A 114,575-nucleotide genomic window follows, 5' to 3' on the forward strand; every position below is an offset into this window, starting at 1 on the left:
GCGGCAGGCTGTGGATGGAGAAGTTCATCATCTCGGACTTTTCAAACTTCTGCGCCAGCGCCACGTTCACCGGCTGCTCCTGCTCGATCATCGAGAAGGTGACGCGGGAGTTGTGACCGCCGGTCACGTCCAGCAGGGCACCGGAGTTGTATTCCCACAGCAGCAGGTTGGCCGGATGGCCCTGTTCGCCGGTTTGCGGGTTGAACAGCTTGTAGTCGGTCGGGCTGTTGAACACCTGCAGGTAGTCCACCAGCTCCTGACGGCGACGGCCATCTTCCAGATTCAGCGCATGGACCACCCGGGCCGGGACATCGGCGTTGTTGAGCAGCTCGGCGATGAGATTGGCGCGGGTCTTGTGGGATTTCAGCAGCTCGGCGTTCTGCTCCTGCTTCTCGATCTCCTTGATGATCTCGCGGGTCAGGGTGTAACCGTCGGCAGAACGCTCCTGCGCCCGCTCCAGGATCTGCTTCATCGCGGTGGCATAAGGCTCACTCTCGATCTGCTTCTCGATGGCAGGGGGCTGGGGATTGGCGGCCGGCTTGGCATGGGCGTCCGCCATCATGTCGACGCGGTAGTAGAGCTCCTGACGGCCGGAGGCGGTGCGGATGGACCACTCGGCGCGGGCGTCTCCGTCCTTCTCGACGAACGACAGGCCGTAGCCCGGGCTCGCGGCGTTTTCGTTCATCAGGGTGAAGCCGGGCTGGGTGCCCGGGATGGCGAGGGAGGCGATGACCGGCTCGCCGGTGGCCTCGAACTCCAGCTTGGCTTCGATGGACCAGATCTGACGTTTTTCACCGGGCGTCAGCGGGACATCCAACGCGGCATGGTGATAGATCGTCATACCCAGGCCGACAATGTACAGCAGGGCAACCAGCAGATAGAACGGCTTGCGGGAGACCATGAATTATTTCACATCCTTGAGCTTGGGTTTGGGTTGGATATATTCGCGGGCCACATCGACCACGGCGATGTCTTTGAGGAATTCACGGCCCAGCAGCACGGGGAACGTCATGTCGCTGCGATCTTTCAGGGTAAATTCGGCCTTCTCGGTCATGTCGCCGATACGCACGGCGAGGCGCACCACGGGACGACGATCGAGGTCGTCGGCGGAGGCCTGACGCACCCGGACGTGACGCACCAGGGGCGCTTCAATCTGGATCTTGTCATCCATCTCCTGATGGCTCAGGAAGAAGCGCACCCAGTTCTTGCCGTTGCGCTCGAAGATGGTGATCTCCTGGGCGCTGATGGAGGAGGTGGTGGCGCCGGTATCGACCCGCGCCTGGAAGGCGTCGTTGGCCGCATCGACCCAGATCCACTCCGCTTCACCCACCAGCAGCTTGCCATCGACGGTGTGGCCCTGACTCGGGGCCGGGCACTTCTCGGTCGGGATGGGCATGGCCTTGGGCGGCTCTGGCGGCAATGTCGCCAGTTTGCTGTCGACTTTATTCACGGACTCTTTCATGTTGGTGACATCGGTGTTGAGCTGAACCAGCAGGTGCTGCTGCTGCACATACTGTTTCTGTTGCTGTTCCATGGCGGTCTGCAGGCGCTGTTCGCTGAGGCTTATCTCGGTGCGAAGATCGGCCAGCGTCAGGGTCGGAACCGGCGGTGCTTTCTCCATACTGACACACCCGCCAAGGCTGAGCAGGGAGAGCAGGGTCATTCCTTTTAATTTGCTTTTCATGTCATTCATTTAACTGTGCTTCCTGGAATTGGGTCAGTGTAACTTCCACAGGCGCCATCGGCTAGTCTTTGGCCTTTCTGGCAATCAGTACGGCACGTTTGGGTGCCGGATATCCTTCTACCGTGAGCGCAGGATCGGCGGGATCCAGGTAGTCGCTCAGGGATTCATTGATCATCCAGTCGGTACGACGCTGTTCGTCGGTGCTGGTCATATTCTCGTCCACGATCCGCACATCCTTGAATCCACAGCGCTCGACCCAGAGTTTGAGGGCCGCGCTCGAGGGGATGAACCAGACGTTGCGCATCTTGCCGTAGCGATCGGTCGGCACCAGGACGTCATTGACGCCGCCGTCGATCACCAGGGTCTCCAGCACCAGCTCACCATCATCCTTCAACTGGTTGCGCAGCTGCTCGATGTGCTCGATGGGGGACTTGCGGTGATAGAGCACCCCCATGGAGAAGACGGTATCGAACGCCCGCAGCTCCGGCAGCTCCTGGATGCCGAGCGGCAGCAGGTGGGCGCGCTGATCCCCCCCCGTGAAGTGGCGGATGGCCTCGAACTGGCACAGGAACAGGGGGCTGGGATCGATGCCGACCGCGAGTCTGGCGCCTTCGCCGACCATGCGCCACAGGTGATAACCACTGCCACAGCCCACGTCAAGCACATAACGTCCTGCCAACGGGCTGACATGTGGCAGTACCCGCTGCCATTTCCAGTCGGATCGCCACTCGGTATCGATGTGGATGCCGTGGACATGGAAGGGCCCCTTGCGCCAGGGCATGAATTGGCGCAGCAGGCTCTCGGTCTTCTTGCGCTCCCCCTCGCTCAGGCTGTGCTCATCCCCGATCGCGACCCTGTCACGCAGTTCGATGTGGCCGGGGGCGATGGCGGGCAACTTGTTGAGGGCACGATTCCAGCGCGGCAGATCCCCGTGCAGGTTGTCATGCTGCCAGGCGTGCAACTGGGCGGGCAGGGTGTGCAGCCAGTGGCTCAGCCGGTTCTTGGCAATGAGTTGATAAAAATTGGCAAAGTCGATCATGGCTTAGTTGGCTTAGTTGGCGTCGCTGGCTTTGATGGCAATCATGGAACCGAAGTTGAAGCACTGGAACCAGAGATCCTGATGGACGAAACCGGCCTCGTGCAGGCGGGCCTGATGAATGGCCAGGGTATCGGTGCGCATCACGTTTTCGAGGGCGGTGCGCTTCTGGCTTATCTCCAGCTCGCTGTAACCGTTGGCTCGCTTGAAGTCGAGATGCAGGTCGATGAGCAATTCATTGACCTGGGCATCCTCGAAGCGGAATTTCTCGCTCAGGATCAGGATGCCGCCGGGACGCAGACCGTCATGAATGCGCTGGATAAGCGCGGCCCGTTTCTCGGGGTCGACGAACTGCAGGGTAAAGTTGAGCACCACCACGGAGGCATTCTCGATGGCGATGTCGCAGATATCCGCCTCGATGAGCGTCACCGGCACCTCGGATTTGAAACCGGAGAGGTGGGCGCGGGCCCGTTCTATCATGGGGTGGGAGAGATCGACGGCGGTGATGGTGCAACCGGACTGGGTCAGGTTGCGGCGCATGGCCTGGGTGGCGGCACCGAGGGAGCAGCCGAGATCATAGAGACGGCTGTCTGGCTGGGCGTAGCGGGCGGCCATCATGCCGATGGCGGAGATGATGTTGCTGTAGCCCGGTACCGAGCGCTGGATCATGTCGGGGAAGACATCGACGACCTGCTCGTCAAAACAAAAATCCCCCAGGCGGGCGATGGGGGCGGCAAAAATCTGATCGTGCATGTTGGCGCAACCTGACAGTCGGGACAGAACCTGGCTGTGTTATTCAATGGGGTGTTGGCGCGACGCTCCGGCGTCATCACCGGTTGACGGACGGGGTAGCGGCCTTGGGATCCCTGGCGCCGCTTCCGTTCGCAACGGGCCATCATCCTGGCCCTTCGTGAGACCAGACCGATTGTTGCACACTGTTGCAAGAAACGGAGGGCTGGCCCTGTTGTATGGGGCGCTAGTGTAGTGGATTGACTGGCGTTTGTCTTGACGGCGCACCCCTTGGCGCCACAAAAAATCGGCTTTTTTTACCCCCTGTGGGTGGGGAATGAAGGGATGTATTAGAAGTGGAGTTCTCCCTGGCGGGCGCGATCGTTTTCCCCCGGCCAGGGCGCCATCTCCTGACCGAGCAACTGGCTGATCTGGCGAGCCAGTACCGGTGCCTCGGCATTGTCGGCGGTATGGATGAAGAGGTAGAGATCCTTGCCCTCTGCCAGCCACTGTTGCCAGCGGGGCAGCCAGGGTGGCAGGAAAGGGTGATTGGCCGCCGGATCCGGCAGGCCGATCAGGCGCACCACGGGCGCCTGGGCGGTGGCGAGCAGGTGCACAGGGAGTCTCGGCTTCTTGCCCTGGGCATCCACCATGGCTGCACTCTTTGCTGCGATAGTGGCGGACACCGAGAAGAGCGGCCGGGAATCGAGCATGATGCGGTTGATGCCCTGCTCCATCAATAGCCGGTTCAGGGCGCGCTCTGCCTCACCCTTGGCGAAAAAATCCGGGTGGCGCACCTCGAGGGCATAGGTGAAGTCTTGCGGCAGACGGCGGAAGAATTCCGCGAGGCGTGCCAGGCCGGCAGGGCCGAAGCGGGCGGGCAGTTGCAGCTTGAGCAGCCCGAGCTTGGGGTGCAGGGGTTCCAGCAGGCGAATAAAGCTCGTCACCTCCTTGTCCACACTCACCAGATCGCTCTGGTGGCTGATGGTCTGCGGAAACTTGAAACCGAAACGAAAGTGCGCGGGCACCGCATCGGCCCAGCGCCGCACCGTGTCAGGTGTCGGCAGGGCGTAGAAGGTGGTGTTGCCTTCCACGGTATTGAACACCCGGGCGTAGTCGGCAAGGTGCTCGGCGGGCCTGGCATGCAGGCCCAGCAGTTGGCCGGGCCAGGCCGGATGGGACCATTGGGGCAGGCCCAGATAGAGGCTCATAAGGGATCCTGTCTGCAGGTTTGTCTCATTTCGTCCCTGTTTTTGCGCCAGGACAAGAAAAAACAGGGCAAAGGTGGCTGCGGGCTATTTTACCCAAATGGGGGTTTTCCTCTATAATGCCAGCCCTTTTGTTTGCCAATTCGTTGTGACTCATGCGCACATGTCCCCAGGGGGAGCATGATGGCGCCCACGAATTGAGCAGGCACGACGCTGCCGATGCCATCGCAGACCCCTACGGGGGGTGTGCTCGCATATGCTCGGCAGTACTGATCCGGCTCGGGGGAGCCGGATGATATGAGACTGATTTCAAACCGGGTAAGAATCCGAATCTGGCCAGCTATGAGACAGACGGTGCTTGCCAGTCGTGCCCGGCGACCCAAACCGTCTCTCTACTATTTCGAAGGAAGAAGTCCATGCGCTCTATCTATTGCGGACAGGTCAATGAGGCCCATGCAGGGCAGACCATTACATTGTGCGGTTGGGTCCATCGTCGTCGTGATCTCGGTGGTCTGATCTTTATCGACATGCGTGACCGGGAAGGGATCGTGCAAGTGTTCTTCGATCCGGACAAGCCGGATGCCTTCGCCCTGGCCTCTGAACTGCGCGGTGAATTCTGCATCCAGGTGACCGGCGTGGTGCGCACTCGTCCCGAGTCCCAGCGCAACAAGGACATGGCCACCGGTGCCATCGAGGTGTTCGCCCACGAGTTGACCATCATCAACCGCTCCGAACCCCTGCCCATCGACTTCAACCAGGTCAACAGCGAAGAGGTGAGCCTCAAGTACCGCTACCTGGATCTGCGCCGTCCCGAGATGGCCAAATACCTGAAGACCCGTGCCAAGGCCAGCGCCTTCGTGCGTCGCTTCATGGACGAGCAGGGCTTCCTCGACATCGAGACCCCCATGCTGACCAAGGCGACCCCGGAAGGGGCGCGCGACTACCTGGTGCCGAGCCGCGTCCACAAGGGCAAGTTCTACGCGCTGCCCCAGTCTCCGCAGCTGTTCAAGCAGTTGCTGATGATGTCCGGCTTCGATCGCTACTACCAGATCGTCAAGTGCTTCCGCGACGAAGACCTGCGCGCCGACCGCCAGCCTGAATTCACCCAGATCGACGTGGAGACCTCCTTCATGACCGCGCCGCAAGTGCGCGAGTTGATGGAAGAGATGATCCGCCAGCTGTGGCAACACGTGCTGGCCGTGGATCTCGGCAACTTCCCGGTGATGACCTTCGACGAGGCCATGCGCCGCTTCGGCTCCGACAAGCCGGATCTTCGCCTGCCCATGGAGCTGGTGGACGTGGCCGATCTGCTGGCCGAGGTGGAGTTTGCCGTGTTCGCCGGTCCTGCCAAGGATCCGAAAGGCCGTGTGGCGGCCCTGAAGGTGCCGGGCGGCGCCGAGCTTTCTCGCAAGCAGATCGACGAGTACACCAAGTTCGTCGGCATCTATGGTGCCAAGGGCCTGGCCTGGATGAAGGTCAATGACGCCGCGAACGGCCTCGAAGGCGTGCAGTCCCCGGTGGCCAAGTTCCTCTCCGACGCCATCGTGCGCGAAATCCTGGCCCGTACCGGTGCCGCCAATGGCGACATCATCTTCTTCGGCGCCGACAGCAAGAAGGTGGTCTGTGACGCCATGGGTGCCCTGCGCCTGAAGGTGGGTCGCGATCTGGGCCTGGTGGAGAACGTCTGGAAACCGCTCTGGGTCATCGACTTCCCCATGTTCGAGGAAGATGGCGAAGGCGGTCTGGCAGCCATGCACCACCCCTTCACCGCACCGAGCAAGCTGAGCCCGGCCGAGCTGAAGGCCAATCCGGTCAGTGCCTATGCCAACGCCTACGACATGGTGATCAACGGCTACGAAGTGGGTGGCGGCTCCGTGCGTATCCACAACAGCGAGATGCAGTCCACCGTGTTCGACATCCTGGGGATCGCCCCGGACGAGCAGCGCCTGAAGTTCGGCTTCCTGCTGGATGCCCTGAAATACGGCACCCCGCCCCATGCCGGCCTGGCCTTCGGCCTGGACCGCCTGAGCATGCTGCTGACCGGCACCGACAACATCCGTGACGTCATCGCCTTCCCGAAAACCACGGCGGCAGCCTGCCTGATGACCGATGCCCCGAGCTTCGCCAACCAGGCTCAGCTGACCGAGCTGGCCATTGCCACCGTCGCCAAGGCAGATGCCAAGGCCGAAGGGGCAGAATAACTTGTTCGGGCCGCACTTGCGGCCCGATTGTTTCCATGTATCTGATTGATTTATAAGTATAACGGAGAGTTTTTATGGCAGGTCACAGCAAGTGGGCCAACATCAAACACCGCAAGGCGGCGCAAGACGCCAAGCGCGGCAAGATCTTCACCAAGCTGATCCGTGAAATCACCACGGCCGCCCGTCTGGGTGATGCGGATCCCGCCAACAACCCGCGTCTGCGCGCGGCCGTGGCCGCCGCCCTGACCGGCAACATGACCCGTGACACCATCAACCGCGCCATCGCCCGTGGGGCCGGTGGCGGTGACGGTGAGCAGCTCGAAACCATCGTTTACGAGGGCTACGGCCCGGCGGGCTCCGCCGTCATGGTGGAGTGCCTGACCGACAACCGCAACCGCACCGTGGCCGAAGTGCGTCACGCCTTCAGCAAGTGCGGCGGCAATCTGGGTACCGATGGCTCCGTTGCCTACCTGTTCAGCAAGAAGGGTCTGCTGACCTTCGTGGGCGTTGATGAAGATGCCCTGATGGATGCTGCCCTGGAAGCGGGGGCTGATGACGTGGTCACCGAAGAAGATGGTTCCATCGAGGTTTACACCAGCCCGAACGACTTCGGCACCGTACTGGACGGTCTGGAAGCCGCCGGCTTCAAGCCCGAGAGCGCGGAAGTGACCATGATCCCCTCCACCGAGGCGGAGCTGGATGCGGAGACCGCCCCCAAGCTGATGCGTCTCATCGACATGCTCGAAGATCTGGACGACGTGCAGGAGGTCTACCACAACGGTTCCATCTCCGACGAGGTCGCGGCGACCCTCTGATCCCGCTTCCTTATTAAAACGGCAGCCATCGGCTGCCGTTTTTTTGTCTTGAAAATGTAATCAGGACTCAATCTTCTACCGCCTTAATTTCCGCTTAAGTTTGCCTCCCTAGGCTTGTCCAGTATCCGGGCTGCTGTGCCCGTCACCCTTGTCTGCTCGGGATGAGAGACAGGTGACAGGCGTGCCCAACGCCCCTTGAAGGGCTTCAGATTTACTGGCTTGTCGGAGTATCGTTATGCGTTTCACCCTCGGCGTGATGAAGGTCAACCTGTTGCTGGTGCTGCTGTTTGCACTGGTGTTCAACTGGCCCATCTTCCTGCACTTTTATCGGATCCTCACCGCACTGGAGCATGTCAAGGCGGGCTTCGCGCTCTCCATCCCCTTCGTGCTGATGGCGGCCCTCAATGCGGTCTTTTTGCCGTTTACCTTCAAATATGTGCTCAAGCCCTTCTTCACCCTGATGATCCTGACCGGCTCCATCGCCAGCTACGCCATGCTGAAATACGGCGTCATCTTCGATGTGGGCATGGTGCAGAACATCATCGAGACCAACAGGGGGGAGGCGACCTCCTACCTCAATGCCTCGGTGGCACTCTGGTTCCTGCTGACCGGCGTGTTGCCGGTGATCTGCCTGCTGGCCATCAAGATTGACTACCCCAGCCCCTGGTACAAGGGGCTTGGCATGCGCCTTGGCAGCATCGCCCTCTCGCTGCTGTTCCTCGGCGGGGTCGCGGCGCTCTACTACCAGGATTACGCCTCGGTGGGCCGCAACAATCACACCATCGTCAAGGAGATAGTGCCCTCCAACTATGTGCGCGGGGTCTATCGCTACTTCCGTGACATCGTCTTCGCGACGCCCATCCCGTACGAGCAGATAGGGACGGATGCCAAGATAGCGGGCAAGCGCGACAAGCCGACCCTGATGTTCCTGGTGGTGGGGGAGACGGCGCGCAGCAAGAACTACTCCCTCAATGGCTACGAGAAAGAGACCAACGGCTTCACCGCGAAGGAGTCCGAGGTCGTCTCCTTCAAGGATGTGCGCTCCTGCGGCACCGCCACCGCGGTCTCCGTGCCCTGCATGTTCTCCAACCTGACCCGGCGCAGCTATGACGAGACGCTGGCCAAGTCCCGGGACGGCTTGCTGGACGTGCTGCAACACGCCGGTGTTTCCGTGTTGTGGAAGGAGAACGACGGCGGCTGCAAGGACGTGTGCAAGAACGTGCCCACCATAGAAATCGAACCCAAGCAGTACCCCGATTTCTGCAAGGGTGGCTCCTGCTACGACGCCGTGCTGCTGCAGGGGCTGGACAAGCAGATCGCCGACATGAAGGAAGGCAACAAGGTGGTGGCCTTCCACCTGATGGGCAGCCATGGCCCGACTTACTATCGCCGCTATCCGGCCGAGGATCGCTTCTTCCTGCCGGACTGTCCGCGCAGCGATATTGAGAACTGCAGCAACGAGGAGCTGGTGAATACCTATGACAACACCATCCGTTACACCGACAAGGTGCTGGCCCAGCTCATCAATAAACTCAAGACCCTGGAGAGCAGCTACAACGTAGGCCTGGTCTATCTGTCGGATCACGGGGAATCCCTCGGTGCCCTGGGCCTCTATCTGCACGGCACCCCCTACAAGTTTGCGCCGGATGATCAGACCCGGGTGCCCCTGCTGACCTGGTTCTCCCCCCAGTTGCAGCAGGATCGCCAGCTGAACCAGGATTGCCTGCGCCAGGAGGCCGCCACCAGACGCTTCTCCCACGACAACCTGTTCCACTCCATGCTCGGTATCATGAATGTGCAGACCAAGGTGTATGACGGGGCGCTGGACATGTTCAAACCTTGCCGGGCGTGATGCCTGAACAGGCGACATGCACCACAATGGCAGCCAAGGGGCTGCCATTTTTTATGGGCAAGAGTCACCGCCGGGCGCGGGCGGCCTTCGGGCTGGCGCGCCGGGTGTGCCTGTTGCGAGTTCGGGTCGCGGTGACAGTGACGGTGTCATTGCCGGGAAGGGCCACCTTCGGGCCGGGAAATCTCGGGGAAGAGGTGAAATGCGGCCTGTTCAGCAGATTCAGCAGATTCAGTAGCTTAGTTTGATATTGGTAGATGATTGACAAGGTGGAATGCAATAAAGGCAGCCGAGGCTGCCTTTATTGTCTTATGGGGTAGGGGAAGCTACTTCTGCTCCATGATGATCTGCAAGAGATCACCCTCCAGCAAGGAGCGCTTGACCAGGGCGAAGCCACCTATGGTGGGCTGGTTCTGGAAGCGTGCCTTCACGATGGGCAGACCACGGTGGAAGCTCGGCAGGGATTGATGCTCGACGCAGCGACGGATGGCCGGGATCAGGATCTCTTCCGCAGCGGTGATTTCACCGGCGATCAGCACCTTCTGCGGGTTGAACAGGTTGACCGTGATGGCGATGGCCCGGCCCAGATGTTCCCCCACGTTCTCGATCACGCTGCGAGCGAGTTCATCCCCCGCCACGGCAGCCTTGCACACCTCGGCAATGGTGATGTGCTTCTCCTGCAGCGAGCTCAGGTGGCCGCGGCTGATGAGCTCCTTGACCTTGTCGACGATGGCCTCGTTGGAGGCGATGGTCTCGAGGCAACCGAAGTTGCCGCAGTGGCAGCGCTTGCCCAGCGGTTCCACCTGGATGTGACCGATTTCGCCGACGTTGCGGTTCTGACCGAGGAACACCTTGCCCTTGGTGATGATGCCCGAGCCCGCCCCCTGGTGAACGCTCACCAGGATGGAGTCCATGCAGTCGCGGGATTCGCCGAAGAAGTGCTCGGCGAGCGCGAGGGAACGGGTGTCGTTGCCCACGTAGCAGGGCAGGTTGAAGTGGTGTTCCAGCAACTTGGCCAGACCCAGATTGCGGATCTGGTAGGTCGGGGTATAGATGACCATGCCGGATTCCGGGTTGACCAGCCCCGGCATGGTGAGGGCGACACTGATGAGGTTGCGGCTGCGATCCGTGTTGGCGTCGATGAAGGCGCCAATCTCCCGCAGCAGCATGTCGACCACGGGTTGTTGCTCGATCTCGGTCACCTGGGTGACGTGTTGATCGAGCTCCTTGCCGTCGAGGTCATAGAGGCTCAGCTGCAGATAGCCGCGGCCCAGCTTGGCGGAGACAAACTGAAAGCGATGCTTGATGGTGGTCAGGGAGATGGCGCGCCGCCCGCCGGTGGAGGCTTGCGGTGAGGTCTCCCTGATCAGCCCATGCTCGATCAATTGCCGGGTTATCTTGGTCACGCTGGCCGGGGCCAGCTGACTCAATTCGGCAATCTTGACCCGGGAGATGGGCCCTTGCAGGTCAATGAGCCGATAGACGACCGCACTGTTCACCTGCTTGATAAGATCTACGTTTGCTATTTGTCCGCCAGTCATAGTGTCACTGTTGTGTGTAGTGTCCGTTAACCACGGTCCCGCAGACCGCGAAGGCCTGATCAAAGACGGTGAGGTTGGCAATTTTTCCGACCTGGATACTACCGAGACGTGAGTCCCATCCAATGGCGCGAGCGGGGTAAAGGGTGGCCATTCTCAGTGCTTCATCGAGCGGTAAACCGACCTGTTTGACCAGATTTTCCACCCCTTCGATCATGGTGAGGGCAGAACCGCCGAGTGTACCATTCTCGTCGATGCACTGACCATCGCGGAAATAGACGGTTGCCCCACAAAAATCAAATTTCTCAAAGCCTTCCGGTGCACTGGCCGCGGCGGTCGCGTCGGTGACCAGCACCAGCTTCTCCCCCAGTATCTTGTGCGCCAGGCGCACGTTGGCCCAGTGCACATGGTGGCCATCGACGATGATGCCGGCATAGACATCCTTGCGATCATAGATGGCACCGACCACGCCGGGCTCGCGCCCGTTCACGGTGGGGGTCATGGCGTTGTAGAGGTGGGTGGCGAACTGGATACCGTTGTCGAACCCGGCCATGGCCTGCTCGTAGTTGGCGGCAGTGTGGCCGGCCGAGACCAGGATGCCGGCCTCAACCAGGCGACGGATGTGTTCCGGCTTGTTGCGCTCCGGTGCCAGGGTGATCTTGGCAATGGCATCGCTGTTGGCGCAGAAGAAGTCGATCATCTCGTCGGCAGGCTGGCGGATCTGCTCGGCCGGGTGGATCCCCTTGCGCTTGAGGTTGGTGTAAGGCCCTTCCAGATGGACGCCGAGCACCTCGTTCGGGTGGGCGGCCATGTAGTCGCGGGTCACCGCCACCGCCTGCTTCATGTCCGCGTCCGGACTGGTGATCAGGGTCGGCAGGAAGCTGGTGGTACCGGACTTGAGGTTGGCCGCTTGCATGATGGCCAGGGTCTCGGTGGTGATGTGACCGTTGAACATGACGCCGCCGCAGCCGTTGAGCTGGACGTCGATGAAGCCGGCGCTGAGGTTGGCACCCTGCAGATCATGCTGTTTGACACCGGCAGGCAACTCGTCCTGGCGCAGGATGGCGACGATGCTGTCGCCATCGATGAGGACGCCATGACCGGTCAGCACACAGCTGCCGGTGTAGAGGGTGCAATTAGTCAGTGCGTACATGGGGACTCCTTACAGGTGCTTGATGTTGTCGACTTCCAGTTGTTGGAAGTAGCGCACTGTCTTGACCTTCAGCTCCATGGTGGAGGGCTCGTCACACACGACGATGCCTTTCGGATGCAGCTGCAGGGTGGAGATGGTCCACATGTGGTTGACGCTGCCCTCGACCGTGGCCTGCAGGGCTTGGGCCTTGGCGTGACCGATCACCAGGATCAGGATCTCTTCGGCATCCATCAGGGTGCCCACGCCCACGGTCAGCGCCAGCTTGGGTACCTGATCCATGTCGCCGCCAAAGAAGCGGGAGTTGGCGATGCGGGTATCTTCGGTCAGGGTCTTGACCCGGGTACGGGAAGCCAGGGAGGAGGCCGGCTCGTTGAAGGCGATGTGACCGTCGTTGCCGACGCCGCCCATGAACAGGTTGATCTTGCCGTAGGATTTGATCTTGTCCTCGTAACGCTGGCACTCGGCCACCAGATCCGGCGCATTGCCGTTGAGGATGTTGATGTTTTCCGGACGGATGTTCACGTGGTTGAAGAAGTTGTTGTGCATGAAGCTGTGGTAGCTCTCGGGATGCTCCTTCGGCAGGCCCACGTATTCGTCCATGTTGAAGGTGACCACGTGCTCGAAGCTCACTTCACCGGCCTGGTACAGCTCGATCAGACGCTTGTAGGTTGCCAGCGGGGTACCGCCGGTGGGCAGACCCAGTACAAAGGGGCGGTCGCTGGTGGGCTTGAACGCATTGATGCGGTCAACGATATAACGGGCAGACCAGAGACCCACTTGGCTGGCTGACTTCAACGGGATCAGGCGCATTTCTATACCTCTGTACGGGTTGCGGCAGTCTATCGACGGCAAGGACTAAACATTTTTAAGTTGTTTTATAGCGTAAATAAAGATTGCGGACTAAGCCACATCAATCGACTACTTTTATCTCTGTTGAGTGATAATGATCACGAATGCTGGTTTATTAATTTGCGCAGCGAAATAAAACCCATAGACTGCCAATCAAGCCTTGATGGCTTATGCGTCGAACGTGATAAGCACTTAATTTCTAGAAAAACATCAACTAAGGAGAGGAACCGTGAACATTCTCGGTTATTTACAAAAGATCGGCCGTGCCCTGATGGTGCCGGTGGCGGTATTGCCTGCCGCAGCGATCCTGATGGGGATTGGCTATTGGATTGACCCGAACGGTTGGGGCGGTGGCAGTCCACTGGCAGCCTTCCTGATCAAAGCCGGCGCCGCCATCATCGATAGCATGCCCATCCTGTTTGCCGTCGGTGTTGCCTACGGCATGTCCAAAGATAAAGACGGTTCCGCCGCACTGGCCGGTCTGGTCGGTTTCCTGGTAGTAACCACTCTGCTGAGCCCGGGCGCCGTTGCCCAGATCAAGGGTATCCCGGCCGATCAGGTTCCGGCTGCCTTTGCCAAGATCAGCAACCAGTTCGTCGGTATCCTCTGTGGTGTCATCGCCGCCGAGCTGTATAACCGTTTCAGCAGCGTCGAGCTGCACAAGGCGCTGGCCTTCTTCTCTGGCCGTCGTCTGGTGCCGATTGTGACCTCCGTGGTCATGATCGTGGTCTCCTTCATCCTGATGGCCGTCTGGCCGGTCATCTACGGTGGCCTGGTCTCCTTCGGTGAATCCATCGTCAGCATGGGCTCCACCGGTGCCGGTATCTACGCCTTCTTCAACCGTCTGCTGATCCCCGTGGGTCTGCACCACGCCCTGAACTCCGTGTTCTGGTTCGACGTGGCCGGCATCAACGACATCCCGAACTTCCTGGGTGGTCAGAGCTCCATCGATGCGGGTAAAGCGGTGGTTGGTGTGACTGGTATGTACCAGGCTGGCTTCTTCCCCATCATGATGTTCGGTCTGCCGGGCGCCGCCCTGGCCATCTATCACTCCGCCAAGAAAGAGAACAAAGAGAAAGTTGCGTCCATCATGATCGCAGCCGCCTTTGCCGCCTTCTTCACCGGTGTGACCGAGCCGCTCGAGTTCTCCTTCATGTTCGTGGCGCCGGTGCTGTACGTCATCCACGCGCTGCTGACCGGTGTCTCCGTGTTCATCGCCTCCAGCATGCACTGGATCGCTGGCTTCGGCTTCAGCGCCGGTCTGGTGGATATGGTGCTCTCCAGCCGCAACCCGCTGGCGACCCAGTGGTACATGCTGCTGGTACAAGGCCTGGTGTTCTTCGGTCTGTACTACGTCATCTTCCGCGCCGTGATCGTCAAGTTCAACCTGAAGACCCCGGGTCGTGAAGACGACGAAGCCGTACCGGTACAGGCTCAGACCACTGACCGCACCGAGCTGGCCAAGCAGTATCTGGAAGTGCTGGGTGGTCAAGACAACCTGGTCACCATCGATGCCTGCATCACTCGTCTGCGTCTGACCCTGAAAGATCGCAGCATCGTCGATGAGCGCAAGCTCAAAGCCCTGGGCGCGGCCGGTGTGGTCAAGCTCGGTGAGCAGAACCTGCAGGTGATTCTGGGCCCCTTGGCCGAAATCATCGCCGGTGAGATGAAAGCCCTGCGTTAATCGAGCACGAGCTCACCTCAAGACTAAGTCCATTGTTGACATAAATAAGGGCCCCACCCAGGGGCCCCACATAAAAAAAGCCAAGAAAATCCAACCTTTACTTCAAAAGAGAGCAGCAGTTATGAACTTGAAACATTCTCTGTTAGCCATTGCCATGTCTACCGTTTTTACCGCCCAGGTACAGGCAGCCGATACCGCCAAGCAAGCCGTGATCGATTCCATCGCCAATAACCTCGTCGTCAAGTACGAAGTGGTGACCAACGATGGTGCCGGCGCCGGTCTGGATTGCCAGGCGCTCGGCTCCGAGTGGGCGAGCTGCGGGGTGGCCAAGCTGCACCTGACCAACACGGGTGCCGACGTCACCTCCAAGGACTGGAGCATCTATGTCTCCTCCATCCGCCGCATTCAGCGTGTCGACAACGATCAGTTCACCATCACCCACCTGACCGGTGACCTCTATCGCCTCTCGCCGACCGACAAGTTCCAGGGCTTTGCCAAGGATGCGACGGTCGAAGTGCCCATGGTGGTGGAGTACTGGGTACTGTTCGAAACCGACATCATGCCGAGCTGGTACGTGACTGCCGAGGGCGCCGAGCCCAAGGTGATCGCCAGCATGAGCAACATCAACGACGCCACCACCTACGAAAAACCGATGCCGGCGGATGGCTGGAAGCGCACCAAGGATGACAACAACATCCTGATGAACAGCGAGACCCGTTTCGCCGCGAACCAGACCAGCACCCTGCTGCCCGCCAGCAAGATCGATGATCGCATCCTGCCGACCCCGCACAAGCAGGTGGTCAAGGCCGGCCCTCAGGTCGATCTGTCCACCATCAAGCTCAATGCGCTGGACTTGCCGTCCGACCGCGCCGACGTCATCAAGGCTCAACTGACCAAGCTGGGTGTTACCCTCTCCGACACCGGCTATCCAGTGACCGTCAAGCTCGGCAGCAAGAACAAGCAGGCCGAAGGGTATGACATGACCATTGGCCAGAAGGGCGCAGTGATCCAGGGGCACGATGTCCAGGGGGCCTTCTGGGGGGCGCAGTCCCTCATCTCCCTGCTCGGGGTGGATGACAAGAAGGTCAGCCAGATGGTGGTCGAGGATGCACCGCGCTTCGAATACCGTGGCATGCAGACCGACGTGGCTCGCCACTTCCGCGACCCGGCAACCCTGAAGAAGCTGATCGACCAGATGTCCGCCACCAAGCTCAACACCCTGCACTTGGGCTTGACCAACGATGAAGGCTGGCGCATCGAGATCCCGGGGCTGCCGGAGCTGACCGACGTCGGTGGCGAGCGTTGCCACGATCTCACCGAGACCCAGTGCATCCTGCCGCAGCTGGGCTCAGGCCCCGGCAGCGACAACCAGGGCACCGGCTTCTACAGCAAGGCCGATTACATCAACTTGGTACGCTATGCCAAGGCGCGCGGCGTGACCGTGATCCCCGAGATCAACATGCCGGCCCACGCCCGTGCCGCCGTGGTCTCCATGGAAGCCCGCTACAAGCGTCTGATGGCGGAGGGCAAGGAAGTCGAGGCGAACCAGTATCGCCTGACCGATCCGGCCGATACCTCCAACATCACCTCGGTCCAGTTCTACGACAAGATGTCCTTCATCAACCCCTGCCAGCCGGGTGCCGCCACCTTCGTGGCCAAGGTGATGGATGAAGTGGCCAAGATGCACCAGGACGCCGGTCAGCCGCTGACTGCCTGGCACTACGGTGGTGACGAGGCGAAGAACATCATGCTGGGCGGTGGCTATCAGGATCCCAACACCACCAAGAAAGAAGAGCTGGTGGCCTGGAAGGGCAACACCGACTGGAGCAAGCAGGACAAGCCGTTCGGCAAGTCCCCCCTGTGCCAGAAGATGATCGATGACGGCAAGATCAAGGACGTGGCCGAGCTGCCTGTCTACTTCGCCAAGGAAGTGAGCGAGATGGTCAAGGGCCACGGCTTCTCCACCCTGCAGGCGTGGGAAGATGGCCTTAAGTACGCCAAGGATGCCAGCGTCTTCGCCACCGAGAAGACCCGGGTCAACTTCTGGGAAACCCTCTACTGGGGTGGCTTCAACGAGGCGATGAAGTGGGCGCACAACGGCTATGACGTGGTGCTCTCCAACCCGGATTACCTCTACTTCGACTTCCCGAACGAGGTACACCCGGCCGAGCGTGGCTACTACTGGGCCACCCGCTTCAACGATACCCGCAAGGTGTTCGCCTTCGCGCCGGAAAACCTGCCGCAGAACGCCGAGACCTCGGTGGACCGCGATGGCAACGCCTTCGTCGCCAAGGGTGATCAGGAGCCGATCAAGTTCAAGGGGATCTCCGGTCAGCTGTGGAGCGAGACGGTGCGTACCGATGCCCAGTACGAGTACATGGTCTACCCGCGCATCTTCTCCGTGGCCGAGCGTGCCTGGCACAAGGGCGGCTTCGAGCTGGACTACGTGAAGGGCCGTGAGTTCTCCGGTGCCACCAAGTTCGTCAACAAGGCGACCCTGAACAAAGAGTGGAACCAGTTCGCGAACCTGCTGGGCCAGCGTCAGCTGCCGAAACTGGATCAGGCCGGGGTGGAATACCGCCTCTCCGTACCGGGTGCCAAGGTTGTCAACGGCGTGCTGGAAGCGAACGTGGATCTGCCGGGTCTGCCCATCCAGTACAGCCTGGATGGCAAGAGCTGGAGCGCCTATGACGCCGCGGCCAAGCCGAGCGTGACAGGCAAGGTCTACCTGCGTACCACCAGCTTCGATGGCAAGCGCACCAGCCGCGTCACCGAGCTGAACTGATAGCCTTTAATCCATAACGCAAGGTGGGTCGCAAGACCCGCCTTTCCCAAGGGCGGTGGCCATCGGGCTTGGGAAAGGTTGACTGTGCGTGTGAGCCTTTGTTGTGTGTGTATTGTCTGTTTTTCATCACTTGTGACCCCGCCTCGTGCGGGGCTTTTTTTCACCTGTGCCTGCCATGACTCACCTCTCCTTCGGTTTTAACGCGCCAATACCCAGGAATGGCCAAATTCAGGTTGAGACAGGGCGCGTTATGAGGGATCATATCCGGCTTGACGGCGGGGGGATGAGGGTGCCAGCCGGCACAACTTCCGCCAGTGACGCATTTTTGAGGTGAGCCATGAGCGAGGCGAGCAGCCCAACCAACTTTATTCGTCAGATCATTGATGAAGATCTGGCCAGCGGTAAGCACAAGAGCGTGCATACCCGTTTTCCGCCCGAGCCGAACGGTTATCTTCACATCGGCCACGCCAAGTCCATCTGCCTGAACTTCGGCATCGCCCGCGACTATCAGGGCCAGTGCAATCTGCGCTTCGATGACACCAACCCGGCGAAGGAAGACATCGAGTTCGTGGAGTCCATCAAGCAGGACGTGCAATGGCTCGGCTTCCAGTGGAATGGCGAGATCTGCTACTCCTCCGACTATTTCGACAAGCTGCACGGCTATGCCGTCGAGCTCATCGAGAAGGGGCTGGCCTATGTGGACGAGCTCACGGCCGAGCAGATGCGCGAATACCGTGGCACCCTGACCAGCCCGGGCAAGAACAGCCCGTTCCGCGACCGCAGTGTCGAAGAGAACCTGGCCCTGTTTGCCAAGATGAAGAACGGCGAGATGGCCGAGGGCAGCGCCTGCCTGCGCGCCAAGATCGACATGGCATCCCCTTTCATCGTGATGCGCGATCCCGTCATCTACCGTATCAAGTTTGCTCACCACCACCAGACCGGTGACAAGTGGTGCATCTACCCGATGTATGACTTCACTCACTGCATCTCGGACGCCCTGGAGGGGATCACCCACTCCCTGTGCACCCTGGAGTTCCAGGACAACCGCCGTCTGTATGACTGGGTGCTGGACAACATCAGCATCGACTGCCACCCCCGTCAGTACGAGTTCTCTCGTCTGAACCTCGAATACACCGTCATGTCCAAGCGCAAGCTGAACCTGCTGGTGACCGAGGGGCACGTGAGCGGTTGGGACGATCCGCGCATGCTGACCGTCTCCGGCCTGCGTCGCCGTGGCTACACTCCGGCCTCTATCCGCGAGTTCTGCAAGCGCATCGGCGTGACCAAGCAGGACAACATCGTCGAGATGGGCATGCTGGAAGCCTGCATCCGTGAGGATCTCAACGAGAACGCCCCGCGCGCCATGGCCGTGCTGCACCCGTTGAAAGTGGTGATCGAGAATCTGCCCGCCGATGAGGTGCTCATTGCACCGGCTCACCCGAGCAATGCTGAGATGGGCACGCGTGAACTGACCTTCAGCCGCGAGATCTTCATCGATGAAGCGGACTTCAAGGAAGAGGCCAACAAGCAGTTCAAGCGTCTGGTGCTGGGCAAGGAAGTTCGCCTGCGCAACGCCTACGTGGTCAAGGCTGAGCGGGTCGAGAAGGACGCGGATGGCAAGGTGACCTGCGTCTACTGCTCCTATGACCCCGAGACGCTCGGCAAGGATCCGGCCGATGGCCGCAAGGTGAAGGGGGTGATCCACTGGGTCAGCGCCACGCACTCTCTGCCGGCAGAGATCCGCCTCTACGATCGTCTGTTCAAGGTCCCGAACCCGGGTGCCGAGGATGACTTCGAAGCGGCCCTGAACCCGGACTCTCTGGTCGTCATCGAGGGGGCCCGTGTCGAGGCTTCCCTGAAAGAGGCCAAGCCGGAGTTTGCCTACCAGTTCGAGCGTGAAGGTTACTTCTGCGCCGACAACAAGCTCTCCAGCCCGGAGCACCTGGTGTTCAACCGCACCGTGGCGCTGCGGGACGTCTGGGGCAAGGCCGAAGGCTGATCGTCAAAGGGCAGGGGAGACCTTGCCCTTTTTGACTGGATGATGGATGCAAAAAAGCCAGCGCTAAGCTGGCTTTTTTTATGGGTGGTGGCGAGAGGATCACTCCTCGTGCTTGCACTCACCGGAGGCGCAGTGGCCGTACAGATAGAGGCTGTGGTTGGTCAGCCGGATGTTGTGGGCCTTGGCGATGTCCCGTTGACGCTGCTCGATGACCTCGTCGGAGAACTCGATCACCTTGCCGCAATCGAGGCAGACCAGGTGGTCGTGGTGCTCCTGGGTTGCCAGCTCGAACACCGACTTGCCCCCTTCGAAGTGGTGGCGGGTGACGATGCCGGCATCATCAAACTGGTTGAGGACGCGATAGACGGTGGCGAGACCGATCTCTTCACCCTGATCGATCAGTCGCTTGTACAGATCTTCCGCACTGGTGTGCTGGCAGTCCGGCTGTTGCAGGATTTCCAGGATTTTGACGCGGGGCAAGGTGATCTTGAGCCCGGCCTTTTTCAATGCTTGGTTGTTGTCAGGCATGTTCTATTTATTCGCATTCTCGAAGGTGTGGTTATTCTGATTGACTGCCGCTGGAATGGCAACCACGAACTCGCTTGGCCTGTCATTATAGGTCGTAGCGAGGGGAAAAATAAACCCAGTGAATCAAGGGCTTTAGCCATCCTTTTCCCATCATGGATAAATCTTGCCCGGTGAGGGCCGGGCTTGCTCATGAAGGAAATGTTGATAAGATGTAACTTTCTTCATTATCTGGTCGGATGAGATCCATGGATTGGCTTTTTGGCAACGCAGCCTGGGTGCGTCGCGCCCTCAACGCCTGGCCCCCCTTCTGGGGCGCGGGGATCAAGATAGAGATCCTCAGCGATGACTTTCGTTTCTGTCGTGTCACCCTCAAATCCCGTTGGTGGAACAAGAACGCGAACCGGACCCAGTTTGGTGGCAGCATGTTTGCCATGACGGACCCCATCTACCCGCTGATGCTGATGGGGCATTTCAAGAACCGTTACTACGTCTGGGATAAGGCGGGCAGCATCAACTATATCAAGCCGGGCAAGGGGATGCTGGTGGCCGAGTTCAACCTGACCGATGCCAAACTGGCTTCCATCGTGGCGGCGACCGAGGGGGGCGACAAACACTTCCCCGAGTTCGAGGTACAGGTTCAGGACAGGAGGGGCGAGCTGGTGGCCCAGGTTCAACGCGTCCTCTATGTCAGATCCAAGCCGGAGTACAGGACGGTCAGCCAGGACTCGTGAGGAATGGCACACAAGCAACAAGGGCCCCGATGGGGCCCTTGTTGTGGGAGGAGATGGATCAGGCCAGTTCGCCCAGATTCAGCTCGTCGTGCAACTGCTTGCACCAGCCCTTGACGCGCTCGGCGGTCAGCTCGGGCTGGCGATCCTCGTCGATGCCGAGGCCGACGAAGTGCTTGTCGTCCACCAGGGCCTTGGAGGCTTCAAATTCGTAGCTCGCGGTCGGCCAGTTGCCGATGACGATGGCGCCCTTGGCTTCGACGATGTCACGCAGGGTGCCCATGGCGTCGAGGAAGTACTCGGCGTAGTCTTCCTGATCGCCGCAGCCGAAGATGGCTACGAGCTTGTTGGTGAAGTCGATCTCTTCCAGCTCGGGGAAGAAGTCATCCCAGTCGGCCTGGGCCTCGCCGTAGTACCAAGTCGGGATACCGAACATCAGCAGATCGAAGCTGTCGATGTCGGCCTTGCTGCTCTTGGCAATGTCACGGACTTCAATCAGTTGTTTGCCCAGTTCTTTCTGGATCATCTTGGCGACAGCTTCGGTATTACCGGTATCGCTGCCGAAAAACAGACCTACACTAGCCATAGTGTTTAGTTACCCGTATTTGGTGTTGATGCTTAACGGTTCAGATTGCGATGCCTGCTGCAAAAGCAGACTCAATCTGTTGCTTCAGGATAGATTGGATCAGCTCGGCTCGGCTGACGTTCTGTTGCAGCGCAAGTTGGTTCAGGCGCTCCAGCAATTCGGCCTCCACCTTTAACTCAACCCGTTTCAGACCGTTCTCCCGATCGCGCTTGAGCTGGTTGCGCTTGTTGATCTTGAGCTGGGTCTCACGGGGGAGTGGATTGGTCTTCGGCCTGCCGGGGCGCTTCTCATTGGCGAACAGATCCAGTGTTGTTCGATCAGTTTGCTGTTTGGCCATACATCACAGATGAAAAGTAGTTAGCCGATCCCTGAGCCTTCCCAGCCCATTTCGATCAGCCCCTTGGCGACAAAACCCGCGCAACCCAGAAATAGAACCAGCCAGACGATGAGACGCCCGAAACGGGGCACGTTGCCGCGTTTGAGCACGTCTTGAATGGCCAGACCAATCAGCAGGAAGATGGCCACGAAGAACAGCTTCAGGCCCAGACTCTCGATGAGATCGATATGTTCACTCAGCATGGATTGCGCACACTCCTTATGACGGGCGCACTATATCACAAAGGATTTGAAACTGTTAACCGCCTGTGGACAGGAAATCCACAACCAATTTATTGAACAAAACCGGTTTTTCGGCGTGCAGCCAATGACCGGTGCCGGCGATGACCCGGGCCTTGGCGGCCGGGAATTGGGCAGTCACCGTGTCCGTGTATTCGGGCAGCACATAGTCAGACTCCCCCCCCTTGATAAACAGGGTCGGCCCCTCGAAGCGGGTCTCACTGTCCGGCCAGCCCATGATGTTGGCGTAGTTGTGCTCGAGCGCTGGCACGTTGAAACGCCATCCCCAGCCAGCATCCTTCTTGGCAAAGGATTTGAGCAGGAACTGGCGCACCCCGGAGATCTCGATGTGTCGGGCCAGCACGGCCTCGGCCTCGCTGCGGCTCTGGGGTGGACTGGTCAGGGTGGCGTTCAGACCGGCAAACACGTTTTTGTGGCGAGCATGGGGATAGGCGACCGGGGCTATATCGGCCACCACCAGCCGATTGACGCGCGTCGGCGCCTGCTTGGCGACCTGCATGGCGACCTTGCCGCCCATGGAGTGGCCCACGATGGCCACCTGCGCCAGATCCAGATGGTCCAGCAGGGCGAGCACGTCGGCGGCCTGCTGGGGGTAGGTCATCTCGTCTGAATGGAAGGAGGCGCCGTGGTTGCGGAGATCGACACTGATGACGCGAAACTGTTCACTCAAGGGGCGCGCCAGCAGGCCCAGGTTGTCCAGACTGCCGAACAGGCCGTGGATCAGTACGACCGGAGCGCCCTGGCCCTGATCCTTGAAATTCAAACATGGATTCTGTTGCAAAATGACATCCTCTCGGTCGATGGCGCTATCGCCAGATTTTTAATGCGTTGAAAGAAAAGGATTTCATTCTTTCGTGGGAATTTTTTTGTGGTTTTTTTTCAAAAAAATTGCCCCGGGATCGGTTATCAGTGCGGGGGATCACACATCTGGTTGCGCATTATGCCGTATTCTCCATGAGATTCATGCACATCTGCCAGCCCCTTGCTTGGGCTGCCGGGTTTGCCTATGTATAATCGCCGCATCCGAACTTCGACGAGCCCAGCGCATCCCTATGAAAACCATCGAGCTTGATGACGATCTCTACTTCTTTATCGCGAGCCAGACCCGACACATCGGCGAGAGTGCGTCCGATATTCTGCGTCGCCTGCTGGAGCAACCCGGTGAACGAGCGCCGGCTCCCAAGGCCGTGGCACCGGCCCAGCCTCTGCCCCAACTGGTGGCAGATGCACAAGGATTGCAGGCCCTGCTCGATGCCGGAGCCCTGCAACAGGAAGAGAAGTCCATCAACCGCTTCATGCTGGTGCTGAGTACCCTCTATCGGGACAACCCGGAAGGCTTTACCCAGGCCACCGAGATCAAGGGGCGCAAGCGCGTCTATTTCTCCCGGGATCCGGAAGCGCTGCGGGCCAGTGGCAGCACCACCAAGCCCAAGCAGGTGCCGGATACCCCGTTCTGGGTCATCACCAATACCAACACCAGCCGCAAACAGAACATGGTGGCCCAGCTGATGAACAGCATGGGGTATGACGAGAGCCTGACGGCTCGGGTGTGCGCAGCGGTTTAACGGTTCACTGATTCCAGGCCTTGCCCGGCAAGGCCGCCATCTTGCAAGGAAAACGCCATGGCACAGCATCCTCACGCCGGCAAACCGGCTCGTCTCAGCGATCTGAGCAACATTCCCCGTCTGGTCAGCGCCTACTACCTGAACAAGCCGGACATGAGCCGCCCCGAGCAGCGGGTAGCCTTCGGCACCTCCGGCCATCGCGGCAGCGCCCTGCACGGCGCCTTCACCGAATCCCACATTCTGGCGGTGACCCAGGCACTGGTAGAGTATCGCCAGCAGGCCGGCATCACTGGCCCCTTGTTCGTTGGCATGGATACCCACGCCCTGTCCGAGTCCGCATTTGCCAGCGCGGTGGAAGTGCTGGCGGCCAATGGCGTTGAAACCCGCATCCAGGCCGGCCTTGGCTTCACGCCGACCCCGGTCATCTCCCACGCCATCCTGCGTCACAATGCCAGCAAGCCGGCGGCGCTGGCGGACGGCGTGGTGATCACCCCGTCTCACAACCCGCCGGAAGACGGTGGCTTCAAGTACAACCCGCCCCACGGCGGCCCCGCCGAGGGGGAGATCACCAAGTGGGTGGAAGACAGGGCCAACGCGATTTTGGAAGCGGGCCTGGCCGATGTGAAGCGGATGCCCTTTGCCGAGGCGCTCAAGAGCGCTCTGGTGGTTGAGCACGACTACGTCACTCCCTATGTGGACGACTTGGAAAACGTGCTGGATCTGGCCGCCATCAAACGGGCTGGCATCAAGATTGGGGTGGATCCTCTCGGTGGCTCCGGCGTCGCCTACTGGGACGTCATCGCCAAGCGTTACGACCTCGACATCGAGGTGGTCAACTACCGTGTCGATCCGACCTTCTCCTTCATGACCCTGGACAAGGACGGCAAGATCCGGATGGACTGCTCCAGTCCCTTCGCCATGGCGAGCCTCATTGCGCTGAAAGACAAATTCGACATCGCTCTTGGCAACGATCCTGACTACGACCGTCACGGCATCGTCACCAAGGCCGGTCTGATGAACCCGAACCACTACCTGGCGGTGGCCATCCAGTACCTGTTTACCCACAGAACCGGCTGGGCCAAGGAAGCCGCCGTCGGCAAGACCCTGGTCTCTTCTTCGATGATCGACCGGGTCGCCGGCGAGATTGGCCGCACCCTGAAAGAGGTGCCGGTCGGCTTCAAGTGGTTTGTTGACGGCCTCTATAGCGGTGAGTTCGGCTTCGGCGGCGAGGAGAGTGCGGGCGCCTCCTTCTTGCGCAAGGACGGCACCGTCTGGACCACCGACAAGGACGGTTTCATCCTGGCCCTGCTGGCCGCCGAGATCCTGGCCGTCACCGGCAAGGATCCCCAGGCCCACTACGATGCCCTGGAGGCCAAGTTCGGCCGCTCCAGCTATCGCCGCATCGACGCCCCGGCCAATGGCGCGCAAAAAGCCGTGCTCTCCAAGCTGGATCCGGCGCTGGTGGAAGCCTCCACCCTGGCAGGCGACCCCATCCTCGCCAAGCTGACCCGTGCCCCCGGCAACGACGCCGCCATCGGTGGCTTGAAGGTGGTGACCGAGCATGGCTGGTTCGCGGCGCGCCCCTCCGGCACCGAGTCCATCTACAAGATCTACATGGAGAGCTTCAAGGGCGAATCCCACCTGGACCTTATTCAACAGGAGGCCCAGCAGATCGTCTCCGCCGCCCTGGCCAAGGCCGGCGTCTAGATCGTCTGAGTCATCTCATGTGAAAGAGGAGCCCTGGTGGCTCCTCTTTTTTATGCGGCGTTGGCACGGATTAACCGTTATCCACCTTGCCGGTGACGGCCTTGCGGGTCTGCCAGCGCTTGAAGAAGGGGCGGGACGGCAGCTTCATCAGGAACAGGGAGAGCAGGATCACCCCGATGCCGAGCCACTGACGACCGTCCAGGCTCTCTCCCACCATCAGCACCCCGAGGGACACCGCCACCATGGGGTTGGTGAGGGCCAGCATGCCCATCACCTCGGGACCATGGCGTTTGAGACCCCACAGCCAGGCCCAGTAGGCGAGCGCCGTGTTGAGCAGGATGAGCCAGCCAAAGGCGGGGGCACTCGCCAGGTGCGGTATCGGCATGGGCCCCGCCAGCCACCAGGCGAGCGGGATTAGCATCAGGCCGCCGAGCAACAGCTGCCAGGCGGTGAGGGCCAGCAGATCGCTCACCGGCCAGCGCTGCATCCAGCGGCTGGATTGACCGATGAGCACGGTGGCGAGCAGGGCGCAGGCGACCCCGACGGGATCCAGATTGGCGGAGGGGTTGAGCAGCAGCAGGACACCGGCGAGCCCCATCAACCCCAGCAGCAGCCACTTGAGGGTCGGCCGCTTGCCATCCTGCAACCAGGCGAGCGCCATCAGGATGAGCGGTAGGGTGGCACCCAGGGTGCCCGCCACGGCGCCCGGCAGGCGGAAGGCCGCCACGAACAGCAGGGCGAAGAAGGCGGTGATGTTGCAAAACGCCAGCAGGAACTGGCGGCTCCAGGTGAGCGGCGGCCAGCGCGGATGCAGCAGCAACAGCAGCACGCCGGCGGGTAGCGCTCGCCACACCGCCACCCAGTAAGGGGAGTAGTCGGTCAGGTAGAGGCTGACGAGGGCATAGGTGCTGCCCCATAGCAGGGGGGCGAGCAGGGCGATCAGCAGCGGCATGGTTATCTCATAAGAAAGTATCTTTAAGTGAAGATACATTAGCCACGAGTTGGTTTACTATCAAGTATCTTTACGAAAAGATATTGGAGTCATGATGGAGACAGATCACGTGGATCTGCTGCTGGCGCAGTGGGCCAGGGAGAGACCGGATCTCGACTGCAGTCCCATGGGGGTGTTTGGACGGGTTGCGCGCATGGCGGCCATCGCCGGGCGCGAGATCAATGAGGAGCTGAAAGAGTGCGGTTTGCTGGGATCGGACTTCGACATCCTGGCGACCTTGCGCCGCGCCGGGGAGCCGCTCACTCCCACGGCCCTCTACCAGTCCGCCATGCTCACCTCGGGGGCCATGACCGCGCGTCTGGACAAGCTGGCGGAGCGGGGGCTCATCGAGCGTCAGGCCGCCCCGAGTGACAGGCGCAGCCTGCTGGTCTGCCTGACCGAGGCGGGACGGGCGCAGATCGATCTGGCGGTGGAGCGGCACGTGGCGAACGAGCGGCGCCTGCTGGCGCCACTGACCGGGGCCGAACAGGCCCAGCTGGCGGCCCTGCTCAAACGCTGGTTGCTGGAGAACGAATAGCAAAACGGGCCAGATGGCCCGTTGTTACATTCTGGCAGTATTAATAACTGCCTTTGGCATCTTTCACCGCGAGACCCAGCTGCCACACCGCCATGGCGTAGTGAGTGCTGTGGTTGTAGCGGGTGATGGCGTAGAAGTTCGGCAGGCCGTACCAGTATTGATAGCCGGTCCCCACGTCCAGACGCAGCAGGCTCGCCTCCTTGTGATTGCCGAGAGAGGCGATGGGAGCGAGTCCGGCACCGCGCAGGGTGGCGACCGGGTAGCGGGTCTGGAAGCCATGCTCGTAGCCGGGCAGCTGGCCTTGGCCGCGCACCGCCACCGGTTGTCCCTTCTCCCAGCCGTGAGCCTTGAAGTAGTTGGCCACGCTGCCGATGGCATCCACCGGATCCCAGAGGTTGGTGTGACCGTTGCCGTTGAAGTCCACCGCATAGCTGCGGAAGCTCGACGGCATGAATTGACCGTAACCCATGGCGCCGGCGTAGGAGCCCTGCGGCTGGGTGGGATCCATGCCCTCATCCCGGGTCATCACCAGGAAGGCTTCCAGCTCGCCGGTGAAGAACTCGGCCCGGCGTGGGTAGTCGAACGCCAGGGTCGCCAGCGCATCCAGGATGCGGGTCTTGCCCATCACCCGACCCCAGCGGGTCTCCACCCCGATGATGCCGACGATGATCTCAGGCGGCACCCCGTAGATCTGCTGCGCCCGATTGAGTTCGCTCTCGTATTCGCGCCAGAAGTTGACGCCGTTCTGGACGTTGTCCGGGGTGATGAACTTGGCGCGGTAGCGATTCCAGGCCCCGGTCGGCCCGGTGGGCGGCGTGCTGGTGGGCGCCTGGGCGTCCATCAGCCGGATGATCCAGTCATAGCGCTGGGCCTGGGCCAGCACCTGGTGCAGCTCGGCATCGTTGAAGCCGTGTTTTTGCACCATGCGCCGCACGAAGTTGTCCACGTTGGGGCGATTGGCGAAATCCCCCTTGCTGACCCCCTGACCGGTTCCCTGCCCGTAGAAGGGCTTGCTCGGCGGCGTCTGGTTGATGAAGGCGCTGTTGGGCTGTGGCTTGACCACGGGCTTGGGGGCCGGGGTGCTGCTGCAGCTCTGGAGCAGCGGCAGGGCAGAGAGGGTGAGAAGGCAGACAAGGCGACGCATAGGGATCTCGAAGGGCCTGAAACTGAGTGTCGTCATGGTAGAGCATTGGCGCCCGTGCGCAAGTGCAGCGTCGCTTTGTCCTCTCTCAAATGAATCTAATCCCGCAGGGTGTGATAGCCGCTCCAGAGCCGGGTCATCGTGGTCATGAAGCAGAGCAGGGCAAAGCCGTAGGCCAGTGCCGGGAAGGCGGCGGGCCAGAGGCACATCAGCACGAACAGGGCTATGGTCTCGCTCCCCTCGGTGAGCCCGCCGAGGTAGTAGAGGGACTTGTGTTGATAGACGGGATTCTCGATGCCCCGCTTGCCCGCCATGATGGCAAAGGCCAGGAAGCTCGATCCCGTGCCCATGAAGGCAAACAGCAGGGTGGCGGCGGGCAGGGCGTTGGCGGGAGCTACGAGGGCAAAACCCAGCACCACGGCGGCGTAGAAAATGAAGTCGAGCGTGATGTCGAGAAAGCCGCCGCAGTCGGTGATGCCGTTTTGGCGCGCCACGGCGCCGTCCAGCCCGTCCAGCAGCCGATTGGTGAGGATGGCGAGCAGGGCCCAGCCGTGCAGCCCCAGCGCCAGCAGCGGCAGGGCCAGCATGCCGATGGCAAAACCGGTGAGGCTTATCTGGTTGGCGCTGACCCCGACCCGGCACAGGGGAGTGGCCATGAGCGCCAGAGGGCGACGTATCAGGGGAATGATGCGGCTGTCGAACACGGTCAGATCTCCTCGCGTGTGTGGGAAGTGGAAGGCATAAGGTCAAGAATGGTGTCCGGCGCATCTTCCGCGTCGTGGGTGACCAGGATGGCCGGGATCCGGCGCGCGGCGATGCGTTCGAACACCAGGGTGCGAAAAGCCGATCGCAGGGGCTTGTCGAGGCGGGAGAAGGGCTCGTCCAGCAGCAGGGCCGCGGGCTCGGCGAGCAGGGTGCGCAGCAGGCTGACCCTGGCCTTCTGGCCGCCGGAGAGCTGACTCGGCAGCTTGTCGGCCTCGGCGGCCAGCCCCACTTCGTGCAAGGCGGCCAGCGCGGCCTCCCGCCTGGTGGCCATTCCTTTCATGTGGGCGGGCAGGCCGAACATCAGATTCTCGGTGGCATTGAGGTGCGCAAACAGCAGATCCTCCTGAAACAGCATGCCGATCTGGCGCTGTTGGGGGGGGAGTGCCGTGAGTCGCCGCTCATTGAGATAGATATCTCCCGCCAATCTGAATGGGCCGCGGCCCAGCGTGCCGGGCAGCACCCCCGCCAGCGCCGCCAGCAGGGAGCTCTTGCCGCAGCCGCTCGGCCCCATCAGGGTCAGCATCTCGCCGGGCGCCACCGTCAAGGGCGGCAGCTGGAGCAGGGGCGTGTGGTGCAGGCAGAGGGTGAGGGAGGTGGTGCGCAGCATGGTCAGGGCCTCAGGGCGGGGTTGATGCGGGGGGGCAGCCAGAGTACCAGTCCATAGAGGCAGAGCGGCAGCAATAGCTGCAACAGGCCATAGAGTCCCGCCAGCCGCCGGTTGAGGCCGCTGCCGATGGCCACCGCCTCGGTGGTGATGGTGACGATGCGCCCTGCGCCAAACAGCAGGGTGGGCAGATACTGGGCCAGGCTCACCGCCGCCCCGACCCCGAAGGCAAACAGCAAGGGGCGGGCCAGCAGCGGCGCCTTCACCTGCCACCAGGTACGCCAGGGGCTGGCGCCGAGCAGCAGGGCCGCCTGGGTGAGGCGGTCGTCAAACTGGCGATAGGGGCCGTGCAGACAGAGATAGACATAGGGCGCCACGAACAGCAGCTGGCACCAGAGCACCCAGCCCCAGCCGATCCCCCCGCCCAGCAGGCTTATCTGCAGCCGCAGGCCGAACAGCAGGCTGGCCTGTGGCAGCAGCAGGGGCAGGCAGATGAGCCACAGTGGCCAGGGGCGTCTGCCTTGCTGCGCCTCCAGGCTCAGGATCACCAGCAGCAGGGCGATGGCGGCGCAGGCGAGGGAGAGCAGCAGGCTCTGGCCGAGCAGGGGCCCGAGGGCTGGCAGCAGATCCTGCCAATATTGGGCACTCCACTGCGCAGGCCAGAGCGCCGGAAAGGGCCAGCGCCGGGTCAGGGACCAGAGCAGCAAGCTCGCCAGTACCAGCAGGTTGACAGCGAGCAGGCCCCACACCAGCACGCCGGTCCCGTGGCGGTGAAAGGGGGCACTTGCGCGCCGCACGCCATCGAGCTGCAACGCCTTGCCTCCCTGCCGATGACCCCACTCCAGCAGCCGCAAGGCGGCGAGCAGCAGCAGGTTGGCGGCGAGCAGCAGCAGGGCGCCGCTGGCGCTCACGCCGCGCCAGTGCAGATCCGGGTCCTGATACCAGAGCCAGAGCCGCACCGCCAGAGGGGGCGGGGCATCCGGTCCCAGCAGCTGGGCGAGATCCACCACCGCCAGGCCGTAGGCCGCCACCGCATAGAGGGGCAGGCGCAGGGCGGGCCAGAGGGCGGGCAGCAGCAACCGCCACCAGATCTGGGGAGGGCTGAACCCCATGGTCTGGCCGAGCCACTGCTGACGGGCCATCCTGGCGGGATCTTGCGCCGACAGCGCCATCAGCAGCAGAAACGGCGTCTCCTTGAGGATGAGGGCGGCGATGAGGCCGAGCCCGAGAGGGTCGCGCACGCTCTGCCAATCCGGCGGCAGCTCGAAGCCGGTGAGTGCGGGAGAGAGCAGGCGCAGCAGCCAGCCGGAGGGGGCGAGCAGGAAGGCAAAACCGATGGCAAAAGCCACGTGGGGCATGGCCAGCAGGGGGGAGAGCAGGCGCTGCAAGATCCCAAACCAGCGGCTCCCGTCCCCATGGGCGAGCACCAGGGCGGTGAGCAGCAGGCCCCCCAGGGTGGAGGCGCCCGCGATCCAGAGACTGAGCATGAGAGAGTGCCAGAGTCCGGGTTGGCTCAGCAGCAGGCCGAGGTTGTCGGCCGCCATGCCATCAACCAGCAGCAGGATCAGGCCGCCAAGGAGCGGGGCCCCGAACAGCAGGACACAGAGCAGGATGAACAGGGTGCGCCCCATGCTCAGCGGATTGCCATCTTAAGGGTGATCGCCATGACTCAGCTCACTGGCCATAACGCTCGGCCCAGGCCGCTTCCAGTCGCAGTTGCCAGCTGGGGTGGGGTTCGGCCTGCGCCTTGAAGCGCAAGGCCGGGGCCGTGCCCTGGGGCAGGGCATCCCTTCGCAAGACGCTGGGATCTCCCCAGAACGCGGGATCGGCCTTGCGGGCCTGGGCGGCGGGGCTCAGCAGGAAGTTGGCCACCACCTTGGCCCCGGCTCGGGCGTTGGCGTTGAACGGGATGGCGAGGAAGTGGCTGTTGGTGAGGGCTCCCTTCTCCATGGCCAGGGCCCTGACGCCGGCGGGCAGGGTGCCGTTTTGCACCGAACTCTGGGCCTCCTGGGGATTGAAGCTGATGGCCATGGCGAGCTCACCATCGTCCAGCAACTGCTTGGTCTCGGCGGCGCCGGTGGGGAACAGCTTGCCCTTGCGCCAGAGCGCGGGGTGCAGCGCGTCGAGCCAGGCCCAGAGTGGGGCCGTCTGGCGCTGGAATTCGGCATCGGTCGCCTCCCGATACAGTGGCGCGGGATCGGGTGTCAGCTCCAGCAACATCTGTTTGAGGAAACTCGAGCCATGAAACTGGGGTGGCTTGGGATAGGTGAAGCGGCCGGGGTGAGCCTTTGCCCAGGCGAGCAGGGCTGCCGCCGAGGTGGGCGGCGTCTTGACCTCGTCTTCATTGACCATGAGGTTGAGCTGACCTATGCCCCAGGGGGCTTCCAGCCCCTCCACCGGCACGGTGAAGTCCTCGCTCACCGGCAACTGCCCATCCACCAGCGCCATGTTCGGCAGCTCCTGGGTGAACGGCGCACCCAGCAGCCCCTGCTCCTTGAGGGCCTTGAAGTTCTCGCCGTTGACCCAGAGCAGGTCGATGGGGCCACCGCTCTGCTTGCCCGCCTGCCGGTCGGCGAGTAACTGGCTCACGCTCTGGGCGATGTCGTCCACCTTCACCTGCACCAGCTTGACGCCGTACTGGCGCTGCACCTCGCCGCTTGCCCACTGCAAATAGGCGTTGATCTCGGGGCTGCCACCCCAGGCGTTGAAATAGACGCTCTGCCCCTTCGCCTCCTCGAGGGTCTGTTGCCATTGGGGATCGCTCGCGGGGGCCGCCTGCAGGGGGCCCGCCATCAGCAGGGGCAGGGCGGCCAGTTGCAGGGGGCGCAGCAAGGTGCGAAGCAAGGCGGAAATCTTGGGCATGATGATGACCTCTGGGTAGATTCAGGCGCCGCGGCGCCAACCGTGATAGCGGTTGAGCCAGGGCAGCAGGTGGTGCGGCTGGTGGGCCCGTTGCCACTCCCCGGCCAGGTATTTGTTCCCCTCCACCAGAGTGGGATAGGGATGAATGGTGGCCAGTATCTTGCGAAGGCCGAGCCCCTGCTTCATGGCCAGCACGAACTCCGCAAGGCGCTCCCCCGCCCCCTCGCCGACGATGGTGGCGCCGAGGATCCTGTCCTTGCCGGGTGCCGTCAGCACCTCCACGAACCCTGAACGCTCCCCGTCGGCGATGGATCGGTCGAGCTCTGCCATCTCGAAGCGGGTCAGCTCGAAGGGGATGGCGCGGGCGCGGGCCTCCCCCTGATTGAGGCCCACCCTGGCGATTTCCGGGCTGGTGAAGGTGACGGTCGGGATCACGCGATAGTCAGCCTTGAAGCGCTTGAAGGGGCTGAACAGCGCGTTGACGGCGGCGTACCAGCCTTGGTGGGCCGCCACATGGGTGAACTGATAGGGGCCGGCCACGTCCCCCACCGCCAGCAGGCTGGGGTAATTGGTCGTCAGATACTCATCCACCGCGACGGTGCCGCCGGGCGAGAGGGTCACGCCCAGCGTCTCCAGCCCGAAGCCGCTGATGTTGGCGACCCGGCCGAGGGCCAGCAGCAGCTGATCCCCGTCCAGCATCAGGCTCTCGTCATCACGGCGCAGGTGCAATCGAATGGGTTGCGACTCGGTTTGCGAGCCCTCGGCAGATGGCAGGTAGTCGACCCGCTCGGCGCGCCAGCCGGTCAGCACCCGTACGCCGTCGGCTTCCATCCTGGTTTGCAACAGGGCCGCAACGTTGGGTTCTTCCCTTGGCAACAACTGGGGAGCCAGCTCCACCAGGGTGACGGGGACCCCGAGCTGGGCCAGGCTCTGGGCCAGCTCGCAGCCGATGGGGCCGCCCCCCAGCACCAGCAGGTGGCGCGGCGCTTCGCGCAGTTGCCAGAGGTTGTCCGAGGTGAGGTAGGGAACCTCTGCCAGCCCCGGCAGCTCCGGAATGCGGGGCCGGGCGCCGGTGGCGATGACGATGTGACGGGCAGAGAGGCGCTGACCGTCCACCTCCAGCTCCCAGGGGGAGACGAGGCGGGCGGTGCCTTCAATGCACTCCACCCCCAGTCCCTGATAGCGCGCCACCGAATCATGGGGCTCGACGTTCTTGATCACCTCGGCCACCCGGGCCATCACGGCGGCAAAGTCGGCCCGTGACTGAGCCGGCGTGAAGCCGAGTTCGGCCGCCCGGCGCTGCTCGGCGGCGAAGCGAGCGCTTCGGATCAGCGCCTTGGAGGGGACGCAGCCGGTATAGAGGCAATCTCCCCCCATCCGGTGGCGTTCGATGAGCCCGACCCTGGCCTTGACGGCGGCGGCGATGTAACTGGTGACCAGGCCACCGGCACCGGCGCCGATGACCAGCAGGTTGTAGTCAAAGCGCGCGGGCTTCTGATAAGGGGCGTGCAGTCGGCGCAATGCGAGGCGCGCCATCAGCAGCTTCATCAGCCAGGGCATGAGCCCCAGCAGGGTCAGCGCCAGGATGAGGCCGGGGGAGAGGATGTTGCCGGTGCTGGTGAGGGTCGCGAGCTCGGAGCCCGCCAGCACGTAGACGAAGGTGCCGGGCAGCATGCCAAGCTGGCTCACCCAGAAGTAGGTGCTGACTCTGATGGGGGTGAGCCCCATCAGCAGGTTGACCAGAAAGAAGGGGAAGAGGGGGATGAGACGCAGGGTCAGCAGATAGCTGGCGCCATCTTTTGCCATCCCCTGCTCGAACTGGGCCAGCCTGTCGCCAAAGCGCGCCTTGACCCAGTCGCGCAGCAGGAAGCGGGCGCTGAGAAAGGCGAGGGTTGCACCGAGGGTGCTGGCAAACGACACCAGCAGCAGCCCCCAACCGATGCCGAAGACGGCGCTGCCGGCGAGCGTCAGCAGGCTGGCCCCCGGCAGGGAGAGGGCAGTGCTGAGCACATAGACGGCGAGGAACAGCAGGGCCGCCTGGCCGAAATGGGCCTCTACCCAGGTGGCGGCCGCGGCCTGGCGGGCCTGCAACTCGGGCAGGCTCAGGTAGCGGCCGAGATCCAAGGCGAAGAAGGTACCGACCAATCCGAGGATAAGCAGCAGCAACAGCAGGCGAGAACGGCTCATGGCAGCGGTTTGTCCTGCTGGGGAGGGGAAGTGTCACTCTTTATCGGGGCGGCGGCGACGCGGGTTGTGGGCGCGGTGCCACGCTCGGGTTGCACCGGCAACTGGCAGAAGCCCTGGGGGGCGATGTCGAGGGCGGCATTGAACTTGGCGGACATGTTCTGGAAGGCGATGAGGCCGGTCAGCTCCACCATGGCATCGTCGTCGAACCAGGGCCTGAGCCGGGCGACCTGCTCGTCACTGACGCCATCCAGCCCCGTCATGGCCTCGGCGTAGTCGAGCACGGCCCGCTCCTGCTCATCGAACAGGGGGCTGGTGCGCCACTGGGCCAGGGCCTCGACTTTCTCGCTGGATCCTGCCCGCTTGATGAGGGTCATGGCGTTGATGTCGACGCAAAAACGGCACCAGTTGAGCTGGGAGACCCGCACCGTGACCAGGGAGCGCAGCACGGGCGTGATGGGAGAGCGCTTGCGGTTGATGACCCCATACAGGGTCGCCACGGCGGCGAACAGGCGCGGGGAGCGGCCCCAGCACTTGCCGGGGATCAGCACCTGGCCGTAGTTGCGTTTTTGCAACCAGAAGAAGGGGCGGATAAACCAGGCATAGTCATGGTCGGGTTTCACCTCGATGCGCATCTTGACCTCAATCTTTCATCTTGGGTTTATAGGCCTGGCCGAGACGCTCGTTCAGACGCTCCTTGAAGTCCAGGATCCGGGCGCGGTTGGCCCCGAGATCGCTGCGGCCCTGGCGGGAGGCGGAGCGCATGTCGACGCGGGTCTCCTGGGGGCCTTTGAAGATCCTCAGCGCCACGTCGTCCTCAAAGCCGAACCAGGGGCTGGTGACCACGGCGTCGAGCCCGCTCTGTGTCTCCCTGACGCGCCAGCCGAGCTCGGCCATCAACTCCTCGGCCTCGGCCAGCACCTCGGCCGGGGAGGCCTGGGTATAGAGAGGACCGGGGTTGCCGGTAAATGCTTGCAAGGGGGCGGCATTTATTGGCAGATCCTGCGCCGTTCTGAGCTCTTCGGCCCAGGTGAGGCGGGGAGGGTTGTAGGGATCCGTGCTGACGTCGTTGGTCAGCGGCGCTCGCAAAGCCTGCACCAGAAACAGCAGGGGCAGCAGCAGGGGCACTATGCCCCAGATATCCGGCCAGAGATTGGTGGTGCGGCGACGGCGCCAGGGCAGGCGCAGCAACAGGCAGAGGCTGAGGAGGGCCCCTCCCAGACAGAGGATGAAGCCAGCCCACCAGGGCCAGAGATGAATGCGACTGCCAAGGGCCCCCCCGAGGGGCAGCAACCAGGCCAGCAGGGGCCACCACAAAAAGCTGGGCATATCAGGGATCCGCGGATTTTGATGGGCAATGCTCAGAAGGATAAACTTAATTAACTGATAACGTTAGTAAATTCATCCACATTACATGGCCTTGGCCTCGATGGAGAGCCAGGTGCCAGCAAGGGTGGAGAGAGGGCGGGACTTCGGCAGAGGCAGCAGGGATATGATGGAAGAGACCGGGTCACTGCGGGAGGGACTAGATGCGGGGCGAGATAAGGAGGGGATGGCGGGAGCAAACAGGGGCGACGGGCGGTCGCCCCTGCTGACGCGCGCGGGGCTCAGCTGCGGTAGAGCACCTTGATGAGGTGGAAGCCGAACTTGGTGCGCACCGGCCCCAGCACGGTCAGCAGCTCTCCCTTGAACACGGCGTCGTCAAAGGCCTTGACCATGTCCCCCTTGGAAAACTCCCCCAGATCCCCGGAGCGCTTGCCGGACGGGCAGGTGGAGAAGCGCTTGGCCATCTGGCCGAAGTCGGCACCCTTCTCGATCTTCTCCTTGATCTCGAGGCACTGCTTCTCGGTCTTGACCAGGATGTGCTGGGCACAGGCTTTCTTCATGGGGGGCTCCTCGGCGGATCGCAAATGACTGAAACGGACGGCTGAACAGGGCTGGCTAAAAACCAGGGGCGCAAGATTACCCCAAATCTGGTCAGGCGTCAGCCGCCGGCTTGCGCTGTGAGGTGCCTCTTTCAGCCTCGGGCATTGGCGGTCAGCCGTGCCCGGGGGCGAGCCTGCCAGAGGATCTCCAGCCCCAGCAGGGCATAAAGGCTCCAGATGGCCAGCGGGTTGAGCCACTCTCCCCCGAGTTGCAGGGTAAGCAGGGCGCCACCGGCGAGCAGCAGGGTGACGCCGGGCAGGCGCCAATGGACGGGCAGGGGGGCCAGCATGGCCAACCCCAGCAGCAGGGCGAGGCCGAAGGGCAGGTTGAGGGCGGTGAAGGCCAGCGCCTGTTGGCCGTTCATGCCGGTCAGCAGGGCGAGCAGGGCGCTGCAACAGGCCAGGAAGGTGATGAACTCGAGTCGGTCGGCGATGTAGTCCGCCATCTGTTCGCTACGCATGGGCATGGAGTCTCTTCTTGCATCGGATGGGAGAAGTGTGGGGCAGGGGAGCGGCCAGTGGCAGCGGGATAAATCGATTGGATTGAACGAGGCTTTCACTTTTTCGGTTCAAGTTGTTGATTTAAACTTGTTTTCTCGCCCATTCGCGGCTGGTCAAGCCCCCGGGATGCAGGCATGATGTCAAGTAACGCTTGACGCCCATGGGGGCCGGGACATCGCTGCTCCGACAGAGATTGTCGCGCGGCGCCAGCGAAGGAGCTGTCAGACTTGCCGGGGGTGAGAAACGGCCCCGGCGCCGGTTTTTTACCCATGAGTGCCCAAGGAGTGTCCAGTTTTACCCGTCGAGGGCCAGGTTTTCGCGGGCAGACCCTGCGAGGCGACCCGGGACGGGGAAAGGCGGTGCCAGAATAGAGGGGACAGTGTGGGGGGCAGGCGCTGCGACCCCGGACGAGGTTATGCTAGGATGAGCGGCGCTTGTCAGGGGCCAGTCCCCATTATCATTCTAATTAATACAGCAATTTAATCACGTTATGCGGGGAAACCGACGTTTGACAGGATGCTATTCTCTCCTGCCTGCAGGGACCAGAACGCCTGGACGATATTTTCGCCCTGGGCTCGGCACACTGCTCGCCCTCTGCCTCTTGTTGCTGGCGATGCCCGCCATGGCCGCCAAGCTGACCTATCAGGTCAAGGGGGTGAAGGGGGAGCAGAAAGACAACGTCGAGGCTTATCTCAACGCTCTGCCCGTCTATCAGGAGCGCCAGTACCGCACGGCGCGCACCCGGATCACCGAGGAAGTGCAAAAGGCGCTGCAGGTCTATGGCTACTACCAGCCCAAGATCACCCTGACCCGTGACAAGAAGGCTCCCGCCAAGGTCGGCATAGAGATTGACAGAGGCAAGCCCGTGCTGGTCTCCCGCCTCGACATCCTGCTGGAAGGGGAGGCGGGCAACGACGAGATCTACAGCGCCCTGCTGGACAAGCTGCCCCTCAAGGAAGGGGATCCCCTCAATCACGGCATGTACGAGTCCATCAAGGCGGATCTCGGCAGTCTGGGGCTGGCCCGCGGCTACTTCGACGCCAGGATCAGCAAGAGTCAGGTCAAGGTCTTCCCGGATCAGGGCAAGGCGGAGATCTATATCGTGTTCCGCTCCGGCCCCCGCTATCGCTTCGGTGACATCCACTACGATGCGACCCCGGAAGCCCTGCGCCTCATCAAGCCCCTCATCAACATCCAGAGCGGTGAGCCCTATCTCGCCATCCGCCTTGCCGAGATGTCCCAGGATGTCTCCTCCACCAAGCTGTTCAAGCAGGTGGATATCAAACCCATGATCAGCCAGGCCAAGGATCACCGGGTGCCGGTACAGGTGACCCTCTCCAACCGGGTCGATCACGAGATCGAGGTCGGTGTCGGCTACGCCACCGACGTGGGGCCGCGCATGAGCGCCACCTGGGAGAAGCCCTGGGTCAACCGTTACGGTCACAGCCTCTCCAGCACTGCCAAGGTCTCGGCGCCGGAAGCCGAGCTCAGCTTCGACTACCAGATCCCGGTAGGCAACCCGCTGCGGGATTACTACTCCCTGCAGGCGGGCTACCAGTACACCAACAACAACGATACCCGTTCCGATCTCACCAGCATCGGGGTGCACCGCTGGAAGCGGCGGCCGGAGAGCTGGGACAGAGACGTCTTCCTGCGTCTGGAGAACGAGCGTTACGTGCAGGGCAACGACGAAGGCAACAGCCTCTTGCTGATCCCCGGGGTCTCCTGGTCACGACTGCGGGTACGCGGTGGCCTGGTGCCGGAGTGGGGGGATCGCCAGCAACTGACCTTCGAGTTTTCCAGCCCCTACTGGGGATCGGACATCAACTTCATGCGGGTGTGGGGACGCAGCAAGTGGTTGCGCACCCTGGGGGAGGATCACCGCTTCCTGATGCGGGTCGAGCAGGGGGCCATCGTCGGGGACGACTTCTCCCTGGTGCCGCCCTCCCTGCGTTTCTTCACCGGTGGCGATCAGACGGTGCGTGGCTATGGCTACGAGACCATCTCGCCACGGGATGAGGACGGCAAGCTCACCGGCGGTCGTTACACCAGCGTGGGCAGTCTGGAGTACAACTACCGCATCAGCGAGAAGTGGCTGGGGGCCCTGTTCGTGGATGCGGGCACCGCCACCGTCGATTACAGCGAGGCCTGGAAGATAGGGACGGGCTTCGGGGTGCGTTGGGTGACCCCCATCGGGCAGGTCAGACTGGATCTGGCGGTCGGCATCTCCGAGGAAGACAAGCCGCTGCGGTTGCACTTCGCGTTGGGGCCGGAGCTATGATGCCGAGACTTCCACTGCTTGTTGAATATCCTGCGACATTACACGCTGCAAAAGTCGCAATTGAAAGCGTGATTCATCTTCATTGGCCGCTGCGGCTGCATTTCTCGCTGGGGTCTGCATCGTGATCTGGGTAAAACGCATTTTCTTGTGGTTGATGGGCATCATCTTCCTGCTGCTCATCGGCGTCAGCCTGCTGGGGTTCACCCATCAGGGCAACAAATGGCTGTGGCAACAGGCCAAATCCGCTCTGCCCGCCCTGAAAGGGGAGCTGGTGGCGGGTCAGCTTGGCTACGGCTGGACCCTGGAAGGGGTCGGTTGGCAGGATGAGCTGGTGGATGTCACCGTCGAGCGAGCCGTGCTGGACTGGGATCTCGGCAAGTTGCTGCAGGGCAAGCTCTGGATAAAATCCCTGGACGTGACCCATCCCGTGGTGCGGGTCGCGGAATCCGAACCCGCGGTGGAAGAACCGTCAGAGCCCTTCGTCTGGCATCCCTTGCCCCTGCGCATCCAGTTCGACAGCCTCAAGGTGGCGGACCTGGATCTGGTGGTACCCGGGGTGGCGGTGACCTTGAAGGATCTCGACATCGGCGCCACCTTGAACCGGCAGGGGCTCATCGTGCGCGGCCCCGTGTTCGACGGGCTGACCATCACCCTGGCGGACGCCGCGGATGCCAAGGGGGCCAAGCCTGCCGACGGCAAGGGGCCGGCAAAGGCCAACACTCCCCCCTCCGGCGCTGTCGCCACCCAGTCCGCCAAGGATGAGGCTCGTGTCGTGGTCAGCCTGCCCGCCGAGCAGAAGAGCAAGCCGACAGGCAACACCAGGAAGAGCACGGCCGACAAGGTGGCGCCCGGCAAGCCGGAGCCCATCGTGCTGCCCGCCATTCGTCTGCCATTCCCCATCGAGCTGCAAGGGCTGAACGCCACCCGGGTGCGTTACCAGCAGGGTGAGCTCATCGAGGGGCTCGACAGTCTGCTGCTGACCGTCTCGGCCAAGGAGGAGCGCATCGATGTTCGCGAACTCTCCCTGCGCCACGACATGGCGGATCTCTCCCTGCACGGTCATGTGCGCCTGGTGGATGACTATCCCCTCGACCTGACTCTGGATGCCAAGGCCCGCAAGGGGCTCAAACAGTGGGAGCTCGACAGCGAGCAGGCCAGTCTCAAGCTGGACGGTTCAGTGGGCAAGCTGGCGCTGGCGCTGCAAGCCAAGGGACCGGTCGCCGCCAACCTCAAGGGTACCCTGGCGGCCCTGGATCCCGACTTGCCGTTCGATCTGGCGCTGGACTGGAAGCGCCTGGGCTGGCCGCTGCACAAGCCGGCAAAAGAGGAGCCGAGCTATCAGCTGGACAAGGGCCGCCTGAGTGCCAAGGGCAAGCTCTCCGGCTATCAGTTTGCCTTGAACACGGGGGGCAGGGGGACGGACGTGCCTCCCTTCAAATTGGCGATCGATGGCAAGGGGGATCTGACCCAGCTTGGCCGCATCGAGCTGCTGCTCAATGCCCTGAGTGGTGAACTCAAGCTCGATGGCAAGCTGGCCTGGAGCAAGGGCGTCCAGTGGCAGGGCACAACAGAATTCAAGGGGATCAACCCGGCCGAGCTGGTGCCCGAGATCAAGGGCAAGCTGGCGGGCAAGATTGCCAGCCGTTTCGAGATGACAGAGGCAGGGCACTGGCAGCTGGCGCTGCCTGAACTCAACATCGAAGGCAAGCTGAATCAGTATCCGTTGGCCCTGAAGGGGAACCTCAGCGGCAACGACAAGATGGAGTGGACCATCCCCTCTCTGGCGCTGCAAAGCGGCCCGAACCGGCTGCAGGCCAAGGGGGCGCTGACCCAGCAGGCCTGGAAGCTGGATGCGGATCTCGATGCCCCCCAGCTGGGCTGCCTCTATCCCGCCCTCAAGGGGGACATCAAGGGCCAGGTGCGCGTCACCGGCAACCAGCAGGCCCCCAGGGTGAATGCGGATCTGGCCGCTGGTCGCCTCGCCTATGACGGCATGGTGCTCAAGGGGATCGCCATCAAGGGCAATGTGCTGGCGTCCGACAAGCCGGCCGGCGAGCTGTCGCTGACGGTGGCAAGCCTGGCGCAGGGGGCGAACAAGCTCTCCGACCTCGCCCTCAACGCCAGCGGTGATCTCAATCGCCATGGGCTGACACTGACCGTGAAGGGGGAGCCGGTGGCGGCGGATCTCAGCATCAACGGCAGCCTGCGCGGGGATCACTGGCGTGGTGCCCTGTCCGAATTGAAGTTGAAGACGCCGTTCAAACGCTGGGCCCTGACGGCTCCCTGGGCGCTGGATGTGGACTTGCCCAAGCAGCAACTGACCATGGGGGATCTCTGTCTCGCCTCGCAGGGCGCCAGCCTCTGCGTCAAGGGCAGCCGCCTCTCGGCAGCCCAGGGCAGCCTGGAGTTTGCCCTGAGCCAGTTTGATCTCAAGCGCCTGCGCCCCTGGATGCCGGACAACTTCCGCTGGCAGGCGGTGCTGTCGGCCGATGGCCGGGCAAGCTGGCGTGGTTCTCAGCCGACCCTGCACGCCACCGTGCGCACCACCCCGGGCACCCTGGTGGCCGATGAGCTGAAGACCGACTACCAGCGTCTGGAGCTCGGGGTCGACTTCGAGCGTCAGCAGGCCGCCATTCGTCTCGATTTCGCCTCCCAGAAGATAGGGAACATCGATACGGATCTACTCATCCGGGAACCCGCCGGACGAGGCCAGCTGTCGGGTCAGCTCAAGTTCGACGATCTCAAGCTCACCGCCTTTGCCCCCCTCATTCCCGAGGTGCGTTCCCTGCAGGGAATAATCTCCGCCAATGCCCGCTTCGATGGCACCTTGGCAGCGCCTCTGCTGTATGGGGAGCTCGCCCTCAGGGATGGGGAGGTGCAGACCCACTCCGACATGGTGACCCTCTCCAAGCTGGTGACGCGCCTCAAGATAGATGGCAACCGGGCAGAGCTTGATGGCTCCATGCTGGTGGGCAAGGGGCCGCTGGCACTGGGGGGCTGGATGAGCTGGGCCAGGCAGCCTCTCACCGGCAGCCTCACCATTCAGGGCAAGGATCTGGAAGCCCAGTATCCCGGCATGGGACGGGTGCGGGTGACGCCGGACATCGCCATTTCCCTCGGGGAAGAGACCAAGGTCAGTGGCAAGGTAGATATCCCCTGGTCACGGATCCTGGTCAAGAGTCTGCCTGATAGCGCCGTGGCGGTGTCGGATGATGTGACCGTGATCTACGACGACATCCCCCCCGTACCCAAGGCCGAACCCCTGCCGATGGAGATCAACCTCGCCATCCGGATGGGGGATGACGTACGCCTTGAGGCCATGGGGCTCAAGACCAAGGTGGCCGGCGGGCTCAACATCCGCCAGGATCCCGCCAAGCCCCTGTCGGGCAACGGTCAGCTGGAGTTGAAGGATGGGCGCTTCAAGGCCTATGGTCAGAACCTCATCATCAAGGAGGGGCGGATCATCTTCTCCGGCCCCATCGATCAGCCTTACCTCAATATCGAGACCTATCGGGATCCCGATACCATGGAGGACAACGTGACCGTCGGGGTGCGGGTGACGGGGCCGGCCACCAAGCCGAAGATCTCCGTCTACTCCGAGCCGCAGATGGCACAGTCCGAGCAGCTCTCCTATCTGCTCCGGGGCAAGGGGTTGCAGACCGGGGGTGAGGATGGCGGTTTCAACGGCCTGCTGGTGGCGGGAGCCGTCAGCCAGGCCAACGGGGTGGTCTCCGGGCTTGGCGAGTCCCTTGGCATGAGCGATATGGCCCTGGATACCGCCGGCAGCGGAGACGATACCCAGGTCACCCTGTCGGCCTATCTGCTGCCCGGCCTGCAGTTCCAGTACGGGGTAGGGGTGTTCAGCCCCATCGCCGAGTTCAAGCTGCGCTACGAGGTGATGCCGAGGCTCTATCTGCAGGCCATGAGTGGGGTAGCCCAGGCGGTGGACATCTTCTATCGCTTCACCCTGTAAGGGGCGGGCATGACTTGGGAACGGGAGGCGCTGGCCTCCCGTTCTTATTTTGGGCAGCTGGTGGTGGTAGGATCTGGGAGGCAAAAAAGTGAAAACCCGGCGCAAGGCCGGGTTGTCTGAAGAGTGGTGGAGGGAGAAGGATTCGAACCTTCGAAGGCAGAGCCGTCAGATTTACAGTCTGATCCCTTTGGCCGCTCGGGAACCCCTCCACGGGGCCTTGCTGGTTTTGATGCATCCCTTGCGAGACGCGCACTTGAATGGTGGAGGGAGAAGGATTCGAACCTTCGAAGGCAGAGCCGTCAGATTTACAGTCTGATCCCTTTGGCCGCTCGGGAACCCCTCCCCAAGTGCGAGGCGCATACTAACAGATCCCTCACCGTTGTGAACCCCTTGCCCCGGATTTTTAATGCTTAAAGGATCGGGTTGACGGCCGATAAGCAATGAAACCCCTATTTATAAGATTTATCTCATGCTACCCAACGCCATTCGCGATCGCCTGCTCGTCGATGAAGCCCAGCTGGGTCAGCGCTTAAACCAGGATCTGCGCCAGGGGGACAGGGCCGACTTCCGGCTGCACCTGGCACTGCTGACCGATGCCGTCGACGAGCAGCCCTGGTTCGAGGGGCGCTCTCCTGCGACCACCGAGACCCGTGAATGGCGCCAGCACTTCGGCCTGCCGGCGCAGACGGCCTTGCAGGGGAGTGTGGAGGAGGGGGATGCCAGCGGCATCAACGAGCGCCTGCAGCAGGGGGGCTGCGCGCTGGATCTGCAGCTCTGGCTGGCACTGCGCTCCCCTCCCATAGTGGCGAAGACGCCGGCGCTGGCTCCCGCCGTCTACGACAACCTGTCGGCGCTCGGACGCGAACGCTGGCAAGCGAGGCAGGTGTCTGATGCCGTGGTGTCGGTCCCCAGGGGAGAGGATCCTCTGTTGATGCTTCCTCTGCTCGATAGATTGAAGGGCGGGGTGGAGGCAGGTCTGCACTGGCTGAGCTGATGGTGGAAAGAGAGGCAGCAAAAAGGCGGGTTACCCCGCCTCTCTCGTCAATGATGTGATCTGTACCGGACTAGGCTCAGACATCGGCCTCGTCGGGTTCCAGTTGTGGTGCTTCCTTGGTCGAAGCACGGCGCGCGATGGGCTTCTCGGTGTGACGATTGAGCTGGCGTTCCAGCTTCTGGCCCAGTTCGGTGACGGCGGCGTAGAGATCCTCGTGTTCTGCCTGTGCAAACAGCTTGCCGTTGGGAACGCCGGCCTTGGCCTCGACGATATACATCAAACGCTCTTTCGAGATGATCACATGCGGTGTGATAAGAGGCACCTGAAGACGCTCGAGCTTTTCAAACCGGGATTCAATGCGCTCGCGGATAGCCGGGGTAATCTCAATGATTTTACTGGTAATTTCAATTTTCATATTGGCCCCCTTTGGGTCGTCTTGCTTGTGTCTTCACCTCCAGATTACCCATGTAGCGGGATGAAAGTGTGATCTGGATCACGAAATATCTTCTCGATTATTTAGCGAATTATAAATTGTGACCTTTTCCGGTTTCGTGCCAAAAACCGCTTGAGCTCAGCGAAACCGGCAGGCAGTATGACGGAAGTAGAATCGTTTCTGTCCCCCCTTGGCAGCGCCTCGTGCCGACCTGATGTCTGGTCTCTGCCCCCTGGTTTCGGATTTAATTGCCCATATCTCTCCCACCCCATCGCAGACGGCATGCCGTGTGCCGGTGAAGATATGCGTTGATAGTTATCGGCTCGCAGATGTGCGGGTCGGTAACGTGGTTGTCGTGTTGGAGTCGTCAATGAAGCAGCAAGCCACTCAGCTGATGTGGTTTTATGATCGGCCACTCGGGAAATGGAGTTTGTCCGATCATCTCACCTGCCAGCCCTGGCAGGGAGAGGGGGCCCACCCTTGGGCCGCAAGGCTGGCACAGGAAGATGAAGCCGGTTTCGCCGAGTTTCTCTCCCGGCTCCATGATTCGGACCAGCCCGGCCAGTTCATCGGACATCTGCAGGGTGAAGACGGCGTCATGCATCACATGCTCTGGTGCGGCCAGTATGTGCCCACCCAGGGTCTCTGCTGTGGCTGGGTGGCGCCCCTGGACATGGCATCCCGCCTGCAGGGCACCAGCGATCCGCTGGGCACTGTCTCCCCGCGACTTCCCCTGCTGCAAGAACCCTTGCTGGCCCAGCTGGCGCAGGCGCTCTCCGCCAAGACGGGGCTCGACTTCTGCCATACCCTGGTCAACGAGCTCGCCCATATTCTGGGTGCCAGCGCGGTCTGGCTGACGGAGTGCCTCGCACGGGATCGGCTCAGGGTGCTGGCGAGCCACGGCATCGAGCTCAAGGAGTACTCCCCGGCGCAGATGCCCTGCCAGCGCCTCTATGAGCAGCATGCCGCCGACATGGCGCCGGTGAGCGGGCGACTGCTGGAGGAGGCGGGATCCCTGCCGGGCCAATACTACTATGCCCAGCCGCTGCGGGATCGCGGCGGCCAACTGCTGGGTCATCTGGCCCTGTTGTTCCCCGGCGAGATCCAGACCGCCGATCTGGACGCCGTGCTGACCCTCTTCTCGGCTCGCATGGCTGCCGAGTTGGAACGCCTGCACAGCGATGCCCAGCTGCGACTCTCTGCGGTTGCCTTCGAGACCCACGAAGGGATCATCATCACTGACCCTGCGTTCAAGATCCTGCGGGTCAATCATGCCTTCGGCCAGATCACCGGCTTTGACAACCAGGGCGTGATAGGTCTGCATCTGGGGGACGATCTCTGGTCCGGTCTGGGGGGGCTGGGTTACGAGCTCAGCGACCTCACGCGCTGGCAGGGGGAGACCCAGCGCCAGCACGCCGATGGCCGGGCCTATCCCCAGTGGGAAATCGTCACGCCGGTGCAGGACGACAAGGGGGAGATCAGCCACTACGTCATCTTCTTCGAGGACATTTCCGAGCGCAAGGCGGCGGAGCGCCGCATCCAGGATCTCGCCTATTACGACGAGCTGACCGGCCTGCCCAATCGCCGTCAGCTTCATGAAACCCTGGCCCAGGCCTTCATCGAGGCGAGCCGCGAGCATCTGGTCGGGGCCCTGCTGTTCATCGATCTCGATCACTTCAAGACCATCAACGACTCCCTTGGCCACGCCACCGGTGACTGGTTGCTCAAGGAGGTGGCGAGTCGCCTCAAGCGGCTGGTTCGGCAGGGGGATTGCCTTGCCCGGCTCGGGGGGGACGAGTTCGTCTTGCTGCTGCCGTCGCTCTCGGCCAGCCCGCCCCAGGCGGAGATGCAGGCCGACATGATTGCCGAGCGCCTGATCGGGGAGATTGCCGCTCCCTACAGCCATGGGGGCCAGGTGCTGCATATCGGGGCCAGCGTCGGCATCACCCTCTTCCCCGGCCGGGAGCAGGAGGCGGGGGACTTGCTCAAGCAGGCAGACACCGCCATGTATCAGGCGAAATCCGCGGGACGCAAGACCCGGCGCTTCTTCGACGCCTCCATGCAGTTGCAGGCCGATCGGCGCCTGCTCATTCACAACGAGCTGCGCAGCGCCCTCAACAACCAGGAATTGACGCTTCACTATCAGCCCCAGCACATGGTGGAGGGCGGGGAGTTCATCGGGGTGGAGGCGCTGATCCGCTGGCAGCCTCCCGGCCGCGCCCTGGTGTCCCCCGGTGAATTCATCCCCATCGCCGAGGAGACGGATCTCATCGTCGACATCGGCAACTGGGTGTTGCATGAAGCCTGCACCCAGTACGTCTCCTGGGAAGAGAGTGGCATTCACGTGCCCCAGCTGTCGGTCAATGTCAGTGCCAAGCAGTTCCATGCCCACGACTTCGTCGATCGCATTCACGACGTCCTGGCCGCGACCGGCATGGATCCTGGCTGTCTGAATCTGGAGATCACCGAATCCGTAGTGCTCGGCCACGCAGAAGACACCATCAGCAAGATGGCCGAGCTCAAGACACTCGGCATCAGCTTTGCCATCGATGACTTTGGTGCCGGTTACTCCTCCTTGAGCTACCTCAAGCGGTTGCCGGCGGATGAGCTCAAGATAGACAGATCCTTCATCCAGGATATTCCCAGGGATGGCGACAACATGGCCATCGTCGAGGCGGTGATCGCCATGGCGCGTCACATGGGCTTCAACGTGACGGCGGAGGGGGTGGAGTCGCGCCAGCAGCTGGAATTCCTGCAGGCGCAGGGCTGTCATTTCTTCCAGGGATACCTCGCCTCCAAGCCGTTGCCCGTGCCCTATCTGGAGCGTTATATCGAGCGTCTGCCGCGTCGAACGGCTTCCCTCTGCGGATAAAAATAGTGTGGCGTCGCCCCCCTGATTAGCGGGTAGAATGAGAGCCATATCACCACCGCCAGCGGGCGGTGGTTCTGCCTCTCAAGGGAGTACGCTATTCGTGAAAGCCGTCTGGGGAATCATCGTATCGGCGCTGTGCGCATCGGGGCCGGTGGCACCGGTCTTCGCGCAAACCATGGAACAGTCCCTCTACCGTCAGGCCTATGATGCGGTGCGCGCCGATGATCAGGCCCGTTTCCAGCAAATTCGTTCCCGCCTGACCCACTATCCTCTGCTGCCCTACCTGGATTACTACCAGCTGGCTTTCCGGCCGGGGGCGGCGGACTATGACGATGTGACCCGCTTCATCCGCCAGCACGGGGATACTCCCCAGTCCAACCGGCTGGAGCGCAGCTATCTCACCTATCTGGCCCAGAGCCAGCAGTGGTCCCAATTCCTGCGTTTCTATCCGAACAAGCCCAGCTCCACCGATCTGCTCTGCCAGCACTATCAGGCCCGCTATTACACCGGACAGCGGCAAGAGGCGCTGCGGGAGGCGGGCAAGCTCTGGCTGAGCGGGCAATCCAGGCCGGATGCGTGTGATCCCCTGTTCGATCTCTGGCAACAGGCGGGGCTGCGAACCCAGGACAAGATATGGCAGCGCATGCAGCTCGCGTTCGAGGCGCAAAACCCCAACCTCATCCGCCACCTCGGTGCCCAGCTGGGGGGGAACCTGAAACCCTATGGGGATCAGATGATCGCCCTCTATGAGCAGCCGGCCCGGGCGATGAATCCGGTCTATTTCACGACAGCGCCCCAATCCAGGCATCTGCTCGCCCTCGGCCTTGCGCGTTACGCCAACCAGGAACCCGAGGCGGTGCTGCGCCAGCTGGGGGAGATGAAGCGCCGCTTTGGTCTCAACCAGACCGAGGTCAGCAGCGTGGAGCGGGCGGCCGCCCGTCGCCTGTTGCTGGACAGATCCACCGCCCAGCGTGGCTGGCTGGATGCGACCCTGGTGCGGATGAAGGATGCAGAGTTGCTGGAGCTCAGAGCCCGTCTCGCCATCTGGGAGCTGGATTGGCGTGGCCTCTCGGGCTGGGTCAAGAAGATGCCCATGGGATCCCAGAAGGAGGATCGCTGGCGCTACTGGATGGCCCGTTCGCTGGAAGTGCAGGGTCAACAGAAGGCGGCGCGGGATCTCTATCTCGAGACCGCCAATCTGCGCGGCTTCTACGGCTTCATGGCGGCCCAGCGCACCGGCGTGCCCTATCGCATGAAAAACCAGAGTTCGGGGCTCAAGGTACCGGACTGGCGTACGGCGAGCAGTCGCTGGCCCTTCCTGCTGCGGGTGCGCGAGCTGCTGGCCATGAACGAGATCACGGCGGCACGCTCTGAGTGGATCCACAACATGGATCGCAACACGGTGGCCCAGCGCATCGAATTTGGTCACATCGCCCTCAATCAGGGGTGGCATGAACTGGCGATCCTCTCCAGCATCCGGGCCGAGGCCTGGGATGCGCTGGACTTGCGCTTCCCGTTGCCACTCAAGCGCACCTTCTCCCAGATGGCCCAGGAGCGCACCATGAACACCAGCCTGCTCTACGCCATCTCCCGTCAGGAGAGCGCGCTCTATCCGCTGGCGCAGTCACCCGTGGGTGCACGAGGCTTGATGCAACTGATGCCGGCCACCGCGAAGGAGACTGCCAGCAAGCTGGGGGTGCCTTATCGCAACGAGCAGCAGCTGTTCGATCCGACCATGAACATCCGCCTCGGTAGCGCCTATCTCAAGCGTCTGCTGGATGTCTATGACGGCAACCGGATCCTGGCCGCCGCCGCCTACAACGCGGGTCCTGGCCGGGTCAAACGCTGGCGGGAGCAGAGTGCGGACAGACCGATGGATGTCTGGGTGGAGAGCATTCCCTACCGGGAGACGCGCAACTACGTGCAGAACGTGCTCTCCTTCGATCTCATCTATCAGCACAAGCTGCAGCAGCCTCTGCGATTCATGTCCGAGCGGGAGCTGAATCACACCTACTGACACGAGGAGGCCGTCGCCGTGGCGGCTGCCTCCCATTGTTCCCCCAAAATGGTTATCATCCCTTAAGATTTTGTTACAAAAGGAAACCTGCCAGGTGATCGGGCGCCACGTCTTGGTCTGACAGGTTCGATATAATGCCCCGATCAACACCTACAGGCTTCACAACCAAGGAATTGAGAGTGGCAACGATCAAAGACGTTTCTCAGCTGGCTAATGTGTCCATTTCGACGGTGTCGCGCGTCATCAACAACACGGCGCAGGTCGCCCCCGAGAAGCGTGAGGCCGTGCTGGCGGCCATGAAGGAGCTGAGTTTCCGCCCCAACAGCTTCGCTCAGGCACTGGTGAGCAAACGTTCCAATTGCATCGGCGTGCTGGTGGGGGATCTCTGCGGGGGCCCTTTCTTCGCCCAGATGATGCGTGGTATCGAGAGCGTGGTCGATCAGGCCAACAAGTTCACCATCGTTGTCTCCGGCAACCACGATGCGGCCCGTGAACGCCACGCCATCCAGGCCCTGTTGCAGCGCCAGTGCGATGCCCTGATCCTGCACAGCAAGGCACTGCCGGACGAAGAGCTGAGCGAGCTGGCGGCGGGGTCCACCCCCATCGTCTTCATCAACCGCCAGGTGCCGGGCTGCGAGGATCGCTGTGTCTGGCTGGACAACCAGGCGGGGATCACCACGGCGTGCCAGCACCTGCTGGATGCGGGACACCGCAAGATTGCCTTTGTCACCTCGGACGATGAAGACTTCGTCGACGGTCAGCAGCGGATGGCGGGCTATCGCGTCGCTCTGCAGCGGGCGGGTATCGAGCTGGATCCTTCCCTCATCGGTCGCGCCTTTGCCGACGAGAAAGGCGGTTATGTGGCCATGGGCGAGCTGCTGGAGCGGGGTGTCGAATTCAGCGCCGTGCTCGGCTTCAACGATGCCATGGTGGCGGGGGCCATCTCCTGCCTGCTGGAGCGGGGCTACAAGATACCGCAGCAGGTGTCCGTGGTCGGTTTCGATGACATTCCCTATGCCCGCTACATCTACCCCAAGCTCACCACGGTGCGCTATCCCATCGAGGAGATGGGGGAGCGGGCCGCCGAGCTCGCGCTGCGGCTGCTCGATCACAAACCCGCAGACGGCTTGGTCCTGAAGTTTGCAGCCGAGCTGGTGAGCCGGGAGTCCGTCGCCTGAGAGAAGGTTGGTCCCAACTGGGCCGACTTTTTTGCATCGAATTGAAAGCGCTTTCAGAAATCCTTTTCAACTGTGATCGGCTTCAAAGCTTTTTGCCCGCGCTGCCACTAGCATAGGCCCCACGAATTAGGAGCGTGCGCTCCCGATTTTCCCGCTGTGGGAGGTAACTGGTTAATCCAGCTATTTCCTTCGTTACTTTCGACGGTCATCATACGATGGCCGTTTTTTTTTGCCGAGATGTTAGCGATGACGACAAAGCCTGAATATCAGACGGGGATAGTGGGAGCGGGTTGGCTGGGATGGCCGCTGGCGAAGACGCTGCTGGAGCGGGGTCAATCGGTCGCGGTGACGGTAAGCTCGGCCGAGAAGGCCGCGCGGCTATGCGCCGAGGGCATCGACGCCTGGTCCGTGCGACTGGCCCCCGACATGGCGGAACCCTTGCCCTTTCACTGTCATGAGCTGGTGGTCTGCGTGCCACCGAGCAAGACCGAGGATTACCCGGCAGCGCTGACCAGACTCTGCCAGCTGGCCCTGGAGGCGGGCACGCAAAGGGTGCTGTTCATCGGCGCCACCTCGGTATGGCGCCCAGGACAGGCGGAAGCAGAGTCGCCGCGTCCACTCCATGAGCGGGGGGAGCGGATGCTGGCCGCCGAGCGAGCCGTGCTGGCCGCCGGGTTTGAGTGTGCCATGGTGCTGCGCCCCGCCGGTCTCTATGGGCCGGACAGGCATCCCGGTTGCTTCCTCGCGGGCAAGACGTTGGCGGGGGGAGGGCAGGCAGTGAACCTGGTGCATCTGGACGACGTCATCGCCGCCTGTGTGCTGATGCTGGACAAGGGAGAGGATGGGGATGCCTACAACCTGAGCGCCCCCGTCCACCCGCGCCGGGAACAGCTCTATCCCTTCGCGTCCCGCCTGCTCGGGCTGACGCCGCCGCTCTTTACCGAGCCTCGCGGCGACTTTGCTCCCATCGAGGGGCAGCGGATCTGCGAGCGGCTCGGCTTCGTCTATCGCTGGCCCGATCCCGCCCACTGGTTTGCGGATCCGGCAGCACAATAAGGAGGGGAATCGGTGGGGCTCAATATTATCTGCTATGCCCCATCTGCCCGGCGCGCGTCCGCTTCGGGGCAATCGCGATTTGCCAAGGGCAGGCTCCCCCCCTATCATGCCGCATCCATAGTGAGTGTGTGGCCATGATGCGGGCCGGATGACGTCAATAACATCCTGCATCGTGGCACCTTTCCCCACATCATAGAGAGCCGTAATGATGGTCGATACCCTGCGTCACCCCGATGGTGAACTGTTGCTGAGAACCCTGGCGATGCCAGCCGATACCAACCCCAATGGCGATATCTTCGGGGGCTGGATCATGTCCCAGATGGATATAGGTGGAGGCATCATGGCCAAGGAGCTGGCAAAGGGGCGCATCTGTACCGTCTCGGTCGAGGGCATGACCTTCCACAGCCCGGTCAAGGTCGGAGACGTGGTGTGCTGCTACGGGCGTTGCCTGAAGGTGGGACGCAGCTCCATGCGGCTGAAGCTGGAGGTCTGGGTCAAACCGGTGCTGCGGGAGAATGAAGCCCAGCGTTACTGCGTGACCGAAGGGGTATTTACCTATGTCGCCATCGACGATCAGGGGAAATCCCGGCCCGTGCCGGTCTGATCCGGTTCAGGCAAGCCGGGCGCTGATAATGGATATTTCCTGCTCAAGCCCGGTTTTTTGCCGTATCATGCGCTCCAGCATCTCTTCCGAGCCGACGCACTGGAAGGTGTCGAACAGGCAGAGATCGCACTGGGGATCCCGCCTGATCTGATAGATGGTGGAAAGCTCCACTTGATGACAAGTTCCTTGTTGATCGTAAAATGTCACGCGGTACTGGTGCTGTCTCGCCATTGCGGGATCCCTCATGGATGAGTCGGGCCGGACACGAATAATGAGACTAGTCGGCGTTCATGACATTTGTGATGGTCGTGGCGCCTTGCAGAGGCAGGTGGTTGTTAGCCAATGAAAAATAGTTATCGCATTCTGGGGACCTCCCTGCTGACGCTGGGGCTGGTCGGCTGTTTCGAGGTGCCGGATCAGGATCATCTGGTGACGGCGGCGGGCATAGTGCCCGGCATGAGCTGTAACAAACCACCCTTGGTGGCACTGGCATCCACTGCTTTACCTCGAGAATTTGGCATTACCGTCTGGAATCTGTACAAAGGGCAGCGTAAAAACTGGCAGGAAGGGCTGGATGAGTATGCCAAGTCCCAGGATCTGGTGCTGCTGCAAGAGTCCGCTACCCGGCCCGAGATGCTGGACTGGCTGAAGCGCGGGGACTTCCAGTGGCAACAGCTGCAGGCCTTCACCCAGGGCGGTGTCTCCTTCGGGGTGATGACGGTGGCCAAGACGCCCCAGGCCTTCGTCTGCGGCGTGCGCTCCCCCGAGCCCCTGCTGCGCATCCCCAAGTCCGGTCTGGTGAGCCTCTACCCCCTGCAGGGGGATCCGGATGGCGTGCTGGTGGTGAACCTGCATGCGGTCAACTTCGAACTCGGCATGGCGACCTTCCGCGAGCAGATCAACGATCTGACCGCTCTGGTCCATCGCCACCAGGGGCCGGTGATCCTGGCCGGGGATTTCAACACCTGGAGCGACAAGCGGGAATTCTGGCTTAACAAGCTGGTGGGCGAACTCGGTCTGCAGGAGGCCATCCCGGTGCCGGACTTGCGCCGCACCGCCTTCGGCCGCCCGCTGGATCACCTCTACTACCGTAATCTGGATCTGGTGGAGGTGAGCTCGCCGGCCACCGATGCCTCGGATCACAATCCCATCATGGCGCGCTTCGCGGCCCAGGCCATCACACCCTAAGGCTCGCCGGATGGCAGACAAAAAAATACCCCGCACCAGGCGGGGTATTTTTTTATCCGGCTTCAGCCATCAGCTGTTGTTCTTCACGAACAGGGTCAGCTCCTGGCCCGGCTTGAGGTAGTCGCTCTTGCCAAGCTGGTTCCAGCGCATCACATCGTTGACGGCGACCTGGAAGCGGGCTGCGATGGAGGAGAGCGAGTCTCCGCGGCGCACCTGATAGACCATGGACTTGTTGCTGCCCTTGCCCTGCTTCGGCCAGACCACCAGCTTCATGCCAGGTTTCAGGGCCGACTTGGCGTTCAGACCGTTCCACTTGGCCAGATCGGCGTGGGTGACCCCGTGCGCCTGGCTGATGCTCCACAGGTTGTCGCCGGAGCGCACCTGATACTGGATCTTGTTGCCACCGGTGCTGGCGAGCTGCTGCGGCTTGCTCTGGGCGGCCTGGCTCACCATGGCCTTGCCGCCATTGGGGATGATCAGGCTCTGGCCACGGCGCAGGTTGTTGCTGCGCAGGTTGTTGGCCAGCTTGAGCTGCTGCAGGCTCACCCCGTGATTCTGGGCGATGCGGGACAGGGTATCCCCGCTGGTAACCTGATAGGAGCGCACGCCACGGCTGCGTTCACGCTGGGGCAGATCGGCCAGGGCCAGCTCCAGGGTGTCGGCATACTCGACGGGCACCAACAGGTTGTAGGGGCCGCGGGGCGAGGTCATGCCACGCTTGAGCGCGGGATTGAGCGCCTTCAGCTGGGAGGCCGAAACCCCTGCCAGTTGCGCCGCCACGTTCAGGTCGATCTGGCCACCGGTGTTGATGGTCCGCAGTTGCGGCTTGTTGGCCAGCACCGGCAGGGTGACATCGTACTTGTCCGCGTTGCGGATCATGTCGGCCATGGCCAGGATCTTGGGCACATACATCCGGGTCTCGCGGGGCAAGTCCAGGGACCAGTAGTCGGTCGGTCGACCGGCCTTCTGGTTGCGGATGATGGCGTTGCGCACCCGGCCTTCACCGGCGTTGTAGGCGGCCATGGTCTGCAGCCAGTCACCGTCGAAGAAACGGTTCAGGTACTCCAGATAGTCCAGCGCGGCGTTGGTGGACGCAATCACATCGCGACGACCGTCATACCAGTTGTCGTGGCGCAGGCCAAAGTTCTTGCCGGTCGCAGGAACGAACTGCCAAAGACCGACCGCATTGCTGCGGGAGCGGGCATTGGGATCGAACATGCTCTCGATCATGGGGATGGTAATAAGCTCCATTGGCAGCTCACGCCGTTCGATTTCCTCTACCATCAGATACAGGTAGGGCTCAGCCCGGCTGGCAATGGTCGCCATATGCTTATCATTACGCAGTAACCAATCACGCTGCTGGCGGACTCGGGCATTATCGTGCGAGTCCAGCTGCATATCATCGCTGATACGCACCCACAGGTTATCGGTGTCATCCATCTCTTCTAACTGCTCGTCGCCGAACAGCATTCTGGAAGAGTGTTTCTTGTACGTTTTCTTGCTGACTTGGGGGGATTTGATCGGCTCGATTGCCGTTACCGCCCGGTCATCCTGATGGCTCAGGTTTTGACAGCCGCTGAGAAACAGCGCCGCCAATAAGGCCGTTCGTAGCTTCATCTCGCTCAGGTCATATTGGAAAAACAGCCCGCATCATAAGGGGCAACCGCCCCCTGATCAAGGTTTGTTCAAAAAACGTCCTTCCAGCGACGCAAGGTGGCGAAGGTATCCTCTGGATTTTCCAAGCATTTCAGGGCGTATTTTTCAGCAGAAAATTTCACTGAGTCCTGCTCGCAGCGGATAAATACGTTGAAATGGCGTTCATCTCCCAGACGGGAGGGGAGACTCGGCAGACCCTGTTGGCGCAGCTTGCTGATCAGCCCGATCTGGCGCTGGATCGCCGGGTTGTCCGGCTCCACTGCGTGAGCGAAACGCAGGTTGGAGAGGGTGTACTCGTGGGCACAGTAGAGGAGGGTGTCGTCGGGCAGGGCCGCCAGCCGTTGCAAGGAGGCGTACATCTGGGCCGGGGTGCCTTCAAACAGACGGCCGCAACCGGCGGAGAAGAGGGTATCGCCGCAAAACAGCATGCCGTTGCCGTAATAGGCGATGTGACCAAGGGTGTGGCCGGGGACGTGCATGACCTCCAGGCTCAGGCCATGCCAGCCGATCTGGTCGCCATCTTCCAGCCACTGACCCTGATGATCCGGCATGGGATCATGTTTGGGGCCATACAGGCGGGCGTGGGGGAATTGGCCGAGCAGTTCGCCCACGCCACCCACATGATCTTTGTGATGGTGAGTCAGCAGGATGGCATCGAGCTCCAGCCCCAGGGCCTCGAGCCGTGCCAGCACGGGCGCAGCCTCGCCCGGATCGACAACCAGGCAGTGATTTTCGTGTCGGATCAACCAGATGTAGTTGTCGTTGAAAGCGGGAATTGTGATGACGCTATACATGGGTCGGTGTCTCTTGCTGTTCTCTTTGTGGAAGGGATCTTATATAACAGGATGGCATTCGCACCCCGGATTGGTCCCATTATGCAGCTGGCTCGTACCGAACAACAGATCGCGATCCCGACCAGCTGGTCGATGCTGCCCATGGGCGACTGGGTGGCCGCCGAACTGCAGGAGCGCCTCGATAACTGGTGCCCGCATCTGTTTGGCTATCACCTGCTGAAAATTGGCGCCCTGAGCGCCGAACTCTCCTGCGGCAACTCCTCCATTCGCCACCAGGTAGGCATCGCCCCCGAAGGGAGGGCGCTGGACATGGTGGGGGATCCTCTCGCCCTGCCGGTGCGCAGTGCCAGCGTGGATGCCTGCCTGCTCGCCCACTGTCTCGATTTTTCCCAGGATCCCCATCAGGTGTTGCGCGAGGCCGAGCGGGTGCTGACCGACGATGGCTGGCTCATCGTCAGCGGCTACAACCCCGCGAGTCTGGTGGGGCTCGGCCATTATGTGCCCTTCATGCGCCAGCACCTGCCCTGGTCGGCACGGATGTTTACCCCGGCCCGGGTGACGGACTGGTTGCAACTGCTGGGGTGTGAGGTGATGTTCGACGAGCGTTTCGGCTTCTCCTTCATGGGCAGGCAGAGCCGGGTAGCTTGGTGGCGGGAGAGCCTGGGGCGGGACTATTGCCGTTCCCTGGCGTCTGTCTATGTCATCGCCGCCCGCAAGCGGCGCTTCCCCATCACGCCGGTACGCCGCCGTTGGCGTCTGCCAAACTCGATGGCGGCACCTGGGATGGCGCGCCAGGGCGGATAAGCCGCCACTCAGGTCGAGTCGCGGCAGGGGAGCTTCGCCCTGATGCTCAGGGCTGATAGCCGGTGTCTTCGGCCAGCTGCTTGCCGCTCGCCGCATCCCGGGCCAGTTCGTCGCAGCGTTCGTTCTCCGGGTGGCCGGAGTGACCCTTGACCCAGAGCCATTCGATCTGGTGGCGTGCCACTTCCGCATCCAGCGCCTGCCAGAGATCGACGTTCTTGACCGGTTGACGGTTGGCCGTCATCCAGCCTTTCTTCTTCCAGCCGATGATCCATTGGGTGATCCCCTGGCGCACATACTGGCTGTCGGTGGTGAGTCTGACCTGGCAGGGTTCATTGAGGGCACGCAGCCCCATGATGGCCGCCATCAGTTCCATCCGGTTGTTGGTGGTGAGGCGGTAACCCCCCGCCAGCTCCTTGCGATGCTTGCCATAGACCATGACGGCGCCATAACCGCCGGGGCCCGGGTTGCCGAGGCAGGAACCATCCGTAAATAAATCAATCTGTTTTAACATGAGCAATCAATCTGTTTTAGGCAGAGCCTTGGGGTAAACTAGCGAGCAAAGCTGAAGTTTGACATAGATTGGATCATGAGCACACCCCAACTGAATCGCCAGATCATTATCTTTTATACACTCCACTAGAGTGTAAACGCCGCCTCAATGTCATTAACTGCTTGATAATAAGGTGTTTATTTTTTTTTGTGAATTAATTTTGTTAGTGTTTTCACAGCAAAAAGTAAACAAGTGCGTGTTTTAAGGCCAATGTGTTTACAGTTTGATGGCGCCCCACGATGACGGGTGAATCTGCGTCATGATTGGGACACCCTCCGCATAACTGTGAGCATTATGGAGATTGCTGCTTGGATTGCCTCTAGGAATGGGGGAGGGTATTTTATGGTGACTTGTAACTCCTTGCCTCACATCTCACCAGAAATCCCAACCTCCCCTAATTCCTTCATCACAGCCTCAACTGCACCCAGCTTGCCTCGTAACCCGTGAAACTCCCCATAGGAGCGATTAAGTGCATGCTCAATGGTCATATCTAGGGCGGGGAAATCTGCTTGCAGCTTATTGTATTCAGCAATTGCTGCTTGGCACTCCTGAATTTTGAGACGGTATAATCGCGCCTTCGCCTCTAACTCATCCAAGAGAGCATCACTCGCCTCCACATCAGGTTCCTGGATCTCTTGGGCCTCTGGGCCACTCGGTTCCTCTTGAAAGATCACACCATGAAACATGGGGGTTTTCACAAAACTTGGATGCAATCGCACGTCATCAACATTTCTTCGTTCTAGAAGACCCATATTGACCAGCTTGATCAGATGACGATAGATAAGGCCGTAGCGCTTCCTTTGAGTCTGCTTGTGTCCTTTGTCACCAAAGGCTGCATGCACGCACTCTATCGTAGTGAAATCATCCATCTGCATTCGAATTAGCGCCGTGTAGAGTGGTATCGGCAACCAAACAACCTGGGCATCCATAACTTATCCTTTATCTCTTACGATAATTTGAAGTGGGTATTTACATTCGATTGCGGATTATAGTCCGTGGCATTGAGCCAGACAACTAGAGATAGTGCTCGCCTTTAGAGAGGCGACACATGCAAGATCTAGCAATTAAATTTGGCAATGCCTTACGCGAGAGGCGGCTTCAAACGGGGATATCGCAAGATAGACTCGCGTTAATGGCTGATATTGACAGAAGCTATGTTGGCCGTATTGAGCGTGGTGAAGTGAACGTCACACTAGAGATAGCATATTGCCTTGCTAGAGCTTTAGGTTGTGACATACGAGACTTATTACCCTAAGTCAATTTTCTAGATGGCATTAAAAGTTAATGAGTGCGTTTAGTAGGAATTTAAACTTTTAATGCCTCGTAAATAATGGTGACTCACAGCAGCAACAAGTGCTGGCAACTATCATTTAACCAATAGTAGAAATCGAATCCCGCACTCGCTTTACTATTAAGGCATCTTGGGATACCCGGTGGTTTAAGCTAGAGAGTTTAATAAATACCGGATTATCTAATAATTTTGAGCCTTCGCTGTAAGTAGATAGTATTTTAAGCATCCATCCACCAAGTGCTACATAGCCTCCACCTGCTATATCAGCAGCTTCCATAACTGCCCCCGCAGCAGCTGGTAAGCCTGTTCCTATAAAGTCTAATGATGCTATTCTAGAACGATTTTTTTCTATTTGTTTGAGTTCTTTTCTTAGTAGATACATTTTCTCCATTCGTTTCTCATCATTGAGACTGGCAAACTCACTTATTACTTTTGGTAAGGTTCTAATAAGGCTGCTAGCTAGTACATCATCTAACTCCAATATACTCATATCGTTGTTAATTGTTAGCACTTCACTTAAAAGCATAGTCAACTCTGACTCTCGTATATTGTGTGCGTTTTTGACTACGCCATTATATAATCCGCCAATAACTCGGCAAGCATCTACCTCTGAATAACCATTAGAGTCGAACGGGAAATGATGAGCGTATAATCCCTGAGAGAATTCGTAACTAGAGCTTGCTGATGTTAATTCGATAGCCAGATCTCGTCCTCTATCCTTATACTCGCTTATAGCAAAACCCGACAAACCTAAGCGATACGTAGAAGCAGCGCCCTCTTTATTTACGATATACTCACCAATCTGCCACTGCTCGGATAGCATGTTCGCCAACCGCAGTAGCCCAGGATTTCCAGAACGAGCGCACTGATGCACGAAGTCATATTGCTCGTCGCTTGAGAATGTAGTTCCGACAATACCAGATTTATTTTGTATCCCTTGAATGGTTATTGCGGCTAAACGACGTGAGAAAATAATTGCATTAGGGTTAACCGATATAATGTCCAAGAGAAGCTCTTGAGAATATCTTGCAAGATTTTGCGGTGCAACAAACAATAATCGCCCACGAGAAATTAATTCTCGTAACTCAAACGATCGGAGTTTAAACATTTGATAAAAATGGTTGGAGTCGTCATTTAAAGGCAATGCAATAATAACTTGTTCATAGAGAGTCAGGTACACTCTCAGATTTTGTCGAGAAAATACTGAGGCATCAACAAAGCAACGAGTCTTGTTTGTTTTTTCAAAGCTTGGCAGTAAGAAATGATCTCGTTGTTGAAAATGCTTACCACTAAATACCGACTGACGGTTTTGAAGCCAAAAGTCTTCATCTTCTTCATAACGATCCAACAATTGTCTTGAAAACTGCTTTTGTATAAAACCACTAGCTGGGAGTTGCAAGTTGTTAAATTGATTTGGTTTAAAAACTACTTTACCTGGATAATCACTGATGCTAGGGTCATACTCAAAGATATAATCATATCCTTGATATCCCTGAGACTCACAAATCAATTGTATCTCTTCTTTATCATCTTCTGTAAGTTCAATTTTAAATGTAATTCTAAATTCATTAGTATGATATTTAAAATCAAAACGGAAAGGATGATATTTTTGAGGGATGTTCAGGTTTAACTGATTAATCACCTCATTCATATTCATTGGTTGACCATGAAGATTACTTTTTTCAAAGACATTTCGCAGGGCTATAGGTTCAAAGCCCTCAGGTATCTCATTAACGATATTTGCAGGCGGGACACCTAGCGTACGAAAATTATTATATTGCTCTTCTAGCTTTTCTAGTAGTGCCTGATTATCTTTTACTTCCAGTATTACTGCAATCAGACGTTCACCATTAGTAAATAACCCTTTGTGTGAATACTGATGAGTATTAAACCTAAATCGCTCATAGTCATGTCGGATCGCGTCCATCAAAGGAAGACTATAAGGGTATTTATTATTCATTATTTACTCCTATGTTGGAGATTATGGTGTTAGAGCTGTGTTCTTTCTAACCAGCATTTGATCTGTGAACAAGTACAAAAGCACACTTCAAGAGCGGGTTCAATAACTGCCATTCCTTTGCACAACATATCACAATTTATCTACAGAACTGTGATATTGCCATGATTTATATACATAATGTACTCTTCATCAAATGAGAGATGGCTCTTTCCAAACACCATGACACCTTAAAATGAGGCGAATAGCAGCCTTAATCTGCCTCATAAAACTTGCAGAAGTGAGGCGATTAACCGCACTTATATACGGCACTGTGCAATTAGGCGCCTGAGATGCAGGATTTGGTTTTGCATACGGGGCCTAGAGATATCTCAGATTGACTACCTTAAATTGCTGTTACACTCAAGATACATATCGTAGCCCTTCCATGAAAGAGGGAATCACACTGATTTTCTGATATAATCATTTAGCCTATATCTACAATATCAATAGAAAATTTATCTCTGGAAAGGCTTGCCTGCTTAAGTTTTATTTCTCTGTTCAGTAGTTCAGAAGTATATAGCACGGTATCTTTTAAAAGAGCCAGTTTATCTTTTTTAATCCTAGCTCCGGCGATAACACAATAAAGCATATCCTTGCGATTGTAAGAATGTATACCGGGGCCTTCACTCGTAGTGAATACTCGCTCCTCTTGTTCATACTTCCAAGCTGTACTTTTTCGTAGAAGACATTCCCATGATGTACAGATCTAGTTATCACCTGACACCGGCCTCAAACCGGTGTCTTGTTTACGCTACTTTAGTGCGCACTTCCTTCGGTATCAATTTCAGACCCTTTTTGAACATGCTGTAGGGGGTTTGACCCTCCATCATCCTGCCCTGATGTGGCCGCTGGGTGTTGTAGTGCTCCAGGTAGCTGTCCAGGTCTGTCTGCATCTGCTCTACCGACTCATACCAGGTTGTCCTCCCCTTGATACGGAAGTGTTCATCCAGCAGGGTACGATGTAGCCGCTCGATAAAGCCGTTGCTCTGCGGTCTGCGTACCTTGGTGGTCCGGTGCTCAATCCCCTCCAGTTGCAGGAACAGCTCGTAGGGATGATGGTCAGGGCGCCCACAGAACTCGCGCCCGTTGTCCGACAAGATGGTATAGACCCGCGCCTCGTGAGCCTCGAAGAACGGCAGGACCGTTTCGTTGAGCACATGAACCGAGGTCACCGGCAGCTTGCTGGTGTAGAGCCGTCCCCAGGCGTGGCGGCTGTAGCAGTCCAGCACGGTTTGCAGATACACCTTGCCTACCCCCTTGAGTGCGCCGACGAAGAAGGTGTCGACCGCCACCAGTTCCCCGGTGTAGTGAACCTCAATTTGGCGTTCGCGAAACTCGGGGCTGAAGCGCTCGAGCAGGCGGATCTGCTCGTCATTGAGCTCAATCGTCTGTTCCCTATGGGTTTTCTCGAGGCGCAACAAGCGGTCATGCTTGGAGAGCAAGTCGTGACGTTGCCACACGCCGCGCACACCGCCCGCACTGACGTTGATGCCTTGCAGAGCCAGTTCTTGCGCGACCCGCAGCGGGCCATGGGTTGGTCTGGTGAGAGAGTAATCGAGGATGGCTTGCTCAATCTCGGGAGCGACCCGGTTGGGATGAGCGCCTTTACAGCCGGGGAGTTTGTCGAGCAAGCCCTCGGCGCCATAGGTCTGGTAGTTACGGCGAATCTCGTAGAACTGCTGGCGGCTGTAGCCGATGAGCTTGCAGGCTTTGCTGACGTTATTGAGCTCTTTGGCGAGCTCTAGCAGGCTGAGTTTACGACGTGCTACTTTCTCGTTGGTGGTCATACGGTGACTCCGGATAACACGGTAGGGGTACCGTTTTGTTATCCGGTTTGAAGCCGTATGACCACTCCCTTTTGTGGGCAACTGTCAGGTGAATACAATCTCCATACACATGAAAATCCTTTTGATGCGTATCTAACAAATCGTTCATCAGAATATTCTACAGCGTGAGGAATTAAATCTTGAAAAGAAGCATTGTAAGGCATAGTGGCCATATCATACTTAAAGCCAACAACGAATCCCTGGTGAAACTCAGCATAATGCGACCACATTAAGATATCAGAGGGTGTTCGGCTAAGAGACAAAACGCCTATCGACTTAAGCAAGGTATTGTTAAGTTCTCCAGATTCTGTTGCTCTTTTCAAGTTAGCAATCAGCTTGCCTCTTTCCATAATCTTTTTAGCCGGAGATAATTTCTTTTCTGCTAGTGCTCTTTTAAAAAAACTGGCTTGGGTGACCGCATCATCAACAACAGATACAGGCTGACAGTCAAATGGATCATTGAATTCTAGAGGGCATGTGAACTTAATCGTTCCATTTTTAATCACATTTAAACTTAAATTATCAGCGCCAAAACCAAGATATTTGAAACGATAAAATTCATTTTCATTATCAACCATCTATTACTCATCCAATGCACGTAAGAAGTGACCACCATCTACAATGGATTCCATAAGAGCCTGTTATAGGGTCTATATAACAGTGCTATTATGTATAAACAATTCTGTTAGCAAATTTATTAAAATCTTTTGTGTAGTCTTGTGGATATAGGTCTCTATAAATAGAAGCCGCTAGGTCAGATACTTCTTTGCTTAGCAGCTCAAGGGCTTCATACTTTTCAGCTTTATTAAATATGAATTGAGTGCCATCAGGCGATTTGAGCGACTCACGCAACACTTTATTGTCTTTTAATATTTCCAACCAGTTATTAAGCCTTTGCACAAGCAGTAAAGGCAATTGGTTATGGCAATTTAGATCACTATTCATATGATATGCAATGCTAGTTAGATCAAAACTTGTCAATTCTTTTGCAGACTTCTTTTTATAGTCTGGCATATCAGCAACAATATTCTTCATCAATCGAACTACTTTTTTCAAGTTACCATTATAAATGTAATCTTTATCACCGACTTTTTTAATATGTAAGAATGGTTTGTTTTCTATAAACTCATGTTTTTCCTTATCATAAATCTTTATCCCTCTATCATGTTGCTGCCCTGAACGCTGATAATCATGAGTGTCCAACCAACAACTTGGAACTATATCAACTTTCCTAGCAAGGCTCCCACCACTGATTGATATCGACTTTCTATTAGAGCAATCAACGGTTGCTTGATAATACCTGCTTTTAAGCTTGTTTTCAGACTCCAAGCGGATCTCTTTTACTTGTTCTAGCATACTTCGTTTGTCTGGAGCATCTTCGTAGTTAGTAAGCGGTAATATAGGTATCTGAACTTGAACTACGTCTTTTTTAAGAATAAGCATATCCACATCAGAATGCCCTTCAATGTGAATATCAAGAGCGACAGACCCTTGAAGTCTAAACTCCGTATTGATCAGGTCTGTTTTGAGCATGCTGACAAGTGTATTGGCTACACGCTCTCCCTCTTCTATAGATACTTTGGTTGACTGAGCGCTCACCGGAGCCATAGCACCGATAACGTATCTTATGGCATCACTGTCTTTGACTTTTTCGTAGTCTTCATAAGGACGTAAATCATATGCTGACGCTAGCGCAGTATAACCCTCATCAAGGGCATAGCGTTGAGCTGTCCCCTGACGTCTATCCTTGAGTTTTTTCAAGCGGTCACTGAAATTAATCATAATTTGCCTCGCGTCAAATACATTTTTCCGAAAGTACGTCTTCCATTACTATTAAAATATGTAGCTTCGCCGGAGGTGAGTTCCTTATTAAAAAGAACCTCACAGTAACCTCTATGTGAGTTTAATTCATGGAATTGAGATGCATCTGGAGAATTGCTATAGCTATAATGAAGCAGCCAACCGCCACGAGTACCTGGTTTTTTAGCGAGGGTAGCAGTATAACTTTCACTAGAGCTTTGCTTAGTTTTTAGACTTATACTGATTTTTTCCCAAGTTTGTTCGATATCAATTTCCGCCTCCCAGTTATACTTTACTAATCCATCTTCCTCAGACAGAGTTTCACCTCTCACTGACCAAATGCCATTGAGATCGGGGATCTTAAAGTATGGGGCTTTCCACACATAATTATTGAACACCATGTGCAAGAAAAAATATACTACAGCTATCGAAATCGTGGCCCCAGTCATAAAACTGAGGCCATCAATTTGACTAAGCCACAGTATAATACTTGAGATAAAACCAGTAAGAATAACTGACGCAGTACCAAGATACCGACCGATTGTTGTCCTACTGTGGCCAAATACCGCGTAATCGTGCATGTACTCAATCCTTTGGACTAGGAGGGGCAAATGCCCCTCCTGGCTCATCGTTCTTTATTGGCCTGGGCCAAGATACTAGCTGCCAGAGTCTTTGTAGCTTCGCTGTACTTACTGCTTTGCAACACCATTGAGGCAAAAGACTCCATTTCAGCGCCTGTTTGCTTCCCTGCTTTAGCCTGAGATAACGCAGAAGCAGCGAGGGAACGTGCTGTTGCAGAAGACGTCGCATCATTGAGCACTTGTGAGGCAAGTGTTGCAACCTTATCGGATGTAGTTTTGTTGTTCGTAGTCATCGCCATATCCTGTATTGTTTGGTTGGTTTGGACACTACATATGGTGCTGTATATACGCACAGCAAACGATAGCTGATCCGATTGAGGCGATCAAGGAAAACGATTGATGTGTCATTAAGATTGTTTTTTGATCTAACTGAGACTCATTCTCTCCCTGTTTAGTAGAGCTAAATCAGACAACCTTGCTTTCAGAAAATGTCGATTTAGTCTTGATGGTGCTCGTGCAGGGGATGACGTCAGAGGTGTTTGCTAGCCGTCTTACCCAAGCGTTCGGCTCATGGCAAGAGAGGCTACTGAATCTGGGCAGGTGGCTAAATCTACTTTACTGCCACGAAAGCTTACGGCACCGCTTGGGTTGCAACAGGAAAGGAACCTTTCTCTATAATCTACGAATGCCTATCCTGTAACGGTGCTCTACAGGTCGATGTGTGAGCCAGGCAAACATTGGCGGGCCATTACATAATGACGGTAAAGAAAATGAATGCCTATGTGGCTGGGTTAGATGGGGAGAGGTTATCTTTATGGTATCGAAAGACGAGTTGAAGGTGCTCTTTAGCTGCTTTTACAACATGGTAATACTCTACCCATTCACTACTCTCTCTACGGAGAAATAGAAAATTGCCTACCGAAAATAAAATGAAGCCCATGCATCACACGCATGGGCTTACTCAGCATCAGATAAGAAACTCTTCTAGAGCTCTGCCGCTGGCCACAGCTTCTGCTATCGCTTTAGGCATTCTGCCCTGACCAGTCCAGCTCTTCTCCTGACCATTCTCGGTGTATTTATATTTTGCAGGACGAGGCGCTCGCTTGGACTTTGCAGCCCCTTCGGTCTTAACGGTGGCGGAGGAGCCAACCAGCTCACTCGGGTCAATCCCTGCATCTCGCAACATCTCAGTGAACTGAGCCAGCTTCTGATGACGTTCCGCAGACTCTTGTCTGATTTTGGTTTCGTGTTGCTCCCGCTCAGCAAACACTTCTTCGAATTTTTCTTTAACTTCGACCAGCTGCTCAAATGACAACTCACGCAGAACAGCGCGAAGGCTGCGGATATTAAGCAGGGTTTTCAAAAAATCATTCATTTACGACCTCATGTATCACTTTATTAAATCGAATGGATTATCACTCAATATCGCCAACAGCTCCATTGGTTTTTACATCAATCTAGATTAAATAAACCATTTAGATAATACATAAGTGAACCACATTCATTGTTCTCCATTCCAGTTTTAGTGTTACTTCCTCGCGTCGTCACGAATAATACTTTTTACTTCAACAACGGCAGCACCAACGGGAACACTGATCGAGCTCGATAGCTCGCCATTTTGAGTCCTAGTGATCTCGGTATCCCCTTTGTACCAACACCACTCACGGTCAGTTCTCGTGTCAGAAGCCTCTAAGATCCCGCAGCGATAGTCAAAATTGATGGCCATACGAAAATTTCTCAACCTAATGCCAAATTGTGGAATTCAGTTTTCATCTATTACCGATCAGTCAAGATCTTGAGTTAAGCGCGTCAGCTCTCTAAGTGGGTTTTCAACACCAATTTTATCCGTAAGAACGATGATCTGCTTTCCAATATCAAAAGCTGGGGCTGCAACAGCCTGCCCAGTAAGTTCCAGCGATTGAATGACAGAGTTTGCCTTCTTTAACGTTTTAAAAGCCTTTGCGGTTTCAGGACTCAGGCCCCACCACATACCCGTCATATCTGGGCTTGATGTGTACTTAACCAAGAATTCGTCCTTATATGGATCATGAAGAAGCCAACCCAACATTTTTGCGTGAGCAGGTAGCCCCCACGTTTGTTTCAGTTCATGTGCGGATGGCTCTTTGTTCATGACCTAACCTTCTTATTCAGGACTAGTTTGTGAGATCTAACATAGTCAATACACCATAAGCTGGGTCTCATAAAGGCCTCCGGTGAAATTTTCTCCAGAGGTTCACGAAAAGTGTTATCACTCTTCTGTCCATTGTACCCTAGCCAGCAGCCCTTCTGGCTTGACCACATACGACTCCAAGCATGACTCCGAGAGCAGTTTGCCTAGCGTGTATAGCTTGGTGCCTCCTGGAGGATCTTCGAAAGGACGAGATAGCCTTCTGGCTGTGCCCAAACAGCTCCCCAGCATCCTCTTGAGACAAGCTTAGGCCGCTCGTAATGATAATTTCGCAGGCAACACACTCAGATGGTATTGGTGTGGACGTTACCAGATGCAGTAGTCATCTATTATTTTTGGCTGATATCTCGATACGAAGACCCTAGTGAATGCCCTTGGCCTGCGCATTTCAATTTACTCACAGTCTCATACGCTATGAGTTCTTCGCACAATCAACTAGGTAACTCAATTTGGTAGCGGGAACTCCGACCTCGACTTGGCAATTTTACTAATAATCCTTTTGTAACCATTTCTGAGAGATGACGAGTTGCTGTTGATTTACTCACGCTAGTCAATTTTTGATATTGACTGGCGCACACGCTTTTGTTGGAACCTTGAGCGCAACTATCCAATAGCTGATCCAGTAACATTCTTTGTTCAGGTAATAACGAAGTAGCATGATGTTGTAGCCAAAAAACGTTTTTGACCGAATCAACTTGCACTTGAGTGATAGCTAGCTGCAAGGCTTCCCCCAACGTATCCAGAAACCAGACTAACCAAGGTGTGATATCTAAGCCTCCTCTTTGAGTCTGCTCCAGAAGCTGATAATACCTGTCGCGCTGCTCAAATATGGTGACCGACATGGCGTATAGGCGGATGGTGTGCAGGTCTGCCTGGGCTAACGCTAAGTCCGTCAGTGCTCGTGTTATTCGGCCATTTCCATCTTTCAGGGGATGCAGCGTCACGAACCACAGATGAGTAATTGCTGCCCTAAGCAGTGGGTCAAGCATGGGGTTCAATCGACTTTCGTTAAACCACTCAATAAAGTTTTGTATTTCAAGATCCAAACCTGCTCTGGATGGTGCCTCAAAATGCACTACGAGCTGGTCAAATCGGCCTGAAACGACCTGCATCGGCCCATCCTCACGCAATTGACCACCACAGATGCTACTACCTCTAGAAACTGATGCTGGGAATAGCCACCGATGCCACTGTAAAAGCCGCTCAAGTGACAATGGCTTGTGGGGCTCAGCAATGGCGTCCATTGTCATAGCTGCCAAGCCATCAGTCCTTTCAGTTGTAGGGTATTGCTCGGCTTGGCTGACCCCTAGCTGCATTGCTAGGGACGCTCGAACAGATTGTGCATTGAGAACTTCACCTTCGATTGCTGATGAGGTCATGATGTTGGCAACCAGAGTATCAAGCTCTTGAATCGGGGCTATCACACAACTCCCCAGCAGCTGGCCTAGCAGACGATGAAGTGAGCGTAGGCGTGGTTGAAGAACCTCGTCCTGCCAATGAAATCTTGGCCAATCCTGTTGCTGCCAAATCCAACTCATTTCCTTGCCTCCCAGTCAATGAGCCGATTAGACCTCATAATCGGCTCATAATATGAGCCAATTATTGCACGTTTAGCTTATGGATAGGGATAGTCAAACCTCTGCCCTAGTAGCAGTACAGCAAAGGAAGTTACGAGTGGTTGAGATGGCCTATCCGTAGGGGTTGCCCATCAGACGTGCGGTTTCACTACGACCAGGGCAGTCAATAAGGCAGCCGTGCATTTCGGCAACGGCTGTGCCGCTATCGCATGACCTAGAGCATGGGTCTGCGTGGCAACTGCTGGGACAATGCGCCGATGAAGTGATTGTTCAGGAGCTTGAAGACGGAGTAGCTTCCGACCACGGGCTACATGAGCCTGCGGGAAGCGAAGCGGGATATCAGGGATTACCTGATGGGTTACTGCAACTGGCGGCCTCCACATCAACACAATGATGGGATACCTCCAGCAAAGCCGAAAAATGGCTTAACTGTGTGTCCGGATTTAGTTGACCACTACAACAGGATCGCTATTGGAGATGTTCATATTGTGCTCCATTATTGGGACATTGTGGCCTTTTTATGTCGTTATGTTTCATATGTGGAGCATAATATGGGTGGCGAGTAACACCATTAAGGTTCCTTTTGGGGAACTATTTTGGCAATAAATGCCATATAAATCCGCTTTCAGCTTTTTATCGTATTTGCGAAATATTCAACAGGCCACCGTACAACAGGCGGGTCATCGAGCAGCCTCAGGAGCAGTAACATGACGCATCAAACCCTCACCGTGGAAAATAGCCGCATTCGCGTTACCGTCAGCCGCGAGATAGCCGATAAATTCCTGCCAACAGGCGTTACCGGTCGCGATGAGTCCCCCGGTCAGGCGCAACGTGGCCGTCTGCTTTCTGCCGCGATGGGCAAATTAGCCAGCGCAACCGAACTACGTCTTCGGCTCACTAACGATATCGAGCGGGCTGATATCATCGCGCTAGCCCACAAGATCCTGGTGCGTGATTATCTGGAGGAGCACAGTCACTACAACGTCAACGAGGTGATCATGCGTCTCGAAGAGGGTCATCTCATGCACAAATACATGGCCCAAGAAGTCACGCTTGCCAACGCGCATGCTCGCGGTGTCTTGAAGCCTATTTCGCAAGACGACGCCCGTTTTTACGTGGCGTCAAGGGTGATGGCTGGGGTGCTCTCCTCCCATGAATGCAGGCAACTGGAAACCCGCGTTGAGCTATTGCTGAGCCGCATAGGCATTGATGCAACAGAGGCCCTGGATAAAGCCCGTCACGCCGTGCAAGCGCAGGCCAACATCGCGCACCACTATCACATGTGTCGGGCCAATCTCGCGGGTTGGGAGATTAAGGTCATCGGGGAGCTACCGACTCATGTGGGCCTATCTAAATTGCTGCCAAGGGATGATTAATGGTTCGCAATTCCAGGCCCACCTATCTCAGTCAACTGACCTTGGCTGGGATGGATGCTGACTGTGATTTCTCGGAGAGATGCCAGCCTCATTGGGGACTGGGAGGCAAGAAACCTGTCGATTTATTGAGTACCGCGATGGGAGTCCAGGCTGTTATTGATCTCGCAGGACAAATTGAACATGGGGTGTATTAAACGAGCCCCACTCAGTTAGGGTGGTTAAAAACCACACTCATCTGTACAAAAAACTATCAAAATAATCTTTATTTCATTTTAGCCACTTGAAAAAAGTGAAAAAGTGTCCACCTATTAATTATGAGAACAAAAAATTTTTTCTCAACATTCCGCTGCGTTGCAGCGAATAGATCCAGTTTCTTCTTTGCCTCTCCTCCCTTCTTTTTTGGCTGTAAATCATCCTATCTCATAGGAAATCAGAACAAGTTATTTAGGATGTTGGTTCTCTTTCATTAGTTAAGAAAATAAAGCCTTCACATAAATAAACTATGGTCATATTCGCACCTACGGTGCGGAATACAATAAACACGCTTTATCGAAAAATGACGATTCTATGGCTACTTACGGTTCAGACCGTTAATCGTTGGCAGAAGAACTAATAGAGAGACTGAGAACAACCAGCGCATCTCTGCTTTTGGCTTTGATAGTCAGTCATCCGGGGGTGGGATACCCCCCCCCCGGAGACGTTCAGAACCAGCTTTGCACGGCCTCTCTGGCTGGGATCCCCCCAGCATGCACAACCCTGTCATCGATGACAACAGCCGGAGTAGACATCACCTTGTACTTCATTATCTCGGGCAATGACTCGATTTTTTCAAGCTGGATGGATACCCCCAGTTCATCCACGACCTGACGGATAAGTTGAACGGTGTTCTTGCAGTTGGTACAACCGATACCCAGCACTTTTACATATTTCATCTCACATTCCTCATCAAGAAATTAGCGGCGATGCGAAGTTAAAAACCCACCCAACGAGCGTGAATGACACCAGCAGCACCAACAGTAAGGCCCCCAGGAGTTGCCACTTCATTACTTGCTTGAGCAGAATGAACTCAGGAAAACTGGCTGCCACCGTGCTCATACAAAAAGCCAGTGTCGTACCAATCGGCAACCCATTGACTATCAGACTCTCCATCACCGGGATCACCGCCGTGGCATTGGAATAGAGAGGAATGCCGATTACTACCGCCACAGGCACTGACCACCATTGTCCTGCCCCAAGGTGGGTGGCAATCCAACCATCTGGAACAAAGCCATGGAGCGCAGCTCCGAGCCCAACCCCGACAATTACCCATAGCCAGACACGTTTGAAAATGGTGAGGGTTTCGTCTTTGGCAAAGGCATGGCGTTTCACAAACGGCATGCGGGAAGCCTGCGGATCTTGCTGGGTTATATCACCTTGATCATGCTGCCCTTGCTTGAGCGCGTCAGCGGCAAAGTCGGCCAACCAACGTTCGGCCTTGATCTTGTCCAGAAAGGCGCCGCCTAACATGCCAACCGCCATGCCGACCACGACATAAATCAGGGTGAACTTCCAACCCAACAAACTGACCAGCAGCAAGACCGCCACTTCGTTGATAAGCGGTGAGGTGATGAGGAATGCCATGGTGATCCCAAGCGGGATCCCGGCAGAGGTAAATCCCAGGAACACTGGAATACTCGAACAAGAGCAGAAGGGGGTGATTGCGCCAAAGCCAGAGCCCAGTAAATAGCCCAGACCTCTGTGCTTGCCCGCTAAATAGTCTCTCACCCGCTCTACATTCAGAGAGGCCCGTAACATGGCCACGATGTAGATCATGACTAGCAGCAGCGCAAAAATCTTGCTCACATCCTCCACGAAGAAATGTAGGGCATCCCCCAGTTTGGTTTGTGGGCTAAGGCCAAGCTGCTGGTAAACCAGCCAGCTGGCAAGGTCGGTGAAAATCTGAAACATAACGACTCCATTAACATCAGTGATATCTAGGAGACGCAGCACTTTTCCAAAGGATGCTCATGTTTTTCAATTTTTTGCTGCATGGCTCATAGCTGTATGATCTGCACTTTACATGTGTATAGATGCGCACATATACTCGTTCCATGAATACAATTTTCACCCAAACCCAGGCCATTGATGCCGCTATTGCATCTCTTGATGGTGCCTTCTTCAAAGCCCTGTGCGAGCCGCCACGGGTTGCAGTGTTGAAGCGCGTCATGCAATTGGGCCGAGCAGATGTCACTGAAATTGCAGCTGAGTTGCCCCAGGAGCGCTCTGTTGTCTCCCGCCATCTCCAGGTACTGCTTGAGGCCGGGATCGTTCGCGCCTCCAAGGTTGGACGGCAGGTGTTTTACGAAGTGGATGGCCCAGCCATTATCCAGCGTCTGGAAGACATACTCCGCCACACCAAGAACATTACTGCACTGTGCTGCCCAAGCAGTTCAGATTGATTTTTCTTTATCTAAATACGTGTATGGATGCGCACATATGAACTTAATGGATCAACGATTTGATGTGGTTGTCATAGGAGCAGGTCAAGCCGGTTTGGCCAGTGGCTGGCACTTGAAACAGCAGGGGCTCAACTTCATTATTCTTGACGAGCAGAGGCGGCCAGGCGGGAACTGGCGCAACTACTACGACAGCCTTGAGCTGTTCTCGCCAGCGGCCTATTCCTCGTTACCTGGTATGCCGTTCTCCGGTACACCAGGCCACTACCCCAGTCGTGATGAGGTGGTGCGTTATCTTGAGCAGTATGTCGACCTCTTCCAGCTACCTATTCGCTTGGGGGTTCAAGTCTCGCGGGTAGAGCTGGGTAATGAGGGCTTCGAGATAATCTCCGCCAACGGGCAACGCCTGCTGGCGAATGCGGTGATAGTGGCATCGGGAGCCTTTAGTCGCCCCTACCTGCCTGATATTCCCGGACTCGACGACTTCAACGGCACTCTGATCCACAGCGCCGACTATCGAAATACCACGCCTTTTCGAGGGCAAAACATCATTGTCATTGGCGCAGCGAACTCCGCCGTACAGATCGCTTATGACCTAGCCAGCGTTGCCACAGTGACACTGGCCACACGAGAAGCAATTCGGTTTGCACCACAGCGCATATTCGGGGCAGATTTTCACACTTGGTTGAAGTGGACGGGCCTAGAGAAAACCCGCTGGCTGAACGACCAGAGCACACCTGTGCTCGACAACGGCACCTACAGGAAGGCACTGAAAACCGGCTATTTCAAGCAACGCCCGATGTTCACCCAGGTAACGCCAACAGGCATTGTCTGGCCAAATGGACAGCATGAAGCCGTTGACAGCCTGGTGTTTGCCACTGGTTTTCGCCCCAACCTGCCATTTCTCGAAAACCTGCCTGTGATGAATGAACGGGGTCAGGTGATGCAATGTGACGGACATTCCATGCATGTCCCCGGTTTGTACTTTGTCGGTCTGCCCAAGCAACGCAACTTCGCCTCGGCAACCCTCAGAGGCGTAGGGCCAGATGCCGGACACCTGCTCCCGCACCTGCTTCGCCACCTGAACCGCCCGGATGTGGTTCACACATACGTCCAGCAAGAGTGATCATGACAGGCCTGCTGTTCCATGGAGTCGATAAACCGCAACGCCCAGCGTCATCATCGTGACAGTGCTTTCACATCACACAGAATTAAGCGGCAGAAAATCGTGGCCAGTCTTTCTTGACCACTACACCCACCGCCTGGAGGGCCTCAATCACTGAATACCAGCGAGTCAAGAACGCCTTGCCCGCTGTGAACGCCTCCTTCTGTCGATCCAGCTGATTTGCTTCGAATAAGATATCCAGCATAACAGTGCTCAATACTGGCAGGATTACCATCTCCCTGAACGGTGAACATACCCAGTTCACTGATCAAATCAGTCACCTGATGTAGCTCACCTTTACGCACAATCAATGCAGGCATAGATCTGGGAATGGGGTGTAAGCGGCGCATCAACGACCAGGCCTGATATTGTTGGGGATCAAGCGTTGCCAGTTTTGCCAAGATGTCTGCCCCAAACAGGCAATGCCCGCCACCTTCTCCTTGATTTTTAAGCACCCAACTATCGGAGGGAGCTGCTTTTACAAAGTCAGCACTATCTGGGGTAACAGGATGCATCTCTCCCAGAAGGCTTCTCGCTCTTGCGGCCTCTTGCGGGGTCAATCCAAATGCGACCAGCCCATCTTCTCCAAGACGAGATAGCAGCATTTGTACTCGCTTGCTCGTTGCCAACTGCTGGGCAACCGTTGCATTGACTGCGACTCGATGTTGCTCAATCAACACACGAGTCGCCATCAGCGACTGGCAACATCTCTGCTCTTTGAGGTCGGCAGCTTCATAATCGGAATACTGATATCCGGCGCGAAGGTAGACGGTATCGAGTGGCCCGACACCATTGAGGATCAATCTATTGTTGTCGCCCGTGCTCAATTGATTGTGAAGCTCGCGAAACGTTCTGCGCTGTGTCTCTATCCCTTTCTGCTGGAGAGCAAACTCAAGCAGGTGCTGATCAAACACATTGTTTTCATGCTCTTGCACAATCATCAAAAACCTTGCTGGGCCAAGGTCTCCAAACTCCTGCTTAATCTTGAAAGTGGCTTTGGCAATGCCAGCCGATAGCCCCTCAATGGCCTGATTATCGACAAGCTCCCCCACTGCCTGATGCGATAATTCGGCATATGCAGAGGGACATTGCTGTTGTAGATAGCGGTGCAGTTCATGTATTCGCTGGCCGAATGGCCCCATGCCAGCAGCGATGCCATTGAATTCAACAAGCTTGTGACCATCGCCCTTATCGTCCATAAAGTCGCTGCGCATAATGAGCAATGGCAGCCGGGGAGCTTGGTTGGGTGATGAGTGTATTTGTTGATGCATACGAAGCAGGGCTGAAAAGAAGGGATCTCCAGCCGTGATGGGATTAATCGCATCGAACAGGAAACCGTGATCCTCAGATACCGAATAGATCAGCTTGCTGAGAGTCTGGGCCGCACTTTTTAACTGCTGATAACCCCCTCGGCTTATCGGTGTTGGTGTCAGGGTGAATGGAGTATGCACGGCAGAATGCACCGATTCCTTGAAGGCTACGCCGTGTGTTAACGCCCACTCGACTGCATCATCTTTGGTTTTTTGGATGCCAAGAGAACTCATCATATGCTCCTGATCGCTGGTTCACTTACCCTGACTTTTTTGCTGATAAGCCATGGATTACTTCACCGCTGGGGTAAAACAACACACTCGGCCATGGTCATCCAGCCTGACCTGGCAATCCAGGGAGAGCTGCTGGCGCAAACGCTCCCTGGCCCTCAATAAACGGGACTTGGTGGCGGCCAGTGTCAGACCATGCTGGATTGCAAAATCGGCCTGCCTCATACCTTCCAAATCGCACAGCCCCAGAATATCCCGGTCGCTCTTGGTCATTTTCTCAAACACCCTGGGCAAGCACCCGGCCAGCGAAGCCACAGCATCCAGCGGCTCCTGCTGCATGGCCAACTCATCAGGTAGTTGAGACAACGGACGTTGCCTACGGCTTTTATCAATCACCAGGTGTCTGGAGACTTCAAATAGCCAGGCTCTGGCGTTCTCGATGGCACAGAACTTCCCCTGCTGGCGTATAGCTCGCAAGAAGGTCTCTTGCAGCAGATCATCAGCATCCATCTGGCTGCCAGATTGCTTAAGCAGCCAGCCATAGATCTCATGCTCGTGTTGCTGCCATGCCGTCATCAGACAAGGTGGCGCACCGGTTAGCTGGCTCACTTGATGCGATGTCCCTCTGCATCAACTACCCGCTCCCCATCTTCCTTGGTGAAGGCTCCTTGCTGGGGGTCTGGCAAGATATCCAGCACGACTTCTGACGGGCGACACAGTTTGGTGCCAAGTGGGGTAACCACAATGGGGCGGTTGATCAGGAGAGGGTGAGACAGCATGGCATCGACCAACTCCTCATCACTGAACCGCTCCTCGGCGAGGCCCAGCGCCTCATAAGGGGGGACATTCTTGCGCAGCAGGTCGCGCACCGGCATCCCCATCGCTTGAATAAGGGACTCCAGCGTCTCGCGGCTCGGCGGGGTCTCCAGGTAGTGGATGACTGTCGGCTCAACGCCGGAGTTGCGGATAAGCTCCAGGGTGTTGCGAGAGGTGCCACACGCAGGGTTGTGATAAATGGTGATCTTGGCGTCATTCATGATTAGGCCTCCGCTGTCACATAATTGCGCTTCATACGCAGGGCTACATTGACCAGGGCGATCAACACCGGTACTTCAACCAGCGGGCCGATGACCCCGGCGAAGGCCTGATCCGAGTTCAGCCCGAATACGGCGATGGAGACCGCAATAGCCAGCTCGAAGTTGTTGCCGGTGGCGGTAAAGGCGATAGAGGCATTCTTGTCATAGGGGATGCCGAGTTTCTTGCCGACCAGGAAGCTGGTGAAGAACATCAACACGAAATAGACGACCAGTGGAACCGCGACCCGCAGCACATCCATCGGCAGCTCGACGATCATCTCCCCCTTGAGGCTGAACATCAGCACGATAGTGGCCAACAAGGCGATCAACGTGATGGGGGAAATAGCCGGGATAAAGCGCTCGGTATACCATTTCTCTCCCTTCGCCTTGACCAGATATTTACGGCTCAAGAAGCCCGCAAGGAAGGGGATCCCCAGATAGATCAGCACGCTCTCGGCGATATCCAGCATGGTGATATCCACCGCAACCCCCTGCAAGCCGAACAGCGGAGGCAGTACGGTAATGAACAACCAAGCCATAAAGCTGTAGGTTAAGATCTGAAAACCGCTGTTGAGCGCTACCAGGCCAGCACCATACTCTTTGTTACCACCCCCCAGGTCGTTCCACACCAGCACCATGGCGATGCAACGCGCCAGACCAATCAGGATCAGGCCTACCATGTAGTCTGGGTAGTCATGCAAAAACACCAAGGCGATCACGAACATCAGGATGGGGCCGACGAACCAGTTCATCACCAATGAGAGAGTGATGGCCTGACGGTCACGAGTCATCGCGCCCATGGTGCCGTAGTTCACCTTGGCGAGCGGCGGATACATCATCAGGATCAGGCCAATGGCCAGCGGAATATTGGTGGTGCCGACAGACATCGCCTCGTTCCACTGAGCCACCTGAGGGAACAGATATCCAATCCCGACCCCAATCGCCATGGCGACAAAGATCCACAGGGTGAGGTTACGGTCGAGAAAGCTCATTTTTTTGCTGACGGGCAGATCGCAGCAGGCATTGGTACTCATTATGAGGCTCCATGAGAGTTGGATGAAACGGAAGGCTGATGGCGTGGCAAGCCGATGGAAATGAATGCCGCCAACAGAATAAAGAGAGTGGAGATCCAGAGGCATGCCTCCAGACCGTAAAGCTGGAACACCAGCCCCGACAGCAGGGTGCCGAGCAAGCGCCCCAGGGCATTGGCCATGTAGTAGAAGCCCACATCCAGCGATACCCCATCAGCACCGGCATAGCTGACTATCAGGTAGCTGTGCAGAGAAGAGTTGATGGCAAACAGGGCACCGAACAACATCAGACCGCCTACCAGGCTGATGGCCGGATGCACCCCATAGTGGAGCGCCAGCGCAATCAGGGCAGGGATCAAGGCCAGCGACAGCGCCCAGCGCATCGCCGCCTTACCATCAGGCACACGCCCCTGGCGCTTACCGGTAAATCGGGGAGCCTGGGTCTGCACCACCCCGTAAGCGATGATCCAGAGCGCGAGGAAGCCCCCCACATACCAGTGATCCCAGCCAAAGCTGGATGCGAGGTACACAGGCAACGCCACCACGAACCACACATCGCGGGCACCGAACAGGAACAGGCGGGCTGCCGACAGGTAATTGATGGCGCGACTCTTGGAGAAGATCTCACTGAACTTGGGCTTATTCTTGGCCTTGCCCAGGTCACGTTTCAGCGTCAGCATGCTCACGCACCACACCAGCGCCAGTGCGAGGGCCATGACCAGCACAGCCCCCTGGAACCCGAGCAAGGTCAACAGGGCACCACCGAGGAAAAACCCCATCCCCTTCAAGGCATTTTTCGAGCCTGTCAGGAGTGCTACCCACTTGTAGAGCTGACCCTGAGCCTCCCCCGGCACCAGCAACTTGATGGAGCTTTTAGCACTCATCTTGTTGAGATCCTTGGCAATCCCGGAGAGCGCCTGCGCCGCCATCACCCAAGGCACCGTCAGCCAGACTGACGGCACCAGCAGCATGCCCAACGCCAGCACCTGGAGGGCCAACCCGATGTTCATGGTGCGGTTAAGCCCAAGGCGAGCACCGAGCCAGCCCCCCACCAGATTGGTCACGACCCCGAAGAACTCGTAGAAGAGAAACAGGGAGGCAATGGCCAGCGGGCTGTAACCCAGCCCGTGGAAGTAGAGCACCACCAACATGCGCAGAGCGCCATCGGTCAGGGTAAAGGCCCAGTAGTTACCGGTCACCAGCAGGTACTGGCGGGTCTCGGGGGAGAGTCGGGTCAGTGCCATGGCCGGGTTATCCTTGCACCTTGTCCATCTGACCAACCATGCGCATCAGTTCGGCAGTGCGGTTGGCATAGCCCCACTCGTTGTCATACCAGGCATAGATCTTCACCTGGGTGCCGTTGATCACCATGGTGGAAAGCGCATCAATGGTGCAAGAGCGCGGATCCGTCTTGTAATCCACTGATACCAACGGGCGCTCTTCATACCCCATGATCCCCTTGAGCTCACTCTCGGCAGCGGCCTTGAGCAAGCCATTGACCTCGGCTTCGGTAGTGGGACGGCTCACCTCGAACACACTGTCGGTGAGGGAGGCGTTGGCCAGCGGCACTCGCACGGCATGGCCATTCAGCTTGCCCTTGAGCTCGGGGAAGATATGAGTGATGGCGGTGGCAGAGCCGGTAGTGGTGGGGATGAGGCTCAAGCCACAAGCACGGGCACGGCGCAGATCTGCATGGGGGGCGTCCAAAATGGTCTGAGTGTTGGTGATGTCGTGAATGGTGGTCATGGAGCCGTGCTTGATACCCAACTGCTCGTGGATCACCTTCACCACAGGCGCCAGGCAGTTGGTGGTGCAGGAGGCCGCCGTCACGATAGGATGCTGCGCCTTGTCGTAAAGGTGGTGGTTAACCCCCATCACTACGTTCAGGACACCCTCTTCCTTGACCGGAGCCGTTACCACGACGCGCTTTACCCCTTGTGCCAGGTAGGCGCTCAGCAGGGCTTTGGTCTTCATCTTGCCAGAGGCCTCGATCACCACATCACAATCCGACCAGTCAGTCTGACCGATCTCTTTGTTGCGAGTGCAGGGGATGCGATGGTTGCCAATCACCATCTCGTCACCTTCGGCGCGGGCCTCGTGATGCCAGCGGCCATGGACTGAATCGAAGGTGATGAGGTGTGCTAGGGATGCTGCATCCCCAGCCGGGTCATTGATGCGCACAAACTCTACATCCGCCCAATCGAAGGCGGCGCGAAATGAGAGGCGGCCCATGCGGCCAAAGCCGTTGATACCAACTTTGATAGTCATGCTGCTTTCCTTAACCGGCGAATGAGTAGTGGGTGTTGAGGTAATTGACGTGAGGGGTCAGGGTCAACGCCTTGGGACGCAGACCTTGCACCAGGGTCTTGACCTTGGCGGGGGCGTAGCCTGCCTCCAACAGCAAGATAGCCGCCATCAGTCCGGTACGGCCCGAGCCGCCTCGGCAATGAATGGCCAAGGTCTGGCCAGAGGCCAGTCGCGCCAGCAAGTCTGCCTTGTGGCTCGTAAACGCTGCTGTGAATGGCGCCTCGGGCGCGCAATCATCCTCTACCGGTAGCTGGAACCAGGCCAGCCCCAATGCAGCACACTCGGCGGGCAGGGCATCAGCCTTGAATTCGCTAAGCTCGGCATCAGGCATCATGGTGACCACCGCATCAGCCCCAGCCTCTTGCAGGGTCTTGAGGGAGGCTTGCAGGGAAGCCTCCTTGGTGCCAGGGCAGGGAGTGAAGATAAGGCGGGCGCCATTATCCAGATTCAGGATGTCAAACGGGTGCATGATAAACAGCGTCTCCATGTCTCAATGAGAACGTCAGGTGGATTGGGATTGGTTGATGGTATGCAGCGCTTGTTGCAGCGACATGCGATCCAGTTTGTTCAGTGGCAGGCTGAGGAAGATCCGCAACCGATTACCGATTTCGTGAAAGACCTTATTGAACGCCGCCCATTGTGCTGCCTCGCTCTCTCTCACCGCTGCCGGATCGCTAAAGCTCCAATGGCCGGTAATAGGCTGACCTGGCCATGCCGGGCACTGCTCTCCCGCAGCCTGGTCGCACACCGTCAGGATAAAATCCATCTTGGGGGCATCAGGATGAGCAAACTCTTCCCAGCTCTTGCTGCGCAGGGCGCTGGTGTCCAGATTTTGTTGCTCCAACAGTTGCAGCGTCAGCGGATGGATCTCCCCTTTCGGGGAGACACCTGCACTAAAGGCATTGAAGTTGCCCTGACCGAGCCGGTTGAGCAGTGCCTCAGCCATAATGCTGCGAGCCGAGTTGCCGGTGCAGAGAAAGAGCACATTTAACGGGCGTTGCATCTCACATCTCCTTGTGGATGGGGTGACATAAATCTTGTAGAGCCTCCACACCCACCGGCTCGGTCGCCAGCAAGGGCACCACCGCATAGCGCTGAGCATGCTCCCCCTTCACCGCATCGATGTGGGGTTGCTGGCGATATGCTCGCTGGGCAAGTAGGGGGGAAGTGACACTGGCTGGGGCCAGCATGTGATTGACCACCCAGGCCCAGGGCTCGATGCCGGCACGGCGCAAGTCAGCTTGCAGGTTGGCCGCCTCTTGCACCGGAGTTGGCTCGGGCAGAGTCACGATCATCACCTTGGTCTGTTTCGGGTCTTGCAGTTGCATCATGGGGGTGGTGAAGTGCATCCCTTTCCCGCCCATCTGGCGGGCAATTTCTCTGTGATAGGCGCCGGTCGCATCAAGCAGCAACAGAGTATGGCCAGTCGGCGCTGTATCCATCACCACGAAGCGCTTACCCGCCTCGCGAATGATCCGTGAGAAGGCCTGAAACACGGCAATCTCTTCGGTGCAGGGGGAACGCAAATCTTCCTCCAACAGAGCTCTGCCCTGTTCATCTAGGCTCGCCCCCTTGGTGGCCAGCACCTGAGCGCGGTAACGCTCAGTCTCGGCGTGAGGATCAATACGGCTGACTTCCAGGCTAGGCAGGGCACCTGCCAACGTCTCACCCAGATGGGCTGCGGGATCTGAGGTGGTCAGGTGAACCGGCAGTCCCCGATTGGCGAGCTCCACCGCGACCGCTGCCGCCAGGGTGGTTTTGCCCACTCCCCCCTTACCCATCAACATGATGAGCCCATGACCATCGGTGGCCAGTTCATCGACCAATTGCTTCAAATCAGGATGTTGCTCAGCGGTCGTGCTCTCGACCTCATAGGCCCCATTGACCGGTTCTGCGCTGAGTAACTGACGCAGGCTGTCTACACCTACCAGGTTGGTGGCCAAGAGAGGAACTCTGTCTTGTGGAAGACTTGCCAGCATCGCTGGCATATTAGCCATAGCCTGCTGCTCTCGTTGCCATACGGCTGCGGCCAAGGGGTCATCAACCCGCTCACTTTCTGGGAAGATGCCATTGATGACCAGTTGCTGATTGGCAAGGCCAATGGCCGCCAGTTCATCATGAGTACGTGCTACTTCCCGCAGGGGCGAGGTTTGGGGGCGGGCGACCAGGATCAATCGTGTTTTCCCGGCATCCGACAAGGCAGCGACGGCCTCTGTGTATTGGCTGCGCTGTTTTTCCAGCCCCGCCAACGGCCCCAGACAAGAAGCGTCCCCCTTGCCTTGTTCCAAGAACTCGCTCCATGCCCCAGGCAATTGCAATAAACGGATGGTGTGGCCCGTGGGGGCAGTGTCGAACAGGATATGGTCGTATTGACCCACTAAGTCACGGTCGGTCAGCAGGGCGGTGAACTCGTCAAAAGCGGCTATCTCTGTGGTACAGGCACCGGATAGCTGCTCTTCAATGCTGCGCACTATGCTCTCGGGCAATTTGCCACGCACTGGGCCAACAATCCGTTCACGGTACGCTTGTGCGGCAGCTTGCGGGTCAATCTCCAGCGCAGACAATCCCTCAACCTGCGGGATCTTGGTGACTTGGTTGCCTATCTTGGTATCGAACACCTGACCCACGTTTGAGGCTGGATCCGTGCTCACCAAGAGTACCTTTTTCCCACTGTCACACAGGGCAACCGCACTGGCGCAAGCCAGCGAGGTTTTACCCACGCCCCCCTTCCCGGTGTAAAAGAGAAACGGTGGTGGATTGGTCAGAAACTGGAACATGAGAGACTCCTATCTGGAAGAACAAGGCAATGAACCGAACAGCGATCCTGCTAACTACATGAGTTCGCTTAGCAGCAACCACTGCTGCCGGAACAGCATTCACTCTTGACGATCCCTTTGATGGCGCCCGCTTTGCTTGGCTCTGTATTGGCCTCTGCGCCATCAGTTTCGGAGGCTTTCGGTAACGCCAGACCGACATAGCGCATCAACTCAGTGCGGCTCGGATAACGACCGGTGAGTACCACCTGGCCATCAACCAAGGTCACAGGCAGCCCTTCTTCACCGGAGAGCTCCAGGAAAGAAGCCACCGCAGGGGTTTCAGCAAATACCAGGGGCTGTTGCGCCAGGTTGAAGCGATATAGAGAGCCCCCCTGCTGCTTGAGCCATTCTGCATCGCCAGCGAAGACCACCAGGTTTTGGTCAATATCTGTGCCGCACACACCGCTGGAGCAGCACAAGGCAGGGTCAAATACTTGTATCAATCTCATAATCACTTCCTCGCTTAATCTCAGTGGCAATCGCATCCAGAGCTGCTTTTAGCCCCTCGCGATCTGTTGAAAAACGGAAAACACCTCTAATAAGAGGGCTTCGCTCCGCTTCCCCGAGCATGAAAGCAGGATGTTCATGATGAACAGCCTTCCTTGTTGCAGGAGGTAAGAGGGGGAAGCACTTCGGGAGCACAATTGGCAGTGCCGCGCATATCTAAACACTGCTCGGGATGACCGCTACAACACTCCTCTGTGAGGTAACCGATCAGCTCAAGCATCAGTGGGATATTGCCGCGATAGCGTAAAAATCGGCCTTCTTGCTCCACCGAGATGAGGCCCGCGTGAAGCATGGCTTTCAGGTGAAATGACAGGGTATTCGGAGCGATATCGAGCTCACTGGCCAACTGACCAGCAACCATCCCTTCCAGCCCAGCTTTGACCAGCAGGCGCCATACATCGAGGCGGATACCGGACGACAGAGACTCGAAGACTTTAGTAGCAGTATCTTTATTCATTTGAACCTCTATCACTCATTTCATGATTACAACTATACAAGAACAGTTGAAATGATCAAGGCAGCTTGCCACTGCTTTGAATCTATTCAGGTTGAGCTGCCGTTTACACAGCACTCTTCACGGAAAAATGCGATGACCTCTTCCAGCACCTCGAATTGAGACACGCACATGAGCGTGCGACTCTCTCGGTTCTGCTTGACGAGCCCTACCGATACCAGAGCCGAGATGTGGTGGCTGAGGGTTGATGCGGGGATAGATAGTTGCTTTTGCAGCTCTCCAACAGGCAAGCCCTGCGTCCCAGCTTTGATGAGATGCTTGAAAATGAACAGGCGAGTTGGATGACCAAGCTCCTTCAACGCTTTAGCGACTTCTTCCAACTGCATGACCCAATCCCTCCACACGATGCATATTTCGATAATACCAGAAATATCTTGATCACCACATCATTTCCATTATTCTAGAAATGTGGTTTTTACGTGGAGGATATGAAGATGAATGACTGGTTAACCATGGTGACAGATGCATCTCAGATGTTTTTGTTCCTGGCCTTTGAGCTCTCTGTGCTGTTCTTGGTGATCAGTGCCGGGGTCAGCTTGATCCGCCAGAAGATACCCGACGCCAAGATCCAAGCCATGCTGGGGGCACGAAAAGGCAGAGGCTACTTGATCTCTGCGGTACTGGGCGCATTGACCCCATTTTGCAGTTGCTCAACCATCCCTATGCTGCGTGGACTCTTGTCTGCCAAAGCCGGATTTGGGCCAACACTGACTTTCCTGTTTGTCTCTCCGTTGCTCAATCCGATTATTGTCGGCCTGATGTGGGCTACCTTCGGATGGAAAGTGACGGTGCTGTATGCCGTGATCGCAGCTGGCGTCTCCGTACTGGCGAGCATGCTGCTGGACATGCTGGGGTTCGAGCGTCATGTCATTGACCCTAAAGGTGCCCCAAAAAGCAGCTGTGGCACCAGTTGCGGCACTACTGCGAGTGAACCGGCCAGTGCGAATGCAACCGCTTGCTGTGCAAGCAGCACCATCAAGTCAGTCAAACCGATAAGTGCTGCGGCATCCTGCTGTGCCCCACAACCAGAGGCAGAGGCAACGCCAGCGCTCTCTTGCTGCGCAGATGGCACCGCGACCCTGACCCAGGCGCCAGTGATCCCCACTGCCTTTGCCAAAGCTCGTGCTGATGCTTGGCAGCAATTCAAAGAGGTACTGCCCTACTTGTTGCTGGGGGTACTGATCGGGTCATTTATCTACGGTTTTATTCCGTCAGAGTGGATCGCCGCCCACGCTGGGGCAGATAACCCCCTGGCTATTCCATTCAGTGCCATCGTGGGTATTCCGCTCTATATCCGGGCAGAAGCTGTTATCCCGCTTGCATCGGTACTGATGAGTAAAGGGATGGGGATGGGGGCTGTGATGGCTCTGATCATCGGTAGTGCGGGAGCCAGCCTGACCGAGGTGATCCTGCTCAAGTCGATGTTCAGAACCCCCATGATCGTGGCATTCCTCACCGTCATACTGGGGATGGCCGTCATGATGGGCTACCTGACCCAGTTGCTGTTCTCATAAATGACAAAAGGGCCTTCTGGAACAGAAGGCCCTTTTTTTCTGGACTTCGTAGACACCCATGCTGTGATGATCTTGCAGCTTGCGCTGCATGTGGCCACATCCAACCTATCCACATTAGTGAATGTCTGTTATTCCCCTTAACTAGGAATGGCGCATGAGCCACACATCGAGCTCTGCCGACCCTAGTTCAACTTCATGGATTAGGGATTTCTACCTGTGCTAGGGTTTACCCCAGAGATTTAGCAAACCACATAAAGACCCATATTTGGGACTTTATTGTAATAAAAGCCAATTGCGTACCATTTTTGGAACCTTGATTGATCTTCTGATAAAGGCTATTGTGTTCCCAATATGGAACACAATTGTGTAAAAGCAATCCAATGTCCGAAAAGAGGAACATTGCATGATCATCTCAAACAGCGACCCTGTAGATGTGATCACCCAAGAATTGGGGGCGAGATTGCAGCGGGTACGGTTGAATCTCAACATCACTCAGGCGGCACTTGCTGAGTTGGCTGGAGTGACTCGCAAAAAAGTGATCCACGCCGAAACAGGCAATGTCGATCTGACCACCCTCGTCAAATTGATGCGAGCAATGAACATTGCCGATCACCTCGATAGCTTCCTACCCCCAGTTCCTATCTCACCAATCCAACTTGCTCAGTTAGCAGGAAAGGAAAGGCGGCGAGCGTCCGGTACACCGAGCAAACCAAGCAAACAAGAGAGCAGCGAATGGTAAACGAGTTCATCAGTATCCATTACGCCCAACACAAGGTTGGTGTTCTGAGCTTCGACCCAGAGACCGGTCGAGGCTATTTCGAGTACACCCCGAAGTTTGTTAACACTGGCTTGCAACTCTCCCCCCTGATGATGCCGCTCAGGCAAGGGATAGTTTACAACTTCCCTAATCTCGGTCACGCCACATTCAGAGGTTTGCCTGGAATGCTGGCTGATAGCCTCCCTGATGATTTCGGTAATGCCGTTCTGAATGCCTGGATGGCAAGCCAAGGGAAAGACCCTGCACAGATCACCCCTTTGCAACGACTGCAATACACAGGGAGCCGAGGGATGGGCGCATTAGAATTCCGGCCTGCCACCCGCAAGGGGATTGCAGTCACACCTAAAGACGTTGCGCTTGAAGATCTCGTGCGGGTGGCCCAGACAGTCATTGATACCAGAACCAATTTTGAGGCGACCCTAGCCCACGGTAATGGTGCGGATAGCCTTGCGATGCAACAACTAATGCAGGTGGGAATGAGTGCTGGCGGTGCGAGACCGAAGGCGGTCTTGGCGTTTGATGCCCAATTTCGCCATGTTAAATCGGGTCAGGTCGAAGCGCCGGAAGGGTGGAATCACTACTTACTCAAGTTCGATGGCGTGAACACCCACAGGACAGATACTGAGACGTTTGGTGATCCCTTGGGGTACGGTGCCATGGAGTATGTGTACTACCTGATGGCAACGGCGGTTGGGATCAACATGTCTTATTGCAAATTACTGGAAGAAGGGGCGCGACGACATTTTCTCACGCAACGCTTTGATCGCATTGGCAAAGAGAAAGTACACATTCAAACACTCAACGCCATGCAGCACGTTGACTACAAAATGCCAGGTACTTATTCCTATCATGAGATTTTTCAGACTGCACGACAGTTAGCACTCCCTGTCGAAGACGCACACCAAATCCTGTTGCGCATGATCTTCAACATCGTTGCCAGAAATCACGATGACCACCCCAAAAACTGGGCCTTCACAATGGACAATCAGGGCACATGGAGACTGTCCCCCGCATACGATCTGGCCTTTAGCTACAAACCTGGCAACAAGTGGATCAACTCACACTGGATGACGCTCAATGGCAAACGAGATGACTTCACGCGAGAGGATCTGCACAGTGTCGGCAAAACCATCATGATATTTAGCCCGAAAGTGGTCGATGAAATGCTAGAGCGGGTGGTTGATGTCGTCTCCAAGTGGCCTACGCTAGCGCGTGATAACGATGTGCCGCAATCCTTAATCCATGAGGTAGGACAGCACCTCCGGTTGTCATGGTGATGTGAGGTAGCCGCAAGCCCTGGGTAAACGTATGAATGACTATTTTTTATCCAGCTTGTTGAATCCAGCCAAGTGTATTTATGTATAATCAGGAAGTACATGCATAGACACATGTACTTCCAGTTTGAATGTTGTTGATAAATTTACCAGACGCTATAGGTAGGCGTTGTATTCGCTAAGGACTTTACTCTTCGGAACAACTGCTTCGTAATTTTTACTCTTTGCGATTTTGTTTGGGTAGTTGTCTCATCAAGTATGCAGGTGTCAAGCCACGGAGGCTAGCGTTATAGATAAAACGCTGTGCAGTTTCTGCCATTCTTGTTAATTCTTGCCTTAACTGCATGTTTTCCTGTTTCAATCTAGATATTTGTTCAATAGCAGCAGGCATACTCTTTGGTGTTGGTACGCCAGCTAATGCAAGCCGCTTCGCCTTTAACTCTACCTTTTTTGTCTTATAGGCATTTGTTAGCATTGTTTTTTTAGATAATGCCTGACGTGTTGGCTTATAACCAATGATAACCTCAGAAGCATCACAAATTTTATCCCAAGTGAGAGGCTCATCTCTTGGCCAATCTCTAATAATGGCAACAATGTGTTGAAGGTGTTTCGTAGTTATTGGGCTTGGCATTAATTTTCCTCCAAGAGTAATCGTAGGCAGGCCGCAACATCATCACTATGTCCAAAATCTGTAACGTTAATAGTGTTATTAAATGGCTTTGATTCTGTATTTTCTACAATTCGTACTTGATGGTTGAAGTCGTTGCCTTGAAGTCTTATTGGACTCCCATCTTCTATGTTTTTGTCTGTCATAATGTCAATGAGTCTATTTACTCTGTCGAGAGTTTGTGTATGGGCTTGTTGCCAGCGACTGGCAACTCTGCGTCCAGCATCAATCTCAGCCTGTGCAGCAGACAGATTCTCGGCTATGCGGTCACGTTCTTCAATCATCGCCTTAAGAGACCTCCTGTGTCCTTTGCATATCAGCAGGTCAGAGCAGTTTAGACAATCTGCATGTTTGTTACAGGGGGTCTCAACGTAGTTGTGTGTACAGATACCATAGCGAGTAGTGATGATGGGCCCAAAATCCATGAGACGGTATTCATCATGAGTTATAGGCTGTGCGGTTTTTTGGCTTGGAGTCATACCTAGCTGAACCGCTACATTGCTGGCTTTTCGCTTGGGATCTTGGTGCATATAGACTCGGCTCTGTGTCGGAGATGCCCTGGTAGACCAACGTGTAATTACATCGATACCAACACCAGCTTCTTGTGCTAAAGTATTTAAAAAATGTCGTAGTTGATGTGATCGTAACTCTAATCCCTCATAACCATGTTTGAGCAAAACACTCATGTTTACTATCTTATTTCCGCGCTGCATATCCCTTGATTCAAGGCGTTTGGCATAGAAATCACGGTTGGTTGGGGCCAGAAGAACGGAACTAGTCTGATTTCTGGTAGATAATTGCATGTATCTGAGACATATAAGAGACTCTGACATTCTTAATGGTTTATTGTGGGAGGCATCAGTGGGATCAATCTGATAGGGGAAATGTGGGTTTAATTTTTTGTGCTCAGCCATTATCAATGGCCATACTGAATTGAGCGTCCATCCTTTGTACTTATATCTGCCTGTACAACGATAGATGAATGATTCTGTCGATTTAGCGTTGTTAAATCCTAAAGCTTGTGTCAACTCTTCAATAGTTAAAACTTGATCATCCATAACGTCAGGGCATTGCGAATGCCTATAAAATTGTTCTGGATGGTTTTCAATGTGAAGAGCTAGTCTGCGAGATTCCTCTGTGATAAGGCAGAGTCGTCTAACCGCTTCTCGTGCGAAACCGGCCATAACCTCAGGGATTTCCTTTCTGACATAAAGGCCATTTTTAGGAACCCAATAGGAGATGTAAGTCTGTTTATTTCCATTGGAATCCAGTTCCTCATTCAGCGGATTCTCTCTAAAATGCAGTATTTCATTAATACGCATCGGTGCACATAGCAGTAGACAAGTGACACAAGAGATAAAAATGTCTTCGTCATCTTGAGCATTGGTATAGCCATTAGAAAATATCTCTGCTATAGCCAAAATAGTATCATCTTGTGGTAACTTTTTCGCTATAGCATCAGGATCGCATTTACTAACACTATAGTTTGAATGTTTTCCTATAAATGGATGTTGCCAGTGTTTTATGTTAGATGTGACAATATGCCATTTTGCTAAATTTTTAGCTATGGTCTGGAGCGCACCACCAATCCCTTGTCGATCTTTAAATTTCTCAGAAATCAGTAAATCCATAGCGCTGTCTAAATGTCGAGCTGTCACCTTGGTGACATCTGTGTGCATATTAATTTCTAGTAAAGCTGTTTCTAGTAATTGCAATGCTACCATGGTTCTCGTGAATGTTTTTGTTGGGCGAATGCTCTGGGTGTAGCGTATATACGCCTTCGCGAACCATATAAATGGCGAAGTCATCAATTGCTGTTCTGTTGGTATTTTTGAAGCGTGCAACTCCCGCTGATATAGCTCTATAAATCGTATAGAAGTAAGGTGGGTCGGCCATATGGAATTCTCCCATGTGAAGCCCTCAAGCTCACCCCAAAGGGTTATCTCGTCACGAGCAAAAGCAATTAGGTTACGCAAATTAGTCTCTGTAGATAATGTTGCGTTAGACTTAAAAATAACAACTTTGCTCATTCCGAATCCCTTAACTCAGCTTTGCGAGCTTCGCACAAAGAAATAACTTCCATTACGGCCTGAATATCTTTATCTAATTGAAGTGGTACAAGCAGTCGACGCTTGAGCCCAGGTCTAGGTACTTCATTTTCTAGACGTTGACGTTCTAGTAGCCGGTTCAGTACTTCATGATGGGGGCCGAGCACCCATGGTTGGAATTTGGTACAGCGGTAGCAAGGGATTGGGACCGAGGCAGAGCAAAAACCATGCTCACCACACGTGCCTACCCCCAAAGCTTCCTGCCCATCAAGTTCAATACGGCTAGCCGGGTCATCCCCTCTGGCGGCGCTTGCCTCGCTATCCTTGAGATTCCCCTGAAAAGCTTGGGCCAGAGGGGCTAATAATGGGGCTATTTGATCGTTCAATACCCTTGCTCGTTCAGCTGGATCGTCGTAGTAGGTATCTATGGAATAATCTGTCTCATGTCCTAGCCAATATTTAAGAACAGCTCTTGGGACACCGGAACGGGCCAATTGTCGTGCGCGGGTGTACCTGAATCGATACGCATTTTGGACGAGAGGCCGCCCAGTTCTGTGGGATATTATAGTTTCACCATAAGGGCCCATCATTATGGCAATTGAAACTTTACCATTAGGGATATGAAGGACTGGAGATGCTAAAATAGCGCTGTCAACTTTATGAAGAAATGTGGAGGCTTCTAATTTCCTCTCTAAGGCTCTGTCCGATATAGATGGGAACAATGGTAAGTTTAGCTTCTCTTTTGGGGTTAATTTTTGCCCTAGAACTGTTTCAAATCGAAGAATTGTTTTTTCTGCTTGACATTTACAAAGGAACCATAACTCATCGCTAATAGGATGAACTTCTATTTTTGATTGTCGGAATCCATTTGCGCTTCTATCCTTGGCGCCAGGAAATTCAATGCGACGACCTGAGACTCCACAGCTTGCACCTGTCTCTTTTAGGTCTAGAATTTTTAGATGTGCGATTTGTATAGGGCGTCGTCCAAACTGTGCTGATAACAGAAGGATACATGTTCGCCATAAACTATTGACACCAGATTCGTATGCGCGCCAAATTGCTTGCACAAGAGAATCAAATTCTGAGTCAGTATACCATCCCTCAGTTGGGTCGTCTGACCTAATTTTACTGCCAGCTGGCCTTTTGGGTTGTGGAAGCTGAACCTGGGAGATGAAATCAATTACATCATCGGTAATTCCTGGTAGATTTAGCTCATGCCATTTTTTTAAAAATCGTTTGATGAAACTAAAGTAACCGTGTGTAACTTCGTGACTGCGACAGCTGTCGAGAAAGGATGATAGCGACTTAACTGTAATGCCATTCACATATGCAAGGTTAATGTAGCTTCTGAACGCTGGAATGATATTTATCAGTGACCCAGTTTCATCATTATTTGTCATCCATGCTATGACACCAAGAAATGAGTGAAACTCTATTTTTTGGAGTTTTTTTTGAATTAATGAAATGTCGAATGAGTATTCGCCAATTATAACCAATCTTGTTTTTTCCAAGATCACGTTTTTGGGGAAATTAATGCCAAGTTCAGTGCGTTTGATTTCCTCTCGGAAATCATGCTCCTTGGCTTTAGGTGACAATTCATCCGAACTTAATGTAAACGCATACTCTGAGCTCATTACAAGTCCTTTTTCTGAGTATCACTGGCTATTCGTATGCCTATATCAAACGCTAGCTCTTCAATGTATCGTCGATTGTAAATTTTTGATGAGGGTGAATCGTCTACCCAACCCATGCTGTACTCTCGCGCAGCTCGTTCTTCTTTCTCATTCATTTTTAGTAAAGTTGCTTTCTGAGAAAATCGGAAATTCCAATCGTGTCGCAATAGATGTGGATGGACTTCACTTAATGTAGGAAATTTTTTCCTCAAGCGGTCTAATGAAGAATTGAAATTCTGGATACTAACACCTAGTCCTTGTCGAGAGCCTCTCATGAAATTGACTAATAGATAGGAATTATCATGAAATTCTACATTAGAAATTTTGGAGCGTTGAACCAAGTAATCAGAAATTTTGTGGGAAAGCCCATCATCAATTGCTAATTGACGGTTAAGCGTTTTAGCTACAGGCTGCTGGATTCGATCATCTTCTATGGCGTCATGATTTCGACGTACAACCAAGTAGGCGGGTTCACCACCAGAAGAGGTAATAAAATCTTGCAGTTGAAGTCCTAGCACTTCTCCGATGCGCATCCCAGTAGAGTACATAATGTGCAAGGCAAGAATATTTCGATGGAAACTGTCTTTTTGGGTCTCACCTTTAATCCCATTTTCTGCGTTTTGAAAGAGATTAAGCAGGGTTGACCTTGCTTCATCAGATAATTTTTTGGTCAGTTGTGCCTGCCGTTGTCTAGAGGTGGATCCCTGCCGATTGCCGCAACGCGCATTAAGCGCACTTTTCATAAGCGTTATGGCTTGAGCGATCTCAGGTGAATTTGCATTAGAAATTATTTCGGTTGCATACCATGCCAAGTATTCAGCAGCAACATTTATTGACCGGTGATATCTCAGCCGTGAGACAGTATTCCCTTTCTTATCTTTTTTTAATAAATAGGCCGCTAATGAATCCATTTGGCAAGATGTGAGAAATTGGCGTGAAAGCAAGAGATGGTGCAGATCGAGAGCAGGTCTTTCCTGATGAGCCCAGTTGTAAAGTTTTTTGATCACCTGGAGCTGTTCAACTTGGCTGCTGTGCATCTGGCCTAGCAGATTTCTCGTCACATAAGCAGTTGGATAGAAGAGTGGAAACGCGGCATGATCAGGATCATCATGGTCAACATTGTACAGTAGCGAAAAACGCTCACCGTTTTGAGCAATGAAATGTTTGATCTGTAGTTTCACGTTTACACTTTTCAGGAGTTTGTTTGTACATGCCTTTGGAGTTTACACTTTTTATCTTGTCAATCAACGTGTTTTTAAGCTAAATGAATGATATTATTGGATTAATGGTTTGATTATCTAGGGTGAGGTTACAAAATATGGCTCAGCGGACGGTTATTCTGGATACTGAAACCACAGGTATGAACACGGCAGGCGGTCCCGTCTACCTCGGCCACCGCATCATCGAGATCGGCTGTGTGGAGGTGATCAACCGCAAGCTGACCGGCAACCATTTCCATGTCTATATCAAACCGGATCGGCTGGTGGACCCCGAGGCCATCGCGGTGCACGGCATCACGGATGCCTTCCTGGCGGACAAACCCGCGTTCAGCCAGATAGCGGATGATTTCATCGCGTTCATTCGCGGCGCCGAGCTCATCGCCCACAACGCGCCCTTCGACGTGAGCTTCATGGACTACGAGTTCAGCAAGCTCGGCCTGGGTTTCAAGACGGCGGATATCTGCGGCATCACGGATACCCTGGCGATGGCGCGGGATCTCTTCCCCGGCAAGCGCAACAACCTGGACGTTCTGTGCGATCGTTACGGCATCGACAACTCTCACCGTACCCTGCACGGGGCCTTGCTGGATGCGGAGATCCTGGCGGACGTCTACCTGCTGATGACCGGTGGCCAGACCAAGCTCAATCTGGCCAGCGAGAGCAGTGAAAGCGACAGCAATCAGGACACCAGCATTCGCCGACTGGCGGACGATAGAGCCCCTCTGCGGGTGATCCGCGCCAGCGACGAGGTGGTCGCGACCCATGAGTCGCGCCTCGATCTGGTGCAAAAAAAGGGAGGAGCCTGCCTGTGGCGGCAATGAGCAGATTCTGGGGCAGCCTGCTGTTGCTGGCTTCGTGCGGAGTAGCGGCCAACGAGGTGTTTGCCCCTTCCGATGTCCCCTTGCTCGACAACCGGTTTCGCATCGATTACGGGGTGAAGGAGATTACCTTCATCATCAAACGCCAGCCGGGCACCCCCTCGATGATCCTGGTGCGGCCCGATGGCAGCAAGCTCTACGCGGGCAAGGTGACCCCTCCCGATGTGGGCTGGCTGGCACTGCCACAGCAGGATCTCGTTACCGTGCGTGATCCCATGCCGGGCCCCTGGCAGGCCATCGGCGCGGTGGATCCGGACAATCGGGTACGCCTGTTGACCGATATCCGGCTCGAGAGCAAGCCGCTGCCGGCCCGTCTCTATCAGGGGGAGCGCATCAAGCTCGAATCCCGCCTGCTGATCGATGGCGCGGCTCCCGATGCCAGCTACTACCTCACGGATCTCGGCATGACGGTGCGGCTGCAGCAATTTGGCGACGACAGCCAGAGCGGAGAGCCCGTGCTGGAGGAGACGCTCGGACACTATCTCGATGACGGCAAGGGGCTCGATGAACGGCCAGGAGACGGTATCTTGACCGCCGAGGCGGTGGTAGAGGTGCCGGCGGGCAAGTACCGCGCGCTCTACAGCACGGGCAATCAGGTGTTCACCCGCGCCCAGTCACAGCAGGTTCTGCTTTATCCCATGCCGGTGAGCTATACCCTGACGATGCCCTCGGATGAGGCTGGGGCCAGTATCGCCTTGCACATCGACGGGGAGGAGCTGGATCCGGCGTCCGTGGTCATCCAGGGCAAGGCGGGGAGCGCGACCGGGGAGCGCCAGGTATTCAATGCCGTGGCGAGCGGTCCCGAGGTGCGCATCGATCTGTCCGGGCTCAAGGGGGTGGGGCAATACAAGGTGGAGACCACCCTGTTTGGTACTACCCGCCTCGGGCGCGAGATCCAGCTGCAGCTGCCGGTCAAGTCGTTCAACATCTTGCCGGTGCTGGCCCCCACGCCTTCTGCCGCGCCGGCGCCCAAGCCGGTCAAGTTCGAGGAGCGAGAGAGCCGAGCCTGGCTGCCCTGGGCCCTGGGTGGCGGGGCCGTGCTCCTGCTTCTGCTGGGAGGCGCCGGTTTCCTGCTGCTGCAAAAACGTCGCACCCTGCACAAGGCGATGGCCGCGCAGAAGGCGCAAAGCGACAATGCCGCCCCCCCTGTGCCCAAGCTGGACCTGAACCTGCCGCAGCAGTAAGGTCTGTTTGCGAAAAAGCCGCCCGATGGGCGGCTTTTTCATTGCGCGTTTCAGAAGGTCTCAATGTTCCCCGAGGTAGGTGTCCTTGTACTGATCGCGGATGTCGAGGAACTTGTCCAGGTTGGCCAGCATCAGATCCACCAGCTGGGGGTCGAAGTGCTGACCACGCTCGGCTTCGATCAGCGCCAGCACCTGATCCTGTGGCCAGGCTTTCTTGTAGCAGCGATCCGATCCCAGGGCGTCGAACACATCGGCCAGAGCGACGATGCGCCCCTCCAGCGGGATGGCCTCGCCGCCGAGCCCACGGGGGTAGCCGCTGCCGTTCCATTTCTCGTGGTGGCTGCCGGCGATGGTGGCACCTATCTGGAACAGCGCCAGATCGCTGCCGGAGAGCATGTCCTGCCCGAGCTGGGCATGGGTCTTCATGATCTCCCACTCCTCGGGGGTGAGTTTGCCCGGTTTATGCAAGATGGCGTCGGGAATGCCCACCTTGCCGATGTCGTGCAGGGGGGAGGCGCGCTTGATGAGCTCGCAGCGCTCCTCCTGCATGCCGAGCAACTGGCAGAACAGCTCGGTGTAGAGCGCCACCCGCTTGACGTGCAGGCCGGACTCCTTGGAGCGGGTCTCCACCAGCTCGCCGATGCGATAGATGATCTCCCGCTGGTTGTCGCCGATCACCTCGTTGAGCCGGATATTCTCCAGCGCCACTATGATGTTCTCGGTAAACAAGCTCAGCAGGCCGGTATCCATCTGGTTGAGGGGGCGGCTGGTCTCGATGTGGAACAAGAGGTGGTGGCGGGCATTCTGGCAGTAGAGCACCAGCTGGTTGCCGTCGTAGACGTTGGCCCCCTTGGTCATGGCGTGACGCAGTATGGCGGGGGCTTCGCTCAGACGCAGGGCGGGGCCGTCGCTGAGCAGGGGCTCGAGCACCTGATCCCGCACCTCGTAGGCCAGATGCTTCACGTCGTAGATCTGGGACTCTTCCAGATTCAGCAGGGCGCTGAGCTGGGTCTGGGCGCCCTCGACAAACTGGCGCAGGGCCCGCTGTTCGAAGATCCCCTTGGAGGCCTCGATCACCTTCTCCAGTCCCTGGCGGTTGCTCTCCAGCGCGCGAATGTCCCGATAGGAGCGCAGGCTGGCTCGCAGCAGGGTGCGCAGCTTCTGGGAGGTGAGCTCGGTCTTGTCCTTGTAATCGTTGATATCGTAGTTGGCGACGACGTCATCTTCCGGCGCCTGCCCGGGCTGACCGGTACGCAGCACGATGCGCACCATCTTGTTTTGCAGCTCTCCCCGCACGAACTTCACCACCTCCAGACCGGCATGGTCGGCCTCCATGACCACGTCCAGCAGCAGGAGGGCGAGATCCGGGGTGTTGGCGAGCAGGGCTTTGGCCTCGGCGGCCGAGTAGGCATGCAAGAAGTCGATGGGTTTGCCGTCGAATTCGAACTTGCTCAGGGTGATCTTGGTGATGCGATGCACTTCGGGTTCATCGTCCACGATCATCACCTTCCAGCCGGGAAGGGGGGGGCTGGGCTGCTCCAGATCGTCGTCATCAATAATCAGGATTTGATCATCCATTATGCAATCCTGTCTTGGGTTCTGTGCTTACCTTAACTGCTTCACTCAGGATAGGAAACGGATTGATAAACAAAATATGATCCCGCTTCCTTCTCTTTATTCCAGCAGTTGTTGCGCCGCTGGCCCGCCATAAAAAACGCCTCCACTAAGGGAGGCGTTGTGAGGTTCAACTCCGGGCTCAGGCCGCTCTGTGATAGGCAGAAGGCTCAAACAGTGCCTTGTTGGCGACCAGATCGACGGGGTCGAAGTCGTCGACGTTGATGGTGCGCAGACGGTTCAGTTCGGCGCGGCGCAGCAATTCGGCTTCGCTCTGGTTGATGACGCCGAGTGCAAGACCCGCCTCGGCGACCTTGTCCAGCTGGGTGAAGGGGCGTTTGGCACCTTCCGCCTTGCAGATCTTGTCGAACAGAGGCTCCGCCGCCAGTACGTCATCCAGCGCCTGCTCCAGCAGGCCGAAGGGGTTGCCCTCCTCGCGGGTGAGGTACTGCCCCTCGGCCAGACGGTCACGGGTAGCACTCGGGGTTTGCAGCAAGCGGGCAACCTGCTGGTCCAGCTTGTCGGACGGGCGCTTCAGGTCGCGGCCAAGCGGCAGCACGACGGCGCGAAGGGCCAATCCAATCCAGCGATTCGGGAAGTTGCGCAGCAACTCGTCGATCGCCTCCTGTGCCTTGAACATGGCATCTTGCAGCGCCCAGTGCAGCAGTGGCAGATCCGCCTGCTGACGGCCCTCGTCCTGGAAGCGCTTGAGGGCGCTGGAGGCGAGGTAGAGCTGGCTCAGTACATCGCCGAGACGAGCGGATACGCGCTCCTTGCGCTTGAGTTCGCCCCCCAGGGTGCCCATGGCCATGTCGGACAGGAAGGCCAGGTTGGCGGACAGGCGGGAGAGCTGCTGGTAGTAGCCCTTGGTCTGATCCTTGTACGGCGCGCCGGCGAAGCGGGCACCGGTGAGACCCAGCCAGAAGCTGCGTACCAGGTTGCTGATGGCGAAGCCCACGTGGCTGAACACCGCCTTGTCGAAGGCCTTGAGCGCCACGTCCTGATCCGGGTGACTGGCTGCCAGCATCTCCGGCAGCACATAGGGATGGCAGCGAATGGCCCCCTGACCGTAGATGATCATGCTGCGGGTCAGGATGTTGGCCCCTTCCACCGTGACGGCGATGGGAGCGCCCTGATAGCCACGCGCCAGATAGTTGTTCGGCCCCATGCAGATGGCCTTGCCGCCGTGGATGTCCATGGCATCGATAATGCACTTCTGGGCACGATCGGTGAGGTGATACTTGACGATGGCGGAGATGACCGAGGGCTTCTCCCCCAGATCGATGCCGGTCACCGTCAACTTGGCGGCGGCGCCCATGATGTAGGCGTTGCCGCCGAGGCGTGCCAGGGGCTCCTCGATGCCTTCCATCTTGCCGATGGGCAGCTTGAACTGACGACGGATACGGCTGTAGGCGCCAGTGGCCAGAGCCAGCATCTTGACGCCGCCGGTGCTGTTGGAGGGCAGGGTGATGCCGCGGCCGACGGAGAGGCACTCCACCAGCATGCGCCAGCCCTGGCCGGCCATGGCCGGGCCGCCGATGATGAAGTCCAGCGGCACGAACACCTCTTCGCCGCGGGTCGGGCCATTCTGGAACGGCACGTTCAGCGGGAAGTGGCGGCGACCGATCTCGACGCCCTCGATGTGGGTCGGGATCAGGGCGCAGGTGATGCCGAGTTCCTCTTCTTCACCCAGCAAATGGTCGGGGTCGCGCAGCTTGAAGGCGAGACCGAGCACGGTGGCGATGGGGGCCAGGGTGATGTAGCGCTTGTTCCAGGTCAGGCGCATGCCGAGCACCTCTTCCCCTTCCCATTCGCCCTTGCAGACGATGCCAAAATCGGGGATGGAGCCGGCGTCGGAGCCAGCTTCCGGGCTGGTCAGGGCGAAGCAGGGGATCTCCTTGCCGATGGCCAGACGGGGCAGGTAGTGGTCTTTCTGCTCCTCGGTGCCGTAGTGCTGCAGCAACTCACCCGGGCCGAGGGAGTTGGGCACACCGACGGTGGAGGCGAGCACGGCACTGGCGCCACAGAGTTTTTGCAGCACGCAGGACTGGGCATAGGCGGAGAATTCCAGCCCGCCGTACTTCTTCTTGATGATCATGGCGAAGAACTTGTGATCCTTCAGGTACTGCCACACCTCGGGGGAGAGGTCCGCACGCTCGTGGGTCACTTCCCAGTCATTGACCATGCGGCACACGTCTTCCACCGGACCGTCCATGAAGGCCTGCTCCTCGGCACTGAGGGTGGCGACCGGAATGGCGTGCAGCTTCTTCCAGTTTGGATTGCCGGCAAACAGATCCGCTTCCCACCAGGTGGTGCCAGCCTCGATGGCTTCCTTCTCGGTGCGGGACATCTCCGGCATGATGGATTTGTAGATCTTGAACAGGGGCTTGGTCAGCTGGTTGCGGCGAAACTCCACCAGGTTGAGCGGGATGGCGACTACCGCAAACAGAGCCCACACCAGCAAGGGGACATGGCCATAGAAGGTGCCGATAACCAGGGCTACCGCCGTGGCCAGCGTGGCGGTGAACAGGGACGCACGGCGATAAGCCATGGCGCCGATCACCAGGATCACTCCGAGCAGAGTGAGGGTCGTCGTCATTTTTCGCTCCTTGAATGAGTTGCCAGGTTGATTTAACTGATCCAGAGGTCTGACCTGTTGGATGTGGCCTCTGTTGTAATTCATGGGCACAAAATTATCAAGCTGTTTACAAGCTGGTTACCTTCCGGGTGTGAGCCAGCTAACGCTCTGCTTTCCTGCGCGGTTGCCAGGGCAGGGGGGCGACGGCGGGATCAGCTTGTGCGACAATGGGGCAACCCTATGTTGGACGATACAAAGAGAGTTCAGACCCATGTACCAAGAACTTATCCGCAATGAATTGACCGAAGCTGCCAGCGTGCTCCAGGCCTTTCTGGCCGATGAGCAGAATCTGAAGAACATCGAGGCCGCCGCCACCCTGCTGGCTGACTCCTTCAAGCAGGAAGGCAAGGTACTCTCCTGCGGCAATGGTGGTTCCCACTGCGATGCCATGCATTTTGCAGAGGAACTGACTGGCCGTTACCGGGAAAACCGCCCTGGTTATGCTGGCATCGCCATCTCGGATCCGAGCCATCTCTCCTGCGTCTCCAATGACTTTGGCTACGACTATGTCTTCTCCCGCTATGTGGAAGCCGTCGGTCGCCGTGGTGACGTGCTGCTCGGCATCTCCACCAGTGGCAACTCCGGCAACATCCTCAAAGCCATCGAGGCCGCCCGTGCCAAGGGCATGAAGGTGATCGCCCTGACCGGCAAGGACGGCGGCAAGATGGCCGGCCTCGCGGACGTCGAGATCCGGGTGCCCCATTTCGGTTATGCCGACCGCATTCAGGAAGTGCACATCAAGGTGATCCACATCCTGATCCAGCTGGTTGAAAAAGAGATGGCCAAATAAGCGGACGGGCCCACCGAATGGGGAGCCTTGCGGTCGATATCGGCCCATGATGTCGCTCCCCATGCTGGCGGAGCACCCAGAGGGGATCCGCCATTGATCCAGGTTGTGGAGGGGATATGTGTGAACTGCTCGGCATGAGCGCCAATGTGCCGACCGACATCTGCTTCAGCTTTACCGGGCTGATGCTGCGGGGTGGCAAGACGGGGCCCCACAAGGATGGCTGGGGGATCACCTTCTATGAGGGGCGCGGTTTTCGCACCTTCAAGGATCCCGAACCCAGCGCCCAGTCGCCCATTGCCAAACTGGTACAGGCGCTGCCCATCAAGAGTCGCGCCGTGGTCAGCCATATCCGGCAGGCCAACCGGGGCTGTGTCTCTTTGGAGAACACGCACCCCTTCACCCGGGAATTGTGGGGACGTTATTGGACCTTCGCCCATAACGGCCAGCTGACGGGCTACAAGAAGCTGCCGACCGGGCGCCATCGTCCGGTGGGCGATACCGACAGCGAGCACGCCTTCTGCTGGCTGCTTGGCAAGCTGGAGCAGAAATACCCCAAGCGCCCCGCCAACTTCCCCGCCATGTTTCGCTACCTGGGCACGCTTTGCGACGAGTTGCGCACCCTGGGGGTGTTCAACATGCTGCTCTCGGACGGCGAATTTGTGATGACCTATTGCAGCAACAACCTCTACTGGCTGACTCGCAGGGCCCCCTTCGGGGAGGCGCGTCTGCTCGATGAGGATGTGGCCATCGATTTTCAGAGCGAGACCACGCCCAATGACGTGGTGACCCTGATCGCGACCCGGCCGCTGACCGGCAATGAAAACTGGGTGAAGATGGTCGTCGGAGAGTCCTGTCTGTTCCGGCTGGGTGAGCGGGTGGAAGGCAAGGGTCTTGGTGCAGACTCTCAGGCATAAAAAAATACCAGAGTAGAATCCTACCCTGGTTCTTCGCAGCAGCCATACAGGCAAAAAGGGATGAGAGAGGTGTTGCTGAGTCGCATCGTTCTCATGACCCATATTGTTATTTTGTTGTTAATTTTGTTGCAATATTAATTTTCATCTCACGATGTCAGCATCACGATAACTTGAGCTGGTTCACATTATGGCGGGGGAGGTCAGTCGGTGACTGGGACTCATTTCTCCGCTGGCCGCAGATGACAGCCGGTTTCAGGATCGACTATATTGTGGTCTGTTTGGATACCATCAAAGGAATGGCAAGATGGAATGGCTGGATCAGAAGGTACTGCGACAACTGGCGGAAGACATCGGACAGGAGATGATGCCCGTGGTCATCTCCGTGTTTGTCGAGGAGGTGGGTGAGCAACTGGCCCAGCTCAGGCCGCTGTACGAGCAGCGGGACTGGCCCGCCATGGCGCGCATTGCCCATAGCATGAAGTCCTCCTGCGGCAGTTATGGTGCCGAGCCCAGCTATCGGCAAGTGCTGGCGCTGGAGCTCGCCTGCCGCCAGGAGGATGCGCAGACCGCAGGGCAGCTATTGACCCAGCTGGAGCACTCCCTGCCACAGGTGTTCTCCCACCTGGCGCGCTATCACTGAGCCCGGCAGCCGGGCTCAGCCCAGCTTGTCATGGGCGAGGTGCCAACCCTGGATCACTCCGTCCAGCGCCAGCCTGAGTTTGCGGCGATCATGGCGATGGGGCAGTGCCGCCTCGCCGAGATCCGCCAGAATGAGGCGATGGGCCAGTTCGGGAACCGACTGCTCTTCGGGGGCCAGGATGGCATCGATGCGGCCGCTCCCAATTCTCTCCTCCAGCCAGCGATATTGATTGAGCAGCGTGAGCTGACCGGCGGGCCCCTCTTCTGCCACCAGATTGCTGATGAAGACGACGATGGCCTGGCTGCTTCGGATGGCATCTGCCAGCTCGTCGAGCAGCAGCGGGGGCATGACGGAGGTGAGGAAGCTGCCGGGCCCCAGGATGATCATGTCGGCCCGGGTCAGGGCCTGCACCGCTTCCCGGGTGGCCGGCACCATGGGGCTCAGCCCCAGTGACAGGGGGGGGGTCGTGAGCTGATCGATGGACACCTCCCCGAGGATTTGATCGCCACAGCGGGTGTGGGCACAGAGATCCGTGGGTTGCTCGGACATGGGGAGCAACTGGGGCTCGATTTTCAGCATGTCGCTGATGAGGCGAATGGCGTCGAGGGGCCGGATGCAGAGATTGTCCAGGGCCAGCAGCATCAGATTGCCAAGGTTGTGACCCGCGAGTTCCCCCTTGCCGGTGAAGCGGTATTCGAACAGCAGGCTGCCGATGCCGGGTTCGGTCACCAACTGGTTGAGGCAGTTGCGCAAGTCTCCCCAGGCGATGCACTCCTGATTCTTGCGCAGGCGACCGGTGGAACCACCGTTGTCCGTGGTGGTGACGATACCGGTGAGACGAGGCCCCAGAAACGAGAGGGAAGAGAGCACCCGACCCATGCCGTGGCCACCACCTATGGCGACGACTCGTTCAAAGTCATTGATATTGTTCTGCCACATGTCTTTATCCTGCGGGGGCGGTGAACATCATTGTAGCCAAGGTGGCCAGTTAATTAATTGATAAGGGTATGATTTTTGCTTGCCTTGTGCATCGCATACCACGAGGAGATGGTGTTGAACTTCCTGACAGCTCACTCTATTGCACAGACGACCCCGCTGGCCGCCGAGCAGATAGCGGATAGGCTGTTCGATCAGATACCCCACCCCCCTTCACTCTTGCTGGTCTATTTTACTCAAGCCCACGATGTTGCGGTACTGCGCCAGACCCTCAAAAAACGCTTTCCTGAAAGTCGCCTCATCGGTTGTAGCTCCTGCTGCGGGATCCTGACCCAGGCTGGCCACCATGCCGAGCAGGGATGGAGCCTGGCGGTGGCCGCCTTCTATGACGACAAGGGAGCCTACGGCGTGGCGGGCCAGGCCGGAGAAACGCTGGATGCCCGCCAACTGCTGCGCAGAGCCATCGCCGATGGGGGACGTCCCGGAGAGTTGCCGCAACTCATTTTGCTCCACACCAGCCCAGGGCTGGAAGAGGTGATGCTGGCAGGGATCGAAGCGGAGTTTGGCACGACGGTTCCCGTCGTGGGAGGGTCGGCGGCTGATGATGACGTGAGGGGGCAGTGGCAACTGTGCTGGGACGAGGGCGACAGCCCGCAGGGCTGTGTGTTGGCGGTGCTCTATCCTGATTGCCAGCTCGCCTTCCAGTTCCATTCCGGCTATGTGCCGACCGAGCGACATGGCATCATCACCGCCCTGGATGGACGGGAGGTGCTTACCATCGATCATGAGCCTGCGGCCCGGGTCTATGCCCGCTGGGTGGAGCGTGAGGAGCCCTGGCAGACAGGCCCCATATTGCGGGAGACGACGCTTTCCCCACTGGCCCGCCAGGTTGGCCTGCTCGATGATCTGCCCTATTACAAGCTCTCCCACCCCGAGGCCGTGACCCCGAGGGAGGGGCTTCGCCTCTTCACCGAAACCCGGGTGGGTGAGCGGTTGCAATTGATGTACAGCAGTCAGGAAGGACTGCTGCAACGCAGCCTGAATGCGGTGCGCATCGAACCCGAGTACGGGATGGCCGGCACTCTGCAGCCCTTCGGAGCCCTGGTCATTTTCTGCGCCGGCTGCCGTCTGGCACTCGGGGATGAGCTGAAGGACGTGGTCAGCCAGTTCCGCAATCAGTTGGGAGAGATCCCCTTCGTCACTCCGTTTACCTTCGGCGAGCAGGGGCGTCTGCCCCATGGCGAGCTGGCTCATGGCAACCTCATGGTATCGAGCGTCATTTTCCTCGATAGCTGAGCTGATACAGTGTTGGACACAAGATGATAGGCAATAGCGAACTCGAGGCTCTGGGTGACAAGCTGCAGACCACCCTGGTGGAACTGGTGCGCTGCCGGGAGCGAGAGGCCAAATATCGCCAGGAGTCACAGGCGCTGCTGTGCGGGGTGGCCACACTGGCAGATGCCCAGAGCCTGGAGCAGGTGCTGGACAGCCTCATCCTCGCGCTCAAGCCCTTTATCGGCTTCGAACAGGCGGATGTGATTGCCTGGACCCCGTCGAGCGGTACGACGCACCTCAGCACGCAGCCGGCGGAGGTGGGCCGCCCCTGGCCCCTGACTCCCCTTTTCTCACGCGCGCTCGCAGGGGAAACCCTGGTGATCTACGACCCGACCCAGCTGCCTGAACTCGCCCCTCTGGTGGGCGTGACCGGGTGGGCGAGTGTGATGATGACCGGATTGCAGGCGCCGGGGTTTACCGGAGTTCTCGTCTGTCGGCACAGCGTGGCCGGCACCTTCGATCTCAAGAGCAAGGCGGCCATGCAGCGCTGCCGGCCGCTTATCTCCCAGGCACTGGTCAACATCGCCTACCGGGCTCGGCTGCAAGAGCAGGTCGAGCTCAAGACCCTGGCGCTGCAAGCGAGCGAGCAGCGTTTTCGCAGTTTTGCTGCCATGGCCTCCGACTGGTTCTGGGAGACGGATCCCGAGCACCGACTCAGCTATGTATCGGCCCCCGGTTATCAGGGGGAGCTGATCAGCCGCCAGACGGGTCGCAGCCTCTATGATTTTGCCCATGACAAGGGGGATCCCGAGTGGTGCAAGTACCGACGGCTCATCACGCATCATCTCCCTGTACGGGGGATACGAGCCCAGGTTGCCCTGGCCAGCGGTCCCTGCTGGATGGAGATCAACGCCGAGCCCTGTTTCGATGGGGCCGGCGCCTTCGTGGGATATAGGGGGACGGCGCGGGACATCGGTATCCAGATCCGCCGCGAGCAGGAGCTGGCGCGGGCAAGAGATGATGCGGAGAGTGCCAACCGGGCCAAGTCGCAATTCCTCGCCATGATGACCCATGAGATCCGCTCTCCCATGAATGCGGTGCTGGGGATGCTGGATCTGTTGCAGCACGGGGAGCTGGCGACATCGCAGCAGGCGCTGCTTGGCCATGCGACCCACTCGGCGCACCTGTTGCAGACCATCATCGACGATGTGCTCGACTTCTCGAAGATTGAATCCCATACCCTGGCGTTGCATTGCGAGCGCTTTGAACCTGTCCGGCTCTGTCAGGCCCTGGTGGAACCCTTGCAAGCCGAGGCCGATGGCAAGGGGGTACGCCTGCACTGGCAGCTGCATGAGGCCCTGCCCACCCATCTGCTGGGGGATCCGGTTCGCCTCTCCCAGGTGATCGGCAACCTGCTTGGCAATGCGCTGAAGTTCACCGCCAGCGGGGATGTGGAGCTGCGGCTGGAGTGGCGCAGCGAGCGATTGAGGGTCTCGGTGACGGATACCGGCATCGGCATCTCCCCCGAGGATCAGGCCCTGTTGTTTGAGCCTTTTTATCAGGTCGACAGCTCCGCCAGCCGCCGTTTCTGTGGCTCCGGTCTGGGGCTCGCCATCAGTCGACGCCTGGTGCAGCTGATGGGGGGAGAGATAGGTCTGCAGAGTACGGTGGGGCAAGGCAGCTGTTTCTGGTTCGAACTGCCCGGCATGGCGGCACCTGGATCCGTTATTGCCCAGCCACCGAGGGATGAAGGCGGGATCCTGGATCTGGATGTGCTGGTGGTGGAAGACAGCCCGGTCAATCAACTGGTGGTCTCACTCATGCTGCAAAAACTGGTGTGTCGGGTAAGGGTGGCCAGCAATGGGCTGGAGGCGTTGACACAGGTCGGCGAGTTACGGCCAGACCTCATCCTGATGGACATGCGGATGCCGCAGATGGATGGATTGGAGGCGACCAGGCGACTGCGTGCCATGGGGTGCGAGGTGCCGATCGTGGCGCTGACGGCCAATGCCATGGCCGAAGACAGGGTGCGCTGTCTGGCACAGGGGATGAACGATTTCCTGGCCAAGCCCATCAGCCTGAGCCGGCTGCGGAGCTGTCTGCTGCGCCATTGCCGGGAGCTTTGAGCGAATTTTGGATAAAAAAATGGTCAACCTGTTGGTTGACCAATTCTTCAGCAAATACTGAAGAGAGCACGGGATAAATCGGGTTGTACGATCCTATATGAAAAAGTCGTGCCAACTTTTACGGACCTGTTATTGCAGCTTGCAGCACGGTTTTGATGGTTTTATGGCTGCATGCGAGTCGCAAAATGCGAATGTTGTGTTTTCATTGTAAGAATATTCGCATTCTGCGACACCCGGCTTGACTCACTACTGACTCACTACTGACTCACTGCGCGATCAGTCGGCGCAAGAATTGACGCGCCGCTTCACTGTTCTGTTTGGCAATCAACATCTGTTTCTCATAGATGGGCATGGGCAGGATCTCGAGCCAGCGCTGGCAGAGCCAGGCGGCATCGTCAAACTGCTTGTCCGGGTAGAGCTCATCCAGTTCCGGATACTGCTCAAACACCTCCCGCAGACGGCTCACCAGCTGCTTGTCGCTGAAATCTGAGTGTGCGCTTGGCCAGTTGGGCAGGGTTTCTACCTGGGCATGGCGCAAACCCGATGCGTCGGTGTCCATTTCATGGATGCAGAAGCGTTCCAGACCCAGCACGGTGACGCCGAGCAGGCCATCGTTGAGGGTATAAAAATCCGTCACTCTGACCCTGGTGCCAACCGGGAGGATCCGCCCGCTGGCGCCTTCATTGGTAGCTTCTTCCATCACGATGCCAAAGCCCCGATCGTCGATGAACGACGCCTTGAGCATCTCTATGTGGCGTGGCTCGAACAGACGCAGGGGAAGCTTGCCGCCCGGCAGTATGTGCGAAGGCAAGGGGAACAGTGCCAAGGGTTGAAGTTTCATGTTCCATCCTCCGAGTAGTCATGTCTGAATGTGACAATGCAGTGACTGTGCCAGAGAGCGATAAATCAGGGCAGCGCGGTAGAGATTGAGCAGTAGTTAACTAATAACCATGTTAAATCATATGGTTATGTGGCTTGTCGAATCTGGCTGGGGGCCGGGGCTGGATGGGATGCAGATAGATTTACAGGGGCTCGAACATGACCCATCTGCAGAACGGGAGATATGTCGCATATTGCAAATGGTTCTCATGCAGAATGCATGTCTCCAATGAGTCGCCATGCGCTCACTGTGCTGTCGGTACGAGGGGGTTCAGGCCAGGGTATCCGTGGGTTGTCTGAGCCCTTCTTGCATCAGGGCCGCGACCTCATCGTACATCTGCGACCAGGCCGCTGCCAGCTCGGGGGTGAAACGCCCTTCCAGCCGTCTTGCGAGCACCACTGTCATCGCCTGTTTCAGCAGGTCGAACTGATGGGATTGCACATTGAACTTCTGATGCCGGCGGCCGAGATCCCGGATGATGAACCCCAGGGCATCGAGCTGCTCCAGGCTGGTGATGACGGTGTTCAGGGTTTCGGACACCTTGGTGACCGGCAACTGGGGATGGTCGGGGAAGAGGGCGCTGAGCTCCGGTGAGAGGCGAAACAGCTCCTCATAGACCTCCGCCACATAGGAGTTGTTCAGCGCGGTGACCTTGCCCCATGCCTTTTGTACCAGTTCGATCTGTGTGGGAGTCATGTTGCCCATCCTTTCGTTGTGATCGCCTGAAATAATAATGCATTAACTCAATAGTGGTTTGAGAGAGATAAAAAGTGGTTAAACGGCTCGTCCATGGCCAGGAATGGGAGAGGAATCGGTCAGCAAAAGGCCCCGTCATGACAGGGCCTTTTTGCGTGGGCGCTGGGCGCAGGTTGCTTGCCTGGGGCCGGCTTGCGAAAACAGCCAGGCTTGGCGTCAGTTACGCTGTTCCAGGTACATGACGGCCGCTTCCACCCGACTCTGGGCCTCGAGCTTTTTCAGCAGGCTCTTCACGTGAACCTTGACCGTGCCTTCGGAGATGTGGAGCACGGAGGCGACCTGTTTGTTGGAGAGGCCCTTGGCTATCTCGCGCAGGATCTGCATCTCGCGGCGGGTCAGGCTCTCGAGTTTCTGTTGCAGATGATCCAGCTCATAGATGTTCTCGAGATAGGGGCGCAGCGGTTCGCTCAGGATCTGCTTGCCGGTCATGACATCCGCCAGTTGGCCGAGCAGCATGTCGGGCTCGGTATCCTTGAGCAGATAGCCATCGGCACCGGCCTTGAGCAGGGCCACTACGTCCTGGCGTGCGTCGGAAACGGTCAGGATCACCACCCGGGAGGTGACCTCTTCGGCCCGCAGTGCTTTGAGGGTATCGAGACCGGACAGTCCCTTCATGTTGAGGTCGAGCAGGATCAGGTCCGGCTCGGATTCTTTGGCAATGGCAACGGCATCGGTCCCGTTGGACGCTTCACCGACGACCTCGATGTTCTCTTCCAGGGCCAGCAATTGCACAATTCCCTTGCGCATGAGGGGATGGTCATCCACGACCAGAACACTGTATTTCATCTCGTCCATCAGGCATCTCTTGTTAGGCTGGTGGGGAAGGTCAGGTGCACACGGGTACCACCGGAGGGCGGCTCGCTGATGGTCAACTGACCGTGCAACTTGCTGGCGCGCTCGTTCATGATGCTAAGTCCGTAGTGATTGACCGCGGAGCTTGCACCCCCGATCCCGACACCATCATCTGAAATCTGAACCTGAATGTTACCATCAGTCAGGGTCTCACAGCTAACCTCGATGCGTTGCGCGCCGGCATGTTTGATGGCATTGAGGACTGCCTCACGAATTAGCTGCAAAATGTGAATATGCTGCCCCGCCTCCAGATCCGTGTCTGCCAGACCGTATTGAAGCCCTATCTCGGCCTTGGTCTGCGGCTTGAGCTGTTCCAGCATGACGCCGATGGCTTCCCCCAGATTGGCATCGCCGATGCTGAGGCGGAAGGTGCCGAGCAGCTCGCGCAACTGGATGTAGGCGCTGCTGAGCCCTTCGTCGATCTGCTGCATGGCCGCTTCCGCCTTGGCGCTCTCTCCCTTGGCGACGGAACGCTTGAGCAGGGTGGACTGGATCTTGAGGTAGGAGAGGGCCTGGGCCAGGGAGTCATGCAACTCGCGGGCGATGACGGCCCGCTCTTCCATCAGCAGCAGGCGCTGGTGCTGCAGCAGGGTCTGATCCTTGTGCAGCACCTGGGCCAGCAGCATGGAGAAGTTCTTCATCAACCGCTCGTCGATGGGGTGGGCGCTTATCATGTCGAGGCGGCCATACTCCTGCTCATCCATCTGCAGGTAGAAACTCACCACCGCCTCCAGATCGCCGGGCCAGCCGTTGCGCCCCGTGATGTAGACCGGCATGGCGTTATGCTCGAAACGGGTCAGCCGGATGTAGTCGATATGCTGATGGGCGGCGGCCCGCTCCAGCAGCTTCTGCAGGGTTCGCCGGCTGAGCGGCGCCGCGTGCAGTTTCTGGGCCGTGGAGTAGAGGAAAGAGAGCGTGTCGTTGGCTTGCTGCAGCTTGGCGGTTTTCTCTTCTACCTTGCTTTCCAGATCCCGGTAGAGTTTGCCGAGATCGTCCGCCATGGTCGAGAAAGCCCCCGACAGCTCCCCGAGCTCATTCTCGCAATGAGGAGGCAGGGCCAAGTTGAACTCCTGGCGCTGGATCTGGCGGGCGCAAAGCACCAGTTGGTTGAGGGGGGCGACCACCTGCTGGCGGGTGAATCGCACGGTGAACCAGGCGATGGTGATGATGGAGAGCAGCCCCAGCCCTTCGGCCAGCGCCAGCATGCGTACCTTGAACTCCACGTGATACTGCATCTGGTTGACGAAATCGTCGATGGCGGCGACAAACTGCTCCGTGTTGTCGGTATAGCGTTTGGGGGTGGCATTCTCGATGTGCTCGCGCATCACCTGCCATTGCAGCAAGACTTCGCCGTAAGTGCGGCGCAAGGAGGCTGGGGTGATCCAGCGCTGGGTCTCCTGCAACTCGGGGGCGCGCAGAGTCTGTTCGAACTGGGCGAGCCGCCCGAGCACGGGTTGATCTTTTTCTATTTCATAGGCCATCCGGTAGGCCTGCATCCGCAGGGATCCCGACAGATTGATGGCCTTGGCATCGGGCACCGAGTAGAAGAGGGTGACCATGGCGACGACGGCGATCAGGCTGGCCATGAACAGGATGAGCAGCATGGAGCGACCGATGGCGCTGCTGACCGAATGTACTTTGAACCACTTTCCCATGTCGCTGTTCTTCCCCGGATACGGCAATAACCCCACAAAGTAGCATGGGAGTGTACTCCAACTTGTGCTAGCATCGAAAAACTAGATGAACTCCGAGCTGTTTTCGCCTAAGTCATTGAGATAAGGGGAAACCGCCGTCAGCCGCCGTTTGAGCTGTAAGGGTCAGGAAAGAAATGCCCTGGCCTCCCGTATTTGGAAAGGTGTTTATGTTGCCACTTGAAGATGGGTTCTCCCGTCGTTTTTACTATCTGCGTTTGTCGATTACCGACGTCTGCAATTTTCGTTGTACCTACTGTTTGCCCGATGGCTATCGTCCCGCACACGGAAACGGGGAGGCGCGCAAGTCATTCCTCTCGCTTGACGAGATCCGCCGCACCGTCTCCGGCTTCGCCGCCATGGGGACCCGCAAGGTGCGCCTGACTGGCGGCGAGCCTTCCCTGCGCCGTGACTTCACCGCCATCATCGACACCGTGGCCACGACTCCGGGCATCGAGAAGGTGGCCATGACCACCAACGGTTATCGCCTGAAAGAGCGGGCCAGGGAGTGGTTCGATGCGGGCCTGACCGCCATCAATGTCAGCGTCGACAGCCTGGATCCCCGCCAGTTTCACCAGATCACCGGCGAAAACAAGCTGGTCGAAGTGATGGAGGGGATAGAGGCCGCCCTGGCCGCCGGTTTCAAATCGGTGAAGATCAATGCGGTGCTGCTCAAGGGGCTGAACGATCATCAGCTGGGAGCGTTTCTCGCCTGGATAAAAGACAAGCCCATCGAACTGCGCTTCATCGAGCTGATGCAGACCGGCGAAATGGACAGCCTGTTTCGCGACCATCACGCCAGCGGTGAGCTCATCAAGCAGCAACTGCTCGGCAGTGGCTGGATGCAACAGCTGCGCGGCCTGGATGATGGGCCGGCCCAGGTGTTCATGCACCCCGCGTCACAAGGGGGAGTGGGGCTCATCATGCCCTACAGCAAGGATTTCTGCGCCGGTTGCAACCGGCTGCGGGTCTCCTCCGTCGGCAAGCTGCACCTGTGCCTGTTTGGTGACAACGGGGTGGAGCTGCGGGATCTGCTGCAGGCCGATGATCAGCAAGAGGCATTGCAACGGCGGATCCGCGAGGCCCTGGTCGGCAAGGCTGCCAGCCATCGGTTGCACGAGGGCAATGCCGGCATCACCCCCCATCTTGCCTCCATCGGTGGCTGACAGGTTCATCGCCCGTTCCAAATAGCCACTGATTAATAAGCAATCCTCACATAGGGGTAATTTGGTTTGCCCCTCTGCTGCTTTATTGCGCCAAGGTTTTGATCCAGCGCAAGATTCCCCCCTGTTTATCTCCCAGGTGGTATATCCCTCGACTTGTCAGGGTCGCAATATACACCCAATCTTATAATCGGTATTGAAAATGCCTGTCACGCATCTCTCCAGGGAAGAGGAAGCCTTATGCCGGATGGGGTAGATCTGTCACGTCGCAGCCTGTTTCGAGGCAAGCTGAGTGCCCGCACGCCAGACGTACAACTGCCCTGGTCCATCCCCTGGCCCGACTTCGTGGCCGACTGCACCCGTTGCGGTGACTGTCTGGCTGCCTGCCCCGAGCAGATCCTGGTCAACGGGGATGGCGGCTTTCCGATCGTGGATTTCCAGCTGGGAGAGTGCACCTTCTGTACCGAGTGTGTTTCCGCCTGCAAGCAGCCCCTGTTCCGTCCAACCACCGAGGTGGCCTGGGACTATGTGGCCCATATCGAATCCGGTTGTTTGGCCCTGGGCCAGGTGTACTGCCAGCGTTGTCAGGACAGCTGTGAAGCGCGGGCCATCGGTTTTTCTCCCCGCTTGGGACAGGTGCCGACCCCGGTGATCAACAACGATTTGTGCAACGGCTGCGGCGCCTGTGTAGCGGATTGTCCTGTTGGCAGCATAAAAATCAGCATGCCAAGTGGTAAAGTGTCATTTGGGTAGTGTATACGGATGCTATTTTGGCGGCATGACAGCGATGCCGGTGCCACTCATCCAGCACAGACGAACAAGAGAGTAGGGAAGCAGTATGAGCCGAGAAGAGTTTCACGTATCCAGCCTGGTCGTGCTGACACAGCCTTCCCAGCGCCATCAACTCGCCCAGCAGATTGCTACCCTGAATGGGGCCGAGATCCACGCCGTCAGCGACGAGGGGAAGTTGGTGGTCACGCTGGAAGGGATCAGCCAACGTCCTATCATGGATGCTATCGATGCCATTCAGGCCATGCCGGGGGTGCTCTCCGCCGCCCTCATCTACCACCAGTTTGATGAACTCGACCAGCAAGGCGAGGAGTAAGGCAGCAGGGGCGCCGTCATGGTCGGCCCCGATGCGAACTAGCAAGGAAGTCATGTCAACAGGCTGTGCCAACGGGTTCATCAGGATGGCAGCCATTGACGTGAGACAGGCGATGCCGGGTGTGTTGTTCACCGCCCCGAGCCACTAACAGATCGATACACTCGACAACTTACGCGATAAGCGATGTGAGGATATGCCATGAAGCTGAGTCGACGCGACTTTATGAAGGCCAATGCGGTGGCGGCAGCCGCTGCGGTGGCCGGTGTCAGTGCCCCCACTATGGCGGCGAACCTGATCACCAGCACCGACAAGACCGCCATCACCTGGGACAAGGCCCCCTGCCGTTTCTGCGGGACCGGCTGTTCCGTGCTGGTCGGCTCCCAGGGAGGCCGCGTCGTGGCGACCCAGGGTGATCCCGATGCCCCGGTCAACCGTGGCCTCAATTGCATCAAGGGCTACTTCCTGTCGAAGATCATGTACGGCCAGGACCGTCTGACCCAGCCCATGCTGCGCATGACCAACGGCAAGTTCGACAAGAACGGCAACTTCGCCCCCATCAGCTGGGATCAGGCGTTCGACATCATGGCGGAGAAGTTCAAGGCCACCCTGAAAGAGAAGGGCCCGACCGCGGTCGGCATGTTCGGCTCCGGCCAGTGGACCGTCTGGGAAGGCTATGCCGCCGCCAAGCTGATGAAGGCAGGCCTGCGCACCAACAACCTGGATCCCAACGCCCGTCACTGCATGGCCTCCGCCGTGGTCGGTTTCATGCGTACCTTCGGCATGGATGAACCCATGGGCTGCTACGACGACATCGAGCAGGCCGACGCCTTCGTGCTCTGGGGTTCCAACATGGCCGAGATGCACCCCATCCTCTGGTCGCGCATCTCGGATCGTCGTCTGTCCCACCAGGACGTGCAGGTGCACGTGCTCTCCACCTTCGAGCACCGCAGCTTCGAGCTCGCGGACAACGGCATGGTGTTCACGCCCCAGACCGACTTGGCGATCCTCAACTACATCGCCAACTACATCATCCAGAACGACAAGGTGAACTGGGAGTTCGTCAACAAGCACACCCAGTTCCGCAAAGGGGTGACCGACATCGGTTACGGCCTGCGTCCCACCAACCCGTTGCAGCAAAAAGCCAAGAATCCGGACAGCGGCGACTCCACCCCCATGAACTTCGACGATTTCGCGAAATTCGTGGCGGATTACGACGTCGACTCCGTGGCCAAACTCTCCGGTGTCTCCAAGGACAAACTCGAGAAACTGGCCCAGCTCTATGCCGATCCCAGCAAGAAGGTGGTCTCCTACTGGACCATGGGCTTCAACCAGCACACCCGTGGTGTCTGGGCCAACAACCTCTGCTACAACATCCACCTGCTGACCGGCAAGATCTCCACCCCGGGCAGCGGCCCCTTCTCCCTGACCGGTCAGCCCTCCGCCTGTGGCACCGCCCGGGAAGTGGGTACCTTCGCCCACCGTCTGCCTGCCGACATGGTAGTGACCGATCCCAAGCATCGCGCCACCGCCGAGAAGATCTGGAAGCTGCCGGAAGGCACCATCCCGGACAAGGTGGGTTACCACGCCGTGTTGCAAAACCGCATGCTCAAAGACGGCAAGCTCAACGCCTACTGGGTGATGTGCAACAACAACATGCAGGCCGGCCCGAACATGAACGAGGAGGGGCTGCCCGGTTATCGCAACCCGGCCAACTTCATCGTGGTCTCCGATCCTTACCCGACCGTGACGGCGCAAGCCGCCGACCTCATCCTGCCCACCGCCATGTGGGTGGAGAAAGAGGGGGCCTACGGCAACGCCGAGCGCCGCACCCAGTTCTGGCACCAGCAGGTCAAGGCACCGGAAGGGGCCAAGTCCGACCTGTGGCAGCTGATGGAGTTCTCCAAGCGCTTCACCGTGGAAGAGGTGTGGCCGGCTGAGCTCATCGCCAAGATGCCGGAAGTGAAGGGCAAGACCCTCTACGAGGTGCTCTACAAGAACGGCCAGGTCGATCAGTTCCCGAAAGAGCAGAGCAAGGGTGTCCTGAACGACGAGGCTGAGCACTTTGGTTTCTACGTCCAGAAAGGGCTGTTCGAGGAGTACGCGAGCTTCGGGCGTGGTCACGGTCACGATCTTGCTCCGTTCGATCAGTACCATGAGGCACGCGGTCTGCGCTGGCCCGTGGTGGACGGCAAGGAGACCCTGTGGCGCTACCGCGAAGGGTTCGACCCTTATGTGAAAGCGGGCGAAGGCGTGCGCTTCTACGGCAAGCCGGACGGCAAGGCGGTGATCTTCGCGCTGCCCTACGAACCGGCCGCCGAAGCACCGGACAGCGAATACGACATGTGGCTTTCCACCGGCCGGGTGCTGGAGCACTGGCACACCGGTACCATGACTCGCCGGGTGCCCGAACTCTATCGCGCCTTCCCGGATGCGGTGCTGTTCATGCACCCGGAAGATGCCAAGGCCCGTGGGGTGCGCCGTGGGGAAGAGGTAATCGTCTCCTCCCGTCGTGGCGAGGTGAAGACCCGCGTCGAGACCCGTGGTCGCAACAAGCCGCCAAAAGGCCTGGTGTTCATGCCCTTCTTCGATGCGAGCCAACTGGTCAACAAGCTGACGCTGGACGCCACGGATCCCCTCTCCAAAGAGACGGATTACAAGAAGTGCGCCGTCAAGGTCGTGAAGGCCTGAGGCGGTTAGGGGATGAGCCGTAGCCGCCGCCAGTTTCTGGCCGACTTTGC

The 114,575-nt window shown here is 57.7% G+C and carries 105 protein-coding genes, 2 tRNA genes, 1 pseudogene and 1 riboswitch (2 of these 109 cut by a window edge); of the genes and pseudogenes, 41 read left to right on the top strand and 67 right to left on the bottom strand.

Annotated elements, in window-relative coordinates; genetic code table 11:
* From VZC39_RS06330 to VZC39_RS06350, 5 genes are all read right to left on the bottom strand, one after another.
* Positions 1 to 901, bottom strand: the 5' portion of a protein-coding gene (locus VZC39_RS06330; RefSeq protein WP_349921581.1) for an inactive transglutaminase family protein. The gene continues 638 nt to the left of window position 1, outside the view; the window shows 901 of its 1,539 coding nt (coding positions 1–901); the start codon lies at positions 899 to 901; the stop codon falls past the left edge of the window.
* Positions 902 to 904: 3 nt separating this feature from the next.
* Complete coding sequence (locus tag VZC39_RS06335; RefSeq protein WP_434668383.1) at positions 905 to 1,663, bottom strand: ATP-dependent zinc protease family protein; 759 nt, start codon at positions 1,661 to 1,663, stop codon at positions 905 to 907.
* 82 nt (positions 1,664 to 1,745) lie between these two features.
* On the bottom strand, positions 1,746 to 2,723 hold the full coding sequence (cmoB, locus tag VZC39_RS06340) for a tRNA 5-methoxyuridine(34)/uridine 5-oxyacetic acid(34) synthase CmoB (RefSeq protein WP_434666699.1): 978 nt from the start codon (positions 2,721 to 2,723) through the stop codon (positions 1,746 to 1,748).
* 12 nt (positions 2,724 to 2,735) lie between these two features.
* Entirely contained in the window at positions 2,736 to 3,473 is a 738-nt protein-coding gene (gene cmoA, locus VZC39_RS06345) for a carboxy-S-adenosyl-L-methionine synthase CmoA (protein ID WP_434666702.1), read from the bottom strand.
* A 326-nt stretch (positions 3,474 to 3,799) separates the two neighbouring features.
* Entirely contained in the window at positions 3,800 to 4,660 is an 861-nt protein-coding gene (locus tag VZC39_RS06350; RefSeq protein ID WP_349921584.1) for a DUF72 domain-containing protein, read from the bottom strand.
* 413 nt (positions 4,661 to 5,073) lie between these two features.
* On the opposite strand from VZC39_RS06350, the gene aspS reads away from it, so the two are divergent.
* From aspS to VZC39_RS06365, 3 genes are all read left to right on the top strand, one after another.
* Positions 5,074 to 6,858 (top strand): aspartate--tRNA ligase, encoded by a 1,785-nt coding sequence (gene aspS / locus VZC39_RS06355; RefSeq protein WP_434666705.1) that lies wholly within the window; start codon positions 5,074 to 5,076, stop codon positions 6,856 to 6,858.
* A gap of 74 nt (positions 6,859 to 6,932) precedes the next feature.
* The gene (locus VZC39_RS06360; protein WP_434666708.1) at positions 6,933 to 7,673 is read left to right on the top strand and encodes a YebC/PmpR family DNA-binding transcriptional regulator; all 741 of its coding nucleotides are present in this window, start codon (positions 6,933 to 6,935) and stop codon (positions 7,671 to 7,673) included.
* 235 nt (positions 7,674 to 7,908) lie between these two features.
* Entirely contained in the window at positions 7,909 to 9,525 is a 1,617-nt protein-coding gene (locus VZC39_RS06365; protein ID WP_434666711.1) for a phosphoethanolamine transferase, read from the top strand.
* Between the two features lie 323 nt (positions 9,526 to 9,848).
* Here the strand turns inward: VZC39_RS06365 and nagC are convergent, their stop codons facing one another.
* From nagC to nagB, 3 genes are read right to left on the bottom strand one after another with little or no spacing between them, the layout of a single operon-like run.
* Positions 9,849 to 11,063, bottom strand: a complete 1,215-nt coding sequence (gene nagC / locus VZC39_RS06370; RefSeq protein ID WP_349921588.1) for a DNA-binding transcriptional regulator NagC — start codon at positions 11,061 to 11,063, stop codon at positions 9,849 to 9,851.
* A 4-nt stretch (positions 11,064 to 11,067) separates the two neighbouring features.
* The gene (gene nagA / locus VZC39_RS06375; RefSeq protein WP_349921589.1) at positions 11,068 to 12,213 is read right to left on the bottom strand and encodes an N-acetylglucosamine-6-phosphate deacetylase; all 1,146 of its coding nucleotides are present in this window, start codon (positions 12,211 to 12,213) and stop codon (positions 11,068 to 11,070) included.
* Between the two features lie 9 nt (positions 12,214 to 12,222).
* Positions 12,223 to 13,023, bottom strand: coding sequence for a glucosamine-6-phosphate deaminase (gene nagB / locus VZC39_RS06380; protein WP_349921590.1), 801 nt, complete (start codon positions 13,021 to 13,023; stop codon positions 12,223 to 12,225).
* 268 nt (positions 13,024 to 13,291) lie between these two features.
* Here nagB and nagE point away from each other — a divergent pair, with 268 nt between their 5' ends.
* The 3 genes from nagE to glnS all read left to right on the top strand — a co-directional run bounded on the left by nagE (position 13,292) and on the right by glnS (position 19,530).
* Positions 13,292 to 14,746: an N-acetylglucosamine-specific PTS transporter subunit IIBC gene (nagE, locus tag VZC39_RS06385; RefSeq protein ID WP_349921591.1), complete on the top strand. Its 1,455-nt coding sequence runs from the start codon at positions 13,292 to 13,294 to the stop codon at positions 14,744 to 14,746.
* A gap of 121 nt (positions 14,747 to 14,867) precedes the next feature.
* A complete protein-coding gene (locus VZC39_RS06390) occupies positions 14,868 to 17,531 on the top strand; it encodes a beta-N-acetylhexosaminidase (protein ID WP_349921592.1) in 2,664 nt (887 codons plus the stop codon).
* A 337-nt stretch (positions 17,532 to 17,868) separates the two neighbouring features.
* Positions 17,869 to 19,530, top strand: a complete 1,662-nt coding sequence (gene glnS, locus VZC39_RS06395) for a glutamine--tRNA ligase (protein WP_349921593.1) — start codon at positions 17,869 to 17,871, stop codon at positions 19,528 to 19,530.
* A 99-nt stretch (positions 19,531 to 19,629) separates the two neighbouring features.
* Here glnS and fur read toward each other — a convergent pair whose 3' ends face one another.
* Positions 19,630 to 20,058 carry a ferric iron uptake transcriptional regulator gene (fur, locus tag VZC39_RS06400; protein WP_349921594.1) on the bottom strand — a complete coding sequence of 143 codons (429 nt, stop codon included), beginning with the start codon at positions 20,056 to 20,058 and terminating at the stop codon, positions 19,630 to 19,632.
* Between the two features lie 245 nt (positions 20,059 to 20,303).
* On the opposite strand from fur, the gene VZC39_RS06405 reads away from it, so the two are divergent.
* Complete coding sequence (locus tag VZC39_RS06405) at positions 20,304 to 20,789, top strand: DUF4442 domain-containing protein (protein ID WP_349921595.1); 486 nt, start codon at positions 20,304 to 20,306, stop codon at positions 20,787 to 20,789.
* 58 nt (positions 20,790 to 20,847) lie between these two features.
* On the opposite strand, the gene fldA is transcribed toward VZC39_RS06405, so the two are convergent.
* The 4 genes from fldA to VZC39_RS06425 are packed head-to-tail and all read right to left on the bottom strand — an operon-like array spanning position 20,848 to position 22,771.
* Positions 20,848 to 21,372 carry a flavodoxin FldA gene (gene fldA / locus VZC39_RS06410; protein WP_349921596.1) on the bottom strand — a complete coding sequence of 175 codons (525 nt, stop codon included), beginning with the start codon at positions 21,370 to 21,372 and terminating at the stop codon, positions 20,848 to 20,850.
* A 40-nt stretch (positions 21,373 to 21,412) separates the two neighbouring features.
* Positions 21,413 to 21,709: a LexA regulated protein gene (gene ybfE / locus VZC39_RS06415; RefSeq protein ID WP_005309699.1), complete on the bottom strand. Its 297-nt coding sequence runs from the start codon at positions 21,707 to 21,709 to the stop codon at positions 21,413 to 21,415.
* A gap of 20 nt (positions 21,710 to 21,729) precedes the next feature.
* Positions 21,730 to 21,951, bottom strand: a complete 222-nt coding sequence (locus tag VZC39_RS06420; RefSeq protein ID WP_100860450.1) for a DUF2788 domain-containing protein — start codon at positions 21,949 to 21,951, stop codon at positions 21,730 to 21,732.
* A 55-nt stretch (positions 21,952 to 22,006) separates the two neighbouring features.
* A complete protein-coding gene (locus tag VZC39_RS06425; RefSeq protein WP_434668386.1) occupies positions 22,007 to 22,771 on the bottom strand; it encodes an alpha/beta fold hydrolase in 765 nt (254 codons plus the stop codon).
* Between the two features lie 289 nt (positions 22,772 to 23,060).
* Here VZC39_RS06425 and seqA point away from each other — a divergent pair, with 289 nt between their 5' ends.
* Together seqA and pgm are read left to right on the top strand one after the other, a co-directional pair.
* Positions 23,061 to 23,573, top strand: coding sequence for a replication initiation negative regulator SeqA (seqA, locus tag VZC39_RS06430; protein WP_349921597.1), 513 nt, complete (start codon positions 23,061 to 23,063; stop codon positions 23,571 to 23,573).
* A gap of 57 nt (positions 23,574 to 23,630) precedes the next feature.
* Complete coding sequence (gene pgm / locus VZC39_RS06435; protein ID WP_434666724.1) at positions 23,631 to 25,280, top strand: phosphoglucomutase (alpha-D-glucose-1,6-bisphosphate-dependent); 1,650 nt, start codon at positions 23,631 to 23,633, stop codon at positions 25,278 to 25,280.
* Positions 25,281 to 25,350: 70 nt separating this feature from the next.
* Here the strand turns inward: pgm and VZC39_RS06440 are convergent, their stop codons facing one another.
* Entirely contained in the window at positions 25,351 to 26,232 is an 882-nt protein-coding gene (locus tag VZC39_RS06440; protein ID WP_349921599.1) for a DMT family transporter, read from the bottom strand.
* Positions 26,233 to 26,326: 94 nt separating this feature from the next.
* Between VZC39_RS06440 and VZC39_RS06445 the strand changes: the two genes are divergently transcribed.
* Positions 26,327 to 26,809, top strand: coding sequence for a MarR family winged helix-turn-helix transcriptional regulator (locus tag VZC39_RS06445; RefSeq protein WP_434668389.1), 483 nt, complete (start codon positions 26,327 to 26,329; stop codon positions 26,807 to 26,809).
* Positions 26,810 to 26,849: 40 nt separating this feature from the next.
* Here VZC39_RS06445 and mltB read toward each other — a convergent pair whose 3' ends face one another.
* The 10 genes from mltB to VZC39_RS06495 form a co-directional block, all read right to left on the bottom strand.
* Complete coding sequence (mltB, locus tag VZC39_RS06450; protein ID WP_349921600.1) at positions 26,850 to 27,953, bottom strand: lytic murein transglycosylase B; 1,104 nt, start codon at positions 27,951 to 27,953, stop codon at positions 26,850 to 26,852.
* Positions 27,954 to 28,048: 95 nt separating this feature from the next.
* On the bottom strand, positions 28,049 to 28,654 hold the full coding sequence (locus tag VZC39_RS06455; protein WP_434666729.1) for a CDP-alcohol phosphatidyltransferase family protein: 606 nt from the start codon (positions 28,652 to 28,654) through the stop codon (positions 28,049 to 28,051).
* Between the two features lie 2 nt (positions 28,655 to 28,656).
* Entirely contained in the window at positions 28,657 to 29,322 is a 666-nt protein-coding gene (locus VZC39_RS06460) for an ATP-binding cassette domain-containing protein (RefSeq protein WP_434666732.1), read from the bottom strand.
* 2 nt (positions 29,323 to 29,324) lie between these two features.
* Positions 29,325 to 30,950: an ABC transporter permease gene (locus tag VZC39_RS06465; protein ID WP_434666735.1), complete on the bottom strand. Its 1,626-nt coding sequence runs from the start codon at positions 30,948 to 30,950 to the stop codon at positions 29,325 to 29,327.
* Between the two features lie 43 nt (positions 30,951 to 30,993).
* Positions 30,994 to 32,181: an ABC transporter substrate-binding protein gene (locus VZC39_RS06470; RefSeq protein WP_434666738.1), complete on the bottom strand. Its 1,188-nt coding sequence runs from the start codon at positions 32,179 to 32,181 to the stop codon at positions 30,994 to 30,996.
* A 21-nt stretch (positions 32,182 to 32,202) separates the two neighbouring features.
* The gene (locus VZC39_RS06475; RefSeq protein WP_434666741.1) at positions 32,203 to 34,368 is read right to left on the bottom strand and encodes an FAD-dependent oxidoreductase; all 2,166 of its coding nucleotides are present in this window, start codon (positions 34,366 to 34,368) and stop codon (positions 32,203 to 32,205) included.
* Entirely contained in the window at positions 34,365 to 35,000 is a 636-nt protein-coding gene (locus tag VZC39_RS06480) for a carboxymuconolactone decarboxylase family protein (RefSeq protein ID WP_434666744.1), read from the bottom strand. Before VZC39_RS06480 ends, VZC39_RS06475 begins: the two co-directional genes overlap by 4 nt.
* A gap of 7 nt (positions 35,001 to 35,007) precedes the next feature.
* Positions 35,008 to 35,694, bottom strand: coding sequence for a DUF1499 domain-containing protein (locus tag VZC39_RS06485; protein ID WP_434666747.1), 687 nt, complete (start codon positions 35,692 to 35,694; stop codon positions 35,008 to 35,010).
* Between the two features lie 278 nt (positions 35,695 to 35,972).
* Positions 35,973 to 36,251: a peptidylprolyl isomerase gene (locus tag VZC39_RS06490; RefSeq protein ID WP_349921608.1), complete on the bottom strand. Its 279-nt coding sequence runs from the start codon at positions 36,249 to 36,251 to the stop codon at positions 35,973 to 35,975.
* Positions 36,252 to 36,382: 131 nt separating this feature from the next.
* A complete protein-coding gene (locus VZC39_RS06495) occupies positions 36,383 to 36,757 on the bottom strand; it encodes a hypothetical protein (protein WP_434666750.1) in 375 nt (124 codons plus the stop codon).
* Between the two features lie 542 nt (positions 36,758 to 37,299).
* Between VZC39_RS06495 and tamA the strand changes: the two genes are divergently transcribed.
* Positions 37,300 to 39,072 (top strand): autotransporter assembly complex protein TamA, encoded by a 1,773-nt coding sequence (tamA, locus tag VZC39_RS06500; protein ID WP_349921610.1) that lies wholly within the window; start codon positions 37,300 to 37,302, stop codon positions 39,070 to 39,072.
* On the opposite strand, the gene VZC39_RS06505 is transcribed toward tamA, so the two are convergent.
* Positions 39,067 to 39,237: a hypothetical protein gene (locus VZC39_RS06505; protein ID WP_349922614.1), complete on the bottom strand. Its 171-nt coding sequence runs from the start codon at positions 39,235 to 39,237 to the stop codon at positions 39,067 to 39,069. The genes tamA and VZC39_RS06505 overlap by 6 nt on opposite strands.
* Here VZC39_RS06505 and tamB point away from each other — a divergent pair.
* Positions 39,194 to 43,045, top strand: coding sequence for an autotransporter assembly complex protein TamB (tamB, locus tag VZC39_RS06510; protein WP_434666754.1), 3,852 nt, complete (start codon positions 39,194 to 39,196; stop codon positions 43,043 to 43,045). The genes VZC39_RS06505 and tamB overlap by 44 nt on opposite strands.
* A gap of 124 nt (positions 43,046 to 43,169) precedes the next feature.
* Here the strand turns inward: tamB and VZC39_RS06515 are convergent.
* Together VZC39_RS06515 and VZC39_RS06520 are read right to left on the bottom strand one after the other, a co-directional pair.
* Positions 43,170 to 43,254: transfer RNA gene (locus VZC39_RS06515), tRNA-Tyr, on the bottom strand.
* Between the two features lie 49 nt (positions 43,255 to 43,303).
* Positions 43,304 to 43,388, bottom strand: a tRNA-Tyr gene (locus VZC39_RS06520).
* A gap of 126 nt (positions 43,389 to 43,514) precedes the next feature.
* On the opposite strand from VZC39_RS06520, the gene VZC39_RS06525 reads away from it, so the two are divergent.
* Positions 43,515 to 44,039, top strand: a complete 525-nt coding sequence (locus tag VZC39_RS06525; protein ID WP_434666757.1) for a VC2046/SO_2500 family protein — start codon at positions 43,515 to 43,517, stop codon at positions 44,037 to 44,039.
* Positions 44,040 to 44,115: 76 nt separating this feature from the next.
* Here VZC39_RS06525 and hpf read toward each other — a convergent pair whose 3' ends face one another.
* Entirely contained in the window at positions 44,116 to 44,454 is a 339-nt protein-coding gene (gene hpf, locus VZC39_RS06530; protein ID WP_349921614.1) for a ribosome hibernation-promoting factor, HPF/YfiA family, read from the bottom strand.
* Positions 44,455 to 44,842: 388 nt separating this feature from the next.
* Here hpf and VZC39_RS06535 point away from each other — a divergent pair, with 388 nt between their 5' ends.
* The 5 genes from VZC39_RS06535 to yciA all read left to right on the top strand — a co-directional run bounded on the left by VZC39_RS06535 (position 44,843) and on the right by yciA (position 52,199).
* Entirely contained in the window at positions 44,843 to 47,344 is a 2,502-nt protein-coding gene (locus VZC39_RS06535; RefSeq protein ID WP_434666760.1) for a putative bifunctional diguanylate cyclase/phosphodiesterase, read from the top strand.
* A gap of 100 nt (positions 47,345 to 47,444) precedes the next feature.
* Complete coding sequence (locus VZC39_RS06540) at positions 47,445 to 49,361, top strand: transglycosylase SLT domain-containing protein (RefSeq protein WP_434666763.1); 1,917 nt, start codon at positions 47,445 to 47,447, stop codon at positions 49,359 to 49,361.
* Between the two features lie 179 nt (positions 49,362 to 49,540).
* Positions 49,541 to 50,539: a LacI family DNA-binding transcriptional regulator gene (locus VZC39_RS06545; RefSeq protein WP_434666766.1), complete on the top strand. Its 999-nt coding sequence runs from the start codon at positions 49,541 to 49,543 to the stop codon at positions 50,537 to 50,539.
* Positions 50,540 to 50,785: 246 nt separating this feature from the next.
* Positions 50,786 to 51,595, top strand: coding sequence for an NAD-dependent epimerase/dehydratase family protein (locus VZC39_RS06550; RefSeq protein ID WP_434666769.1), 810 nt, complete (start codon positions 50,786 to 50,788; stop codon positions 51,593 to 51,595).
* A gap of 205 nt (positions 51,596 to 51,800) precedes the next feature.
* Positions 51,801 to 52,199, top strand: coding sequence for an acyl-CoA thioester hydrolase YciA (gene yciA, locus VZC39_RS06555; protein WP_349921619.1), 399 nt, complete (start codon positions 51,801 to 51,803; stop codon positions 52,197 to 52,199).
* A gap of 6 nt (positions 52,200 to 52,205) precedes the next feature.
* Here yciA and VZC39_RS06560 read toward each other — a convergent pair whose 3' ends face one another.
* Complete coding sequence (locus VZC39_RS06560) at positions 52,206 to 52,430, bottom strand: hypothetical protein (RefSeq protein ID WP_434666773.1); 225 nt, start codon at positions 52,428 to 52,430, stop codon at positions 52,206 to 52,208.
* 111 nt (positions 52,431 to 52,541) lie between these two features.
* Here VZC39_RS06560 and VZC39_RS06565 point away from each other — a divergent pair, with 111 nt between their 5' ends.
* The gene (locus tag VZC39_RS06565; RefSeq protein ID WP_434666776.1) at positions 52,542 to 53,387 is read left to right on the top strand and encodes an endonuclease/exonuclease/phosphatase family protein; all 846 of its coding nucleotides are present in this window, start codon (positions 52,542 to 52,544) and stop codon (positions 53,385 to 53,387) included.
* Positions 53,388 to 53,456: 69 nt separating this feature from the next.
* Here the strand turns inward: VZC39_RS06565 and VZC39_RS06570 are convergent, their stop codons facing one another.
* Positions 53,457 to 55,004 carry a LysM peptidoglycan-binding domain-containing protein gene (locus VZC39_RS06570; protein ID WP_349921622.1) on the bottom strand — a complete coding sequence of 516 codons (1,548 nt, stop codon included), beginning with the start codon at positions 55,002 to 55,004 and terminating at the stop codon, positions 53,457 to 53,459.
* Between the two features lie 68 nt (positions 55,005 to 55,072).
* Positions 55,073 to 55,837: a hydroxyacylglutathione hydrolase gene (gene gloB, locus VZC39_RS06575; protein ID WP_434666780.1), complete on the bottom strand. Its 765-nt coding sequence runs from the start codon at positions 55,835 to 55,837 to the stop codon at positions 55,073 to 55,075.
* An 81-nt stretch (positions 55,838 to 55,918) separates the two neighbouring features.
* Between gloB and VZC39_RS06580 the strand changes: the two genes are divergently transcribed.
* The gene (locus VZC39_RS06580; RefSeq protein WP_434666783.1) at positions 55,919 to 56,641 is read left to right on the top strand and encodes a methyltransferase domain-containing protein; all 723 of its coding nucleotides are present in this window, start codon (positions 55,919 to 55,921) and stop codon (positions 56,639 to 56,641) included.
* Positions 56,642 to 56,687: 46 nt separating this feature from the next.
* Here VZC39_RS06580 and rnhA read toward each other — a convergent pair whose 3' ends face one another.
* Together rnhA and VZC39_RS06590 are read right to left on the bottom strand one after the other, a co-directional pair.
* Entirely contained in the window at positions 56,688 to 57,152 is a 465-nt protein-coding gene (gene rnhA / locus VZC39_RS06585) for a ribonuclease HI (RefSeq protein WP_349921625.1), read from the bottom strand.
* Between the two features lie 404 nt (positions 57,153 to 57,556).
* Positions 57,557 to 58,120 carry a hypothetical protein gene (locus tag VZC39_RS06590; RefSeq protein WP_434666787.1) on the bottom strand — a complete coding sequence of 188 codons (564 nt, stop codon included), beginning with the start codon at positions 58,118 to 58,120 and terminating at the stop codon, positions 57,557 to 57,559.
* A 119-nt stretch (positions 58,121 to 58,239) separates the two neighbouring features.
* On the opposite strand from VZC39_RS06590, the gene VZC39_RS06595 reads away from it, so the two are divergent.
* Positions 58,240 to 58,446, top strand: a complete 207-nt coding sequence (locus tag VZC39_RS06595; protein WP_434666790.1) for a helix-turn-helix domain-containing protein — start codon at positions 58,240 to 58,242, stop codon at positions 58,444 to 58,446.
* A 115-nt stretch (positions 58,447 to 58,561) separates the two neighbouring features.
* Here the strand turns inward: VZC39_RS06595 and VZC39_RS06600 are convergent, their stop codons facing one another.
* The 9 genes from VZC39_RS06600 to VZC39_RS06640 all read right to left on the bottom strand — a co-directional run bounded on the left by VZC39_RS06600 (position 58,562) and on the right by VZC39_RS06640 (position 68,414).
* Entirely contained in the window at positions 58,562 to 60,442 is a 1,881-nt protein-coding gene (locus tag VZC39_RS06600; protein ID WP_434666793.1) for a hypothetical protein, read from the bottom strand.
* 785 nt (positions 60,443 to 61,227) lie between these two features.
* Positions 61,228 to 62,268, bottom strand: a complete 1,041-nt coding sequence (locus VZC39_RS06605; RefSeq protein ID WP_042864152.1) for an IS481-like element ISAs19 family transposase — start codon at positions 62,266 to 62,268, stop codon at positions 61,228 to 61,230.
* Between the two features lie 38 nt (positions 62,269 to 62,306).
* Entirely contained in the window at positions 62,307 to 62,885 is a 579-nt protein-coding gene (locus tag VZC39_RS06610) for a DUF2971 domain-containing protein (protein WP_434666797.1), read from the bottom strand.
* Positions 62,886 to 62,973: 88 nt separating this feature from the next.
* On the bottom strand, positions 62,974 to 64,089 hold the full coding sequence (locus tag VZC39_RS06615; RefSeq protein ID WP_434666800.1) for a hypothetical protein: 1,116 nt from the start codon (positions 64,087 to 64,089) through the stop codon (positions 62,974 to 62,976).
* Entirely contained in the window at positions 64,086 to 64,688 is a 603-nt protein-coding gene (locus VZC39_RS06620) for a Cap15 family CBASS effector (protein WP_434666803.1), read from the bottom strand. Before VZC39_RS06620 ends, VZC39_RS06615 begins: the two co-directional genes overlap by 4 nt.
* A gap of 44 nt (positions 64,689 to 64,732) precedes the next feature.
* Entirely contained in the window at positions 64,733 to 64,981 is a 249-nt protein-coding gene (locus tag VZC39_RS06625; RefSeq protein WP_434666806.1) for a hypothetical protein, read from the bottom strand.
* Positions 64,982 to 65,655: 674 nt separating this feature from the next.
* Positions 65,656 to 66,063, bottom strand: coding sequence for an H-NS family histone-like protein (locus VZC39_RS06630; RefSeq protein WP_098984642.1), 408 nt, complete (start codon positions 66,061 to 66,063; stop codon positions 65,656 to 65,658).
* 408 nt (positions 66,064 to 66,471) lie between these two features.
* Positions 66,472 to 66,819, bottom strand: a complete 348-nt coding sequence (locus tag VZC39_RS06635) for a hypothetical protein (protein ID WP_434666809.1) — start codon at positions 66,817 to 66,819, stop codon at positions 66,472 to 66,474.
* Positions 66,820 to 67,307: 488 nt separating this feature from the next.
* The gene (locus tag VZC39_RS06640; RefSeq protein ID WP_434666812.1) at positions 67,308 to 68,414 is read right to left on the bottom strand and encodes a Fic family protein; all 1,107 of its coding nucleotides are present in this window, start codon (positions 68,412 to 68,414) and stop codon (positions 67,308 to 67,310) included.
* Positions 68,415 to 68,544: 130 nt separating this feature from the next.
* Here VZC39_RS06640 and VZC39_RS06645 point away from each other — a divergent pair.
* The 3 genes and pseudogenes from VZC39_RS06645 to VZC39_RS06655 form a co-directional block, all read left to right on the top strand.
* Positions 68,545 to 68,904, top strand: a pseudogene (locus VZC39_RS06645) (IS3 family transposase); the annotation flags it as partial.
* A 256-nt stretch (positions 68,905 to 69,160) separates the two neighbouring features.
* Complete coding sequence (locus VZC39_RS06650) at positions 69,161 to 69,829, top strand: hypothetical protein (protein WP_434666815.1); 669 nt, start codon at positions 69,161 to 69,163, stop codon at positions 69,827 to 69,829.
* Positions 69,830 to 69,879: 50 nt separating this feature from the next.
* Positions 69,880 to 70,023, top strand: a complete 144-nt coding sequence (locus VZC39_RS06655; protein ID WP_230581512.1) for an antitoxin Xre/MbcA/ParS toxin-binding domain-containing protein — start codon at positions 69,880 to 69,882, stop codon at positions 70,021 to 70,023.
* A 507-nt stretch (positions 70,024 to 70,530) separates the two neighbouring features.
* Here the strand turns inward: VZC39_RS06655 and VZC39_RS06660 are convergent.
* Both VZC39_RS06660 and VZC39_RS06665 read right to left on the bottom strand, forming a co-directional pair.
* Complete coding sequence (locus VZC39_RS06660) at positions 70,531 to 70,761, bottom strand: thioredoxin family protein (protein WP_029304609.1); 231 nt, start codon at positions 70,759 to 70,761, stop codon at positions 70,531 to 70,533.
* A gap of 13 nt (positions 70,762 to 70,774) precedes the next feature.
* Positions 70,775 to 71,776, bottom strand: a complete 1,002-nt coding sequence (locus VZC39_RS06665; RefSeq protein WP_029304608.1) for a permease — start codon at positions 71,774 to 71,776, stop codon at positions 70,775 to 70,777.
* 122 nt (positions 71,777 to 71,898) lie between these two features.
* Between VZC39_RS06665 and VZC39_RS06670 the strand changes: the two genes are divergently transcribed.
* Complete coding sequence (locus VZC39_RS06670; RefSeq protein WP_434666819.1) at positions 71,899 to 72,267, top strand: ArsR/SmtB family transcription factor; 369 nt, start codon at positions 71,899 to 71,901, stop codon at positions 72,265 to 72,267.
* Between the two features lie 37 nt (positions 72,268 to 72,304).
* Positions 72,305 to 73,390: a flavin-containing monooxygenase gene (locus VZC39_RS06675; protein WP_434666822.1), complete on the top strand. Its 1,086-nt coding sequence runs from the start codon at positions 72,305 to 72,307 to the stop codon at positions 73,388 to 73,390.
* Positions 73,391 to 73,536: 146 nt separating this feature from the next.
* Here VZC39_RS06675 and VZC39_RS06680 read toward each other — a convergent pair whose 3' ends face one another.
* From VZC39_RS06680 to VZC39_RS06735, 12 genes are all read right to left on the bottom strand, one after another.
* Positions 73,537 to 74,976, bottom strand: a complete 1,440-nt coding sequence (locus tag VZC39_RS06680; protein ID WP_434666825.1) for a glutathione synthase — start codon at positions 74,974 to 74,976, stop codon at positions 73,537 to 73,539.
* A 54-nt stretch (positions 74,977 to 75,030) separates the two neighbouring features.
* The gene (locus VZC39_RS06685) at positions 75,031 to 75,579 is read right to left on the bottom strand and encodes a sigma-70 family RNA polymerase sigma factor (RefSeq protein WP_434666828.1); all 549 of its coding nucleotides are present in this window, start codon (positions 75,577 to 75,579) and stop codon (positions 75,031 to 75,033) included.
* Complete coding sequence (arsC, locus tag VZC39_RS06690; RefSeq protein ID WP_273762106.1) at positions 75,576 to 76,007, bottom strand: glutaredoxin-dependent arsenate reductase; 432 nt, start codon at positions 76,005 to 76,007, stop codon at positions 75,576 to 75,578. Before arsC ends, VZC39_RS06685 begins: the two co-directional genes overlap by 4 nt.
* A 2-nt stretch (positions 76,008 to 76,009) precedes the next feature.
* Positions 76,010 to 77,080 carry an ACR3 family arsenite efflux transporter gene (gene arsB / locus VZC39_RS06695; RefSeq protein ID WP_434666832.1) on the bottom strand — a complete coding sequence of 357 codons (1,071 nt, stop codon included), beginning with the start codon at positions 77,078 to 77,080 and terminating at the stop codon, positions 76,010 to 76,012.
* A complete protein-coding gene (gene arsJ, locus VZC39_RS06700; protein WP_029304602.1) occupies positions 77,080 to 78,321 on the bottom strand; it encodes an organoarsenical effux MFS transporter ArsJ in 1,242 nt (413 codons plus the stop codon). Before arsJ ends, arsB begins: the two co-directional genes overlap by 1 nt.
* A 7-nt stretch (positions 78,322 to 78,328) precedes the next feature.
* Positions 78,329 to 79,345, bottom strand: coding sequence for an ArsJ-associated glyceraldehyde-3-phosphate dehydrogenase (locus VZC39_RS06705; protein WP_434666835.1), 1,017 nt, complete (start codon positions 79,343 to 79,345; stop codon positions 78,329 to 78,331).
* Positions 79,346 to 79,355: 10 nt separating this feature from the next.
* Complete coding sequence (locus VZC39_RS06710) at positions 79,356 to 79,853, bottom strand: phosphatase domain-containing protein (RefSeq protein WP_230581507.1); 498 nt, start codon at positions 79,851 to 79,853, stop codon at positions 79,356 to 79,358.
* A 33-nt stretch (positions 79,854 to 79,886) separates the two neighbouring features.
* Entirely contained in the window at positions 79,887 to 80,387 is a 501-nt protein-coding gene (locus tag VZC39_RS06715) for an arsenate reductase ArsC (RefSeq protein ID WP_434666839.1), read from the bottom strand.
* A 1-nt stretch (position 80,388) separates the two neighbouring features.
* On the bottom strand, positions 80,389 to 82,161 hold the full coding sequence (arsA, locus tag VZC39_RS06720) for an arsenical pump-driving ATPase (RefSeq protein ID WP_434666842.1): 1,773 nt from the start codon (positions 82,159 to 82,161) through the stop codon (positions 80,389 to 80,391).
* A 68-nt stretch (positions 82,162 to 82,229) separates the two neighbouring features.
* Entirely contained in the window at positions 82,230 to 82,649 is a 420-nt protein-coding gene (gene arsD, locus VZC39_RS06725; protein ID WP_434666845.1) for an arsenite efflux transporter metallochaperone ArsD, read from the bottom strand.
* A 134-nt stretch (positions 82,650 to 82,783) separates the two neighbouring features.
* Entirely contained in the window at positions 82,784 to 83,164 is a 381-nt protein-coding gene (locus tag VZC39_RS06730) for an ArsR/SmtB family transcription factor (RefSeq protein ID WP_029304596.1), read from the bottom strand.
* An 86-nt stretch (positions 83,165 to 83,250) separates the two neighbouring features.
* A complete protein-coding gene (locus VZC39_RS06735) occupies positions 83,251 to 83,547 on the bottom strand; it encodes an ArsR/SmtB family transcription factor (RefSeq protein WP_029304595.1) in 297 nt (98 codons plus the stop codon).
* Positions 83,548 to 83,655: 108 nt separating this feature from the next.
* On the opposite strand from VZC39_RS06735, the gene VZC39_RS06740 reads away from it, so the two are divergent.
* The 3 genes from VZC39_RS06740 to VZC39_RS06750 all read left to right on the top strand — a co-directional run bounded on the left by VZC39_RS06740 (position 83,656) and on the right by VZC39_RS06750 (position 86,790).
* Positions 83,656 to 84,735, top strand: a complete 1,080-nt coding sequence (locus VZC39_RS06740; protein WP_434666848.1) for a permease — start codon at positions 83,656 to 83,658, stop codon at positions 84,733 to 84,735.
* 403 nt (positions 84,736 to 85,138) lie between these two features.
* Positions 85,139 to 85,474: a helix-turn-helix transcriptional regulator gene (locus tag VZC39_RS06745; protein WP_434666851.1), complete on the top strand. Its 336-nt coding sequence runs from the start codon at positions 85,139 to 85,141 to the stop codon at positions 85,472 to 85,474.
* Entirely contained in the window at positions 85,468 to 86,790 is a 1,323-nt protein-coding gene (locus VZC39_RS06750) for a type II toxin-antitoxin system HipA family toxin (protein WP_434666854.1), read from the top strand. Before VZC39_RS06745 ends, VZC39_RS06750 begins: the two co-directional genes overlap by 7 nt.
* A 214-nt stretch (positions 86,791 to 87,004) precedes the next feature.
* On the opposite strand, the gene VZC39_RS06755 is transcribed toward VZC39_RS06750, so the two are convergent.
* From VZC39_RS06755 to VZC39_RS06770, 4 genes are read right to left on the bottom strand one after another with little or no spacing between them, the layout of a single operon-like run.
* Entirely contained in the window at positions 87,005 to 87,418 is a 414-nt protein-coding gene (locus VZC39_RS06755) for a hypothetical protein (protein WP_434666857.1), read from the bottom strand.
* A complete protein-coding gene (locus VZC39_RS06760) occupies positions 87,418 to 89,484 on the bottom strand; it encodes a hypothetical protein (RefSeq protein ID WP_434666860.1) in 2,067 nt (688 codons plus the stop codon). Before VZC39_RS06760 ends, VZC39_RS06755 begins: the two co-directional genes overlap by 1 nt.
* Positions 89,481 to 91,136, bottom strand: a complete 1,656-nt coding sequence (locus VZC39_RS06765; RefSeq protein WP_434666863.1) for a hypothetical protein — start codon at positions 91,134 to 91,136, stop codon at positions 89,481 to 89,483. Before VZC39_RS06765 ends, VZC39_RS06760 begins: the two co-directional genes overlap by 4 nt.
* Positions 91,136 to 92,356, bottom strand: coding sequence for a site-specific integrase (locus tag VZC39_RS06770; RefSeq protein WP_434666866.1), 1,221 nt, complete (start codon positions 92,354 to 92,356; stop codon positions 91,136 to 91,138). The genes VZC39_RS06765 and VZC39_RS06770 overlap by 1 nt, the downstream gene beginning before the upstream one ends.
* A gap of 137 nt (positions 92,357 to 92,493) precedes the next feature.
* Between VZC39_RS06770 and dnaQ the strand changes: the two genes are divergently transcribed.
* Both dnaQ and VZC39_RS06780 read left to right on the top strand, forming a co-directional pair.
* Complete coding sequence (dnaQ, locus tag VZC39_RS06775; protein WP_434666869.1) at positions 92,494 to 93,216, top strand: DNA polymerase III subunit epsilon; 723 nt, start codon at positions 92,494 to 92,496, stop codon at positions 93,214 to 93,216.
* Entirely contained in the window at positions 93,213 to 94,457 is a 1,245-nt protein-coding gene (locus VZC39_RS06780) for a TIGR03503 family protein (RefSeq protein ID WP_434666872.1), read from the top strand. The genes dnaQ and VZC39_RS06780 overlap by 4 nt, the downstream gene beginning before the upstream one ends.
* Positions 94,458 to 94,517: 60 nt before the next feature.
* Here the strand turns inward: VZC39_RS06780 and VZC39_RS06785 are convergent, their stop codons facing one another.
* Both VZC39_RS06785 and fadE read right to left on the bottom strand, forming a co-directional pair.
* On the bottom strand, positions 94,518 to 96,035 hold the full coding sequence (locus VZC39_RS06785) for an HD domain-containing phosphohydrolase (protein ID WP_434666875.1): 1,518 nt from the start codon (positions 96,033 to 96,035) through the stop codon (positions 94,518 to 94,520).
* Between the two features lie 178 nt (positions 96,036 to 96,213).
* Positions 96,214 to 98,670, bottom strand: coding sequence for an acyl-CoA dehydrogenase FadE (fadE, locus tag VZC39_RS06790; RefSeq protein WP_434666878.1), 2,457 nt, complete (start codon positions 98,668 to 98,670; stop codon positions 96,214 to 96,216).
* Between the two features lie 250 nt (positions 98,671 to 98,920).
* Between fadE and lpcA the strand changes: the two genes are divergently transcribed.
* From lpcA to VZC39_RS06805, 3 genes are all read left to right on the top strand, one after another.
* Positions 98,921 to 99,499: a D-sedoheptulose 7-phosphate isomerase gene (lpcA, locus tag VZC39_RS06795; RefSeq protein ID WP_434666881.1), complete on the top strand. Its 579-nt coding sequence runs from the start codon at positions 98,921 to 98,923 to the stop codon at positions 99,497 to 99,499.
* 116 nt (positions 99,500 to 99,615) lie between these two features.
* A complete protein-coding gene (locus VZC39_RS06800) occupies positions 99,616 to 100,413 on the top strand; it encodes a class II glutamine amidotransferase (RefSeq protein WP_434666884.1) in 798 nt (265 codons plus the stop codon).
* A gap of 304 nt (positions 100,414 to 100,717) precedes the next feature.
* A complete protein-coding gene (locus tag VZC39_RS06805; protein WP_434666887.1) occupies positions 100,718 to 101,053 on the top strand; it encodes an Hpt domain-containing protein in 336 nt (111 codons plus the stop codon).
* A gap of 15 nt (positions 101,054 to 101,068) precedes the next feature.
* On the opposite strand, the gene VZC39_RS06810 is transcribed toward VZC39_RS06805, so the two are convergent.
* Complete coding sequence (locus tag VZC39_RS06810; RefSeq protein WP_349921633.1) at positions 101,069 to 101,992, bottom strand: gluconeogenesis factor YvcK family protein; 924 nt, start codon at positions 101,990 to 101,992, stop codon at positions 101,069 to 101,071.
* 108 nt (positions 101,993 to 102,100) lie between these two features.
* On the opposite strand from VZC39_RS06810, the gene VZC39_RS06815 reads away from it, so the two are divergent.
* Both VZC39_RS06815 and VZC39_RS06820 read left to right on the top strand, forming a co-directional pair.
* Positions 102,101 to 103,285 carry an FIST signal transduction protein gene (locus VZC39_RS06815; RefSeq protein WP_434666890.1) on the top strand — a complete coding sequence of 395 codons (1,185 nt, stop codon included), beginning with the start codon at positions 102,101 to 102,103 and terminating at the stop codon, positions 103,283 to 103,285.
* A 23-nt stretch (positions 103,286 to 103,308) separates the two neighbouring features.
* Complete coding sequence (locus VZC39_RS06820) at positions 103,309 to 105,390, top strand: ATP-binding protein (RefSeq protein ID WP_434666893.1); 2,082 nt, start codon at positions 103,309 to 103,311, stop codon at positions 105,388 to 105,390.
* Between the two features lie 265 nt (positions 105,391 to 105,655).
* Here VZC39_RS06820 and VZC39_RS06825 read toward each other — a convergent pair whose 3' ends face one another.
* From VZC39_RS06825 to narQ, 4 genes are all read right to left on the bottom strand, one after another.
* Positions 105,656 to 106,231, bottom strand: coding sequence for an LON peptidase substrate-binding domain-containing protein (locus VZC39_RS06825; RefSeq protein WP_434666896.1), 576 nt, complete (start codon positions 106,229 to 106,231; stop codon positions 105,656 to 105,658).
* Between the two features lie 309 nt (positions 106,232 to 106,540).
* Complete coding sequence (locus VZC39_RS06830) at positions 106,541 to 106,966, bottom strand: globin domain-containing protein (RefSeq protein ID WP_434666899.1); 426 nt, start codon at positions 106,964 to 106,966, stop codon at positions 106,541 to 106,543.
* A gap of 216 nt (positions 106,967 to 107,182) precedes the next feature.
* Positions 107,183 to 107,821: a two-component system response regulator NarL gene (gene narL / locus VZC39_RS06835; RefSeq protein WP_349921637.1), complete on the bottom strand. Its 639-nt coding sequence runs from the start codon at positions 107,819 to 107,821 to the stop codon at positions 107,183 to 107,185.
* Positions 107,821 to 109,533, bottom strand: a complete 1,713-nt coding sequence (gene narQ / locus VZC39_RS06840) for a nitrate/nitrite two-component system sensor histidine kinase NarQ (protein ID WP_434666903.1) — start codon at positions 109,531 to 109,533, stop codon at positions 107,821 to 107,823. The genes narL and narQ overlap by 1 nt, the downstream gene beginning before the upstream one ends.
* A gap of 78 nt (positions 109,534 to 109,611) precedes the next feature.
* Positions 109,612 to 109,752: riboswitch (molybdenum cofactor riboswitch) on the top strand.
* Here narQ and moaA point away from each other — a divergent pair.
* From moaA to napG, 5 genes are all read left to right on the top strand, one after another.
* Entirely contained in the window at positions 109,740 to 110,735 is a 996-nt protein-coding gene (gene moaA / locus VZC39_RS06845; protein ID WP_349921639.1) for a GTP 3',8-cyclase MoaA, read from the top strand. It overlaps the preceding riboswitch by 13 nt.
* A 237-nt stretch (positions 110,736 to 110,972) precedes the next feature.
* Positions 110,973 to 111,485: a ferredoxin-type protein NapF gene (gene napF / locus VZC39_RS06850; RefSeq protein WP_349921640.1), complete on the top strand. Its 513-nt coding sequence runs from the start codon at positions 110,973 to 110,975 to the stop codon at positions 111,483 to 111,485.
* Between the two features lie 85 nt (positions 111,486 to 111,570).
* Complete coding sequence (locus VZC39_RS06855) at positions 111,571 to 111,837, top strand: chaperone NapD (RefSeq protein ID WP_349921641.1); 267 nt, start codon at positions 111,571 to 111,573, stop codon at positions 111,835 to 111,837.
* Positions 111,838 to 112,035: 198 nt separating this feature from the next.
* The gene (napA, locus tag VZC39_RS06860) at positions 112,036 to 114,525 is read left to right on the top strand and encodes a nitrate reductase catalytic subunit NapA (RefSeq protein ID WP_349921642.1); all 2,490 of its coding nucleotides are present in this window, start codon (positions 112,036 to 112,038) and stop codon (positions 114,523 to 114,525) included.
* 12 nt (positions 114,526 to 114,537) lie between these two features.
* On the top strand, positions 114,538 to 114,575 hold the 5' end (the start) of the coding sequence (gene napG / locus VZC39_RS06865; protein WP_434666909.1) for a ferredoxin-type protein NapG. The gene runs 697 nt beyond the window's last position; only the first 38 of its 735 coding nucleotides appear in the window; its start codon is at positions 114,538 to 114,540; the stop codon falls past the right edge of the window.

The sequence above is a fragment of the Aeromonas sp. NJAU223 genome, assembly GCF_051125555.1.
Classification (GTDB): domain Bacteria; phylum Pseudomonadota; class Gammaproteobacteria; order Enterobacterales; family Aeromonadaceae; genus Aeromonas; species Aeromonas veronii_G.

Coding starts and splice junctions, on each gene's coding strand:
- VZC39_RS06335 (WP_434668383.1), bottom strand. CDS start 1,663: ATGACCCTGCTCTCCCTGCTCAGCCTTGGCGGGTGTGTCAGTATGGAG.
- cmoB (WP_434666699.1), bottom strand. CDS start 2,723: ATGATCGACTTTGCCAATTTTTATCAACTCATTGCCAAGAACCGGCTG.
- cmoA (WP_434666702.1), bottom strand. CDS start 3,473: ATGCACGATCAGATTTTTGCCGCCCCCATCGCCCGCCTGGGGGATTTT.
- VZC39_RS06350 (WP_349921584.1), bottom strand. CDS start 4,660: ATGAGCCTCTATCTGGGCCTGCCCCAATGGTCCCATCCGGCCTGGCCC.
- aspS (WP_434666705.1), top strand. CDS start 5,074: ATGCGCTCTATCTATTGCGGACAGGTCAATGAGGCCCATGCAGGGCAG.
- VZC39_RS06360 (WP_434666708.1), top strand. CDS start 6,933: ATGGCAGGTCACAGCAAGTGGGCCAACATCAAACACCGCAAGGCGGCG.
- VZC39_RS06365 (WP_434666711.1), top strand. CDS start 7,909: ATGCGTTTCACCCTCGGCGTGATGAAGGTCAACCTGTTGCTGGTGCTG.
- nagC (WP_349921588.1), bottom strand. CDS start 11,063: ATGACTGGCGGACAAATAGCAAACGTAGATCTTATCAAGCAGGTGAAC.
- nagA (WP_349921589.1), bottom strand. CDS start 12,213: ATGTACGCACTGACTAATTGCACCCTCTACACCGGCAGCTGTGTGCTG.
- nagB (WP_349921590.1), bottom strand. CDS start 13,023: ATGCGCCTGATCCCGTTGAAGTCAGCCAGCCAAGTGGGTCTCTGGTCT.
- VZC39_RS06390 (WP_349921592.1), top strand. CDS start 14,868: ATGAACTTGAAACATTCTCTGTTAGCCATTGCCATGTCTACCGTTTTT.
- glnS (WP_349921593.1), top strand. CDS start 17,869: ATGAGCGAGGCGAGCAGCCCAACCAACTTTATTCGTCAGATCATTGAT.
- fur (WP_349921594.1), bottom strand. CDS start 20,058: ATGCCTGACAACAACCAAGCATTGAAAAAGGCCGGGCTCAAGATCACC.
- VZC39_RS06405 (WP_349921595.1), top strand. CDS start 20,304: ATGGATTGGCTTTTTGGCAACGCAGCCTGGGTGCGTCGCGCCCTCAAC.
- fldA (WP_349921596.1), bottom strand. CDS start 21,372: ATGGCTAGTGTAGGTCTGTTTTTCGGCAGCGATACCGGTAATACCGAA.
- ybfE (WP_005309699.1), bottom strand. CDS start 21,709: ATGGCCAAACAGCAAACTGATCGAACAACACTGGATCTGTTCGCCAAT.
- VZC39_RS06420 (WP_100860450.1), bottom strand. CDS start 21,951: ATGCTGAGTGAACATATCGATCTCATCGAGAGTCTGGGCCTGAAGCTG.
- seqA (WP_349921597.1), top strand. CDS start 23,061: ATGAAAACCATCGAGCTTGATGACGATCTCTACTTCTTTATCGCGAGC.
- pgm (WP_434666724.1), top strand. CDS start 23,631: ATGGCACAGCATCCTCACGCCGGCAAACCGGCTCGTCTCAGCGATCTG.
- VZC39_RS06440 (WP_349921599.1), bottom strand. CDS start 26,232: ATGCCGCTGCTGATCGCCCTGCTCGCCCCCCTGCTATGGGGCAGCACC.
- VZC39_RS06445 (WP_434668389.1), top strand. CDS start 26,327: ATGGAGACAGATCACGTGGATCTGCTGCTGGCGCAGTGGGCCAGGGAG.
- mltB (WP_349921600.1), bottom strand. CDS start 27,953: ATGCGTCGCCTTGTCTGCCTTCTCACCCTCTCTGCCCTGCCGCTGCTC.
- VZC39_RS06460 (WP_434666732.1), bottom strand. CDS start 29,322: ATGCTGCGCACCACCTCCCTCACCCTCTGCCTGCACCACACGCCCCTG.
- VZC39_RS06465 (WP_434666735.1), bottom strand. CDS start 30,950: ATGGGGCGCACCCTGTTCATCCTGCTCTGTGTCCTGCTGTTCGGGGCC.
- VZC39_RS06470 (WP_434666738.1), bottom strand. CDS start 32,181: ATGCCCAAGATTTCCGCCTTGCTTCGCACCTTGCTGCGCCCCCTGCAA.
- VZC39_RS06475 (WP_434666741.1), bottom strand. CDS start 34,368: ATGAGCCGTTCTCGCCTGCTGTTGCTGCTGCTTATCCTCGGATTGGTC.
- VZC39_RS06480 (WP_434666744.1), bottom strand. CDS start 35,000: ATGCGCATCGAGGTGAAACCCGACCATGACTATGCCTGGTTTATCCGC.
- VZC39_RS06485 (WP_434666747.1), bottom strand. CDS start 35,694: ATGCCCAGCTTTTTGTGGTGGCCCCTGCTGGCCTGGTTGCTGCCCCTC.
- VZC39_RS06490 (WP_349921608.1), bottom strand. CDS start 36,251: ATGAAGAAAGCCTGTGCCCAGCACATCCTGGTCAAGACCGAGAAGCAG.
- VZC39_RS06495 (WP_434666750.1), bottom strand. CDS start 36,757: ATGCCCATGCGTAGCGAACAGATGGCGGACTACATCGCCGACCGACTC.
- VZC39_RS06505 (WP_349922614.1), bottom strand. CDS start 39,237: ATGATGCCCATCAACCACAAGAAAATGCGTTTTACCCAGATCACGATG.
- VZC39_RS06525 (WP_434666757.1), top strand. CDS start 43,515: ATGCTACCCAACGCCATTCGCGATCGCCTGCTCGTCGATGAAGCCCAG.
- hpf (WP_349921614.1), bottom strand. CDS start 44,454: ATGAAAATTGAAATTACCAGTAAAATCATTGAGATTACCCCGGCTATC.
- VZC39_RS06535 (WP_434666760.1), top strand. CDS start 44,843: ATGAAGCAGCAAGCCACTCAGCTGATGTGGTTTTATGATCGGCCACTC.
- VZC39_RS06550 (WP_434666769.1), top strand. CDS start 50,786: ATGACGACAAAGCCTGAATATCAGACGGGGATAGTGGGAGCGGGTTGG.
- yciA (WP_349921619.1), top strand. CDS start 51,801: ATGATGGTCGATACCCTGCGTCACCCCGATGGTGAACTGTTGCTGAGA.
- VZC39_RS06560 (WP_434666773.1), bottom strand. CDS start 52,430: ATGGCGAGACAGCACCAGTACCGCGTGACATTTTACGATCAACAAGGA.
- VZC39_RS06565 (WP_434666776.1), top strand. CDS start 52,542: ATGAAAAATAGTTATCGCATTCTGGGGACCTCCCTGCTGACGCTGGGG.
- VZC39_RS06570 (WP_349921622.1), bottom strand. CDS start 55,004: ATGAAGCTACGAACGGCCTTATTGGCGGCGCTGTTTCTCAGCGGCTGT.
- gloB (WP_434666780.1), bottom strand. CDS start 55,837: ATGTATAGCGTCATCACAATTCCCGCTTTCAACGACAACTACATCTGG.
- VZC39_RS06580 (WP_434666783.1), top strand. CDS start 55,919: ATGCAGCTGGCTCGTACCGAACAACAGATCGCGATCCCGACCAGCTGG.
- rnhA (WP_349921625.1), bottom strand. CDS start 57,152: ATGTTAAAACAGATTGATTTATTTACGGATGGTTCCTGCCTCGGCAAC.
- VZC39_RS06590 (WP_434666787.1), bottom strand. CDS start 58,120: ATGGATGCCCAGGTTGTTTGGTTGCCGATACCACTCTACACGGCGCTA.
- VZC39_RS06595 (WP_434666790.1), top strand. CDS start 58,240: ATGCAAGATCTAGCAATTAAATTTGGCAATGCCTTACGCGAGAGGCGG.
- VZC39_RS06600 (WP_434666793.1), bottom strand. CDS start 60,442: ATGAATAATAAATACCCTTATAGTCTTCCTTTGATGGACGCGATCCGA.
- VZC39_RS06605 (WP_042864152.1), bottom strand. CDS start 62,268: ATGACCACCAACGAGAAAGTAGCACGTCGTAAACTCAGCCTGCTAGAG.
- VZC39_RS06610 (WP_434666797.1), bottom strand. CDS start 62,885: ATGGTTGATAATGAAAATGAATTTTATCGTTTCAAATATCTTGGTTTT.
- VZC39_RS06615 (WP_434666800.1), bottom strand. CDS start 64,089: ATGATTAATTTCAGTGACCGCTTGAAAAAACTCAAGGATAGACGTCAG.
- VZC39_RS06620 (WP_434666803.1), bottom strand. CDS start 64,688: ATGCACGATTACGCGGTATTTGGCCACAGTAGGACAACAATCGGTCGG.
- VZC39_RS06625 (WP_434666806.1), bottom strand. CDS start 64,981: ATGACTACGAACAACAAAACTACATCCGATAAGGTTGCAACACTTGCC.
- VZC39_RS06630 (WP_098984642.1), bottom strand. CDS start 66,063: ATGAATGATTTTTTGAAAACCCTGCTTAATATCCGCAGCCTTCGCGCT.
- VZC39_RS06635 (WP_434666809.1), bottom strand. CDS start 66,819: ATGAACAAAGAGCCATCCGCACATGAACTGAAACAAACGTGGGGGCTA.
- VZC39_RS06640 (WP_434666812.1), bottom strand. CDS start 68,414: ATGAGTTGGATTTGGCAGCAACAGGATTGGCCAAGATTTCATTGGCAG.
- VZC39_RS06650 (WP_434666815.1), top strand. CDS start 69,161: ATGACGCATCAAACCCTCACCGTGGAAAATAGCCGCATTCGCGTTACC.
- VZC39_RS06655 (WP_230581512.1), top strand. CDS start 69,880: ATGGATGCTGACTGTGATTTCTCGGAGAGATGCCAGCCTCATTGGGGA.
- VZC39_RS06660 (WP_029304609.1), bottom strand. CDS start 70,761: ATGAAATATGTAAAAGTGCTGGGTATCGGTTGTACCAACTGCAAGAAC.
- VZC39_RS06665 (WP_029304608.1), bottom strand. CDS start 71,776: ATGTTTCAGATTTTCACCGACCTTGCCAGCTGGCTGGTTTACCAGCAG.
- VZC39_RS06670 (WP_434666819.1), top strand. CDS start 71,899: ATGCGCACATATACTCGTTCCATGAATACAATTTTCACCCAAACCCAG.
- VZC39_RS06675 (WP_434666822.1), top strand. CDS start 72,305: ATGAACTTAATGGATCAACGATTTGATGTGGTTGTCATAGGAGCAGGT.
- VZC39_RS06680 (WP_434666825.1), bottom strand. CDS start 74,976: ATGATGAGTTCTCTTGGCATCCAAAAAACCAAAGATGATGCAGTCGAG.
- arsC (WP_273762106.1), bottom strand. CDS start 76,007: ATGAATGACGCCAAGATCACCATTTATCACAACCCTGCGTGTGGCACC.
- arsB (WP_434666832.1), bottom strand. CDS start 77,080: ATGAGTACCAATGCCTGCTGCGATCTGCCCGTCAGCAAAAAAATGAGC.
- arsJ (WP_029304602.1), bottom strand. CDS start 78,321: ATGGCACTGACCCGACTCTCCCCCGAGACCCGCCAGTACCTGCTGGTG.
- VZC39_RS06705 (WP_434666835.1), bottom strand. CDS start 79,345: ATGACTATCAAAGTTGGTATCAACGGCTTTGGCCGCATGGGCCGCCTC.
- VZC39_RS06710 (WP_230581507.1), bottom strand. CDS start 79,853: ATGCACCCGTTTGACATCCTGAATCTGGATAATGGCGCCCGCCTTATC.
- VZC39_RS06715 (WP_434666839.1), bottom strand. CDS start 80,387: ATGCAACGCCCGTTAAATGTGCTCTTTCTCTGCACCGGCAACTCGGCT.
- arsA (WP_434666842.1), bottom strand. CDS start 82,161: ATGTTCCAGTTTCTGACCAATCCACCACCGTTTCTCTTTTACACCGGG.
- arsD (WP_434666845.1), bottom strand. CDS start 82,649: ATGAGATTGATACAAGTATTTGACCCTGCCTTGTGCTGCTCCAGCGGT.
- VZC39_RS06730 (WP_029304596.1), bottom strand. CDS start 83,164: ATGAATAAAGATACTGCTACTAAAGTCTTCGAGTCTCTGTCGTCCGGT.
- VZC39_RS06735 (WP_029304595.1), bottom strand. CDS start 83,547: ATGCAGTTGGAAGAAGTCGCTAAAGCGTTGAAGGAGCTTGGTCATCCA.
- VZC39_RS06740 (WP_434666848.1), top strand. CDS start 83,656: ATGAATGACTGGTTAACCATGGTGACAGATGCATCTCAGATGTTTTTG.
- VZC39_RS06745 (WP_434666851.1), top strand. CDS start 85,139: ATGATCATCTCAAACAGCGACCCTGTAGATGTGATCACCCAAGAATTG.
- VZC39_RS06750 (WP_434666854.1), top strand. CDS start 85,468: ATGGTAAACGAGTTCATCAGTATCCATTACGCCCAACACAAGGTTGGT.
- VZC39_RS06755 (WP_434666857.1), bottom strand. CDS start 87,418: ATGCCAAGCCCAATAACTACGAAACACCTTCAACACATTGTTGCCATT.
- VZC39_RS06760 (WP_434666860.1), bottom strand. CDS start 89,484: ATGAGCAAAGTTGTTATTTTTAAGTCTAACGCAACATTATCTACAGAG.
- VZC39_RS06765 (WP_434666863.1), bottom strand. CDS start 91,136: ATGAGCTCAGAGTATGCGTTTACATTAAGTTCGGATGAATTGTCACCT.
- dnaQ (WP_434666869.1), top strand. CDS start 92,494: ATGGCTCAGCGGACGGTTATTCTGGATACTGAAACCACAGGTATGAAC.
- VZC39_RS06780 (WP_434666872.1), top strand. CDS start 93,213: ATGAGCAGATTCTGGGGCAGCCTGCTGTTGCTGGCTTCGTGCGGAGTA.
- VZC39_RS06785 (WP_434666875.1), bottom strand. CDS start 96,035: ATGGATGATCAAATCCTGATTATTGATGACGACGATCTGGAGCAGCCC.
- fadE (WP_434666878.1), bottom strand. CDS start 98,670: ATGACGACGACCCTCACTCTGCTCGGAGTGATCCTGGTGATCGGCGCC.
- lpcA (WP_434666881.1), top strand. CDS start 98,921: ATGTACCAAGAACTTATCCGCAATGAATTGACCGAAGCTGCCAGCGTG.
- VZC39_RS06800 (WP_434666884.1), top strand. CDS start 99,616: ATGTGTGAACTGCTCGGCATGAGCGCCAATGTGCCGACCGACATCTGC.
- VZC39_RS06805 (WP_434666887.1), top strand. CDS start 100,718: ATGGAATGGCTGGATCAGAAGGTACTGCGACAACTGGCGGAAGACATC.
- VZC39_RS06810 (WP_349921633.1), bottom strand. CDS start 101,992: ATGTGGCAGAACAATATCAATGACTTTGAACGAGTCGTCGCCATAGGT.
- VZC39_RS06815 (WP_434666890.1), top strand. CDS start 102,101: ATGGTGTTGAACTTCCTGACAGCTCACTCTATTGCACAGACGACCCCG.
- VZC39_RS06820 (WP_434666893.1), top strand. CDS start 103,309: ATGATAGGCAATAGCGAACTCGAGGCTCTGGGTGACAAGCTGCAGACC.
- VZC39_RS06825 (WP_434666896.1), bottom strand. CDS start 106,231: ATGAAACTTCAACCCTTGGCACTGTTCCCCTTGCCTTCGCACATACTG.
- VZC39_RS06830 (WP_434666899.1), bottom strand. CDS start 106,966: ATGACTCCCACACAGATCGAACTGGTACAAAAGGCATGGGGCAAGGTC.
- narL (WP_349921637.1), bottom strand. CDS start 107,821: ATGGACGAGATGAAATACAGTGTTCTGGTCGTGGATGACCATCCCCTC.
- narQ (WP_434666903.1), bottom strand. CDS start 109,533: ATGGGAAAGTGGTTCAAAGTACATTCGGTCAGCAGCGCCATCGGTCGC.
- moaA (WP_349921639.1), top strand. CDS start 109,740: ATGTTGCCACTTGAAGATGGGTTCTCCCGTCGTTTTTACTATCTGCGT.
- napF (WP_349921640.1), top strand. CDS start 110,973: ATGCCGGATGGGGTAGATCTGTCACGTCGCAGCCTGTTTCGAGGCAAG.
- VZC39_RS06855 (WP_349921641.1), top strand. CDS start 111,571: ATGAGCCGAGAAGAGTTTCACGTATCCAGCCTGGTCGTGCTGACACAG.
- napA (WP_349921642.1), top strand. CDS start 112,036: ATGAAGCTGAGTCGACGCGACTTTATGAAGGCCAATGCGGTGGCGGCA.